Here is a 112,000-nt window from a genome sequence, read left to right on the forward strand (position 1 = left end):
CGTTCAGCACCAGCCACAGGTGGTCGCGGAACGGCAGCCAGCCCTCCGCCACCTCCGCCGTGCGGCCCAGCGGGACGGGCTCGGCGCTCAGCGTCGGCCCGCCGTCGGTCGTCAGCAGGTCCGGCTCGAACGTGGCCCGCGCCAGCCGCGAGCCCAGCATCGGCACGAAGCCGGCGACCGCCGCCGCCACGATCTCGCCGTCGCCCCGGAACAGCTCCGCGCAGGCGACCGCGCAGATCTCGGCCCTCGTCACATCGCTCATCGGGATTCCTCCTGCCAGGTCCGGACGGCGTCCTGGTAAGCGGCCTCGTCACCGGACAGGAACCGGTCGCGGAACGCCGCCCACGCCTCCGGGTCGCCCGCCGACTTCGCGTACAGCCTCTGGAACGCCTCGTCGCGGCGGTGGTCGGGCTCGCAGTCGGTGAAGTGCGCGCCGTTCGGCGTCTCCACGACGCCCGCGACCTGCGTCCGGCTGATCAGCATCGACTGCGGGGGGCCCTCCTTGGCGAAGTCGGCGGTGTCCACCAGCCGCTCGCAGGAGACGTACGTCCGGTCCGCGGCCTTGGCGAACAGGTCGTCCATGTACGGGTCGGCGCCGAGGTACTGGGCGTTGCCGCGCGCGTCGGCGCGGTTCATGTGGATCAGCGCCGCGTCCATCCTCAGGGCCGGGACGGCGACGAGCTCCTGCCCGTCCTCGTACGGCGACCGGATCGTCTTCAGCTCCGGGTTGACGCGCATCACGTCGGAGCCGAGCCCGACCGGGGTGGGCAGGAACGGCAGCCGGTGCGCCGCCGCGTACAGCCCGAACATGAACATGCCCTCGTCGTACTCGGTCAGCTCGATCGACCCGGCCTGCCGGGCCTGCCGGAAGTGCGGCTCCAGCGGGATCGAGTCCATGGTCACGAACGCGGTGACGAGCCGGCGGACCTTGCCGGCGGCGCACAGCAGGCCGACGTCCGGGCCGCCGTAGGTCACCACGGTCAGGTCGGTGACGTCGGAGCGGCACAGCGCCCGGACGAGGGCCATCGGCTTGCGGCGCGAGCCCCAGCCGCCGATCCCGAGCGTCATGCCGCTCTCCAGCGACCCGACGATCTCCTCGATGGAGAGAACCTTGCTCACTTGGCCCCCTTCGCGACGAAGGCGTCGCGGTGCTCGTCGCCCGCGCCCATGAGGTTCAGCTCGAACGTGAACCCCTGCTCGTAGCGGTAGCTGCGGCGGACGTCGACCGGGTCGATGCCGTTCAGCGACTCCTTGGCGCGCCGGATCACGTACTTGTCCTTCGCCGCGATGTTCCCGGCGACCTCCAGCGCCTTGGCGCGGAGCTCGTCCTTCGGGACGACCTCCAGCACCGAGCCGTGGTGGTGCAGCTCGGCCGCGGTCACGTTGCGGCACGTGTAGACCATCGCGCGCATCAGGTGCTGCGGGACGAGCCGGGCCAGGTGCGTCGCGGCGCCGAGCGCCCCCCGGTCGACCTCGGGCAGGCCGAAGAAGGCGTCGTCGGACGCCACGACGATGTCGGCGTTGCCCGCGAGGCCGATCCCGCCGCCGAGGCAGAAGCCGTGCACCGCGGCGACGACCGGTACCTCGCAGTCGTAGACGGCGGCGAACGCCGCGAAGCAGCCCCGGTTGGCCCCCACCAGCGCGGTGTGGCCGTCGGTCCGCTGCATCTCCTTGATGTCGACGCCCGCGTTGAAGCCCCGGCCCTCGGCCCGGAGCACGACGGCGCCGACCTGCGGGTCGCGGCCGGCCGCGAGCACCGCGTCGGCCAGCTCGAACCAGCCCGCGACGGTCAGTGCGTTGACCGGCGGCGCGTCCACGACGATCTCGGCGACCCCGTCCAGGGTCGTGGTGGAGACTCCCATGCGCTACCTTTCCACCAAACATTTGTTAGAACAGACCGTAGCAGAGGGGCTCGGAGGAGGCGGGATGTCACTGACGCTGGACCTGGCGGGGAGGACCGTCGTGGTCACGGGGGGCGCGCGCGGGGTCGGTGCGGGGATCAGCCGCGCCTTCCTGGAGGCGGGCGCCGACGTGATCGCGGTGGCCCGGCGCGAGCCGGACGCGCTGCCCGAGGGCGGCGGCCGCAAGGCGGCGTTCGTCTCGCTGGACGTCCGGGACGCCGACGCCGCCGAGGCGTTCGCCGCCGGGCTCGACCGGGTCGACGTCCTGGTCAACAACGCGGGCGGCGCGCCGTTCCTGCCGCTCGCCGACGGGCCGCTGCGCACCCACCTCAAGATCATCGAGCTGAACCTGACCGGACCGATGATCATGGCGCGGACGCTGCGCCCGCTGATGCCGGACGGCTCCTCGGTGGTCAACATCGGCAGCGTCAGCGGGGTCCGGCCGTCGCCGGGCACCGCCGCGTACGGCGCCGCCAAGGCCGGGCTGCACAGCCTCACCCAGTCGCTGGCCGTCGAGTGGGCGCCGCGGGTGCGGGTCAACACGCTGGTCCTCGGCATGATCCGCACCGAGCTGGCGCACCTGCACTACGGCGACGAGGCGGGCGTCGAGGCCGTCGGCCGCACCGTCCCGATGGGCCGCCTCGGTGACCCCTTCGAGGTCGGCGCGGCCTGCGTCTACCTGGCCTCCGACCTGGCGTCCTACGTCACCGGGTCGCAGATGCTGCTGCACGGCGGGGGAGAGCGCCCCGCGTTCCTGGACGCCGCCACCGTGAACAAGGAGGAGTCGCGATGATCTGCAAGGACCGCGTGGTCGCCGTCACCGGAGCCGGGCGCGGGCTCGGCCGCGCGCACGCGCTGGAGTTCGCCCGGCAGGGCGCCCTCGTCGTGGTCAACGACCTGGGCGTGGCCCGCGACGGCAGCGGCGACGCCTCCGGCGGCCCCGCCCAGGACGTCGTCAAGGAGATCGAGGCCCTCGGCGGGCGCGCCGTGGCCAGCACCGACGACATCGCCACCGACGCGGGCGCGGCCGCGCTCGTCGCCACCGCCGTGGACGCCTTCGGCCGGCTGGACACCCTCGTCAACAACGCCGGGTTCCTGCGCGACCGGATGCTCATCAACCTCTCCGAGGACGAGTGGGACGCGGTGATGCGCGTCCACCTCAAGGGCCACTTCCTGCCCCTCAAGCACGCCGGGCGGTACTGGCGGGCCGAGAGCAAGGCGGGCCGCCTCGTGGACGCCCGCGTGATCAACACCTCGTCCGGCGCGGGCCTGCTCGGCAGCGTCGGCCAGGGCAACTACTCGGCGGCGAAGGCCGGCATCGTCGGGCTCACCCTCGTCGCCTCCGCAGAACTCGGCCGGTACGGGGTGAACGTCAACGCGATCGCGCCCGCCGCCCGCACCCGGATGACCGAGGAGGTCTTCGCCCGGACGATGGCCGCGCCGGCCGAGGGCGAGTTCGACGCGATGGCGCCGGAGAACGTGTCGCCGCTGGTCGTCTGGCTCGGGTCCGCGCAGTCCAAGGGCGTCACGGGCCGGGTCTTCGAGGCCGAGGGCGGCAAGATCTGCGTGATGGACGCGTTCCGGCACGGTCCCGCGGCCGACAAGGGCGCCCGCTGGGACCCGGCCGAGGTCGGCGAGGTCGTCGCCGGCCTGCTCGCCGAGGCCCCGGCGCCCGAACCGGTGTACGGCGCCGGCTGACCCGCCCCTCTCGCCCGCGCCCGGCGCACGCCGGGCGCGGCCGGTTCCGGCCGCGAACTTCGGTGCAACAGCCCTGGACTGCCACCATTCCGGACAACGGCGGGGGACGGGGGATGGTCGTGTCACCGAACCGAATCGTGGCGAACACGCGTCGTAGTTGCCGGGGAATGGCCCCGGACGACGCGAGAGGCAGGGGGTGCCGCCATGGCTCCTGAGGGTCCGCCGCCAGGTGACGTGCCGCGCCGCGGCCCCGCCCACGAGATGACCGGCGCGTTCCTCGCCGGGCCCGGGGGCGGCCCCCGGCCCGTGCCTGCTCCCGCCGTCGCTCCGGCGCGGCCGGGACGGACCGGCGGACGCCGGGGCCGCATCGCCGCGGGGGCGGCCGCGGCCGCCGTGGCGGGCGCCCTCCTCGGACTCGGCGCCGAGTCCGGAGGCTCGCCGTCCGTGCTGCGCCCGGTCGGCCGGTTCCTCGACTTCTACTGCGGGGTCTTCGCGCTGGTCGCGCTCTCGCTGACGGTGATGATCGGGCTGCTGGCCACCGACCGCGCGATCCTCGCCTCCCGGCACCGGCTGCGGGCCCAGGCGGTGCACCGGGCCACCGCGTTCCTCGCGGTGGCGATGCTGGCCGTCCACATCGACTCGCAGCTCGCCGAGCACCGGGTCGGGATCGCCCAGGCGCTGCTGCCGCTGCCCGGCCGGCACGCAGCCGACTACGGCATCGGCGTCATCGCCTTCTACCTCCTGCTCCTCGCCGTGGCCGGGGGCATCGCGCGCGGCCGCTTCGCCGGCACCCGGCACCCGTGGGTCTGGCGGGCCACGCATCTCACCGCGTACGCGGCGTGGCCGCTCGGGATCTGGCACGGCCTGACCTCCGGCCGCGCTCCCGCCGTGTGGGTGACGGCGGGCTACCTGCTGTGCGTGGCCGCGGTCGTGCTCGCGCTCGCCGCCCGTCCCGTCCTGCGGCCCCGGGAGAGGAGGACGCCGTGACCGCGCTCGCCGTCCGGCACGTCGGGCCGCCGCGCCTCACCAAGGGCCTCGCCGACGGGGGACGCCTCGACTGGGACGCCCACCGCGCCCTGCATCCCCACCCGCGCCCTCTCACCACCGACCAGCTCGTCGCGCTGTGCGAGGAGGGGCGGCTGCACGGGCGGGGCGGCGCCGCCTTCCCGTTCGCGCGCAAGGTGCGGGCGACCGCCGACAGCGCCGTCCGGCGCGGCAAGCGGACGATCGTGGTCGTCAACGGCACCGAGGGCGAGCCCGGCAGCGCCAAGGACAAGGCGCTGCTGCGCGGCGCGCCGCACCTGATCCTGGACGGTGCCGCGCTCGCCGCGACCGCGCTCGGCTCGCTGGAGATCATCGTCGCCGTGACGGACGAGACGGCCGCCGCGTCGGTGCGGGACGCGATCGCCGAGCGCGACCTCGGCGGCCGGGCCCGCGTCGCGCTGCTGCCGGAGCGGTTCGTCACCGGCGAGAGCGGGGCGCTGGTGCGCGGCATCAACGGCAAGCGCCCGATCCCGCCCGGCCGCAAGGGCCGCGCCTCGTCCCGCGGGGTGGACGGCCTGCCCACGCTGCTGTCCAACGCCGAGACCTACGCCCAGCTGGCCGTGCTCGCCGGGCTCGGCCCCGCCGGATACCGGAAGGTCGGGACCCGCGACGAGCCCGGCACGGTGCTGCTGACCGTGACCGGCTCGGCCCGCTTCCCGGCCGTGGTGGAGACGCCCGCCGGGGCGCCGCTCGGCCACCTGCTCGACCTGTGCGGCGCGCGGGCGGGCGAGGGAGTCCTGGTCGGCGGGTACCACGGCGCCTGGCTGAAGGGCGAGGTGGCGACCCGCACCGTGGTGTCGCGAGCCGGGCTCGCGGCGGCGGGCGGCGCGCTCGGCGCCGGGATCGTCATGCCGATCGGGCGCGGCACCTGCCCGCTCGGCGAGTGCGCGCGCGTCGCCGGGTACCTGGCCGCCGAGTCGGCCGGGCAGTGCGGGCCGTGCCGGCTCGGGCTGCCCGACGTCGCCGGCGCGCTCGCCGACATCGCCGCCGGGCGGGGCGTCGCGGCCGCCTGCGAGGCCGTCCGCCGCGCCGTGGGGATGGTCGTCGGCCGCGGCGCGTGCGCCCACCCCGACGGCACCGCCCGGTTCGTGCTGTCCGCGCTGGAGGTCTTCGCGGACGACCTCGCCCGGCACGCCTCCGGCGGCGGCTGCGGACGGCCCGTCCTCGGAGTGCTGCCCGCCGAGGCGGAGGCGGCCGAGCTGCGGCTGGAGGTCGACTGGAGCCGCTGCGACGGCCACGGCCTGTGCGCCGACGTGCTGCGCGGCACCGTCCGGATGGACGAGTACAGCTACCCGGTGATCCCCACCGAGCCCATCCCGGCACGGCTGGAGGCCGACGCGCGGCGCGCCGTCGCCATCTGCCCCGGCCTCGCCCTGCGCCTCGTCCCGCGCACGCCCCACGAGAAGGCGGGCCGGGCCTCCTAGCGGCGCAGGAATGCCGGGCGGGCCGGCAGGCGTTGTACCCGGCGCGCCCGATGGAAAATGGATCGCCCGGCGCGGGCGGTTCCGGCTACGGTGCGGAGGTTTGAGGGTGAGCGGGGCCTGCCGGCCTGGAACCCTATCCTTGTCGATGGTTATGAGGACGCCTGTGAGATCGCCGCTCGCCGACCTGCGCGCGCGCCTGCCCGAGCTGATGCTGCGCGACCAGCACCGGCTCGGCCGCCGTATCGACGGCACCCAGAGGATGCGGGACGCGGCGCGGCGCGCGAAGGTCGCCGAGGAGATCGCCGCCGACGTCGAGGCCGCCGAACGGCGGGTCGAGCGGCGGCGCCTCGCCGTGCCCGCGATCACGTACCCGGCGGAGCTGCCGGTCGCGCAGAAGAAGGACGACATCCTCGCCGCGGTCCGCGACCACCAGGTCGTGATCGTCGCGGGCGAGACCGGGTCCGGCAAGACCACCCAGATCCCGAAGATCTGCCTGGAGCTCGGCCGCGGCGTGCTCGGCTCGATCGGCCACACCCAGCCGCGCCGGCTCGCCGCCCGCACCGTCGCCGACCGGATCGCCGAGGAGCTCGGCACCGAGCTCGGCGACACCGTCGGCTACAAGGTCCGCTTCACCGACAGGTCCAGCGACGACACGCTGGTGAAGCTGATGACCGACGGCATCCTGCTCGCCGAGATCCAGACCGACCGGCTGCTGCGCCAGTACGACACGCTGATCATCGACGAGGCGCACGAGCGCAGCCTGAACATCGACTTCCTGCTCGGCTACGTGAAGGAGATCCTGCCGCGGCGTCCCGACCTCAAGGTGATCATCACCTCGGCGACGATCGACCCCGAACGGTTCTCCCGGCACTTCGGCGACGCCCCGATCGTCGAGGTGTCCGGCCGGACCTATCCGGTGGAGGTGCGGTACCGGCCCGTCGCCGACCCCGACGATCCGTCCGCCGACCCCGACCGCGACCAGATCCAGGCGATCATCGACGCGGTCGACGAGCTGGGCCGCGAGGCGCCCGGCGACGTGCTGGTCTTCCTCAGCGGCGAGCGGGAGATCCGCGACACCGCCGACGCGCTGACCAAGCACTTCACCCGTCAGAGGACCGCGACCGAGGTGCTGCCGCTGTACGCGCGGCTGTCGGCCGCCGAGCAGCACCGCGTGTTCCAGGCGCACCGCGGGCGGCGCGTCGTCCTCGCGACGAACGTCGCCGAGACGTCGCTGACCGTCCCCGGCATCAAGTACGTCGTCGACCCGGGCACCGCCCGCATCTCCCGCTACAGCCACCGGCTGAAGGTGCAGCGGCTCCCGATCGAGCCGGTCTCGCAGGCGTCGGCGAACCAGCGCAAGGGGCGCTGCGGCCGCGTGTCCGAGGGCGTGTGCATCCGGCTGTACTCCGAGGAGGACTTCGAGTCGCGGCCCGAGTTCACCGACCCGGAGATCCTGCGGACGAACCTCGCCTCCGTCATCCTGCAGATGACGGCGCTCGGACTCGGCGACATCTCCGCGTTCCCGTTCGTGGAGCCGCCGGACCGCCGCAACGTCAAGGCGGGCGTCGACCTGCTGCACGAGCTCGGCGCCATCGACCCCGCCGAGAAGGACCCGCGCAAGCGGCTCACCCCGCTCGGCCGCCGGCTCGCGCAGCTGCCCGTCGACCCGCGGCTCGCCCGCATGGTGCTGGAGGCCGATCGCAACGGGTGCGTCCGCGAGGTCCTCGTCATCGCCGCCGCGCTGTCGATCCAGGACCCGCGCGAGCGCCCCGCCGAGCACCAGCAGGCCGCCGACGACAAGCACCGCCGGTTCGCCGACCCCACGTCCGACTTCCTGGCGTACCTGAACCTGTGGAACTACCTGCGCGAGCAGCAGAAGGAGCTGTCGGGCAGCGCGTTCCGCCGCATGTGCAAGAACGAGTTCCTGCACTTCCTGCGCGTCCGCGAGTGGCAGGACCTGCACGGCCAGCTCAAGCAGGTCGCCAAGTCGCTGGGCGTCACGCTCAACACCGCCGACGCCCCGCCCGACCGCATCCACGTCTCCCTGCTCGCCGGCCTCCTCTCGCACATCGGGCTGATCGACACGGCAGGTCGGTCGGGGTCGGTCGGTCGGGGAGATGCCGAGAAGAAGGAGAAGGACAGGCCGCGCCGCGGGCAGGAGTACCTTGGCGCGCGAGGCGCTAAGTTCGCCGTGTTCCCGGGGTCGGCGCTGTTCAGGAAGCCGCCGCGCTGGGTGATGTCGGCGGAGCTGGTCGAGACGTCCCGGCTCTGGGGGCGCGTCAACGCCAGGATCGAGCCGGACTGGATCGAGCCGCTGGCGGAGCACCTCGTCAAGCGCAACTACAGCGAACCGCACTGGTCGAAGAAGCAGGCCGCCGTCATGGCGCACGAGAAGGTCACCCTCTACGGGGTGCCGATCGTCGCCGACCGGCGCGTCAACTACGGCTCCATCGACCCTGCGCTGTCTCGCGAGCTCTTCATCCGGCACGCGCTCGTCGAGGGCGACTGGGAGACCCACCACGAGTTCTTCCACGCCAACCGGGCCCTCCTCGACGAGGTGGAGGAGCTGGAGCACCGCGCCCGCCGCCGCGACATCCTCGTGGACGACGAGACGCTCTTCGACTTCTACGACGCGCGGATCCCCGAGGACGTCGTCTCCGGGCGGCACTTCGACGCGTGGTGGAAGAGGGCGCGACGCTCGGACCCCGACCTGCTCGGGTTCGAGAAGTCGATGCTCATCAACGAGACCGCCGGCGGCGTCAGCGAGGCCGACTACCCGGACGTGTGGAAGCAGGGGCCGCTGCGGCTCCGGCTGACCTACCAGTTCGAGCCGGGCGCCGACGCCGACGGCGTCACCGTCCACGTCCCCGTCCAGGTCCTCAACCAGGTCCGCCCGGACGGGTTCGAATGGCAGGTTCCCGGCCTGCGCACCGAACTGGTCACCGAGCTGATCCGGTCGCTGCCGAAGCAGCTGCGCGTCAACTTCGTCCCGGCGCCCGACTACGCCCGCAAGGTCCTCGACCGCGTCGCGCCGCGCTCCGAGCCGCTGCTGGACGCGCTGGAGCGGGAGCTGACCGCGATGACGGGCGTCCCCGTCGCGCGGGAGGCGTGGGACGCCTCGCGGCTGCCCGCGCACCTGCGCATCACCTTCCGCGTCGTCGACGACCGGGGCCGCGCCCTCGGCGAGGGCACCGACCTCGACGAGCTGAAACGCCGGCTCGCCGGCAAGGTGCGCGGGACGCTGGCGAAGGCCGCGTCGAACGTGGAGCGGTCCGGTCTCACCGAGTGGACGATCGGCGAGCTGCCCCGCACCTACGAGCGGCGGCAGGCCGGATACGACGTGAAGGCGTACCCGGCGCTGACCGACGAGGGCGACGGCGTCGCCGTCCGCATGTACGAGACCGAGGCCGAGCAGCGCCGCGCCATGTGGCTCGGCACGCGCCGCCTCATCCTGCTGAACGCGCCGTCCCCGGTGAAGCTCATCCAGGGCCGCCTGACCAACAAGGGCAAGCTGGCGCTCAGCCACAACCCGCACGGTTCGGTCGCGGCGCTGTTCGACGACTGCGTCACCGCCGCCGCCGACCGGCTCATCGCCGAGGCGGGCGGGCCCGCGTGGGACGAGGCCGGGTTCCGCGCGCTGTACGACCGGGTCCGCGCCGACCTCCACGACGCCACCGCGCAGGTCGTCGGGCTCGTCGAGCGGATCCTCGCCGAGTCCCACGAGCTGGACCGGCGGCTGCGCGGCACGGCCAGCCTCACCCTCGTCCCGGCGCTGACCGACATACGCGGGCACCTGGCGAAGCTGATCCACCCCGGGTTCGTCACCGAGACGGGCTGGGCGCGGCTCGCCGACCTGCCCCGCTACCTGCGCGCGTTGCAGATCCGGCTCGACAAGCTCCCCGAGAACCCGGGACGCGACCGGATGCTCGCACACCAGGTCGACGTGCTGGGGCAGGAGTACGAGCAGGCGCTCCGCCGGCTGCACCCGTCCCGCCGCGACGAGGAGCCGGCCCGGCAGATCCGCTGGATGCTGGAGGAACTGCGGGTCAGCCTGTTCGCCCAGCAGCTCGGCACCCGGTTCCCTGTGTCCGACAAGCGCATCCGCAAGGCCATGGCGCAGCTCTGACGGCCGCGCCGGCCGGCGGCCGGAGTGTCCCAAGTGGGACACGGCATGATCAACCGTCGTGTACTACTGGGAATCATGGGATTGAGGGAGTTCTACCCGCCGATCGAGCCCCACGACTCCGGCCTGCTGGACGTCGGCGACGGGAACCGGATTCACTGGGAGGTCTGCGGGAACCCGGACGGCAAGCCCGCGGTGTTCCTGCACGGCGGGCCCGGAGGCGGCGTGCTCCCCGCGTTCCGGCGCTTCTTCGACCCCGCCGCGTACCGGATCGTCCTGTTCGACCAGCGCAACTGCGGCCGGAGCCGCCCGCACGCCGGAGACCCCGGCGTCTCCCTCGAGCACAACACGACTCCGCACCTGGTCGCCGACATCGAGCGGCTGCGCGAGCACCTGTCGATCGACCGGTGGCTGGTGTTCGGCGGCAGCTGGGGGAGCACCCTCGCGCTCGCCTACGCGCAGGCGCATCCGGAGCGCGTCACGGAGATGGTGCTGCGCGGCGTCTACCTCGTCCGCCCGTCCGACGAGGCGTGGGGGTTCACTCCGACCGGCGCGGCCCACCTGTTCCCGGCCGAGTGGGCCGCGTTCCGCGACGCGATCCCGGCCGGCGAGCGGGACGACCTGGTCGCCGCCTACGGCCGCCGCATCGAGGACCCGGACCCGGCCGTCCACGTGCCGGCGGCGCGGGCGTGGATGGCGTGGGAGCTGTGCGCCAACACGCTGCTGCCCGTCCCGGCGCCCGACCTCGGCGACCCCGCCGTCCTCGCGTTCGCCCGCATCACCCACCGCTACATCGCCGCCGGCGGCTTCCTGCCCGAGGGCGGCCTGCTCGCGGGCGTCGACCGGATCCGGCACCTTCCCGCCGTGATCGTCAACGGCCGCTACGACATGAAGACCCCGCCGGACCAGGCGTGGGACCTGCACCTCGCCTGGCCCGAGGCGGAGTTCCACATCGTGGAGGACGCGGGGCACGGCGGTTCCGAACCGGGCACCCTGGACCGGCTCATCGAGGCGACCGACCGGTTCGCCGCGCGGTGACGCCCCGCTGGTTCTACTCACTTCTCTACGACGTGGATGGCCCCACATCTACCTCGCAAGTCACTGCAGTACCGTGTACTAGTGCGTATGGTTCATTCCATGCCTAACAGCGAAGAGCGCGACAATAGCGGCCCCGAGGGGACGGCCGCGGCTCCCCAGGGCGCGGTCTCCGAGGACGGGCGTCCGCAGGGCGCCGCGTCCGCCGCGGAGGGCGTGGGAGCCGGCGGGCAGGGCTCGTCAGGGCAGCAGGGGGCCCCGCGGCAGGGCACGCCGCAGCAGGGCGCGCCGGGGGCGCGCGACGACATCGTGGGCACCGGCGGCACCGAGACGGCGGTCGCGCGGATGGGCGACCCCGTGACGGTCTGGCCGTGCGCGAACTGCGGGCGTCCGGTCCCGCAGCCGGTCGGGGCCGTCCGCACCGTCCGGTACTGCCAGGACAACGACGGGGCCTGCGCCCGCGAGGCCCGCGACCGCCGCGAGCGGGGCCGGGACGCGCCCGGCCTCACCGGGCAGGTCGCCTCCGCCTGGGAGATGGTCGAGCGGCTGGAGAAGGCCGCGGACCTGCTCGCCGACTCGCTGACCTCCGAGCTGAGCGTCGCGGGCGTAGAGCGCCGGGTCGCCGAGGTGCGGGCCGAGGCCGCCCGCGAGCTGGCCATCGCGCAGAGCGAGCGGGACGCCTCGCAGCGCAAGGCGGAGGAGGCGTGGCAGGAGGCGACGTCCGCCCGGGGCCGCGCCGACAAGGCCGAGAAGGACGCCGCCGAGGCCCGCGAGGAGGCCCGGCTCGCGACCGCCAAGCGCGACGCCGCGCAGCAGGCGTGGGAGGAGGCGCACCAGATCGCGCAGCAGTCGATGACGGCGAAGCTCGCCGCCGAGAGCGAGCGCGACCGCGTCGCCGCCCGCGAGACCGAGCTGCTCGCCGCGCTGGAGGCCGCCCGCGCCGAGCTGGTCGCTCTGCACGCCAAGCTCGCCGAGGCCGAGGGCGCCGCCGAGTCGCAGCGGGTCGAGGCCGCGGTCGCCAAGCAGGGCGCCGAGGACCTGCGCAACGCCATGCGCGACACCGAGGCGCAGCGGCAGCACGCGATGCAGGCCGCCAGCAAGGCCGAGGCGGAGCGCGCCGCCGCGCTGCGCGCGCAGTCGGAGGCCGAGGCGGAGGTCGTCCGCGCCAACGCCCGCGCCGAGGACGCCGCCAAGGAGCGCGACACCGCGCGGGCGCAGGCCGAGGCCGCCACCAGCGAGCGCGACGAGCTGAACGCCAAGATCAACGACCAGGCGGTGCAGCTGCGCCAGCTGTCGCAGTCGGTCGCCGAGCAGCAGGCCGCGCTGTCCGCACTCGCCGAGGAGCGCGACGCCGCCCGCGCCGAGGCCGACCGCGCGCGCCGCCAGATAGACCAGCTCACCCACAACACGCTGTCGTCGAACATCCCGCCGGGCGGGCGGCTGTCCGGCGGCAGCCCGGTCCCGCCGCCGGGCTTCGCGAACGCCCCCGGCGGCGCGCAGCCGCCGCCGGTGTCGGCCGGCGCCGCCAACGGTTCCGGCTTCCCGCTCGGCGCGCCCGTTCCGCTCGGCGCGCCCGTTCCGCCCGTCCCGCCCGGGGCGCAGGGACCGAACGGGACGCACGGCGGCCCGCCGCCCGGATCGTCCCAGTCGGGCGGGCACATGCTGCCGCCGCCCTCCGCCGCCGGCCCCCCGTCGCCCGCGGGCGGTCCCCCGGCGGGCGAGCCGCCCCTGCCGCGCCGGCCGCTGAACGGAGCCGACCGGGAGGACCCGCTGTTCACCGGCCCCTGACGGCCGGACGGCGGCTCAGCCGTACTTGACGACGATCACGAGGACGCACACCGCCCCCGCGACGATCATGGTGGCCTGGCCGCGCTCGCGCACCGCCGTCCGCCGGAGGCCGGCGACCCGCCGCCGGCTCAGCCGCATGTCGGACGCGGCGCGGCGGGCGCGCTCCCAGTGCCTGCCGGTGTACACCGCGAGCGCCGCCACCCCGAGGAGAAGTACGACCGTTCCGCTCATCTGACCCGCCTCCAGTCGCGGAAAGTCAGATTGAACAGCGTAACCGCGGTGCCGGACCATGTCGCATGACATATTTCCGGCGGTCATGTGGAGACGGTCCGGCGGGCGGCGGTTCCGGATCAGCGGTCCGCCGCCCCCGCGGGGTCACCGTCCGAACCGCTCCGGGTCGATCTCGATCCAGATCTGCTCGGCGCGGCCGAGCAGCCGCCCGTCGGCGCCGTACAGCGCGGTCGCCGCATGCATCTTGCGGCCCTCCCGGCTGCGCGCCAGGCCCATCACCACGCACTCCTCGCCGGCCTCGGGCACGTCGGTGACCTGCGCGGTCATCGTGCCGAGCACGGCCGGACGGCCCGCCACGTCGAACGACCAGCCGCCGGGGCAGTCCAGCGCCGCCCACACCAGCGTCCGCTCCGGCACCCGGTCGGGCACCCACGGCGCCGCGACGGTGCCGTCGGCGACCTGCCCGGGCTCCAGCCGGAGCCCGTCGCCGGGCTCGCGCTCCGGCCCGCACACGAAGCAGCGCGGGAACGGATGGTTCTCGATCGTCCGGAACTTCTCGGCCGCCCGCCGCGCCTCCTCGAACGGGACCGGCGGCACCGGCGGCACCACGATCGCCCCCGCGAGGGCCTCCGCGACGAGCGTCTCCCCGTCCCACATCCGCACGCTGTGCCCGCGCTCGTCCTCCACGGTGACCGTCAGCTCGGTCTCCAGCGGTGGCGGCTGCCGCAGCGTCACCGTCACCGTGTCGATCGGCACCCGCCCCGCCAGCAGCCCCGCCGTGTACCCCCCGTTGCCCGACCCGTCCGGGCCGTGGAACCGCCTATCGATGATCACTGGGTCCCCCGCAATCACATCCGCCGCACGAAAACGGCACCGATCATAATGAGCGGCACCGACATGCCGGGCCGTCGCCCCTGCTCTAGACCGCGCGCGACGGCTGGGGGCGGCCCGGGCGGGTGGTGAAGAACACCGAGAGGGAGCCGCGCAGGCGGGCCCGGACGGTGTCCTCGTCGATGTCGACGTCGTCGGGCACGGGGGTGCGCTCCAGGGCGCGGGAGATGAGCACCTCGACCTTGCGGTCGGCGACCAGGACCGAGCAGGTGTCGCAGGCGTACCAGGAGTAGAGCATGTTCAGCACGGCGACGGCGGTGTCGTCGTCGGACAGGTGCGTGGTGTCCAGCTCGACCTCGAACATGTCGGTGTCCTCGGGGTCGAGCGTGGGGTAGTACAGCCACGTCGGCCCGTCGGCGCCGCAGAAGTCGCACGCGGGCTCGCCGGGCGACGGTTCGCCGACGGCGAGTTCCAGATCGTGGTCCCACGGCTCCACCCGGCGGTTGTGCCGGTATCCCACCCCGTCCAGCGAGCCCTCGCGGTTGTGGGTGACGTCGTGCACCTCGCCGCCGCAGCGGGCGCACATGAAGCCGATCTCCTCCATGTCCCTCCCTGATCGCTGAGGCACGGCTCTCACAGTATCCGGCCGGAGGGCTCCCTCGTACCCGGCGGCGCGATCGTTCGGGTACGTTGAGGATCTTCCCGCCGCTCCGGCGATCCCGGCCCGGTGTTCCGGACGCATACCCCGCGCGCCTCCTCGCATGTCCCGGGGCTCCGTCCGCGAGCCCGTCCCACCGAGCCTTCGAAAGGGGTCCCCCTTGTCCCTTCCCGCCCCGACCGACATCGTGCTCAACGCCGACAAGATCGACCTCGTCCGGGACCGGCGGCCGCTGCTCGACCAGGTCGCCCTGACGGTGCTGCGCGGCGAGCACTGGGCGCTGATCGGGCCGAACGGCGCCGGGAAGAGCACGCTGCTCGGCATCCTCGGCGCCTACACGCACCCGACGCGCGGCGGCGCGGAGATCCTCGGCCGCCGGCTCGGCCGGGTGGACGTGCAGGAGCTGCGGAAGCTGATCGGCCAGGTGAACCCGCGGCACCCGCTGGAGTCGGCGCGGACCGTCCGGGAGATCGTGCTGACCGGCGTGACGGGCACCATCGAGCTGGTCCCGCGCTGGACGCCGACCGAGGACGACCTGCGCCGCGCGGACGAGCTCATCGCGCTGATGGGGCTGACGGCGCGCACCGACGCCCGCTGGCCGAACCTGTCGCAGGGGGAGCGGGGCCGGGCGCTGATCGCGCGGGCGCTGATGCCGGACCCGCCGCTGCTGCTGCTCGACGAGCCCGCCACGGGCCTGGACGTCGCGGCGCGCGAACGGCTGCTGGCGAGCATCGACCAGCTGCGAGGCGAGCGCCCGGACCTGACGACCGTGCTGGTCACGCACCACCTGGAGGAGCTGCCGACCAGCACCAGCCACGCGCTGCTGCTGCGCGAGGGCCGCGTCCTGGCGTCGGGGCCGGCGGACGAGGTGCTGACGACCGAGCTGGTCAGCGCCTGCTTCGACCACCCGATCACGATCACCCGGCACAACGGCCGCTGGGCCGCCACCGCCGGGCCCGCGTAGCCGCCGGCCCTCAGTCCGCGGCGACCCGGTGCCGGGCCAGGTGGGCGAGGATCGACTGGTTCGCCTCCCACCCGTCCGGGAACTTGACCGGCACGCCCAGGTGGACGGGCTCGGTGGACGGGTGGGCGTCCAGCAGCTCGGGGATGCCCGCCCGCGCCACCACGACGCACGCGTGCCGGTGCCGCGACGTCAGGACGCACAGCCGTCCCGACTCCAGGTGGAACGCGGTGGCGTCGCGGCGGCCCGACAGCGGGTGCAGCATGACCGTCACGTCGTACTCGCGGCCCTGCAGCCGGTTGGCGGTGTCGACGGTGATACCGGTGCCGTGCTCGCCGAGCGCCGCGCGGATCGCGGTGACCTGGTCGCGGTGGGCGGCGCCGATCGCGACGCGGGTCGCGTCCACGGGCTTGGAGCCGAGCTCGGAGTGCGCGACGGGGCCGCGCTGCAGCAGCCGGACGGCGAGCGTGGCCGTCGCGCGGACGGCCTCGGCGTCGGTGCGCAGCGTGTGGCGGGCGGGCAGCTCGTAGAGCGCCCAGCCGGTCGCCGCGGCCTCCTCCAGCGCGTGGTCGTAGGTGGTGCTCATGCCGCGCGCCCCGTACTCCAGCCGCCGGTCGCCGTCGTCCGTCCCGGCGCGGAAGCCCGTGAACGGGTAGAACGCGTCGGACACGACGGGCGCGGCGGACGCGGGGAGCCGCCACGACACCGGCAGCCGGTGGACGGGCAGGTCGGGGTTGTGCGCGAGCAGGACCGAGACGGCGCTGCGCATCGGGTCCCAGGACAGCCCGGCCCAGCGCTCGACCTCGACGGTGGAGAACGGGTCGAGCTGCCCGGGGTCGCCCACGAACAGGGCGCGCTCGAACCGGCCGGCGATGCGCAGCAGCATGTCGGAGCGCATCTGGTACGCCTCGTCGACGATCGCCCACGGCCACGACCCGTCGGACAGCGTCGCCCACTTCGCGGCGGTGGCGATGACGACGGTGTGCTCGGCGAGGTCGTCGGCCTTCTGCGCGACCCGCACCGACGGATGCGCCAGCACCCGCTCGGACGGCAGGTACCCGGACGCCGACAGCCGGCCGAGCGTCAGCTGCGGATGCTTCGTCGCGATCCGCTCGATGAGGTCGTCGACCTGCTCGTTGGTCTGCGCGACGATCATCAGCCGCTCGCCCGCCTCGGCGAGGTGCGCGGCCGCGCGGACGACCAGCGTCGACTTCCCCGCTCCGGGCGGCGAGTCGACCACCACGCCGCGGTGCCCCCCGCCGAGGTCGGCGAGCACCCCGTCGACGGCCCGCGTCGCGGCCTCGCCGGGGTCGAGGCCGGGAGACGGCTCCGGCCCGGCCAGCGCGACCAGATGGCGTTCGGTCATGACCAGTCCTCTTCGGCGTCCTCGTCGGTCGGCACGTACTCCTCGGGTGGCCCGCCGTGGGTCCACGGCGTGTCCTCCCGGTCGGGGAACTTCGCGGCCCCGAACGAGCCCTCCGTGAGCGAGGTGAAGCACACCCGGTCGCCGACCGCGGGGACGGCGCCGGGCTCCGGGGTGAGCTTGCGGCCCATCCCGCCGGTCAGCTCCAGCAGCACGCCGCCGTCGCCGATCTCCACGATCCTCCCCTTCAGCGCCGGGCGCGCCGCGTTGCACACGGTCGACCCGATGTCGAGCCGCACGGGGTCCTCGGTGCGGACCCGCAGCAGCGGACGCAGCTTCGGCCGTTTGCCCGTCTCGTCCAGCCGAGCCGGGTCGCACTCGGTGACCGGCCCGCCGAACGCCTGCCCGGCCAGCCGGTGCTCGGCCATGACCAGGGGGTCGTCGAACGCGCGCTGCGCCTCGTAGGCGTCCTGGGCGCGTTCGAGATCGTGCAGCCGCCGCGCCGCCCGGACGGGCGGGTCGCGGCGCGCCTGAGGATACGCCTCGCCGAACGTCTGGTGGTAATAGGTGAAGGCGTCCCGGTCGCGCTCCCAGCGGCGCGGGACGCTCGCGCCCTCCGGCATCGCGCGCAGCAGGCCGACCGCCCGCCACATCAGGTCCCACGTCGGGGCGATCTGCCCCGCGATGAGCGTGCGGAGCCGGTCGCCGGTACGCGGGTCGCCGCCCGACCGGTCGTAGGCGGCGATCGCCGGGGCGAGCACCTCGTTGTCGAACGTCGGGTCGGTCGCGGGCCCCGCGGGCGGGCAGGTCACCGGGTCCTCGGCGCGCGCGGCCGCGGCGGGGCCGTCCAGCCCGTCCGGCGGGTCGATCCACCCCATCAGCGCGGCGAGGTTGCCGTCCTCCACCGAGCTCTGCCCCGTCGCCCAGTGCAGCCGCAGCACCTCCGTCATCGCGCGCAGCAGCGACGACCCCGGATGGTCGTGCCGGTCGGCGAACCACGTCAGCCACCGGCCGAGCACCGGCACCGCCGGGTCGACCGCGTACGGGCCCTCGGTGCTGCGGAACCGCGTCGACCGGCCCAGCAGCCGCAGGAACGCGACACCGCCGCGGTTCGGCACGAGCAGCTGCGGCGCGTTCCCGTACCGGATCCGCTCGTCGCCCTCCTTGCCGGGCGGCAGCGCCTCCACCTCGCCGCGGCTCGTCTCGATGTGGTTCAGCACGAGCTTGGCCAGCTCCGCCGCGAACGCGAACCGCAGGTCGCGGTTGCGCGGCTGCGGCACCACCAGCAGCGACGGATCGTCCGCCGCCGACCCGAGCATGACCGCCAGCGGCGCCGCCGCCTCGCCCGCGAGCTTCAACGGGATCAGCACCAGCGGCATGTCCGACACGTGGACGTGCCGCACCGTCGCCAGCGGCTGCGCGATCCCGGCCTGCACCGCCTCCAGGCGCGCCAGCGAGCTCAGCGCGCTCATCGGGCCGTCACGCGATGCCCCTGCGGCCGGTGCCGAGGGCCTCGGCGCGCAGCCGGGCCGCCGCGCGCAGCTGCTCGGCCGTCTCCACGAGGTCGTCCGACGGGCTGAGCGACCCGTCGGCGAGGCCCAGCGCCGTGCCGATCGTGTCGAGGCCGCCGAGGTCGTCGCGCACGGACCGGCCGAGCGCCCCCGTCGCCCCGCAGGCGCGCGCCTCGTCGCGGCAGAAGAACGCCATCTCGCAGCCCGCCATGCACTCGGGCGCGTAGCGCGCCTCCACCGTGCGGACGGAGTCGGCGAGACGCTCGCCGGGCTCGAACGTCAGGTCGCCGGGCAGCGCGTCCAGGATCCGGTCGACGCGGGTGAGGCGCGCCAGCTGCCGCTCCAGCACGGCCAGCTGCGGGCGGACGTCCAGCGGCGTCGCCGACGGCCGGTTGGAGAAGTTCTCCGGGCACACCAGGAACACCTCGTGCGACACCCGCCCCGGGTCGTGCCCGAGTTCGGCGACCAGCCGGCGCAGCGCCAGCACGTACACCGCCGACTGCCGCGCCGCCGCCGCGACCTGCTCGGGCTCGGCCTGCCCGTCCACCACCGCGAACGACTTGACCTCGATGACGTGCAGCCGGCCCTCGATCTGGAAGGCGATGACGTCCGGCTCCAGGTAGGCGAGCTGCCCGCCGATCTCCAGCCGCAGCAGCGGATGGTCGAACAGCGTGCCCTCGCCGGTGTCGAGCGCCTGGGCGAGCAGCCGCCGGGTGCGGGTGTGCCGCAGCTCCCGCCCCTCGTTCCCCGCGACGACCTCCAGGTCGTCGTAGGCGACCTCGGACACCGCCAGGCCCATCCGGTCGCGCAGCAGCGTCAGCAGCTCCGCGCACCCGTCGGCCTTCACCTGCGCCTCGAACGTGTTGCCGCGCGTGATCGCGAACTGCGACTGGCCGAACGGGGACGGGAACCCGAGCGCGCGCGCCACCGCGTCCTTGTCGACGCCCGCCGCGTCCATCAGCCCGCGGCGGGCGCATCCGGGATTGGCGGTCAGCGCCGCGATCGTGCGGGCGTCGTGGTTGCGCGGCGGAGCGCTTCCGCGCAGCCGGTCCAGTTCCGGCGCGGTCTCGGTCATCGGTCCGTTTCTCCAGAGCTGGCACGTCGCCGTGCGGAATCCTGCAGGGCCCGCAGCCGGCTGCCGAACAGCCGTTCCGCGTCGTCGAGCTGGGCCCGGGCGCGCCCGGCGGCCGACGCGCGGCGCCGCCGGTCGGGCTCCCGGTGCACGTCCAGCTCGGCCCGGGCGGCCTCGGCGAGCACGGCCGGATCGACTGTACCGACCGTACCGGTGACCGCACCGGGAATGTTGGAGGCGAACCGCCACAGCAGCCGCTGCGCGTCCGGTGAGGGCGCCGTGCGCCCGGCGTGCTCGGCGAGGCGGATCGCGGAGGCGAGGAAGTCGGTGCGCGGGCTGAGCGGCCCGACGATGCGCTGCTCCAGCGGCCAGGTGCTCACCGTGAGCAGCCCGCGCGCGGGGGCGAGCAGGTCGGCGGTCAGCGCGGCGCACAGGTAGTAGGGCCGCGCGTACGGCGCGGTCCGGAACGAGCGCTCCTCGTCGCGGCGCAGGCTCGTCAGCCGCGTCCCGGGGATCTCGCCGGGGAAGAACGCCGCGTACACCGACCCGATCAGCTTGGGCGCGGCGGGCACCCCGAGCAGCGTCAGCGCCTGGTGGACCTGGTCGCGGACGGGCAGCAGCCCGCGGCGCCCCTCGCTCGCGGCGGGCTCGGGCTCCTCCGGCTCGCCGGCGTCGCCGAGGACGGCGGTGTCCCACTCCTGCTCGGCGCGGCGCAGGTCGGCGCGCAGCGCGCGGGCCGTCCGCCGGTCGCCGGTCGCCATCGCGCGGCGCACGCCGGCGCGCAGCTCCGCGATGCGCGCCTCCAGCGCGTCGGGGGCCGGTATGCCGGGGGACGGGGGCATGCGGCAGACAGTACAGGAGCTTCCAGACACTTCCAGCGTTTTCCAGCTTTGGCGGCGGCCGATCCGGATCAGCGCGGCCGGTGCCACACGACGGAGTACCGCCAGAGCAGATGCCGGCGGAACACCGCGCCCGGCAGCAGCCGCAGCGCCTCGTTCCGTACCTCGCCCCAGGTCATGTCGGGATCGGCGAGCGGCGCACCCGGCTCACCCGCGATCCTGCGCTTGAGGAGCCGGCGGTGCAGGAGGTGTCCGGGCACGCCCGCCACCCCGTACAGGAAGTCCTTCGGCCCCGCGTTGGCGGCGAGGCCGAGCACCACCAGCACGCCGCCCGGCCGGACCGCGTCGCGCATCGCCGCCATGCCCGCGGCGAAGTCCATGTGGTGGATCGCGGCGACGCAGCACACGAAGTCGTAGTACCGCTCCGGGAGGTCGTACTCCAGCAGCCCGGCCTCGACGAAGTCGACGTTCCCGACCCCCTCGCTCAGCCTCTTCGCCTTGACGACCATCTCCGCCGACCGGTCGAGCCCGGTGACGTGGCGGGCGCGCGGCGCGAGCCGGCGCGCGAGCAGCCCGTCGCCGCTGCCGACGTCGAGCGCCTCGCCGCAGCCGCGCGGCACGTTGCGCAGGACGAGGCCGTGGTAGTGGGTGTTGTGGTTCCAGTACTCCGCGGGCGTCTCGGTCATCGCAGCCTCGTTCAGGATCGCGGGTCGCGTCGCAGCGGATGCCCCTCCGGGACCTCCACGATGACGATCTTCACACCGTCCGGGTCCTCGATCCACATCTCCACCAGGCCCCACGGCTCCTCGCGCGGCTCGCGGACGACGCGCGCCCCGGCCGCCGCGAGCCGGCCGTGCTCGGCCCGGACGTCGCGGACCTGCAGCCAGATCATGGGGGACGGGCCGGCGCCGCCCGGCCCGTGCCCCGACACCTCCAGGAAACCGGGCCCGAGGAAGAACACGACGCCGGGGGAGTCCGGCGGCCCGAACTCGCGGTACACCGCGAGCCCCAGCACGTCGCGGTAGAACCGCCGGCTGCGCTCCAGATCGGGCGGGCGCAGCAGGATGCGGCTGCTCAGAACCTCCATGCGCCCATCCTCGCCCCGCTCCCGCCTCCGCGGCGCACCGCCACGCCCACGGGACCGGACGGATCAGCCGCCGAAGCTCGCCCGGTAGGTCGCGGCCATGTCCTCGTCGCCGTGGCCCTGGTCGATCACGCGGCGGAACCGGTCGCCCGCCGCGTCGTTGACGTCGACGCGGACGCCCGCCGACGCGGCCGCGTCGTGGATCAGCCGGGTGTTCTTCTCGGCGTTGCGGACGGCGAAGCTCGTCGCGTAGTCGTCGGCGAGCATCGCCTTCATCTTGATCTGCAGGTAGGCGTTGTCGAGCGGGCCGCCGGTGAGGACCTCGCCGAGCAGCGCCGGGTCGAGCCCGAGCCCCTTGGTCAGCGCGACGGACTCGGCGATGACGGAGGTGAGGGAGATGGCGTAGCTCACCGCGGCGAGCTTCAGCCGGGTGCCGGCGCCGCTCGCGCCGTCCTCGTCGATCCAGAGCGTCCGGCTGCCGATCGCGCCGAACACCGGGTCGAGGACCGTCCGCGCGTCCTGCGGGCCGGCCGCCAGGACCATCAGCTTGCCCTGTTCGGCGGGCTGCTTCGTGCCCTGCACGGGGGAGTCCACGAAGGCCGCGCCGTGCTCGGCGGCGAACGCGGCGAGCCGCGGGACGTCGTCGACGCCGACCGTGCCCATCTGCGCCCAGATCTGCCCGTTCCGCAGCGCGGGCGCGGCGTCGCCCATCACGGCCAGCGCGGTGTCGCCGTCGTTCAGCATCGTCATGACGACGTCGGCGCCCTCGGCGGCCTCGGCGGGCGAGCCCGCGACGGCGGCGCCATCGGCGGCGAGCGGCTCGGCGCGCTCCCGGGTGCGGTTCCAGGCGGCGACCCCGTGGCCGTTCTTCAGCAGGTTCCGGGCCATCGCGGCGCCCATGATCCCGGTGCCGAGCATTGCGATCTGCGTCATCTCCGGCTCCTTTTGGACTGATCGATACATAATGGTGCGGGACAAGCCTGGCACACGGCCGCGCGTCGCGCATCCCGGGATGTCCCCTACCCGCCCGCGGCCGCCCATCGCGGTGCGGCACGGCCCTTTCGCGCGCCCCCGACCCGGCGGGCGCGGCGGGGGAGGGGTCAGCCGTAGGCGGGGCTGCCGTCCGGCGCTTCGGCGAAGGCGTCGGTGTACGGCGCCGCGAAGACCTCGAGCGTGCGCTCCAACTGCGCCGACCACCAGGACACGAGCCCGGCCGCGCCCCGCTCGCCCGCGCCCTCCTCGCCCAGGTAGCGGTGCCGCAGCGGTGCCACGTCGCAGAGCCGTTCCCACCACTCGCGGTGCACCGCGGACTGGATCTGCCCCGCGTCCAGCGGGAACGCGGCGCGGTGTCCCCGCACGAACGCCTGCACCCGGTCCAGGTCGAGGCCGCGCTCGTCCTCGCAGGCGAACAGCCGCGCCGCCGCCCGCACGACCTCGCCCGCGACGGGACCCGTGGTCAGCGCGTCCCAGCCGAGCACCGCCGTGACGTTGCCCGCGCCCGCGTACCGCAGATGGCCCGCGTGGAACGCGCCGTGCAGGTGCCCGACCGTGCTGACCTCGATCTCCGGCGGCTGGTGCCCGGCGAACTCGGCGAGCAGCGCCCGCCGCTCCCGCAGCCTGCGCCCGGTCAGCGCGTCGAAGTCGGTGCCGCCGCCCTCCGGCACGGCCTCCAGCATGGCCTCGACGGCGGCCGCCGCGTCCGCGGCGCGCGGCGTCGGCACGAGCAGGCTCTGCTGCACGGGCGGCGTGATCCGCTCCAGCTCCGCGTGCAGCCGGCCGAGCAGTTCGCCGAGCTCCTCGCACTGCCGGAAGGTCAGCTCCAGGCCGCCGCGCCGCCGTCCGGCGACCCACGGGTACAGCGCGTAGGCGCGCCCCGAGGCGGTGACGAGCGTGCGGCCGGACTTCGCCGGCAGCGGTGCGAGCACGGGGAGCCCCGCGGCGTCGAGCGCACCCGTCACCTCGTGCTGGAAGAGCACGCGCTTCCGCTCGGGCGGGGCGTACTCCTTGAGGAGGAACGGGCCGCCGGACGTGCCGACCCGCCAGCACCGCCGGCCGGACGCGCCGTCCAGGGCCTCGGGCGCCCGCGCCGCGTCGAACCCCCAGCGTTTCAGCAGCCGGGGCGGCGGACCCTCGTCCGCGCCGTTCTCGCCGGTGGCGGGGTCGCCGGCGCCGAGCATGGCGGCGCCGCGCTTTTCGGAGCCGTGCTCATCAGCGCTGGGAGACGTCGGCACCTTCGCACCTCGGCGGCCTCGGACGGACGACGGTCGAACGGATGTTCCCACCCGACGCTACACGCCCCGGCGCTCCGGCGAAAGGGAACCGGCCGGGCCGGGCGGTTCGCGCCCGCGCCCGGCGCGCCCCCGACCTCAGACCCGCTCGAGGACGACCACGGGGATCTCGCGGTCCGTCTTCTGCTGGTACTCGTCGTAGGCGGGCCACGTCGCCGCCATCTTCTTCCAGAACGCGGGCTTCTCCTGCGCCGTCGCGGTGCGCGCCCGCGCGGTGAACCGGTCGCCCTTCACCTGTACCTTCACCTCGGGGTCCGCCTCCAGGTTCAGGTACCACTCCGGCGGCTCGTCCGCGCCGCCCTTGGACGCCACGATCAGGTAGGCGTCCCCCTCGGGCTGGTAGATGAGCGGCGTCGTGTACTCCTTGCCGCTGCGCCGTCCCTTCGTCGTGAGCAGCAGCGTGACCGTCCCCTGCCACTCGTGCCCCTCCGCGCCGTCGGTCTCCTGGTAACGCGCGACGTGCTCCTTGCCGTACAGCATCAAGTCCTCCTCCATCAGGTTCCGGCCGTACCGCGGCCGCCTAGGTGAACCCCCGAACCCTTCATGACCTTCCCCATGGCGGGGGCCCAAAGCCCCGACGCTCATTACGCTGGGGACGGTGAGCGACCCGGTGGAGCTGGCGCGGCGATGCGCCGAGACGATGTACGCGGACGACAAGGTCGCGCAGGACCTCGGGATGGAGATCACCGGGATCGCGCCGGGACGGGCGGTGCTGCGCATGACGCTCACCCCGGCGATGGTGAACGGCCACGGGATCGCCCATGGCGGCTACCTGTTCCTGCTGGCCGACTCGGCGTTCGCCTACGCGTGCAACACCCACGGCGCCGTCACGGTCGCCGCGTCCGCCGACGTCGTGTTCGTCGCGCCCGCGCGCGCCGGCGACGTGCTGGAGGCGACGGCCGTCGAACGCACCCGGTACGGGCGCAGCGGCGTCTACGACGTGACGGTCAGGCGCGTCCCGGACGGGGACGTCATCGCGGAGTTCCGCGGCGGCAGCCGCAGCCGGAAGGAGAGCGTGCTGGACGAGGCGGAGCCGCCCCGCTAGAGCAGCGACCGAGCCGCCCGGCCGGAGAGCGACGGAGCCCTCCGCCGGCGTGCGGTCAGAGTTCCTTCAGGATGCCGGTGAGCAGCCGGCCGGTGTCATCGGGACGCGCGGCGGTGATGCACAGGTTGTTCATCGCGCGCATGTAGGTGTCGACGTCGGTCGGCTTGTCCAGGTACAGCGCGCTGGTGAGCTGCTCCAGGTAGACCACGTCGGACAGGCCCGGCTCGGCGAACCGCAGGATGGTGAACGGGCCGCCGGCGGCCGCGTGCCCCCCGGCTCCGAACGGCACGATCTGCAGCGTGACGTTCGGCAGCTCCGACATGGCGATGAGGTGCTGGAGCTGCCGGCGCATCACGTCGCGTCCGCCGAGCGGGCGGCGGACGACCGCCTCGTCCAGGACGGCCCACAGCGTCGGGGCGCCGGGCGAGGTGAACCGCCGCTGGCGGGTCGTGCGGAGCTGGACGCGCCGCTCGACCTCCTCGTCGGAGGCGTCGGAGTAGCCGAGGCGCACCACGGCGTGCGCGTAGTCCTCGGTCTGCAGCAGGCCCGGCACGAACTGCAGCTCGTAGGTCCGCAGCAGCGACGCGGCCTCCTCCAGCCCCAGGTAGACCTCGAACCAGCTCGGCAGGACATCGCCATAACGGTGCCACCAGCCCGGGGTGTTGGCCTCCTTGGCCAGCTCCAGCAGCGGCGCCCGCTCGGCGGGGTCGTTCACCCCGTACAGCGTGAGCAGGTCGGAGACGTCGCGCTCCTTGAACCCGACGCGCCCCAGCTCCATCCGGCTGATCTTGGAGTGCGAGCCGCGGATCTCGTAGCCCGCCTGCTCGGTGGAGATGCCGCGCTCCTCCCGCAGCCGGCGCAGCTGGGCGCCGAGCAGGATGCGCAGGACCGTGGGCCCGCCACGCCGCGGGTAGTCGATCAGTCTGCCGGGCTGATCGCCCTCGGCCGGAGGCGTGGGGGCGGCTGAATCCTGGGGCAAGGGGTCACCAGCCAGTCGACGGGTCTGTTCTGGGGCGGAACGGCACCGCCCTATGTTAGAGGATCGAAGCACGTTTTTGGGAAGTATGAAAAAGCGCGTCTTCGGCAAAACGGCTCATCCGTGTGAGAACGGTCGAGCTGGACGCTCCGCGCGCCGATCGGCGCCGGTGAGGATACTCCCGCCCGGCCCGCGGATCGAACCGGGGGCGGCGGCCGGCGGGCCCGATCGGTGGTTTGGAGCGTGACCACGGCCCGTGACCAGTGCCGTCGGTGGCGGTCCGGGTGCGGAACGTGGCGAACGCGTGACGATCTCGTTGACCGGGAGGTCATTTTCATAGCGGCGAAGTCACTGCCGGCACACGAATTGCCTGGCGTTTCGCGGTCTTGTGCACGCCAATCGGCGCCGGTATTCCGGAGTGGTCGTATGACGCGTAAATGACGGCGGTCACCCCGTTCGGTGAATATCGGCGGGACGGGAACAGACGGCGCACCGCGGGGGTTGGCGACCGACGAGCGTGGAAGGCACCCGTCGACCCGTCCCATGAGGAGGACCCATGAGCAAGCTGTCCGACGAGGCCAAGGAGCTGCTGAACCGCCCGCTGCCGGGGTGGGCCACGACCGTCCGCCCGGACGGCTCCCTGCACAACACCGTCGTGTGGGTCGGCCTCGACGGCGACGACGTCCTCATCAACACCGCCGTCGGGCGCGCCAAGGAGCGGCACCTCAGCAAGGACGCGCGCGTGTCGGTCAGCGTCCTCGACCCCGACGACGCGTTCCACTGGGTCAGCGTCTCGGGCGAGGGGAGGCTGGAGACGGAGGGCGCCGTGGACGTCATCAACGGGCTCTCCGAAAAGTACACCGGGAACGCCGCCTATCCCGTCCAGGAGGGTGAGGTGCGCCTCACCGTCCGCATCACGCCTGATCAGGTCCTCTACAGCCCGGGCGGGTGACCAAGCTCTCGTCCCCTTCGGGCGATCTCCGGGTCCGGGACGGCGTTCACTTGACGGGAGGGCGCCGCGCACCGCGGTGACGCCCGCGGCGCCCCGGCACTTCCCGGAACATCACCGAGATCCATCCTGGGGGAACCATGAACGCGACCCTCGAGCGACCGGAGGTCCGGTTTCTCACCTCGGGCGAGGTCACGGACGCCCAGCGCACGGAGGCCGAGCGTGCCGTCCGCGCCGCGCTGGACGGCACCGGGGCCGCGTCCGTGCAGGTCACGCTGAGCATCGTGGCCGACCCGGCGCTGCCCAGGCCGGCCCTCGCCAGGGCCGTCGCCGAGCTGGACGGGCAGCAGCTCCGCGCGCAGGCCGCCGCGCCGACCCTGGAGGAGGCCATCGGCCTGCTCCGGCACCGGCTCGCGGTCCGCGCGTCCTACCGCCGGGCGGGCTGACCGACCGTCCTCCGGTCGGGCGACTGACCCGCGCTGACCGCGAACGGGCGGCGGCACCCACCGGGCGCCGCCGCCCACCCGTCTCCCGAGACGCCTACCCGTTCCCGACGCCGACGCGTTGACGAGACGCCGACGCGTTCCCGAGACGCCCGCGTTCACGAGACGCCCGCGTTCACGAGACGCCCGCGTTCACGAGAACGCCACCGCGTCGCGTGCGGGGCGGTCGTCTCAGGCGTCCCGCCGGGTGAGGACCAAGCCGGCGAACGCGATCGGGACGAGCGCGTAGGACAGCAGGGCCGCTGCCGCCGCCGGTGGCGACAGCAGGTCGCCGTAGATGGAATGCCGTGCGCTCCAGCCCGCGATCTCGGCGGGCAGTCCCGGGAGCATCACCGATCCGAGCCGCCCGTTCCACGGCTCCGGCAGGTGGTAGACCAGCAGCGGGACCACATGCCAGAGCATGACGACGGCGACGATCGCACCGGCCGCCGACCGCAGCAGCACGCCGAGGGCCAGGCCGAGCAGGGCGAACACCGCCACCGCGACGCCCGAGACCGCGAATCCCGGCAGGTCGTGCCAGACGGACGCGCGCTGGTCGGGGAACGCCCGGCCGCCCGCCGCGAGCCGGGTGCCGAGGAAGCACCCGATGGTGACCATCTCGCCCACGGCGAGTCCGGTCAGTGCCACCACCGACGCCTTGGCCGCCAGGAACCGGGGGCGGGACGGCACCGCTACGAGACTGGTCCGCACCATCCCGGTGCGGTACTCCGACGTCACCGCGAGCACGCCCAGGACGCCGAGGCACAGCTGGGCGACCCAGCCGCCCAACTCTTGGAGCGGCCGCAGGAAGAACCGTGCGCGTTGGGCGGGGTCCAGGCCGTCCCAGACGTGGGCCTGCTGGACGGCCAGCAGCACGACGAACAGGACGAACCCCGCGGCGACCGCGACGATCACTCGGGTCGACCGGACGGAACGCAGCTTCCACCATTCGGCGGCGACGGCGTCGAGCATCACGCGTCCCGCCGTCCGAACACTCGGGCGCCGACGCCCAGCGCGACCACCACGTACGCGACCAGGAGCAGGGCGGAGGCCGCGGGCGGCAGGCCGTCCCGCGCGGGGGAGGCGCCCGGCGGCGAGGCCATCTGCCCGGCGAGGCTCCCGGGCAGTACCGCCCAGACGCGCTCGCCCCACGGATCCGGCAGCAGGTTCGCGACGGGCGGCACCACGAACAGCACCGCCATGCCGGCAGTGATCGTCCCCGCGGTGGAGCGGAGCACCGCCGCCAGCCCGGTCGCCATGAGCGTGATCGCCCCGGTCGTCACCGCCATGGCCAGCAGGTACGGGACGTGGTCGGGGAACGAGGCGTCGAACCCGCGCATCGGACGACCGTGCGCCGCCGCCTTGCCCGCCACGACCCCGACGGCCAGGCTCGCCAGCGCGGCCGCGAACATCGCCGCGCCCGGCACCGCGGCCTTCGCGCAGAACAGCACCGGGCGGCGCGGGATCGCGGCCAGGCTCGTCCGGATCATCCCGGACGCGTACTCCGACGTGACCGGCAGCGCCCCGAGCAGCACCGCGCAGACCGGCAGAGCGATCGCGAGCGGCTGTTCCGGCGGCGCGGACCTGAACATCGCGCGCCGCGCCTGCGACAGACCGTCCCAGTAGTGGGCCGCGTACAGCGACCACACCACGCACAGCAGCGCGAACGCCGCGACCGTGCCCAGCACGGCGAACGTCGAACGCACCGAGCGCAGTTTCCACCACTCCGCCGCCAGCGCGTCGATCACGACCCCACCGCCCCGAACTCGGTGCTGCCCGCCGTCAGCTCCATGTACGCCTCCTCCAACGACGCGCTCCGGGGCGTCACCTCGTACAGCGGGATTCCGTGCGCGGCGGCCCGGTCACCGATCTGCGTCGCGTCGAGTCCCGCCACCGACAGGGCGCCGCCCGCCGCGGCCTCGACCGTGCCGCCCGCCGCCGACAGCACCCCGACCAGCTCCTCCGGACGCGGCGACCGGACCAGCACCCCTCGCGCGAACCGGTCCGCCAGCTCCCGCACCGAGGTGTCCGCGATCAGCCGGCCGCGCCCGATGACGACCAGCCGGTCCGCGGTCAGCTCCATCTCGCTCATCAGATGGCTGGACACCAGCACCGTCCGGCCCTCGGCGGCCAGAGCCCGCATCAGCTCGCGGATCCACCGCACCCCGTCCGGGTCCAGCCCGTTCACCGGCTCGTCGAACATCAGCACGCCCGGGTCGCCGAGCAGCGCCGCCGCGATCCCGAGCCGCTGCCGCATCCCGAGCGAGAACCCGCCCACCCGCTTGCGCGCGACGCCCGCCAGGCCGACCCGCTCCAGCACCTCCGCCACCCGCCGCGTCCCGATCCCGTTGCTGCGCGCCAGCCACCCGAGATGGTCGAACGCGCGGCGGCCGCCGTGCACCGCCCCCGCGTCCAGCAGCGCCCCCACCTCGTGCATCGGCCGCCGCAACGCCGCGTACGGGCCGCCGTTCACCAGCGCCGCGCCCGACGACGGCGCGTCCAGCCCCAGCAGCACGCGCATCGTCGTCGACTTCCCGGCGCCGTTCGGGCCGAGGAACCCCGTCACCGCCCCCGGGCGCACCCGGAACGACAGGCGGTCGACGGCGACGGTCCCGCCGTAGCGCTTGGTCAGCTCCCTCACTTCGATCATGCCGTCAACGCTCCCGCCGGACGCCGCACCGGCGCATCGGAACCCGGTCGGGACCCGTCAGTCCGACCGTGCTCCGAGACCGCGCCGCCGCATCGGACCCAGGTCTGACGTCCGCCGGCACGACGCGCCCAGCCGCGCTGTCCGGCTACCGTCGTGACGTGCACGAACCCGAGCCGGCCTCCCCGCAAGCCCGGCGGACCGGCCCGCGGCGGCAGATCCGCCTGGACATCGCGGTCGCGGTCCTCTACACGCTCTTCCTGCTGCTGTTCTCCGGCGGCCGCGAGACGCCGGCGCTGCTCGCCGTGCCCGTCGCCGCCGCGATGGGACTGCCGCTCGCCGTCCGGCGGATCTGGCCCGTGCCGGTCTTCGGCGCCGTTCTCGCCGCGTCCACCCTGGCCCTGGTCCTCGACCTGCCATGGGACTTCTACGTCGGGGCCGCGTACGCGCTCTACCCGCTCGCCCTGGAACTGCCCCGCGTGCGCCTCGTCCCCACGCGGGCGATCGGGGTGCTGAGCGCGATCGTCATCTTCGGCGGTGCGCTGGTCGGGCCGAAGAACTGGCAGGCGGAGCGGCTCGGCCGCGTGCTGCTCGGCATCGCCGTCCTCGGCGCGGCCTGGGCCCTCGGCCGCGCCGTCCGCGACCGCCGCGCCTACACCGCCCAGGCCGCCCGCCGCCTCGCGGAGACCGCCGTCGGCGAGGAACGGCTCCGCATCGCCCGCGAACTGCACGACATCGTCGCGCACAGCATGAGCCTCATCGCCGTCAAGGCCGGTGTCGCCGTCCACGTCGCCGAGGCCCGCCCGGAGGAGGCCCTCGACGCGCTGCGCGTCATCGAGTCCACCAGCCGCGGCACGCTCGGCGAGATGCGCCACCTCCTCGGGGTCCTGCGCGCCGACGAGCCCGGCCTCGCCCCCTCACCCGGCCTCGCATCCCTGCCCGGCCTGGTCGAGCGCGCCGCCATGGCCGGCGTCCACGTCGACCTCGACGTCCGCGCGGGCGACCTGCCGGAGAGCGTCGCGCTCGCGGCCTACCGGATCGTCCAGGAAGCCGTCACCAACGTCGTCAAGCACGCGGCGCCCGCCCGCTGCCGGGTCCTGGTCGAGGCCCGCGGCGGACGCGTCCGCATCGAGGTGGACGACGACGGTCCCGGCGTCCGGGTCCTTCCCGGAGCCCGGGGCCACGGTCTCATCGGGATGCGCGAGCGCGTCATGATGTACGGCGGCGACTTCACCGCCGGCCCCCGGCCCGAGGGCGGCTTCGCCGTCGCCGCCGCCTTCCCCTACGAAGCCTAGGAGTGCGTTGGAACTGCGCGTCCTCGTCGCCGACGACCAGACCCTGGTGCGCGGCAGCTTCCGCGTCCTCATCGACACCGCGCCGGGGCTGCGCGCCGTCGGCGAGGCCGGCACCGGCGCGGAGGCCGTGGATCTCGCCGAGCGCGAGCGGCCCGACGTCGTCCTCATGGACGTCCGGATGCCCGAGATGGACGGTATCGAGGCGACCCGGCGCATCAGCCGCGACCTGCCGGACGTCCGCGTCCTCATCCTCACGACGTTCGACCTGGACTCCTACGTCTACGCGGCGCTGCGGGCCGGCGCCAGCGGCTTCCTGCTCAAGGACACCCCGCCCGCCGACCTGCTGTCGGCGATCCGCGTGGTCGCCTCCGGCGAGTCGCTGCTCGCCCCGACCGTCACCCGCCGGCTGATCGCCGAGTTCGTCCGCCGGCCCGCCCCCGCGGGACCGCCGCCCGCCGGCCTCGACGCCCTGACCGACCGCGAGCGCGAGGTCCTCGCCCTCATCGCCCGCGGCCTGTCCAACACCGAACTCGCCGACCACCTGCACCTCAGCCCCGCGACGGTGAAGACCCACATCGGCCGTCTCCTGGCCAAGCTCCAGGCACGCGACCGGGCCCAGCTCGTGATCGCCGCCTACGAGACCGGCCTGGTCCGCCCCCGCTGAGCACCTCCCGACCAGGACCGACGGACGGATGCGGTCGAGGCCCCGAGGTCGGTCGGCCGCCGGGGCAGACCCCGGCGGGAGGTGCTCGCCCGCATCATCACCGTCAGTCGTTCAGCAGGTGCGGGGCCAGGCGCTCGAACTGGTCGGCGGATGAGGCGAGGTCCGGCTGGAACACCGTCACGCACACGTGGTCGGCCCCCGCGTCCAGATAGGCCCTGACGTCCTTGGCCACCGCGGCTTCGTCGCCCCGGATGAAACAGGCGTCGATGACCTCGTCGGAGCCGCCGTCGGCGAGGTCCGCCTCCGAGAAGCCGAGCTTCTCGAGCGCCCCGATGTAAGGAGACCCCGGCAGCGAGAACGCTCCCACCTGCCGGGCGATGGCGCGCGCCTTCTCCGGATCCGCCTCGAGGATCACCGGCTGCATGGCGATCAGCAGCTTGTCCGGGCCGAGCAGTTCCCGCGCCCGGCGCGTGTGCTCGACGGGCATCATGGCGGGCAGCATCCCGTCCGCGCGTTCGGCGGCCAGGCCCTGCATCTTCGGCCCCAGCGCCGCGAGCAGCCGAGGAAACGGGACCTCCGGTGTCGGCGCCCCCGGCACGGCGGCGTCCATCCCCTCGAGGTACTCGCGCATACGGGCGATCGGGCTGCTCCACGTCTGGCCGCTCCGCTCGACGACCGCGCCCATGCTGACGCCGATGCCGAGCGCGAGCCTTCCGGGGTAGGCGTCGGCCAGCACCGACGCGGCCCCCTGCATCGTCGCCGGATGCCGCGCCCACAGGTTCGCGATCGCCGACCCGAGCACGACCCGCTCGGTGGCCGCGAGCATGACGCCGAGCTGCGTGAACACCTCCCGGCCGCCGATCGCCTCGTTCACCCAGATCGATCCGTAGCCGGCGTCCTCCACCCGGCGGGCCGCCCGCCGCCACTCGTCCGCCGGCGCGAGGGGCGTCACCAGCGCCACTCCGACCCGTCCCAGCCTCCGCCTCGCCTCGCGCACCGCGTCCTCGCCCATGCCGTCTCCTTCGGCCGTACAATCGGAACTGTCAACCCGCTTAGGACATTACCGGAACGATCGCCCCGCTTGTCAACGGAGGAGCCGCCCGTGCCCGACGATCCGCCCCGCCGCACCGAGGGCGAGCCGAGGCGCGGCATCGAGGCCGGGTCGCGCCGTCGCGCCGAGGCCGGGCCGCGCCGCGCGGACGCGCGCCGGAACCGGAGCCGCATCCTCGAGGCCGCGCTCGAGGCGTTCGCCGCCGAAGGGCGGCTCGTCCCGCTCGACGAGATCGCCCGCCGCGCCGGTGTCGGCGCCGGGACGGTCTACCGCAACTTCCCGACCAAGGAGGCCCTGTTCACGGCCGTCATCACCGAGCGCTTCGAGAGCATCATCGAGGAGGCGAGGTCGCTGGCCGACGCGGACGACCCGGGCGAGCGGTTCTACGGGTTCCTCATGTGGGTCGTCGAGCGCGCGATGTTCAACCACGCCATCTGCGAGGCGCTGGCGCTGGAGGAGGGGATCAAGGCGTTCGCCGCCGGCGTCGAGGAGGAGTTCAACGCGGCCCTCGGTGCGCTGCTCCGGCGGGCCCAGGCGGCCGGTGACGTGCGCCCTGACATCGACCTCCGAGATGTGCGCGCCCTGATGGCCGGGTGCGTGGTCACGGAGCGGCTGCGGCGCGCCGACGGGCCGCCCGGCCGCATGACCGCGCTCGCCTGCGACGCGCTCCGCCCCGCTGCCGTAACGAAACATCGTGACGAAAGTCCGCGGATAGTGCGTAACGAAAGTCGGTGCGAGGTCTGCGGAACCCCGCTGACGACCGCACGTACCGGCCGCCCGCCGCGGTTCTGCGGCCCCGCATGCCGGCAGAAGGCCCACCGCCGCAGATCCGCGGCCGCGAAATCCGGTTGAACCCGCCGCGCGCCCTGCGGCACCGTGGCGGCACCATGCGCACACGTGAGATCCGCGCCGTCCATGACCGCGACTCGATCACCGTCTACCAGGCGTACGGCCCGGAGATCGGCGGCCCGGCGGCGCGGCACGGCACCTTCGTCCCCCCGTTCTCGCGCACCCGGATGACCTGGATCAAGCCGTCGTTCCTGTGGCTGATGGCCCGCAGCAACTGGGCCCGCAAGCCCGGCCAGGAGACCGTCCTGGCCGTCCGGATCACCCGCGCCGGCTGGGAGGAGGCCCTCGCCCAGGCCGTCCCGACCGACCCGGACCGCCGCGTCTTCCGCAGCTCCGACGAATGGCGTCGCCGTTTCGCGCACGCGCACGTCCACGTCCAGTGGGACCCCGAGCGTTCGATCAACGGCCGCAAACTGGAAACGCGGAGCATCCAGGTCGGCCTGAGCCGCCATGTCGTGGACCGCTACGTCGACGACTGGATCCTCGCCATCGACGACCGGACGCCGCTGGTCCGCAAGATTCACGGGCTCCTCCAGGCGGGCCGGACCGCCCAGGCCAAGGCCCTGCTGCCCGAGGAACGCCTGTACCCCCTCCCTCCCGCCCTCGCCCGCACCATAGGCGCCGATTGACCACCATCCCTCCGCCCATCGCCAACCCGGTATCGCCGCACCCCTCGGCCCCGCCTCAAGCCGCTCCAGCCCGCTCGGGCCGCTCGGGCCGCTCGGGCCGCTCGGACCGCTCGGACCGCTCGGACAGGCCGAGTCCGCTCAAACCGCCCCGGCCCGCTCGGACCGCCCGAGTCCGCTCAGACCGCCTCGGCCTGCTCAGACCGCCGCGGGACGGCTGAGTGGGTTGGCGCGGCCGTCCGGGACGCTTTCCGCGGGTTCTGCGGGTCCGGCGTCAGCGTTACGAAACGTTCGAGCCGATGTTCCGGATCCGGTACTCCTCCAGCCGGTCGGCGAGCTCTTTTGGCCGGCTGAGCGCGACGAGGTGACCGCCCGGCATCTCGTTGACCGGGATGTCCAGACGCTCCTGCACGACCCTGCGCTGGAAGGGCAGGGGAAAGAGCCGGTCGTCCCGGCCTTGCAGGAACACGGTCGGCGTGTTCGGCCACGCCTTCAGGGGCCAGGGGTCATCGAAGGGCTTCTGCGACTGCGACTGCTCGCCCCGCGCCAACACTTCGGCGGTCACCTCCGGTGCGACGTCGTGGAAGAAGATGTCCTCCGGATCGAACTCGGCCGGCACCGGCCGCCCCTCACGCGCCGCCTGTTCGGCCATTGCCTGGGCCTGGCCAGTGTTGGTCCACCACGCGCCTCCGGTCTCACCCGGCGAAGGGACCATCGCGTTGAGCAGTACGAGCAGCGCCACCGGTACGCGTGTGCACACGAGCGGTGCGGTGAGGCCGCCCATCGACTGCGCCACCAGAATGACCCCGGTGCGGTTGCCGATCGCCTCGACCACGGTGTCCGCGTACTCCGTGAGCCCGGCGGATTCATCGGCCGCGGGCAAATCGACGGCGATCGCCTCATGCCCGCGGGCCTGGAGTTCGGGGACGAGGAGACGCCAGTACCACGCGCCTCCACCCGCCCCCGGAACGAGGACGTACGTTGCCATGCTCGTGCTCCTCTTCTCGCAGCCGCCTCTGGCCGACGCTACTGGCGGCCACTGACGAACCAAGAGTGCGAACTCCCGAATTGGGAGCGACGCTGAGCCGGGGCCCTTCCGGGCATGATCCTCGACCTCGACCCGCCGCCTTCGCTGGCATCCCTCATTGATGCAGACGGCCTGCCCGGCTTTGCTCGAACACATGTTCGGGCTAGGGTCTGGTCTCGTGCTGATCGACGAACCCGTCTCCGCGGAGACCACCCCGGCGGGCCACCCTTCCCAGATCACCGGGGCGCGCGGCTGCTTCCACGTGCGCCGGGTCCTGGAGGAGTGGCAGGAACCCGGCGAGGCCCGTTTCTACCGGCTCCAGGTGACCACTCCGGACGGTCCGGCGATCGCGGAGGTGGTCGGGCCGGCCGCCGGCGGCGCCGGACCCTGGACGCTCCGCCGGATCTGGCCCTGACGCCTTCCCGCGCCGACCCAAGCCAGACCAGATCGCCAGCCCAACCCGGGCCGTCGCGTCAGCCCAAGCCGGGCCGGAGCGCCGGCTAAGCCGGGCCATCGCGCCAGCCTGCCGCCGGGCGTTGCATCAGCGAAAGCCGGGCCATCGCGCCTGTCCACCGCTGGGCATTGCACCAGCCCACTCCGGGCCGGCGCCGGCGGCGGTCGCGGCTACGGCTGTAGCCGCAGGACGATGCGCTCGGAGAAACCGCCTCTCTCGCTGTGCTTCGCGGAGCGGCTCGCCTCCAGGTCGGCCGGGCTCATGCCGTGGAGCGCGGCGAGCGCGTGGACGACCTCCAGGAGATCGGCGAGTTCTGCGGGATCGCCGCTCGCGACATACTCGCCGGCCTCCTCATAGAGCTTCGCGCGCAGGAGCGACGCGTACTCTCCGGGCTCGGCGACCCGGGTCTCCGGTCGCCGGCCGGTGCTCCGAACGAGGTCGGGGACGCGGTCGCGGACCAGCTTCTCGGTGCGCCCGCCGCCCTCCTTGGTGCGATGCCCGGTCGCACCGTTCCGGCGGTCCAGCGACTGGATCCATTTCACGGCCACGGCGGCCGTCTGCACCAGTTCGTTCCGCAGCGGCGCGGGTTCGGTTTCGGCGAGCGCCTCGTAGAACTCTTCGGCGAGCACGTGCCGCCATGTGAGTTCGCCGCGCGAATGGGCGTCGGCGCAGTCCTCCTTGGCCTTGTCGGCTTCTCCGGCGAAGGCCGGGCCGCTGCCGTCCGGAAACTCCTGGACGCCCCACATCCGGTCCTGCGCGGCGCGTTCGGCGGCGATGTCCGCCAGGACCTTCTCCAAGGAGCCCGGCTCCTGTTGGTTCCGCATGCCCAACGACGGTAACCGGCGCGCCGCCGCCGTGCGGGCGGCCCGGCGGTGAGGGCGCCGGGCCGATCAGTCCGGGTCGGCGTTGTCCGGCTCACAGCTCAGGTAATGGTGCAGGACGGGCGGCAGCTCGTCCCAGAGCCACTCGTTGAGGGAGCCCGGGAAGTCCTCGGGTGCCTGGATCGAGAGGCGGCGAGGACCCGTCTGCACGAGTCGCACGGGAACGGGGCCGTCGTCCCAGACCTGCTCCCGGCTGCCCCAGAACGCCGAGAAATCGGCGCTCGTCAGCACGAGCTCCGAATGGAGGACGTGCTCGCCTCGGTGCCTGCCGAGGGGCAGCAGCCTCTGGGCGGTGGTCCGCAGGACGTTCAGCGCGGCGAGGTCATGGGGGCAGGCCACACCGGTGATCTCCAGTTCGGGGAGACCGAAGCGGCGCAGCCCCCGGGTGGTGATTCCCACGCAGGAGCAGCCGTCGATCTCGTCCTCGTCGGCCGTGCACCGGCCGGCGTTCCGGTAGGGCGGGAGCACGGCGCCCGTCCAGTCGTCCGCCAGCACGAACCGCTCCTGGCGAGGTTCGGGCAGCGGGTGCACGGCCTGGCTCAAGTCGATGTCGACGGGGACGCCGCCAAGCGATTCGGCCAGCACCTCGGCCGCAGTGCGGGTGATGTGGGGGCCGAGCGGGAGATCGGCGGCCTGCAGTACCGAGGTCACTCCGACGTGCCAGTCGCTGCGGCGGGCCCGTTCGGCATCCTCAGGATCGGTGCTCGCCACCGACCGCAGATCCCACGGCGACACCTCGGCCCTGTGCGCGGCGACGATCAGGGCGGGCGTGCCGAGCCGTTGGAGCGTCGCGGCGCCGAGCGGGCCCGGCAGGCCCTGCCGAAGTGCGGTGGCGACGTCGGCGGGAGCCCGGTCGGCGGCGACGACGAACCGGGTGGTGGTCTCCTCGGGAACGGTGATGGTGATGGACAAGGAAAGCCCCCTTCGGGCCCTGACGGGTTCTCCTGACGTCCTCAAGCCTCGGGGAGATGCCGCTCGAACGGGAGCCGAACGTGGTTCTGTGGATAAGGGCCGCCATTTGCCGGTGAAAGCTGGAGAAATGTCCGATGATCGGCCCTCTCGAAGCGCTCGATCACGGCCGCCGCCGCGCGCCTTGCCCCGGCATGGGAGGCTGAAAGCATGAATGCGGCAGAACGTCTGGGGATCGGCTTGGCGGCGGTTGGTCGTCCGGCCTATATCAACGTGGGCAGGGCGGAAGAGCTGCCCCAGGACCGTGGCGTCGAGCAGATGCGCCACGCTACCTGGAGCCTTCTCGACGGCGCGTACGCGGCCGGGATCCGGTGGGTGGACACCGCGCGGTCGTACGGACGCGCTGAAGAGTTCCTAGGGGAATGGCTCGCCGCCCGTGTGCCGGACGATCTGACCATCTCCAGCAAGTGGGGCTACACGTACGTGGGGGACTGGAGGATCGATGCTCCCGTGCACGAGGTCAAGGAGCACACAGCCGACCGTTATCGCGCCCAGTACGCGGAGACGCGCGCGCTTCTAGGGGATCGCCTTTCGGTCTATCAGGTCCATTCGCTCACGCCGGACAGCCTGCTCTTCGACGACGCAGGGCTGCAGGAAACCTTGGCCGAGGCGGCCGCCGAGGGCGTTCGGGTCGGGTTCTCCACCTCCGGTCCCAGGCAGGCCGACACCATCCGCCGCGCCTTGCAGCTCGAGGTTTCAGGCAGCCGGCTGTTCAGCACCGTGCAATCGACCTGGAACCTCCTGGAGACGTCCGCCGGGGCGGCACTGGAAGAGGCTCATGCGGCCGGTCTGCACGTCCTGCTCAAGGAGGTGCTCGCGAACGGCCGCCTCGCCGTACGACCCCCGAGCACGTTGGCGGGCATGGCATCCGAGAAGGACACCACCGCCGACGCGCTGGCCCTGGCCGCCGCGCTGAGCCGCCCTTGGGCGGACACCGTCCTGATCGGAGCGGTCAGCCCTGGCCAGTTGGAGACCAACCTGGCGGCGACTCGGGTGTCCTTGGACGAGCAGGAGGCGGACGTGCTGGCCCGCCTGAGCATCGCGCCGGAGCGGTACTGGCAGGAACGCAGCGAACTCCCCTGGGACTGACCGGCGGAAGGGTGAGCCGCCCGTGGCACGATGAAGCCGCGCCCACCATGATCGGATTCATCGCCCATGCAGCCTGAAGCACCCCGGATGATCGGCCCCTACCGCGTGGTCGCACGGCTCGGCTCGGGCGGGATGGGCGAGGTCTTCCTCGCCACCTCACCGAGCCGGCGGCTCGTCGCCGTGAAGGTCATCAGGGAGGAGCTGCTGGGCGATCCGCGCTGGCGGGCGAGGTTCCGCCGCGAGGTCGTCTCCGCTCAGGCGGTCAGCGGCTTCTACACCGCGGCCGTCGTCGACGCGGACCCCGACGCGGAAAGGCCATGGCTCGCGACGCAGTACATCCGCGGAGTGAGCCTGGCCGATGTCGTCCGGGAGAAGGGCCCGCTTCCCGAGCAGGCCGCCTGCAGGCTGGGGGCCGGCCTGGGGGAGGCGCTGATCGCGATCCACCGTGCGGGGATCGTCCACCGGGACCTGAAGCCCTCGAACGTCCTGCTGGCGTCGGACGGTCCGCGCGTCATCGACTTCGGCATCGCGCGGCCGCTGGACGCGTTGCCGCTGGCGCGTTCGGAGATCCTGGGCACGCCCGCCTACATGTCACCCGAGCAGGCACTCGGCGAGCCCGTCACCTCCAAGAGCGACGTGTTCTCCCTCGGCGCCACGCTCGTCTACGCGGCGACCGGCTGCGCGCCGTTCGGCACCGGTCACAAGGTGCGGGGACGCATCGTGTACGGCCGCCCCGACCTCGACCGCCTGCCCGACCCCATGCGCGGGCTCGTGACACGCTGCCTGGTCAAGGACCCGGAGGAACGGCCCTCACCCGAGCAGGTCCTCACCGCACTGTCCACGCTCCTCGACGCCGTCTACGGAGAGGACGAACTGACGGACGGCATAGGGGACCTCATCGACGTCCAGGAGCGGACGTTGATCGAGGTCGCGGCGGAGCAGCCCACCTTGGTCGAACCACCTGAGCAGGCATGACGCCTCGGCCGCGCCATGAGCGCCGACAAGCCCGCCATATGGACGGCCGGTCAGGGCAGGTCGTCCACCAGCGCATCCCAGAAGGCGGTCTCGTACGCGTGCAGGAGGCGGGCCGCGCGGGAAGCCTCAACGGGGTCGTCACCGGAGGCCAGACCTGCGGCCATCACATCGAGGGCCTGCTCCTCGAAGCCCGGTGGCGACTCGGCGAAGAAGGAGAAGAACCCCACGGCCTCCTCATCGAATCCATAGCGCTCACGAAGCGCCGCGGCGGTACGGGCGCAGTAGCCGCCCCACTCCTCCAGATTGGCCAGCATTGCCAACGCCACCTCCGTGGAGGTGCCGAAGGCGGCGCGCTGCGCCAGGTAGGCGGGATACGCCTGCGCGAGCGGAAGGGGCTCATGAGCTTTGAGATTCTTCTCACTTTCGCCGAGGGCGGTGGCGAAACGACCGAGCAGCCGGAGCGCCTCCGCCTCGCCCTGCGCCAGTCCCAGGAACAAGCCGCCCGCCGGCGGTGCCGGGAAACGCGCCGCCAGCAGCGCGAAGCTGCGCTGATCGCTGCTGACGATCCGATGCTCCTCGGCGGCCAGCCGGACCAGGCGTTCCCGGGGCAGGTCGCCCGTTTCGAGCAGGTCCAGGAAGCGGTTGCCGCCCGCCTTCGCCGCGATGTCCCCGCGCGCTCGGGCGACCAGCTCCGCAGCACTGTTGTCGGTCATGTACTCAGCGCAACATCCGCACGGCCGCGGCGTCAACGAGATGGCCGCCGATCAGGACATATGATCACCTCGATACGATGAAGAACTGGAACGTCTACGCAGGTGTGGACGGAGTTGGGAGCGAGCGCATATGTCGGATTTCGAACTCAACCACGCGGGCGGCCGGATGCCCCTCGAGGTGACGGAGTCGACGGAGGGCCCTTCGGGACTGCGGGTCGGAAGCCTCATGAAGGAGACGGGGCACGTCACACTCGACCCCGGTTTCACCAACACCGCATCCACCACATCGGCGATCACCTATATCGACGGTGAGGCGGGCATCCTCCGCTACCGGGGTTACCCTATTGAGGAACTGGCGGAGAAATCGTCCTTCCTCGAGGTGGCCTACCTGCTGATCTACGGTGAGCTGCCGACCACCGACCAGCTGGACGAGTTCACCGACAGCGTCCGCAAGCACACGCTGCTCGACGAGAAGTTCCGGGCCTTCTTCTCCGCCTTCCCGCGCCGCGCCCACCCGATGGCGGTCCTGTCGTCGGCGGTCAGCGCGCTGTCGACCTTCTACCAGGACAGCCTGGACCCGTTCGACCCCGAGCAGGTCGACCAGTCCAGCATCCGGCTCATCGCCAAGCTGCCCACCATCGCGGCCTACGCGTACAAGACCTCCAACGGGCAGCCGCTGCTGTACCCCGACAACTCGCTCGGGTACGTGGAGAACTTCCTCCGCATGACGTTCGGGCTGCCCACGGAGCCGTACGAGATCGACCCCGAGATCGTGCGGGTGCTGGACATGCTCTTCGTCCTGCACGCCGACCACGAGCAGAACTGCTCCACCTCCACGGTGCGGCTGGTGGGCTCCAGCCAGGCCAACCTGTTCTCGTCCGTCTCCGCGGGCGTCGACGCCCTGTTCGGACCGCTTCACGGCGGCGCCAACCAGGCCGTCCTGGAGATGCTGGAGCGCATCCACGAGAACGGCGACAACATCGAGTCGTTCGTGGAGCGGGTCAAGAAGAAGGAGCCCGGCGTCAAGCTCATGGGCTTCGGGCACCGCGTGTACCGCAACTACGACCCGCGCGCCGCGGTCGTGAAGAAGGCCACCGGCAAGGTGCTGGGGGCGCTCGGCAAGTCCGACCCGCTCCTCGACCTCGCCATGCGCCTCGAGGAGGTCGCGCTCAGCGACGACTACTTCGTCGAGCGGAAGCTCTACCCGAACGTGGACTTCTACACCGGTGTCATCTACAAGGCGATGGGCTTCCCCACGAACGCCTTCACCGTGCTGTTCGCGCTCGGCCGGCTCCCCGGCTGGATCGCCCAGTGGCGCGAGATGATGAACGACACCACGACGAAGATCGGCCGTCCGCGGCAGGTCTACGTGGGCCCGGGCGAGCGCCACTACGTGGACCCGTCCGCGCGCTGACCGGCCTCGGTCACGCCACCGGCCCACGATGGGGGGCCTTCGCTCCCTGTCGATCGGCCGCATCGTCCCAGGTGACGACACAGTGCGCAGCGGGCGGGCTCGCGGCCCGCCCGCGCGCGCTTCCGATACACGTCCCTTCCTTCCCTGTAGCGCAGGGCGCCCGACTGATCGCATTCCGGAGACCTCCGCGTTAGCCTGTGGACGGCGATTCCCCCGGCGGAAGGCGGCCCGGTCGATGCCCTCCCTTGTCGAGACGCGACTGTCCAGCCTGGACTTCTGGGCGACGTCCCAGGCCGAGCGCGACGAGGTGTTCGCCGGCCTGAGATCCGCGAGGGAACCCGTCTACTGCCCCTTGCCGGACGAGCCCGGCTTCTACGCCCTGACCCGGTACGAGCAGGTCGCCGAGGCCAGCCGCCGTCCCGAGGTGTTCAGCTCGCAACCCACGGCGGTCAGCCTCGTGGACCCGCCGGAGGCGATCGCCGAGTACTCCGGCTCGATGATCAGCATGGACGACCCCCGGCACGCGCGGCTCCGCCGGATCGTCTCGCGCTCGTTCACCCCGCGTATGGTCGAGCGGTTCGCCGGGGACGTCACGGTCCTCGCCCGCCGGATCGTCGACGAACTCGCCGAGCGCGGCCCCTGCGACTTCGTCGAGCACGTCGCGATGCCGATGCCCCTGCGGATCATCTGCTCGATGATGGGCATCCCCGACTCGGAGTACGACGGGGTCATCGACGCCACGAACATGATCCTGGCGATCGGCGATCCCGACTACGTCGGCCCGGCCGGCGAGGACCGAATCACGACGCTGCGCGACAAGTTCGCCCACCTGCACGAGCTCATGGGCGATCTGGGGCGGCTGCGCGGCAAAGAGCCGGCGGACGACCTCGTCACGGCGCTGACGCACGCGAACGTGGACGGGGAGTCGCTCACCACCGTCGAGCTTGCCCGTTTCTTCACGCTCCTGGTCGTCGCAGGGAACGAGACGACCCGGAACGCGCTGTCGCATGCCCTCTCCCTTCTCACAGCGCACCCGGACCAGCGCGCGCTGCTCGTCGCCGATGTGGAGGGCCGTCTCCCCGGGGCGGTGGAGGAGGTCGTCCGCTACGCGACACCGGTGACGTGGATGCGGCGCACGCTGTCGCAGGACTACGAGTTGTGCGGCTACCTGTACAGGGCCGGCGAGAGAGTGGTGCTGTACTACAACTCGGCCAACCGCGACGACGCCGTGTTCCACGAGCCGCACGCGTTCGACATCACGCGCTCGCCGAATCCCCACGTCGGATTCGGGGCACCTGGACCGCATTTCTGTCTCGGCGCCCATCTCGCCCGCCGCGAGGTCACGGTCCTGCTCCGGGAGCTCTATACGCACCTTCCCGACCTGCATGCCACCTCCGCTCCCGTACGGCAGCGGACGAGCTTCATCAACGGGATCAAGTCCCTTCCCTGCGCCTTCTGAAAGTCGCAAACTAGGGCATTAGTCACAAGTTTCTCTGGCTTGTCCACAGAATGGCGTTCTGCTTTTGCGGTGAGCCCTCGTGGGTGAGGCTGGTTCGCGTCACATCCCGTACACGGAAAGGCGCGGCCATGCCCGCACAGATCACAGGCGGAGACCTTGGACCGAACCAGTTCGCCGCCCGGCTCGGACTGACCCGATGGCAACTGCGCCTCGGCCGGGAGCACGGGCTGCTCCCCGAACCCGACCTCGACGGCGAACGGTGGTCGGCCCGGCTCGTCGACGAATGCGCCGACCGGTCCGTTCAGGTGGTCGCGCGGTTCGGCGAGGACCCCCCGGTCGGAGCGATCCGCGCCGCCGCGAGGCTCGCCGTGCGCACGGGCCTCGACGTCGAACGCCGCGACATCGAGGTGCTGGTGGCCCGGGAGGACCTCGAGGTCGTCAGCAGCTTCCGCGGACACCCGATCTACCTTCTGCGCGACCTCGACGCCCTCGATCCCGCGGCGGTCCGCGAGGTCGTCTCCGCCCGGAAGGGGCCGCTGTTCGACAGCGTCGACCCCGGCGGGGCGGTGACGATCCTCGGCTGGCCGCGGAAGACCTTCGACCGCATCGCCGGCGAGCGGAATCTGGCCACCGACCGGTTCGGCCGCTACGCGCTCGCCGACATCCACGCTCTCGCCGCCGACGAGACGCTCGTGCAGGAGGTCCGCGAGGAGAAGCTCCGACGGGCCCTGGCCAAGGCGAGACGAGCCGAGACCGACATCGAAGACGTCGTGCGCGGGTGGATGCTGCGCTGCACCGCCTACCTCGACCGCGACGCGGACCAGCCCCCCGACCCGGCCCTCCTCGGCCGCGCGATCCGCAACCTGGTGGGGACCCGGGCCGAGAGCGCCAGATACGAACGAGAGGGCGTGTGAAGGGCGCCCACGGTGCGACACGGGAGCGGCGACCACGGACTCCCAACGGCGTCGCGAGATCGGCGCCTCTCCTGTCCGTCGACCGGCGCGGGGTCACGTCCGCCGCGTGTTGTAGCGCCGCCCCGGCGGACGCCTCCCTTCACTGGTCTGGCTGGCTATCGCGGCGTGGAGCCGGTCGCGGGCTTCGGTCCGGGACATCGCCGGAAGGCGTTGGGGGAGATGGGTCGCCAGCGTGGAGGGAGCGTCGACCAGGCCCTCGTCGTCCACGGCGGCCTGGGCGCCCGGCCATGGACCGAGAAGCACGGCGGACAGCTCGCCCGGGTGGCGGTCGAGGAGCGCGGCGATCCGACCGGCCTCCTCCACGCAGTCGGCCACCAGGAGAAGGCGCCGGACGGCGGACGCGCCGGTGCTCCGCCGGATCGCGAGTTCGGTCTCCAGATAGGCCAGCGCGGCATCGAGGTTGCCCGGGATGAACAGGCCCGGGGCGTTCTCGTCGAGCAGTTCGTCCTCGGCGAGTCCGAACAGCCTGCCGGCATCGGGCCGCGGGATCACCACCAGGGAACTGTCCCCGTGCTCGTCGAGCGCGGACAGGGCGAGCACTCGAGCGCTGTCGACCGCGCCGCTCCCCGCGAGCGCCAGCGCGGGCACCGCGAACGGGTCGAGGGAAGGACGGTAAGTGAACGGAGCGGGCCGCGAGTCGGGTCCGCCGGCGGTTGCGGAGAGCACCGGCATCCCCGCGGTCGCCGCCGCGAGGATCCGGTGCCGGAACGGGTAGCAGATCGCGACGGCCGCCGGGAGGAGGAGGCCGAGCAGAAGAACCGGTTGCATCGGACGTACCTGCGGCTCGTCGTCGGCCTGCTCCCGCAGGCGCAAGGGGGCCTGGCCGCTTCCTCCGCCCCACGGAGTCGCCGTCGGAACCGGTGTCGGAACCGGCGCCTGGGGAACGCCGTCCGGAGCCTGCGATGCGGGACGGGGATCCGGCTTGTCGAGCGGTTTCGGCGGAGTGGGCCGCCGACGCCCTGCCTTCGGTTCCTTCTCGAACCGTCCCCGCCTGCGGGCCGCGTCGCCTCCGAGGCCCGCCGCCCTCCTCCGCGAGCCGTCGAAGATCGCCAGCCAGGCCTCCCTGCACAGCTGCGAGGCGTACCAGTCGCGGTCGAGGCTCGGCCGGCAGGGGGCCGGCGCCGATCTTCGCGGCTCCGGCCGGGGCCCGGACGCCGCATCGGCGGGCGCCGCGGCGAAGGAGATCAGGCCCGCCGCCGCGGTGCAGCCGAGCAGTCCGCAGGTACAGCGGACGATTTCGCCGAATATGTCTGTCATCCTGGGATCTGCCAGGAAACGGGTCATCTTCGCCCCGGGGGATCGCGTTGGTCACCGTCAGAATGCCGATCGTAGTCAATCCGGCTACGGAGCGTTGACCATTGCTCGCACTCGACTTACCGATCGCCCGGTCATCACTCCGGCGAAATGTGCTGCACATCCCTAATCGTCCGGATATAACCATCGTCATCGGGCGACCTGAGAGCAGCCACACTTGCCCCGCGAGAAGGTTCACCCATGCGAACCGGAAAGTAAGGTCCCCCGCCTTCGACTCACCACTTCACCGCAAAGCCCCAATACATGCGTATTTCGCCGCTGAGGTCATCAAATGACCGTCCATGCTGACAAACCGCCGCAAACGCTGCCCTGCCCGGTGAGCCATGAGATCGCAGCACTCCTCGTACTCGGGCCCTGAGCGTGATCTTGTGGGCAGGTCAGGAACGGGCGACCGGATCGACGTCGGATCGCGTGAGGTGGTCGTCCCGCTGGCACGCCGCCCTCGTGGATCACACGGAAGTACTGCTCATCGGAAGGCGAGCTGGTGTCGGCAAGACGACGGTGGGGTGGGAGGTCTCGGCGCTACTGCGCTCCGAGGCGGTCGTTCACGCGATCAACGCTGGTGACTTCATGGGGCAGGCGCATCCGGCCCCAGAGGGAGACCCCCAGCGCGCGGAAATCAGCGAGATGTATCTGACTGCCGTGTGGGCGAACTTCGCCCAGCGCGGCTACCGGCGTCTGATCTATGAACACCATGAGCGTTGTGCCGGAGGCGGCGGGCATGTTCGAGCGTGCCATGGGGGCTGGAGTGCGGATCGCACGCGCCCTGCTCACCGCCTCCGGTGAAACCGCCCGCAAGCGGCGGGTGGGACGAGAACTCGGCTCAGAGTTGGAGCAGGAGTTGGAAGGAAATGTCCGAAAGGCGCGAGTTCTCGACCAACGAGCCCCCGCGGAGGCCGTGCGAGTGGCGACGGACGGGCGGCTCGTCGTGGACACCGCGCGGGAGGCGGCTGCCGCCACCGGTTGGGCCGGGCCTCACTTCGCTCGCAGATCATGATCGTTGATGGGCTGGTCCGGAAAACGGCACGGCCAGCGATGATCATCAGTGTGTGAAGAAAGAAGGTCAGTCAGGAGCCGCAGGTCACAACATAGATCCTTCCCGTTGGCAGGACATGCTCAAATCCCTGATGGGCCGCTTAGCGCTGCGGGCTCGCGCGGGTGGAGCCCGGCCCGCGGGCTGGGCGGTTGGTGCTGGGCCTGCTGTCTGACCTGCCGCGGAAGAACTGCTGGACGGTCGCGGAGTGGGCCGGGGAATCGGGCAGCATGCAGCACCTGGTGACGAAGCCTCGTCGCGCGCCGAGGCGTATGCGGAATGTGCTTGGTGATGCGTGTGGTGACACGTCGCGAGGCACCGTACGTGCTTGACGGGGCCAGGTGGTGCGTCTGGGCGGCTTGGAGCCGCATGCAGCGCCGGGGCCCGCCGGGACCTCCGGGGCCCGCTGCTCGCTGGCGCAACCGACCGGGCCCGCTGGCGCAACCCACCAGGCCGCTGGGGCCTGCTGGCGCCGCTTGCTGGCGCAGAGAGCTGCTGCCGCGTGTGTTTGGTGGGGTGTGTGTTGGGTGTCGCATGCGCTTTGGACTGTGCGGGTTGGGAGTGGGCGTTTTGGGGTGCGTGCGCTGGCATCAAGGGGCTCATCTGGGGCTGTCGGGGGCGGCGTCGCAGGTCTCCGTCGCCGCGCGGAGGGTGAGGGGAGCACCCGAGAGGCGCCCTGCGTGGTGCGTGTCCTAGTGCAGGTTCCGCACGGCGTCGAACCGCAGGCAGCGCATACGCCCGGATAGCGCTGGCGCAGCGAACGACCAGTGTGTGGTTGGCGCCGGGTGGGTGTTGTCGTGCGTGCTAGGTGTCGTGCTTCTCGGATCGTGTGTGCTTGGGGTGGGTGTGCTGGGCGCGTGTGGCGGCGCCGAGTGGGTGCGTCTGGGGGGCTGGTGGGGTGTTTGGTCAGGCGGCTTGGGGGGCGGTGGCCGGGGAGTGGATGACGTCGTACATGCCCAGGGGGAGCGTGTCGCCGTAGAGCCAGTCGTTGACGGTGCCGGTGAAGTCGTCGGGCGGGGCTACGGCGAGAAGGAGCGGGGTGAGGAGGGTGAGGCGGACCTGGAAGGGGTTCGGCGGAGTGAGATGGACGCGCCGGCCAGTGCCCCAGAAGTCGCTGAAGTCGGCCTCGGCTAGCGGGAGGTCGGCGTCGATCTCGCGGGTGCGGTCGGCGGGGCCGGTGGACAGCCAGGACCAGTGGTCCGTCAGGAGGCGGCGGGCGGTGGTGCGCAGGACGTTCAGGGCGGCCAGGTCGTGCGGGCAGGCGACGTCGGTGATCTGCAGTTCGGGCAGGCCGAAGCGGCGCAGGCCGCGAGTGCGCAGGCGGACGCAGGAGCAGCCGTTCACGCCCTCGGGATCGCGGTCGGGGGCGGCCGCGGTGCAGCGGCCGTTGGCACGGAAGGGCGGCAGCACGTCGCCGAGCCACTCGTCGGCAAGGACGAAACGGGTCCGCTCCTCGGTGGGCGCGGCCAGGACGTGGCCGGTGACGAGGTCGGCCGGGACGCCGCCGAGGGCGGCGGACAGGTGGAGAGCGGCGGCGCGGGCCACCTGGACGGCACGGGGCTGGTCGGTGATCGGGGCGCAGGCCGTGACGACGGCGAACTTGGGGGCGTCGTGGAACGCGCGTTCGCGGCGCCGGTCCTCAGGGCGAGGCGCCCTGATCCCGCGGGGGTCCCAGCGGAGGCAGGCGACGTCCTCGCGGACCACCTCGAGCTGGGGTGATCCGAGGCGGCCGGCGATGTGCGCCGCGTAGGGGCCGCTCGCGTCGTGGAGCAGGCCGGTGAGGTCGTGCGGGACGTGTTCGGCGGCCACGGCGAACCGGGTGGTCGTGGTGGCGGGGGCAGGGAAGACGATCATGGTTTCTCCTCACTGGAGGGGCCGACGCCGACCAGCCTGCGGCCCCGGCGGAACAGACGGAAGCCGAACAACGTTCTGTGGATAACCAGGTCAACGCATGGGCAGTGCGGCGTAAAATCGGTTCGGGGCGGCCGTCGTCGGCCGCCCGATCGTGATCCGGTGGGTTGCCACGGCCTGGGTGCGCCTGACAAGGCCCCTGCCGGCTGGACCGCCGCGATGGAGCGGGATCCCCGATCGTCTGGCCGGAATCTCCGGACGCCCGATGCAACGTTGGGTAAAATCACCATCACTCGCAGTTATGATCTTCATTTCGTGCCGCCGACCGGGGACCCGGGGCGCGGGATCACCTCGATATCGAAAGGCGAACGGCATGTGCCGACTGTTCGGGATGAGCACGGGCGGACCCCGCGTGAGGGCGGCTCATTGGCTGCTGGACGCGCCGTCCAGCCTGCGGGCGCAGAGCCACCGGATGCCGCACGGCGCGGGGCTCGGCTGGTTCTCCCTCGGCGGTGAGCCCGTCCGCGACCGGGCGCCGCTGGCCGCCTTCGAGAACGCGGACTTCGACCTGCACGCCCGCAACGTCCCGTCGCACACGTTCGTCTCCCACGTGCGCGACGCCTCGGTCGGCGGCCTCACCGTGCACAACTGCCATCCGTTCGTCATGAACGACCGCCTGTTCGCCCACAACGGGGTGGTGAAGGGGCTCGACACGCTCCGGACGTGGTTGACCGACGTCGAGCGCGCGCACGTCGCGGGCGAGACCGACTCGGAACTGGTGTTCGCCTTCGTGACCGCGGAGATCCGGCGGCACGGCGACACGACCACCGGGATCATCGAGGCGGTGCGCCGGATCGGGGCCGAGCTGCCGGTGTTCGCGGTCAACCTGCTGATCGCCGAGGCCGGGCGGCTGTGGGCGCTGCGCTACCCGGAGAGCAACGAGCTGTGGGTGCTGTCGCCGGACAAGGGCGGGTCGAGCGGCCGCGACGGTGCGGCGATGCCCGCCGTCGTGATCGCCAGCGAGCCGATGGACGACCAGCCCGGGTGGCGGCTGCTGGAGCCGGGCGAGCTGCTCGTCGTGGACGGGCTGAACGAGACCTCGCTGTTCCCGTTCGAGCCGCCCCGGCATCCGCTGCGCCGTGCCGACCTGTCGGCACGGGAGGCCGCGTCGCAGCAGACGGCCGTCGCCGGGGAGCCCGTCCAGGGCGTGCGGATCGGCTCGCTCCGGTCCGCGACGGCGGGCACCGGCGCGCAGCCGGTTCCGGTCCGCGGCCCGTTCACGCCGCTGATCCTGCGGAACGCCAAGCCGGAGGCGGTCCGAGGGCCGTCTGTCTAGTTCCGACACGCCGTTGACCACGGAAAAGACCAGCTTCGGCCGATTTCGTGCGGATTGGCGCCGCATCAGGGGCGGATTCAGGGGGAATGTGTACGTTGGGTAGATCAACACTGCTGTGAGCTGCGGGGACGGCCCCGCCGCCCAGCTCTGGGAACAGGAGGTCCCCGTGACCCGAACGCTGTCGAGGGGCACCCGCGTCACCGGTGCCGAACGCACGCAGCTCGCGGCCGAGCTCGCGCCCCGCTACGCGGGCGGCGAGAGCATCCGCGACCTGGCCGCCGAGACGGGCCGGTCGTACGGGTTCATCTACAACGTCCTGAAGGAGGCCGGCGTCCCGCTGCGCGGCCGCGGCGGCAACACCCGGCGCAAGAAGGACTGACCCAGCTCCCAACGCGGACACAGTCGAGCACGAGCAGAAAGAGCGGAACATGGCCGGACGTCCCCCTCGCCCCCCGGGGGGACCCCGCGCGCTAGGACCGGCGGGACGCCCCGGAGACCTCGGAGCGCCCGTTCAGGCTGGCGAGATCGGCCGCCGCGCGGCCGGCGACCCAGCCCTCGTAGTTGGACACCGAACCCGCCCGGCCCCTGGCCAGGTTGGGGAACATCGCGTCGACGGCCTTCTCGACGGCCAGGTCGCGCGCGGCCAGGACGGGAAGCAGATCCTTCCCGCCGGCGTCCGCGGCCGCCCGGCTCGCCGCCTCACCGGCCGCGTCCCGGAGGCGCTCCCCGATGCGCGCCGCGTAGGCGTTGAGGAACGCGTGGCGGAACGACCGCGTCCGTGACCGCCCGCGCGCGTCGCGGCGAGGTCCGGCGTGCACCATCGCCGCCGTCGCCTGCACGAGCAGCGACGTGAAGAGCATCTCCACGGCCGCGAGATCGGCGGGGAACCCCAGGACGGTGGAGAATCCCAGTTCCCTGTGCCATACGGCACGGCACCGGTTGGCGTCCGCCACCACGGTGAGGAGCACCGCCTTGGGCGCGTCGTAGGGATTGTCCACCGCGACGCGGCGTCCCGCGGGGCCGCCCAGGTTGCCGGTCTCGGCGGCCAGCAGGGCGTGGTCGATGCTGTGCCGCGCTATCAGCTCCTGGGCGCGCGCGCTGAGCGCCTCGGCCTCCTCGGGGAACTCGGTCGACTCCGCCTTCGCGAGCAGAGCGCGGACCTTGCCGAGCATGCGCTGGTCGACGCCTTCGAACCCGTCCCGGACGGGCACCTCCCGCAACGGCGTCCCTGGAGGCGGGCCGATGCTTGCCAGCTTCGGCAGGCATTCCAGCAGGTGGACGAGTTCGGTGCCGCAGGCGATGAACTCGGACCTGTCGGTCCCTTCGCGTTCGCACCAGGCGTCCGGGTGCTCGTCGTCGTCCTCCCACCAGATCTCGGCGCCGATGAGGGCGAGTTGCTCGCGCCACTGCGCGGTCACGGTCGCGGCGGAGTACGCGCGCATCTCGGCGGCGATCGCGTCGGTGGCGAGGCGGACGTGCCGGGCGGTGCGGCGGCGTGCCGCGTACCGGACGACATCGGCGGGCTGCCAGCCGCGCTCCCAGGCGAGGGCGACGCCGCGTTCCAGCCGGGCGGTGAGGCACCGCGCGGTGACGAGGGGCCAGCCCGGCACGTCCGGACGGTCGGCCAGCGCGGCCACGAGGAGGTCGAACGCGTCGCCGTCGCCCCGTGCCAGAGCGCGGACGGCCTCGGACGTCAGGGCCTCGGCCTCGTCCAGCAGGGACGGCCCGGGGCCGCAGGGGCCCGCATCGGAAGAGGACTCAGCCTGCCGTGGCCGCCACCACGCCTTCCGCACCGGTACTCCCGTCGTCGTCCGAGGCTCCGTCATCTGACCACGAGGCATACTGCCACGCACGGACGGGTGCCCGGGCGTGGACGTCCGCGCGAAACGGAGATTTCACCGTCGGTGCACCTCGACGGTGCGGGCGCTACCGGCTCAGGTCCTGGCCGCGCATCTCCTCGACCACCACGCTCTGGTAGGCGCGGGTGGTGTCCGGGACGTAGCTGAGCCGTGCGAGGGCCTTGCCGTCGTGGTCCCTGATCTCGAAGTGGTAGCCCTCGGCGACGTCGCCGACGTGCGCCACGGCCTGGTCGTGACGGAGCCGGCACATGGTGTCGACCTTCTCCAGCGCGACTTTCAGGCTGCCCGCGTCGCTGATGAGCCGTGCCGGCTCACTCGTCTCCCAGATCTCGAACATGGTCGCGTCCTGTCGGCGGTCGGGTGGAAGGAACGGGCGGGGCATTCCAGGCATCGGGCATAGCTTGCGCTGATTTGATGGATCTTTCAATCAGTACAGGTCTCGGATTGATCACTATTCGAAACCGCGTACGGGCATAGCGTCATGTTCCCATGTGAGGCAAGTGAGCGCTTTCCTCTTCGCGAATCCGGTCGGTAGGGTCGGACGCACAGAACCGAATGTGATTCGGAAGGGGCCGGAGTGGACTACCGCGTCGTGTCCATCGTCCGCGACCACGCCCGGGACCGGGGCGACGCCCCCGCCATCACGGGCGACGGCCGGACGATCAGCTACGCCGAGCTGGACGAGCGCTCCAGCCGGGCCGCCCGCGCGCTCCTGGCCGCCGGGCTCGGGGCCGGGTCGCGGGTCGCCTACGTGGGCAAGAACGCGCCCGAGTTCTTCGACCTGCTGTTCGGCGCCGCGAAGATCGGCGCGGTGACCGCGCCGGTGAACTGGCGGCTGACCCCCGCCGAGATCGCCGCGATCGTCGCGGACGCGCAGGCGCCGGTGACCGTGGTGGACGCCGAGTTCGCCGCGCTCGCCGGGACGCTCCCCGGGCGTGCGGTGACGACCGGCGAGGACTTCGAGGCATGGCTGGCGGCGCATCCGGCCGACGACCCCGGATTCGTCGGCGAGCCCGGCGACGTCGTCGTGCAGCTCTACACCTCCGGCACGACCGGCGTGCCGAAGGGCGTGCAGCTCGGCAACGCCAACTTCGAGGTCGGCGAGCGGATGGCGCGGCGCTGGCGGCTGGACGGGTCGTCGGTCAGCCTGGTGCCGATGCCGCTGTTCCACATCGGCGGGACCGGCTGGGCGCTGGCCGGCCTGTACGCCGGCTGCCGCCAGGTCCTGGTCCGCGACATCGACCCGGCGGCGCTGGTCGACACGTTCGAGCGCGAGCAGATCACCAACGCGTTCATCGTCCCGGCGGTCCTGCAGTTCATGTGCCAGGTGCCGGGCGCCGCGGAGCGCGACTACTCGGCCCTGCGGGCGATCACCTACGGGGCGTCGCCGATCACGAGCGAGGTGCTGCGGCGCTCGCTGGAGACCTTCAAGGCCCCGCTGTTCCAGCTGTACGGGATGACCGAGACGACCGGCGCCATCGTCCAGCTGGAACCCGAGGACCACGACCCGGACGGCCCGCGCGCACACCTGATGCGCTCGGCCGGCCGGCCCTATGCCTGGGTCGAGGTGAAGATCGTCGAGCCGGGAGGGGGCGCGGAGCGCGCGCCGGGCGAGGTCGGTGAGGTGCTGGTGCGTTCCTCGCAGAACACCTCCGGCTACTGGAACCGGCCGGAGGAGACGGCCCGGCTGCTGGCCGGGGACGGCTGGCTGCGCACCGGCGACGCCGGCTACGTCGACGCCGAGGGCTACCTGTTCCTCACCGACCGGATCAAGGACATGATCGTCACGGGGGCCGAGAACGTGTACCCGATCGAGGTCGAGGAGGTCCTCGCGGCGCATCCCGGCATCGCCGACGTCGCGGTCATCGGCGTGCCCGACGAGCGGTGGGGCGAGACCGTCAAGGCCGTCGTCGTCCCCGCGCCCGGCGCGGTGCTCACCGAAGACGAGGTCCTCGCCTACGCCCGCGAGCGGCTGGCCGGGTTCAAGCGCCCCCGCTCGGTCGACTTCGTGGACGCGCTGCCGCGCAACCCCAGCGGCAAGATCCTCAAGAAGGACCTGCGGGCGCCGTACTGGGAGGGCCTCGGCCGGACGATCGCCTGACCCTCGCCGGGGCGTCAGTCCTCGGCGACGGTGACGACGGTGTCCTTGGCGTCGGGCTCGGTGAAGCGCAGGAGGGCCTCGCCCTCGGCGGTGAGCTCGTCGAGGGCGGCCCGGGGGAGGGGTTCGAAGGGGCGCAGCCGCAGGGTGGCGACCTTGCGCTTGTACTCGGTCTCCCAGACGCCGCGCGCGAACCCGTCCCAGAGGAACACGGCGCGGACCCGGAGGTTCTTCGTGGTGAGCGACGGCCGGTGCGCGTCGGCGATGATCCGGCGGCGGTCGGCGTGCGCGAGGACGAGGCTGTCGAACTCCGGCAGGAACCGCGCGGGGGCCGGGACGTCCTCGTCCGGGCGGGGCGCGCCGGGAAGGTCGAACAGCTCCCGGCCCTTGTCGTCCGCGAAGACGGACAGGCGCGGGCGCAGCCGTTCCAGGGCCTCGCCCGCCGAGCGCAGTCCCGACCAGGTCTGCGCGTCGGCGGCGGACGCCGGCCCGAACGCCTCCAGGTAGCGGAGGACGAGGTCGTCCTCGGCGGCGCCGGCGGACGGGGCGGCGCCCAGCCAGCCGTCGGCCGACGCGAACTCGGCGGAGCGCGGGAAGCCCCACCTGTCGTCGGTCGGGACCATGACCAGCGGCACGCACATCCGGACGGCATAGCCGAGCGCGCGGTCGTTGACGTCCGGGAAGCGTTCCTGCAGGAGGGCCCGCACCTCGTTGAACGTGCGCGGCCGCTCATCGAGGAGGGAGCGGGCGGCGGGGACGACCTCTCCGAGGTCGAGGCCCTTGGCACGGTCCCCGAGGACGCGCATCGCCGCGTCCAGCATCGGCTGCATCGACGTGCGGAACGCGAGGTAGTCGGACGCGGTCATCAGGTGCAGGGTCGCGCGCATCATGGTCGCGCGGACGAGCGTCCGGTCGCGCAGGGCCGTGTTCAGGTCGGACGCCTGGAAGCCGTCGAGCCGCGACCACAGCCCCACGAACGGCGGTTTGGGCTCCTGCGCCTGCATCCCGAACAAGCGGCCCACGGCGTCGGCGACCGGCACGCGTTCGCGCGCGAGCAGCAGTTGCCGGGCCAGCGTCGCCCTGTTGAGGGCCTGGACGCTGAGAGTGTCCGCCATCGTGTCCGCCTTCTCGCCGGCCCCGCGGCACTCGGACGGTCCGGCGGGGATGGTTCGGGGATGCCGACCTTACCGACGCCCTAGGACACTCCCCGCACACCGGCCGGGACGGCTCCCTGCACGCCGGCCGGGAGGGGCTCCATGAACACAGCCCCCGCCCGTTACGGGTCGGCCCGCCTCCGCTCCACGCCGGCCACGTCCGCGATCGTCTCGCGGACGCAGCGGCGCAGCCACGCGTGCGCGGGGTCGGCGTCGTAGCGCGCGTGCCAGGCCAATGACAGGCGCAGGGGCGGCATGGGCAGGGGGATCGGGACCCACACCAGGCCCAGCCGCTCCACCAGGGGCCTGTGCAGCCGTTCCGCCGCGAACCCCATCAGGTCGGTTCCCCGGACGACGAGCAGCGCGGTGCTGACCGTCGGGACGGTCCCGGCGACGCGCCTGGAGCGTCCCGTCTCCGCGAGGAGTTCGTCGATGGGCCCGGTCAGGCGGCCGCGCCGCGTGTTGGTCAACTGCGTGGTCGCGCACCAGTCGTCGAGCGTCACCTCCCGGCCCGCGAGGGGGTGCCCGGGGCGGACGACGGAGGAGAACCGGTCCTCCAGGACCGGCTCGACCCGTGTGTCGGTCGCCTCGTCCGTGATGACGCCGATCTCCAGGTCGATGGAGGCGCGCCGCAGAAGGTGGGTGTCGCGCGGCCCCTCGCCGAGGAAGCGCAGGGTGACGCCTGGGGCGTCGCGTGCCATCCGTTCCAGTAGGGGCCCGGACAGGACGGCGATCGTGCCCTCCTCTGCCTGGAGGGTGAAGGTTCCCTCCAGCGTGCGCGGGGAGAAGGCGTCGTCCGCGGAGAACAGCGCGTAGGCGCGCTGGACGAGTTCATGCACCTCCGCGCGCACCGCGAGCGCGCGCGGGGTGGGCACCATGCCGCGGCCCGAGCGCACGAGCACGGGATCGCCGAGGGCCTTGCGGATCCGGCCGAGGGTCCGGCTCATCGCGGGGCTCGACAGATGCAGGCGCTCGGCCGCGCCGGCGACGCTGCCCTCGTCCAGCAGGACGTCGAGCGCGACGAGCAGATTGAGATCCAGTGCGGATTGCACCAGACGCACTCCTCACGTGCAGAAGATGCATTTGAAAGCAAGTCACCGCAAGCCTACGTTGGTGATCGCGGAGGCGGCGCGCGCGGCCGGATCCCCGCCCCCCACCTGTCGGCTCAGCCCTTTCCGGCGTGCCCGAGGCACGCCCGCGAGTGACTTCGAGGAACCCCTCATGACGATCGATGCCGTCCGCGCCGCCGCGCCTCCGGACCGGGGACGCGCCGCCCGGCGCGCCGTGCCGCCGCTGATGTCGGCGTGCGTGGTCCTGGTCGTGGCGATGGTCGCGGCGATCAACCTCTCGATCCCCAAGCTGTCGGCGAGCGGCCTGCGCCCGTCCGCGACCGGCCTGCTGTGGATCGTCGACTCCTACGTCCTGGTGTTCGGCTGCCTGCTCATCCCGGCCGGCGCCGCGGGCGACCGGTTCGGGCGCAAGGGCGCGCTGCTGGCCGGCCTCGGCGTCTTCGCCGCCGGCTGCCTGCTGTCGGCGGCTGCGCCCGCGGTCGCCGTGCTGCTGGCGGGCCGGCTGGTCACCGGGGCCGGGGCGGCGCTCATCATGCCCGCGACGCTGTCGCTGCTGATGCAGGTCACCGAGCCGGCGCGGCGCCCGCAGGCGGTCGCGGCCTGGACGGCCGCGACCGGCGTCGCGGGCGCCGTCGGCAACCTCGCCGGGGGAGCGGTGCTGGAGTGGCTGCCCTGGCGGTGCCTGTTCCTGGCCGGCGCGCTCGCCGCCGGTGCGCTGGCCGCGCTGACGGCCCGGCTGGCACCCGCGGGCGAACGGCACCGCGCGGACCTGGACGTGCCGGGCGCCGCGCTGCTCACCGCGGCCCTGTTCGCGCTGCTCTTCGGGATCATCGAGGGATCCGAGCGCGGCTGGACCTCCGCGCCGGTGCTGGGCGGGTTCGCGGGCGCCGCCGTGCTGCTGGCGGTGTTCGCCGTCCACGCGACGCGCGCCGCGCACCCGCTGCTCGACCCGCGGCTGTTCGCCCGCGCCTCGCTGCGCAGCGGCGTGCTGGGCATCGGGGCGGCCTTCTTCTGCCTGTTCGCGCTGTTCTTCGTCAACGCCCAGTACCTGCAGTACGCCAAGGGGTACTCGCCGCTCGTCACCGGCGCGGCGGTCACGCCGGTCGTGGCCGGGATGATCGTGGTCTCCCGGCGGAGCGTCGGCCTCGCCCGGCGGTTCGGGAACCGCGCGGTCATCACCTCGGGGCTGCTCGTCCTCGCCTGCGGGCTCGGGCTGCTCTCGCTCGCCGACGCGGCCACGCCCTACCCGCTCTACGCGCTGGAGCTGCTGGTCATGTCGGCCGGCATGGGGCTGTGCGTGCCGCCGCTGTCGGTCGGCGTCATGTCCGCGCTCCCGCCCGGGCGCGCGGGGCTGGGGTCTGGGCTCAACAGCGCGGCCCGCGAGATCGGCAGCGCGCTCGGCGTCGCGGTCCTCGGGACGGTGCTCGCCGGCCGCTTCTCCGCCGCCCTGCCGCCGGGGCCCGCCGGCCACGCCCATTCGGCGGGCGAGGCGATCGCCGCGGCGGACGCCTCCGGCGCCGGTGCGGGAGTGCACGCCCAGGTCGTCTCGGCGTTCACCGACGCGATGTCGGCGGGCTTCCGAGTGGTCGCGCTGATCGCCTGCGCGGCGGCGCTGCTGGTCGCTCCAGGCCTTTCCCGGGCGGACCGGGCGGAGGGGGCTGGTCGCGCCGGCCAATGAGATATAACGTGTTCTCCCGAAGACGAGATATAACTCGATGACCCGGAAGGTGGCGATGAGCGTGGCGCAGAGCCCGCGCGGTGTCCGCGGCAGGCTGCTGGACCGGATGTTCGTCCGGGGGCGCGTCGAGGACGTCCGGCCCGGGCCGGGTCGCATGCGGTGGATCGGCATCGGCGGCGTACCCGGCCTGGACTGGACGCCCGGTCAGCACGTCCGCGTGCACATGGCCGACGTCACGTCCGCGCGGACGTGGGTCAGCGGCAAGGTGCGCGACGCGCTGCGCACGTACTCCGTTTGGGACTACGACGCGGCCTCCGGCGTGCTGGAGTTGTGCGTCATGGATCACGACGGCGCCGGTCCGGGGGCGCGCTGGGCCCGTTCCGTCCGGCCAGGGGAGGAGGTCGTCTTCAACAAGCCGGAGGGTTCGTTCGTGCTGCGCCCCGCTCCGTACCACCTGTTCGCGGGCGAGGAGACGGCCTCCGTCACGTTCGGCGCGATGCTGCGCGCCGCAGGGCCGGACGAACCCGTGTACGGCGCGGTGGAGGTCGCCGAGCCGGAGGACCGGTTGCCTCTGCCGCGGGGGGAGGAACTCGCGTGGTGCCGGCGCGGCGCGGCCTCGGCGGCGTCGTCGGAGATCCTCGTCGACGCGGTCCGCCGGCTCGATCTTCCCGGCGAGCCGGGGTTCGCCTACGTGGCCGGGGAGGCACGCACCGTACAGGCCATGCGCGCGCATCTGGTCGGGGAGCGGGGCTGGCCGCGCAGATCCGTGCAGGTCAAGCCCTACTGGACGCCCGGCAGACGCGGGATGGACTGATCGCCAACGAGCGTCGGGGGCCGGGGTTACGGGGCGATATTTCGTAAAATGCACGTGCATCAGCCCTTGCACCTGCACGCCATTCCTAGCAGGATTGCCCCGGACCCCCGCACGTGAACTCGCCGGAGATCGCGATGACCGCACACTTGAGCGACAGTGACCGACAGGCGCTGCGGCTGGCCCAGGATCTCCGCGAGGAGATGCGGGCGGCACTGCCCCAGCTCTCCTCCGCGCCCTCGGTCTCCCCGTTCGTCGACCAGGGAGGGACGCCCAGCGTCCTGCTCCGGATGGACGCCGACACCGCCCGCGCGCTGATGGCCGTCCTGGCCGAGCGTCGCACGGATCGGACGGCCCCTCCGGTGCCGGAACCGCGCCGGGCCGACGGCTCCCACGTCCCGCCGCCCGTGCCCCCGCCGGGCGCCCCCCAGGCGGGGCCCGCGCCATACCAGCCGATCGTGGCGGCCGCGCCGTTCCCGGAGCCCGCCTACGCGCAGGCCCCCTTCGCCGAGGCTCCGGCGGTCAACCCGGTGTTCGCCGGCGGGACGGGCCCGACCCCGCTGGTGCCGTCGGTCTATCCGACGCACTGACCCGGGTCCCCACGTCCTCCTCCGGACCGCCGCGCGCGGTCCGCGGCCCGGCGCCGCCGTCATGGCCGCCGCCGGGCCGTCTCGCGGTTCACGGCCCTCCAGAGCCGCCTCCGGTATTCGCCCGGCCGGTACGTCCGGCCGGGTTTTCTTGTGCGCGTGCTCCTTCGGCGTATCGCCCTCGCGGGCTCGCCGGCCCGATGCCGATCTCCGCTTCCGGGCCGTGCCCACCGGCGTCCCGGCCGGCATAGGAGATCGTTTCCCGGCGAATAAAGATCGTTCTTTAAGATCTTTCCGATCGGGGCGCCGACCTGCGCATCCGCCCGGATCCCCTGCGGGAAAGGCGATCCCGCCGACCGGCCGGAAAAACGATCTATCTGGGCCAAAGGTAAAGAAATCGCCCATTTGACTCAAGTGCGGCAATGCCGGATATAGTCAACGCCAGGTCAAGGTCAAAGCACCGTTGACCTGGCCAATCGCATAGCCGTCGCCTCCCGCCCGCCAGGCGGGAACCCTCAGCCGAACCACGGCCGTACCATGCACCGGCCGTGACCGCGCAGGGCCCAGCGGGCCCCCGGTCGGCACTCTCTCCCGCTTCACTGAAGCCCGCGTCGCGCGCATGCCCGCAAAGGAGCAGCGCGGACGGACGCGAGCTCGGCCCGTCATGTCCGCGGGCCGTCCACGCGGGTTCCTTACCGCGGCGGCATTCCCGAGTCCCGAGTCTCGGAACCCGTTCCGCATGCCCGGATCCTCCCTGTGCTCCGGCGCCGGAACGGCTGTCCTGTACGCCGAACTAAGGAATTTCATGCAGCAGCGGACGATCAATCGCGTGTTGACCGGTGTCACCGGCGCGGCTCTTGCCGGGATGCTGGTGGGCGGCGTGGCGGCCGCCAGCCACGACGACTCCGCTCCCAAGCCCGACAGGCTTCTGGCGCAGCAGCAGGACATGGCCGCGCTGAAGCAGAAGGCCCCCGAGAAGAACACCTCCTCCGAGACCCTGGCCGAGTCCAGCTCGAAGTCCGCCTCCAAGAAGCCGGAGGCGAAGAAGACGGACGCCAAGGTCTCCGCCTCCAGGGACGCCAAGAAGAAGGCCGCCAAGGGCCCGAAGGCGATCCTCAGCGGCACCACCACCGCGTCCTACTTCTGGGACGACGGTTCCGGCATCAACGGCGACACCGGCGCCCCCGCGAGCGGCGAGCCGATGCAGAAGGGCCTGTTCGCCAGCCCGAGCTGGCCCATGAACACCAAGGTCAAGGTCACTTACAACGGCCGCAGCGTCACCGGCTTCATCGGCGACCGCGGGCCCGGCGCGCCCTCGCACGACGGCGTCATGCTCGACCTCGACACCTACACCTTCCGGTACCTGCTGGACGGCGGCAAGCCCGACAGCAAGTACGACGCCGGCACCGGCGAGGGACACCTCCAGGGCGTCAAGTGGGAGGTCCTGTCGTGGGGCTCCGGCGCGGGCACCAAGGGCGACCCGCAGCCTCTGGGCTGACGGTTCGTGAGCGGATTCACGGGCCGCCGCTCAGCGACGGTCCCGTGAGCCGCGCCGCACGACCCTCTCCGGCGGGACCGCCGGAACGCATGGAACGGCAACGCCCCGGCGATCCGATCGCCGGGGCGTTCTCCGGCTTCAGGGGCGGTGGTCTTCGCCGGCGCCGCCCGGCCTGCGTGCGGCCAGCAGGCGGTGCAGCGCCTCCGCGGCGGCGTCGACGCGCGCGACCGAGCACGTCTCGTCGGTCACATGCGCCTGCTCGGGGTCGCCCGGCCCGTAGATCACCACGTCCGGCCCGCCGAGCAGGCCCGCGAGGACGGACGCGTCGGTGAAGTACGTCGCGTACTCCGGTGCGGCCCCGGAGGAGCCGGGGGCCAGGAGTTCCAGGACCTCCGGCATGCCCGGCGCCGCCGGGTCGGTGGCGACGCCGGGAAGGTCCACGAGCCGTTCGAGCTCGACCTCCCCGCCGCACAGCTCCGAGATCACCGCGACCGCCTCGTCCGCGCCGAAGCCGGGGACGGTGCGGACGTCCAGCCGCATCTCGGCCCGGTCGGGCACCAGGTTCGGCTGCACGCCGGAATGGAAGGTGCCCACGTTGACCGTCGCGGGCCCGTGCGTCGGGCTCACCGGCCAGCCCGCGTGCCCGTGCACGCGGACCGCCGCGGCGGCCAGCGCGGCGAGGGCGTTGCGGCCGAGCTCGGGCCGGGACCCGTGCGCGGACACGCCCCGTGCCGTGGCCTTCAGCCAGAGCGTGCCCTTGTGGCCGAGCACCGTCCGGTTCCCCGTCGGCTCGGCGACGATCAGCAGGTCCGTGGCGGCGAGGGCGGCCGGGTCCAGGGCCGCCGCGCCGTCGCACCCGGTCTCCTCGCCGAAGGTGAACACCAGCTGGGGCGCGGGCAGCCCGTCGCGGACCGCCCGGACGGCCGCCTCGACCTGGCAGGCGACGCCCGCCTTCATGTCGCTGCTTCCCCGCCCGAGCAGGCGCCCGTCCCGGACGTCGCCGGACAGCGGGTCGAACGACCAGCCGGACGCGTCGGCGGGCACGGTGTCGAGGTGCCCGGTGAACGTGACCGGGACGCGCGCCGCCTCGGGCCCGTGCCGGGCCACGACGTTCGCCCGCCCCTCGGCGGGCTCGTCCACCCGCACGGCGAATCCCGCGCCGTCCAGCACGTCCGCGACGAGGTCGGCGGCCCGCCGCTCGCCGCCGCCCCGGGTGTCGATCCGCACCAGCCGGCGCGCGAGCTCGAGCGCCTCGCCCATCTCCTGACCTCCCTCTCAAGGCCCGGCCGGGCGGCCGGGACGTCTCAGGCCCCCGCCCGCGTGCTCTCCCTGACCACCAGGGTCGGGACGAGCGCGATGTGCGCCGACGGCCCGCGGTCCCCGTCGGCCTCGCCGGCGGCCGCGGCCAGCAGCCGCACGGCCTCGGTCGCGATCCGGTCGCGGGGCTGGTCGATGGTGGTGAGCGCGGGCTCGCTGAGCCGTGAGAACTCGATGTTGTCGTACCCGGTGACCTGGACCCGGCCAGGGACGTCCACGCCGTGCGCCCGGCACGCCCGGGTCACGCCGAGCGCGATCAGGTCGTCGGCGCACACGATGGCGTCGGGCAGGTCGCCGGCGGCGATCAGCCGCGCGGCGGCCGTCTCGCCCCATTCCACGCTGTAGTCGCCGAGCAGGATCTGGTCCGGGTCCACCGCGATGCCGAGGTCCTCGGACCGGCGGCGGAACCCGGCGAAGCGCTGCTCGGTGGAGGAGTTGGTCAGCAGCGAGCCGGCGAACGCCGCCGACCGCGCCCCGCCCGCGTGCAGGTGGTCCATGACCTGCCGCATCGCGGCGACGTCGTCGACGCCGACCCAGTCGGTGCTGGTGCCGCCGACGAACCGGTCGAGCTGGACCAGGGGGAGCCGGCCGGCGGTCTCCTGGACGGCGGCGCCGCTGAGCGTGCCGTGGCTCGGGCTGACGATGATGCCGTCGACGTTGCGGGCGACGAGGGTGGCCAGTCGCCGCGCCTCGACCTCGGGGTCGGACCGCGCGTCGCAGAGCAGCAGCTCCTTGCCCTCGCGGCCGAGGGCGTGCTCGACGCTCTCCACCAGCGAGGTGAAGAACGGGTTGGAGATGCTCGGCACGACCATGCCGACGGTGTCGGTGCGGCTGTTGCGCAGCGCCCGCGCGATGGAGTTGACCTGGTATCCGAGGTCGTCGGCGGCCTTCCTGACCTTGCGCTGGACGGCCGCCGACACGGGCCCGCGGCCCGACAGCACGCGCGACACCGTGGCGGTGGAGACCCCGGCGCGCTCGGCGACCTGGGCGATCGTGACCCGCTGCAATCGTTTACCTCTCCAGCTTGGCGAAAGCCCGGGTGCTGGGCAGATCGACAACAGTCGACCCGATCATACCCCCTTGACGGCCTGCGGGATCCGTATCTACGGTGCAGGGCAACACGACTGCAATCGATTACACAGGAGGCGACATGGTGAGGGCGACGGGGAGCGAGCGGGCACTGGGCGTGTTCCCGCCGAGGCCGAACGCCGTCGAGGAGCTGTTCGGCACCCCCAAGGTCGTCATCGGCGCCGTGCACCTGCCGCCGCTGCCGGGCAGCCCGCACTACGAGGGCGTGCCGCTCGACGAGATCTGCGCGTTCGCGATCGAGGAGGCGCGGGCCTACCTGGACGGCGGCGCCCACGGCGTGATCGTCGAGAACCACTGGGACATCCCGTTCCTCAAGCCGGGCGAGCACGGCTACGAGACCGCCGCCGCCATGGCCGTCGTGACCGACCGGGTCCGGCACGCGACCGCCGGGCGGGTCGGCGTGAGCGTCCTGTCGAACGCCGCGGAGTGCTCGATCGCCTCCGCCTGGTCGGGCGGCGCCGGGTTCGTCCGCGTGAACCAGTGGGCCAACGCCTACGTCGCGAACGAGGGGATCATCGAGGGCCAGGCCGCGCACGCCACCCGCTACCGCAGCCGGATCGGCGCGAACCCCGTCAAGATCTTCGCGGACGTGCACGTCAAGCACGGCGCGCACGCGATCGTCGCGGACCGGACCCTCGCCGAGCAGACCGAGGACGCCGAGTTCTTCGGCGCCGACGTGCTGATCGCCACCGGCTCGCGGACCGGCGACGCGGCCGCCCTGGACGAGGTCGAGGGCATCGCCGCGAACACCACGCTGCCGGTCGTGATCGGCTCGGGGATCAGCGCCGGCAACGTCGGGGAGCTGCTGCCGGCCTGCGACGGTGTGATCGTCGCGTCCTCGGTCAAGGACAACGGCCGCTGGTGGGGCCGGGTCGACGCCGCCAAGGTGCGGGAGCTGACCGCCGCCGCCGCGAAGGCGGGCGTGGTCCTCCCATGATCGTGTTCTGCGGCTACGCCAACGTCGACCTCACGGTCGCCGTCCCCGAACTGCCGGGGCCCGCCGCCCGCGTCCAGGCCACCGCGGTGCGCCGCGGCGAGGGCGGCATGGGGGCGAACGCGGCGGTGGCGGCCGCGCGGATGGGCGCCGACGCGCGCTTCGCGGGCGCCGTCGGGCCGGACGCGGCGAGCACCGCGTTCCTCGACGCGCTCGCCGCCGACGGCGTCGGCACCGAATGGACGTCCCGGACCGGCGTCCTCACGACCGCGGTCGTCCTGCTCACCCCCGACGGGGAACGTTCCATCATCAGCCAGGACGACGAGGTCACCACCGAGCACGTCGCCGCCGTCGCCGCGAAGGCCCGCGCGGCGGGCGCGGACTGGCTCTACCTCGACGGCTACCGCTTCCCCGCGGCGGCCGGCGTGCTCGGCGACGGGCCGCCCGGGGTCGTCGTCGACCTCGACGGCTGCGACGGCGCCGCGGCGGCCCGCGCCGCGCTCGCCGCGGCCGACCACGCGGTCGTCGGCCGCGCGCAGGCCGCCGCGTTCCTCGGCGACGACGACGCGCTGGCCTCGACCGCCACCGAACATCGGGTAAACCTGGTGGTCACGGACGGTTCCCGGGGCTGGACGCTGTTCACGCCGGACGGCGGCCGGCACGCTGGCGCGGCGATCGAGGTGACCGCCGTGGACGCCACGGGCGCCGGGGACTGCTTCGCAGGCTCCTACTGCGCGGAACTGGACCGGGGCACCGGCCCGCTGGAGGCGGCACGGGTCGCGGCGGTCGCCGCGGGCCTGTCGTGCACCCGGCCCGGTGCGCGCGCGGGACTGCCGCATCGCGAGGACGTCCTCGCCTATATCGACTCCGCCGGAGCGCACTCCGCCGAGGCGAGCACAGCTCAAGCACATACGGCCCCCACGGACACGGTCCGTCCCGGAACCGGTCCGGACGCGTCCCCCGCGCTCGCGCGGCGCCATGGAGAGGAGACATGATGCGACGCACGGTGACGGCCGCGGTCGCGCTCGGCCTGCTGCTGACGGCGACGACCGCCTGCGACGTCCAGGCCCGCAAGGAGATCGCGGCCGAGAAGAAGGCCACCGAGCAGGGCCCGCCGCCGCCCCAGCGGATCGCGCAGGCCTGCAAGGTCCAGGGGCGCGCCCCGAAGATCGGGCTCGTCCCGATCAACCTCCAGGCGCTGTTCTTCAACCAGATCAACACGGGCGCGAAGGCCGTCGCGGCCAAGGCCGGCGCGCAGGTGCAGGTCGTCAACGGCAACGACGACTCCACCACGCAGGCCAACGCCATCGACGACATGGTCGCCGGCCACTACGACGCGATCATCGTGGACGCGGTGGACACCGAGGGCATCAAGCCGGCGATCCGGCGCGCCAAGGACGCCGGCATCCCGGTCGTCGCGGTGGACGCCACCGTCGACGACCCGGCGGTGTCCACGCAGGTCGGCACCGCCAACGCCGAGGGCGGCAGGCAGCTCGCCGACGCGCTGCTGAAGATCTCCGGCGGCAAGGGCGACATCGGCGTGGTCGGCGCCCTCAACAGCACGATCCAGAACGAGCGGCAGAAGGGCTTCTCCGACCAGGTCACCGCGCACGGCATGAAGATCAAGAACGTCGTGGACGGCCGCAACATCCAGGAGAACGCGCAGACCGCCGCGGAGAACCTGCTGACCGGCAACCCGGACCTGCCCTACGCCTACGCCACCGGCGAGCCCGCGCTCATCGGCCTGGCCGCCGCCGTGGTCAGCCAGCAGCGCACCAAGGACCTCCAGGTCGTCGGCTGGGACCTGTCCAGCCAGGCGGTCGACGGGCTGAAGGCCGGCTGGATCAAGGGCGTCGTCCAGCAGAACACCTTCCAGTTCGGCTACGACGCGATGAACGCCGCGATCGACCTGGCGTGCAAGCGGCCCGCGCCGAAGGACGTCCCCGTCCCGACCCAGATCGTCACCCCCGCCAACGTCGGGGACTACCTGTACTACCTGGAGAAGTGATCATGGGCGATCAACCGCTGGTCACATTGGAGGGCATCACCAAGTCGTTCGGCGCGGTGCAGTCGCTGCGCGGCGTCGACCTGACGCTGGCGCCCGGCGAGGTCCTCGGCCTCGTCGGCGACAACGGCGCCGGCAAGTCCACCCTGATGAAGGTGCTGGCCGGAGCGGTCCAGCACGACGCCGGCCGGATCACGATCGACGGCCGGGAGGTGCGGTTCGCCAGCCCGGCGGACGCGCGCCGCGAGCGGATCGGCATCGTCTACCAGGACCTCGCGCTGTGCGACACCCTCGACGTCGCGAGCAACCTGTTCCTCGGCCGCGAACCGCGCAGGGGCCCGTTCATCGACCGGCGCGCCATGCACGAGAAGGCCGCCGAGACGCTGTCGGACCTGCACGTCCGGGTCAAGTCGACCTACCAGGAGATCGGGCACCTGTCCGGCGGGCAGCGGCAGGCCGTGGCGATCGCCCGCGCCGTGTCGTTCAAGCCGCGAGTGCTGATCCTGGACGAGCCGACCGCCGCGCTGGCGGTCGCCGAGGTCCGCCAGGTGCTCGCCATGATCAAGGACGTGGCGGCGCAGGGCGTCGGGGTCATCCTGATCACCCACCGGCTGCAGGACCTGTTCGAGGTCTGCGACCGCATCACCGTCATGTACGAGGGCCGCAGCGTCGAGGACGAGCCGGTGTCCGCGCTGGACATCGAGCGGCTCGTCGCCATGATCACCCGTTCCGGCAGCGAGCACACCGAGGAGGTGGCCTGATGAGCGTGCAGGCCCCGCCCGCCCCCACCGTCCTGGCGAAGACCCCGAGCCGCTGGGAGCGCGCCAACAAGGCGACGCTGGCGATGCTCGGCGTCACCGTCGCGCTGTTCGTCGGCTTCGGCATCGGCGCGGACAACTTCCTGAGCTTCGACAACATGTCGAACCTCGCCACCCAGGTGGCGATCACGCTGATCGTCGCGGTCGCGATGACCTTCGTGATCACCACCGGGCAGATCGACCTGTCGGTGGGCTCCACGGTCGCGTTCGTCGCGGTCGGCACGGCCGAGATGCTGAAGGCCGGCTGGGACTCCTCCATCGTGATCGTCGCGGCCCTCGCCGCCGGGCTGTTCTGGGGCGCGGTCAACGGCTGGCTCGCCGCCTACCAGAGGATCCCGCCGTTCATCGTCACGCTGGCGACGATGTCGGTGATCCGCGGGCTCGCGCAGCTGTGGACCAAGGGGTTCTCGGTGCCGATCGACCGGCGGCTGTACGTCGCGAAGATCGGCGAGGCGAAGTTCCTCGGCTTCTCCGCGCTGGCGTGGATCGCGCTGGCCACCGTGGTGATCGGCGGGATCCTGCTGGCCAGGACCCGGTTCGGCAACTACGTCAACGGCATCGGCTCGCAGGAGGAGTCGGTGCGCCGCGCGGGCGTGAACACCGCCCGGATCAAGATGGTCACGCTGATGCTGGCCGGGCTCGCGGCCGGCGTCGCCGGGCTGCTCACCGCGGCGCGGCTCGGCTCCGGCTCGGCCAACTCCGGGCAGGGCTTCGAGCTGACCGTGATCGCCGCGGTGGTGCTCGGCGGCACCGACCTGTTCGGCGGCCGCGGCACCATGATCGGCAGCATCATCGGCGCGGTGATCACCGGGGTGATCGCCAACGGGCTGACGCTGCTCGGCGTGAGCCCGTTCCTTACCCCGATCGTCACCGGGCTGGTGCTGCTCGCCGCGATCTGGCTGAACCTGCGCGGCCGCACGCTCTCCGAGCTGGGCGCCAAGCTGCTGGGACGGACATGACCGTTCCGGAGACCCGGCCGGGCGCCGTGCCCGTGATGACGGTGGCCGGGCCCGTCCCCAGCGACGGGCTCGGGCTCACCCTGACCCACGAGCACCTGCGCAACGACGTCCGCAAGGCGGTGAAGCCGGCCACCGATCCGGCGCTCGCGTTCCTGCGCGATGCCCGGACGACGCCGGGCCTGGCGTGGCTGCTGCGCGAACGTCCCTACGACTGCCTGGACCACTGCACGCTCGACGACGACGCGGCGATGCTGTCGGACCTGCGCGCGTTCGCCGCGACGGGCGGCGCCACGGTCGTGGACGTGACGCCCGGCGGCCTCGGCCGCGACCCGGTGGTCCTGCGCTCGCTCGCCGAGCGCAGCGGCCTGCGGATCGTGATGGGCTCCGGCTGGTACCTGGAGCAGTACCACCCGGAGCACCTCGCCTCGGCGGGGGAGGAGCGGATGGCGGCCGAGCTGGTCGCCGAGTTCGCCGGCGGCGTGGACGGCACCGGCGTCCGGCCCGGCGTGATCGGCGAGATCGGGGTGTCGCCCGACTTCACCCCGGCCGAGCACGTCGCGCTGCGCGCCGCCGCCCGCGCGCAGCGCGAGACCGGCGTCCCCCTGTACGTCCATCTGCCGGGCTGGCAGCGCCGCGCCCACGAGGTGCTCGACATCGTCCTGGACGGGTACGGCGTGCCGCCGGGCGCGGTGGTGCTGTGCCACATGGACCCGTCCGGCGGCGACGCCGGCTACCAGCTGTCGGTCGCCGACCGGGGCGTGTGGCTCGAGTTCGACATGATCGGCATGCCGTTCCTGTATCCGGGCGAGGGGCAGTCGCCCGCCCCGGACGAGACGGCCCGCGCCGTCGCCGGGCTGATCGCGCGCGGGCACGGCGGGCGGCTGCTGCTCAGCCACGACGTGTTCCTCAAGAGCATGCTCACCACCTACGGGGGCAACGGCTTCCAGTACGTGCCGCTGCTGTTCGCGCGGCGGCTGGCGGCGCTCGGCGTCGCCCCGGAGACCGTCGACGGCCTGCTGCGCGGCAACCCCGCCCGGCTGTTCGAGTCCGCGGCCTGACCGGCCGCCGGCGCCCCGTCCCCCCGCGTTTTCCCATCCGAGAGAGAGGATCGATAGTGAGCCGCGTCCTGATCGCCGGCGAGAGCTGGGTCTCCCAGTCCACCCACATCAAGGGGGTGGACTCCTTCACCACCAGCTCCTACGAGACCGGTGTCGAGCCGCTGCGCCGGGCCCTGGAGAGCCGGGGCCACGAGGTCGAGCACATGCCCGCCCACCTGGTGCCGGCCGACTTCCCGGGGGACGCGGACGCGCTCGGGCGCTACGACGTGGTCGTGCTGTCCGACATCGGCGCGAACTCCATCCAGCTCGCCCCGCAGGTGTTCCAGCAGGCCGTGCCCGGCGCGGACCGGCTCGGCGCGCTGCGCGCGTGGGTCGCGGACGGCGGCGGCCTGCTGATGGTCGGCGGGTACCTGTCGTTCACGGGCTTCGAGGGCAAGGCCGCCTTCCGTAACACGGCGCTGCACGAGGCGCTGCCGGTCGAGCTGCTCCCCGAGGACGACCGCGTCGAACTGCCCGCGGGCGCGAACGCCGAGGTCACCGCCGCCGGCCACGCCGCGCTCGGCGGGGTGGGGGGCGAGTGGCCCGCGCTGCTCGGCTACAACCGGGTCCGCGCCCGGCCGGGCACCGACGTCCTCGCCACGCTCAACGGCGATCCGCTGGTCGCCGTCGCCGGGTACGGGAAGGGGCGGTCCGGGGTGTTCACCTCCGACTGCTCCCCGCACTGGGCGCCCAGGCCGTTCTGCGAGCAGTGGGACGGATACGCCCGCGTGTTCGGCGGCCTCGTCGAGTGGCTCGCGCAGTGACCCGCTCCCGGCGGCTGCTCGACGCCTGCTCGGCGACCATGGAGCGGGCGCTGGCCATGCGCTTCGTCCAGGAGGTCGGGACGGGCGCCATCGGCGACCAGGAGTATGCCGACTACCTCGAGATCGAGGCGTCGTTCGTGGCGACGGCGGCCCGGCTGCACGGCCTCGCGGTGTGGGACGCGCCGGACTGGACGGCGATGGAGCGCAACGCGCGCGCCGTCCACGCGCTGACCACCGAGCAGGCGGACTACTTCCGCGCCGCCCGCGCGGCCTGGCCGGTGGAGGCGCGGCCGGGCGCCGCCGAGCGCGCCCGGATCCTGTCCGACTTCGCCCTGGCGGCGGCCCGCGAGGGCGGCTACGGGGCGGTGACGACGGTGCTCTTCGCCGCCGAGAGCCTCTACCTCGCCTGGTGCACCCGCGCCCACGCGGGGGGCGGCGCGCCGTCCGGCCCGATCGCCGACTGGGTCGCGCTGCACGCGACCGCGGCGTTCCGCGAGGGCGTCGACGCGCTCGGCCGCCAGGTCGACGCCCTGCCCGAGAGCGTCCCGGACGACCTGCTGATCCGCTGGTTCGGCGGGATGCTGGAGGCGGAGATCGCCTTCCACGACGCCGTCTACGCCTGACACCGGCACGAAGGCCCCCGGCGCGCCGCGCCGGGGGCCTTCGCCGTCCCGGAATGGCGCTTAGCGTTCTCTTATATTTCTCTTCGCCGCATTTCAGTTCCGTTTGCCAATTGTCATCGGATCGGGCCGGTAAGTTCATTTCTGCAAGGCCGCCGAGGCGGCGAGAGAAATCGAAGGGAAGTCCGCATGAGCTTCAAGAAGATCGCTCCCAAGCCCCGCAAGCGCCCGGTCAAGCCGGTCCCGCCGAAGAAGCACCACCGCAGGCCCGCCCGGCGGCCGCACGCCAAGTAGCGGGCGGAGGCCGAGCCGGGCGGGAGCCGGCGGGGGGAGAGAGCGGACTCGCCCCGCCGGCTCCCATCCCTTTTTTCATGCGCGGGAACGCGCGGGAGTGATTGGAGGGGACGTGGCCCGTCCATCGTTGTCGGAGGCCGCGCCCGTCGTGTCGGTGCGCACGACCTTCCGGCATTTCTGGCCGCTGATGCGCGGCGACCGGCGGCGGCTGCTGCTCGGCGGCGCGCTCGCCGTCGCCGCGGCGGCCTGCGAGGTCGCGGCGATCCGGCTGTTCGGCGTCATCACCGACCGGGCGCTGGCCGCCCGCGACCTGGCCGCCTTCTGGACGCCGGCCGCCGGGTGGCTCGGCATCGCGGTGGCGGCCGCGCTGATGACGTTCATCGGCGACTACGCGACGACGCTCGCGGGCGAGAGGTTCCTGCTGCGGCTGCGCGACCGGGTGTTCGCGCACGTCCAGACGCTGTCGCCGGAGTTCTTCGACCGGGGGCGGCTCGGGGACCTGATGGCCCGGCTGACCGACGACATCGAGGCGATCGAGGAACTGGTCGCCTCCGGGCTGGTCCGGCTGGTGACGGCGGTGGTCAGCGCGGTGTTCTTCGTGGCCGCCGCGTTCGCCGTCCGGTGGGACCTGGCGCTGGTCGCGTGCGCGCTCGTCCCGGTCTTCCTGCTGGTGACGCGGGGGTCCAGTCCAGCACGACCGCGTCCGGGACGGCCCGGTCGATCGCCTCGAGCGTCTCCAGCCCGTCCGCCGCGAGCTCCACCTCGTAGCCGTTGAAGCGCAGCACGCGCTCCAGCGCCGACCGCACCGCCGGGTCGTCGTCGGCCACCAGGATCCGCGGCGCGCCCGCGCCCGCCTCCGTCATCTGCGCTCCCTCGGTCGGTCCGGGCGCCACTGTGGGCCACCGATGATGAGCGGAGGGTGAGAGGACGCTTAGGCGCCGCTCAGGAGGTTCTTAGCCGCGGCGGCGGGCTCGCGCCGTCGCGGGCCAGCTCGCGCGACAGCGACAGCGCGGCGGTCCGGACGGCCGGGGCGAGGCGGTCGAGGTCCAGCCGGCAGACGTTGCCGGTGATGGAGAGGGCGGCGATCACCCGGCGGCGGCGGTCGAGGATGGGCGCGGCGACGGCGGACACCCCCGCCTCCGACTCCTCCCGGTTCACCGCGTAGCCGCGGTCGGCGGTGCGGGCGAGCTCGCGCCGCAGCAGCCCCGGCATGACGATCGTGTGCGGGGTGTGCCGGACGAGGCCCGCGTCCAGCACCCGGTCCAGCCGCTCCTGCGGCCCGAGCGCGAGGAAGAGCTTGCCGGTCGCGGTGCAGTAGGCGGGCAGCCGGCCGCCGACCCGGGAGACGATCGGCATCGACCGGCGGCCGCTCACCTTCTCCAGGAACAGCGTGTCCACCCCGTCCAGGACGGCGAGGTGGATGTTCTCGTGCGTCGCCTCGTACAGGTCCTCCATGTGGGGGAGCGCCGCCTCGCGGAACCCGCGCGGGCGGGGCGCCCGGTGGCCGAGCACGAACAGCCGCATGCTCAGCCGGTAGCCGGCCGCGGTCCGCTCGACGCCGCCCCACCGCACCAGCTCGGCCAGCAGCCGGTGCGCGGTCGGCTTGGGCAGTCCGGTGCGGGCGGCGAGCTCGGTCAGCGTCAGCTCGGTGTCGGCGGAGCCGAAGGCGTCCAGCAGGCTGAGGCCGCGCGCCAGCACCGACCTCGGCGGTTCCGCCCCCGGCGGCCCCGGCTCCGGCGGCCCGGTCCCGGCGCGGATGTCCATGCCCCGATCGTCACCGTGATCGCGCGCCCCGGCAAGGGGCCGCGGCCCGCCGCTCACCGGGAGCCCGCGGTCCGGCCGCGGGGCGAGGGGACGTGCCCGGCGACGGGGGCCTCGATCAGCAGCGGCGCGTCCAGGTCCCGCACCGACGCGACCGCCTCCGCCAGCTCCGCCGCCGACCCGGCGCGCGCCGCGGCGATGCCGAACAGCCGCGCCGCGGCCTGCCAGTCCAGCGCCGGAGGGGCCAGGTCCATGCCGACGTAGCGGCCGTGCTCGGCGGACGCGCCGCCGCCCTCGTCCAGGGTCTCCTTGAGGGTGCGGTACTCGCCGTTGTTCATCACGACGAACGCGACCGGAACCCGGTAGCGGGCGGCGCTCCACAGCCCCTGCACGCCGAACATCGCGCAGCCGTCGCCGAGGACCGCGACCACCGGGCGGTCGCCGCGGGCCATCCGGGTGCCGACCGCGGCGCCGATGCCCCAGCCGAGCCCGCCTCCCACCGTGTGCACGTAGGAGCCGGGACGGTCCTGGCGCAGCACCGCCCGCAGCCTCAACCCGGTCGTGATCGCCTCCTCGACCACGATCGCGTCGCCGGGCAGCCCGGCGGCGACCGCGTGCGCGGCGGCGCCCGGGTCCATCGGCGCGGGACCGTAGGCGGCGCACGCCCGCTTCTCCGTCTCCGCGCGGGCGCGGGCGTGCGCGGCGCCGAGCCGCTCGGCCCGTTCCTTCGCGGCCGGCACCCGCCCGTCCAGCGCCGCGGCGAGCGCGCCAAGCGTCCCCGGAAGGTCGCCGGTCAGGCCGTGCGCGACCGCGAAGTTGCGGCCGATCTCCGCCGGGTCCTCGTCGATCTGCACGATCGCCAGCCCCTCCGGGACCGCCGGGCCCGGCGTGTAGTGGTGGGGCGTGAACGCGTGGCACCCGGCGATCAGCGCCGCGTCGTGCGCGGCGAGCGCCTCCCGGATCACCGCGTTGCGCGGCGGCAGCATCCCCGCGTACAGCGGGTGGCCGGTGGGGAAGTCGACGCCGTCGTTCATCGGCTGGTGGTGCACCGCCGCGCCGAGCCGTTCGGCGACCGCGACCAGTTCCGCGACGGCCCCCGCGCCCGCACGACCCACTCCGTCGCCCGCGACCACGACCGGACGCTCGGCCCCCGCGAGCAGCGCCGCCGCGTCCGCGACGTCCGCCGGTCCCGGGCCGGTCACCGGGGAGCGGGCCGGGACCGCGACGTCGCCGTCCTCCTCCAGCAGGTCCATCGGGACCGACACCAGCACCGGGCCCGCCGGCGGACGCGCCGCCAGCGCGAACGCGCGCCGCAGCAGCACCGGCAGATCCCGGGCGTGCTGCACCTCGACCGCGCTCTTCGTCGCCGCCGACGCCAGCCCCACCAGGTCTCCCGACAGCATCGGGTCCTGGACGAGGTGCCGCCGGTCCTGCTGGCCCGCGACCACCACCATCGGGGTCCGCGACCGCAGCGCGTTCAGCATCCCGATCAGCCCGTTCGCGACGCCCGCCGCGACGTGCAGGCTGACCATCGACGTGCGGCGCGCGGCGCGGGCGTACCCGTCCGCCATCGCCACCACCGACGCCTCCTGCAGCCCCAGCACGTACCGCAGGTCCGGCGCCTCCGCGAGCGCGTCCATCAGCGGCAGCTCGGTCGTCCCGGGATTGCCGAAGATCCGCGTGACGCCCTCGTCGCGGGCGATCTCCAGCAGCGCCTCGATCGGCCTCATGTCCTGCCTTCCCGGTCAGTGCTTGGCGGAGCCGCCGTCGACGTTGATGGTCTGCCCGGTGAGGAATCCGCTGCCCTCGTCGACCACGTAGAGCAGCGTCGACAGCAGGTCGCGCGGCTCCTCGGTCGCCGGGACGGCCTGCGAGGCCCGGACCCGGTCGAAGCCGCCGTCCGCGCCGGTCGTCCGTGCGGCGGTCGCGGTGCGGGTGAGGCCGGGCGCGATCGCGTTCACGGTGATCCCGTCGGCGCCGACCGCGCTCGCCAGCGCGCGGGTGAAACCGACCAGCCCCGCCTTGGAGGTCGTGTAGGCGACGAGGTCGGGCGGGCCGAGGAACACCACGGCCGAGACGATGTTGACGATCCGGCCCCACCCGGCCGCGCGCAGGTGGGGGAGTGCGGCGCGCGACACCAGGAACGGGCCGTCCAGGTTCACCCGCATGATCCGGCGCCAATCCTCCAGCGTCGTCTCCTCGAACGGGATCGGCGGGTAGATCCCGGCGTTGTTGACCACGATGTGCAGGGCGCCGAACCGGGCGGCGGCCTCCTCCACCGCCGCCCCGACCTCGTCCGGATCGGTCACGTCCGCGCGGACCGGAAGGAAGCGGTCGCCCGGGATGCGCTCTGCGGTGCCCGACATGTCGGCCAGATCCAGCCCGGCGACCCGGTGGCCGCGGGCGGCGAGCGCGATCGCGAACTCCCGGCCGAGGCCGCCCGCGGCTCCGGTGACGAGGGCGACCCGCTGCGTTCCGGTCAAGGGCGGAGTCTCGGTCATGGACGGCAGCGTGCGCCACCGCGCCGGCGCCGACAAGACGCCGTTTCCATTCATTGAAACGGCGTCCTTGTCGCCCGAGGCGGCCGGTCACATGCTCGCCGCATGTCAGTTCCCCAGCCCTCGGCCGGCGCGCCGCCGGCGAACGAGGACGCCGGCGCCGCGCCCCCGCGCCGGACGCGCCGCCCGATCCCCGACGAGGCCGGCGTCGTCGGCGTGCTGATCCTGCTGGTGCTCGGCGTCGGGCTCTTCCAGCCCGACTTCCTGCGCACCGGCAACCTGCTCACGACCGCGCACAACTCCGTCTACGTCGGGCTGATGGCGCTCGGCATGGTGTTCGCCCTCGCGATGCGGGAGGTCGACCTGTCGGTCGGCGGCATGTACGCGATGGGCGTCGTCGTCGGCGCGCTGCTGATCCGCGACGGCTGGAACACCTGGCTCGCGGCGCTGGCCGTGCTGGCGCTGTCGGCGCTCGTCGGCGCGCTCAACGGCGCCGTGACGACCTACCTGCGGCTGCCGTCGTTCATCGTCACGCTCGCCACCGCGATGCTGCTGCGCGGCGTCGGGCTCGCGCTCGCCGAGGGCAGGCAGATCACCGACCTCCCGCAGGGCGACGCGCTGTTCCGCGTCCTCGGCGGCGGGGAACTGCTCGGCGTGCCGGACGCGGTGTGGGTGTTCGTGCTCGCCGTCGTGGCGCTGAGCGTGCTGTTCACCCGGACGAGGTTCGGCGCGCGGGTCCGCGCGATCGGCTCCAACCCGGAGGCCGCCGAGTTCGGCGGCCTGCCCGTCACCCGCACCCGGATCGCGGCGCTCGCGCTGTCCGGGCTGATGGCGGGCCTCGCGGCGGTACTGGCGCTGGCGTTCTTCATCGCGGGCGACCCCACGATCGGGCAGGGCTACGAGCTCACCGCCATCGCCGCGGCCATCATCGGCGGCACCCCGCTGAAGGGCGGCACCGGCTCCGTCCTCGGCGCCGCGGCGGGCACCCTCATCCTCGGCGCCGTCACCGCGGCGCTGGTGTTCTTCGAGGTCCCCATCAACTGGACCACGTTCGCGACCGGCGGCGTCATCCTCGTCGCCGTCGGCGCCGCGCCGCTGCTGCGCCGCGTCCGTGACGTCCGTGACCTGCGCGCGGTCCGCGACCTGCGCTCACCTGGGAGGAACCCATGATCCCGCGTCCCCGGGGGCCGCTCGCCGCGGCCACCGCGCTGCTGCTCGGCGCCGCCCTCACCACCGCGTCCTGCGGGAGCGGCGGCTCGGGCGGCAAGAGCGGCCGGCTGAGGATGGGCATCGCCGTCGCCAACTACAGCCTGAACTTCGCCCGCGAGATGTACGAGGGCGCGACCGAGGCGTCCAAGCAGGCCGGGAACGTCGACTTCAAGGTCGTCGGGCCGCCCAACACCGACGGACCCGCCGAGCAGCAGCTGTTCCAGAACCTCACCGTCACCCATCCCGACGGGATCGTGCTGGAGAACCTCGATCCGCCGATCTTCACCCGCCCGGCGGCGCAGGCGGTCGACAAGGGGATCCCGATCGTCGCGCTGGACACCGCGCCCACCGACGGCAGCAAGGTCGGCTTCTACGTCGGCAACGACAACTACGAGCTCGGTGCGCTGCTCGCGCAGGCGACGGTGAAGAAGCTCGGCAAGGACGCCAGGGGCACCGTCGTCGTCGGCGTCCCGAACCCGGGCACGCCGGTGCTCGACAGCCGCGCGAAGGGCATCAAGGACGCCCTCGCGCAGCAGGCCCCGGGCATCCGCGTGCTCGGCCCGTTCCAGACCTACAGCGACCCGGCGCAGAACTACGGCGCCTGGCAGGCGCAGGTGAACGCGCACCCCGACGCGCTGGCGTTCCTCGGCGTCGGCGACGCCGACAGCTACAACCTCGCGCGGCTCAAGGAGCAGCGGCACGGCGGGTACCTGACCGCGGGCTTCGACGTCGACCCGAAGACGCTCGACGCCATCAAGCGCGGCACGAACTTCGCCGGCATCGACCCCGAGCACTACCTGAAGGGCTACATCGCCACCGCGCTGCTCATCAAGGCCGTGCGCGACGGCAAGGGGAAGCCGCCGTCCGGCTGGTTCAAGACACCCGGCCTGGTGATGGACTCCGGCAACATCGACGAGATCGTCAAGCGGCAGCAGTCGGTGCGGAACGCCTACGCCTGGTACAAGCCGCAGCTCGACAGGCTGCTGGCGGACCCCAACGCGAGCATCAGGCCGCTCAAGGAGGCCCGCTGACATGCTGGTCGCCTCCGGCCTGGTCAAGCACTACGGCGGCGTCACCGCGCTGGACGGGGTCGGCATCACGCTGGCCGCGGGGGAGGTGCACGCGCTCGTCGGCGAGAACGGCGCGGGCAAGTCCACCCTCGTGAAGATCATCTCCGGGGCGGTGCGGCCGGAGGACGGCACCCTCGAGCTGGACGGCGCGCCGGTGCGGTTCGCCGGCGCGCGGCAGGCCGCCGCCCGAGGCGTCGCGATCGTCTCGCAGGAGCTGACGACCTACGACGACCTGACCGTGCTGGAGAACCTCTTCCCCTACGGCGCGCCCCGGCGCCGGGGGCTGGTCAGCACCCGGGAGATGCGGCGGCTCGCCCGGCCCGTCCTGGACGAGCTGGGCATCGACCCGCCGCCGCACGCCAGGGCCGGCGAACTGCCGCTCGCCGACCGCCAGTTGCTGGAGATCTGCCGCGCGCTGCTGCTGGAACCCCGCGTGCTCGTCCTGGACGAGCCGACCTCCGCGCTGCCCCGCGCCGCCGCCGCGCGGCTCGCCGACGTCACCTGGCGCCTCGCCGAGCGCGGCCTCGCCGTGCTGTACATCTCGCACTTCCTGGAGGAGGTCATGCGGATCGCGACCCGGGTGACCGTGCTGCGCGACGGACGGGTCGTGCTGCCGGGCGCCGAGGCCGCGGACGTCAGCCTGGACTCCCTCGTCACCGCGATGCTCGGCCGGCCCCCCGCCCGCGCCGCCGGACCGGCCCTGTCGCCCGGAGCCGAGCCCGGCGCACGGACCGGGGCGGAACCCTCCGCCGCCCCGCGACGCCCCGGCGGGGCGGCGGTCTCCCTCACCGGCGTCACGATCCCCGGCCGGCTGCGGGACGTCTCGCTGGCCGCGGCCGCCGGGGAGATCGTCGGGCTGGCCGGGCTGCAGGGCGCCGGCCACCTCGCCGTCCTCGACGCCGTGTGCGGGCGCGCCCGGCCGTCGTCGGGGGCCGTGCGGCTGCCGGGCGGACGGGCGCCGCGCTCGGCCCGGCACGCCGTCACCTCGGGCGTCGCGTCCATCTCCGGCGACCGCAAGGGGCGCGGGCTGATGCTCGACAAGGCGCTGTGGGAGAACGTCACGGCGGTGAGCTGGCTCGGGCAGGGCCGCGGCGGGTTCCTGCCGCGCCGCTCCCGCCTCGTCGACCGGTCGCGCGGCCACCTGGAGCGGCTGCGCGTCCGCGGCGACGTGCGGGCGAGCGCGGGCGACCTGTCGGGCGGCAACCAGCAGAAGGTCGTCCTCGCCAAGTGGTTGGACGCCGCCCCGTCCGTGCTGGCGCTGGACGACCCGACGCGCGGGGTGGACGTCGGCGCCCGCGCCGAGCTGCACGGCATCGTCCGCGCGCTGGCCGCCGAGGGGAAGGTGGTGCTGCTCGCGTCGTCGGACCTCGCCGAGCTGGTCGAGCTCTGCCACCGGGTGGTGGTCTTCCAGCACGGGCGCGTCGTCGGATCGCTGGCGGGCGGGCGGCTCACCGAGCCCGCGCTCAGCCTCGCCATGAACGCGGGCTTCGCCGGCCCGGTCCGCTGACGGCTCGGCGGGCCCGCCGAACCGCGGGGCCCGCCGAGCCGCCGGGGCGGTCGAGCCCGCCCGCGTGGTCAGGACAGGTGCGCGATGACGGGTGCGAAGGCGTCCATCGCCTCGTCGGGCACCTGGTAGTAGGTGAAGCCGTAGCGGTCGCGGCGGGCGAGCATCTGCTCGGCGATGTGCTCGGGCGGCCCGACGAACTGCGACGGCATCTCCAGGACCAGGTCGGTGGACGCGGTGCCCCAGCCGCGGGTGACCGCGACCTTCGCGGCGGCGCGGCGCGGATCGGGGCCGAAGGCCGGCGCGACCATCATGCTCAGCTCGACGTCGCGGCCGGCGGCGGCCTCCCGGACCCAGCCGACCTTGCGCTCGATGGTCTCCGGGAGCCGTTCTTCGATCTCCTCGGAGATCGTCCCGTCCGGGAGGGCGCGGGGCAGGATCCCGACGGTGTCGGCGAGCCGTCCCGCGATGCCGAGCATCCGCCGGCTGCCCGCGCCGACCACGAGCGGCGGGCGGCGCTCCGGGCGCGGGAACACCGTCAGGCCGTCGATCCGGTAGTGCTCGCCGGCGAAGCTCGTCTTCTCGCCGGACAGCAGGCCCCGCAGGATCCGCAGCGACTCCTCCATGCGGCCGACCCGCGCGCCGGCCGCGTCGAACGGCATTCCGGCGGCCTCGTACTCCTCGCGGAGCCAGCCCGCGCCGAGGCCCAGCTCGAAGCGGCCGCCCGACAGGTGGTCGAGCGTGGCCGCCTCCTTCGCGAGCATCACCGGATGCCTGTAGTCGTTGCAGAGCACCATCGTGCCGACCCGCAGCGTGCTCGTCGCGGCGGCGGCCGACGCCAGCGCGACCATCGGGGCGAGCTGGTCGCCGAACGGCTCGGCCACGAAGTGGTCGCGCAGGACCAGCGCGGAGTACCCGAGGTCCTCCGCGCGCCGCGCCGTCGCGAGCAGGTCCGCGCCGGAGCGCACCGACTCGCCGACCACGCCGAAACGGAACGGGCGGCGGTCCCGGCCGGTGCTCGCCGGATCCATGGGGTCTTCGTCCATGAGCCGAGGATGCCGCGCCGGTGGACCGTTCCGCTGGCGGGAAAGCGACACCGGGCTCGACTTGGTCAACAAATGGCCCCGGGGGCTGGTGTCCGCGGTTCGAAGATCGCAATATTGCCGGGGGCGAGAATCGCCCTGGCCGCACGTTCCCCCGGCCCCTGGAGGTCATCCGTGAGTGATACGTCCCCCGCCTCTCCACCCCCTCCGAGCCCGTCCCTCGCGCGGAAGGCGGCGGCGGGCGTCCTGCTGGTCGTCCCGTTCGCCGTCTACCTGGCCGTGCCGACCTACGCCAAGGACGGCCCGCACCTGGCCGGTTTCCCGTTCTTCTACTGGTGGCAGCTGCTGTGGGTGGTGCTCACGGCCGTCTGCATCGCAAGCGCGCACCTGCTCACCCGCAAGCGGGGTGAGGCCAAGTGAAGGACGTCAACGGCGTCGAGCTGACGATCTTCATCGCCTTCTTCGCGGTGGTGACGGTGGTCGGCTTCGCGGCCGCGCGCTGGCGGCGCGGCCAGACCATCATGCACCTGGACGAGTGGGGCCTCGGCGGCCGCAGCTTCGGCACGTTCGTCACCTGGTTCCTGCTCGGCGGCGACCTCTACAGCGCCTACACGTTCGTCGCCGTGCCCTCGGCGGTGTTCGCCGGCGGCGCGATGGGCTTCTGGGCGGTGCCCTACGGCGCGATCGCGTACCCGATCGTGTTCCTGATCGGCCCGCGGCTGTGGTCGGTCGCGCAGCGGCACGGCTACGTGACCGCGGCGGACTTCGTCCGCGGCCGGTACGGCTCGCGGTCGCTGGGGCTCGCCGTCGCCCTCACGGGGATCCTGGCGATGATGCCGTACATCGCGCTCCAGCTCGTCGGCATCCAGGCCGTCCTGACGGTGATGGGCGTGTCCGGGTCCGGCTGGGCGAAGGACCTGCCGCTGTTCATCGCGTTCGCGCTGCTGGCCGCCTACACCTACACCTCGGGGCTGCGGGCGCCGGCGCTGATCTCGTTCGTCAAGGACGCGCTGATCTACGTGGTCATCATCGTCGCGATCGTCTACATCCCGACCAAGCTCGGCGGGTGGGACGGCGTCTTCGACAAGTCCGCCGCCGCGCTCGCCAAGCCGAACCCGGTGACGGGCAAGCCCGCGGGTTCGCTGTTCACCAGCGACATGACGCACTGGGCGTACGGGACGCTGGCGCTCGGCTCGTCGCTCGCGCTGTTCATCTACCCGCACAGCGTGACCGGCGCGCTCGCCGCCGGGCGCCGCGACGTGATCCGCCGGAACGCGGCGCTGCTGCCCGCGTACTCGCTGCTGCTCGGGCTGCTCGCGCTGCTCGGCTACATGGCGCTCGCCCACCCCGGCGTGGTCGCCGCCGTGAAGCACGCGGGCAACCCGCAGCTGGCGGTCCCGGAGCTGTTCGACCAGGTGTTCCCCGACTGGTTCACCGGCGTCGCGTTCGCCGCGATCGGGGTCGGCGCGCTGGTGCCCGCCGCGATCATGTCGATCGCCGCGTCCAACCTGTTCACCCGCAACGTCTACACCTCCTTCATCCGGCCGGACGCCTCGCCGGAGGAGGAGACCCGGGTGTCGCAGCTGGTGTCGCTGCTGGTGAAGCTCGGCGCGCTGGTGTTCGTGCTCGGCTTCGACAAGTCGCTGGCGATCAACCTGCAGCTGCTCGGCGGCATCTGGGTCGTGCAGACGTTCCCCGCCATCGGCATCGGCCTGTACACGCGGTGGCTGGACCGCTGGGGCCTGCTGGCCGGCTGGGCCGCGGGCATGGCGTACGGCACCTACACCGCCTACGACCAGTCCTCGCCGGCGCAGAGCCACTTCGGTTCGCCGCTCGCCGACATCCCGTTCGTCGGCCACACCGGCTACATCGCGCTGACCGCGTTCGTGCTGAACATGGTCGTCGCGGTCGCGGTCACGGCCCTGGTCCGGGCGTTCAAGGTGCCGGCGGGGCCGGACGAGACGAGCCCCGACGACTACACCGCCGACGCGGACGACAGGCTGGCCGCGCCGGAGGACCCGGCGGGCGAGCTCACCGGCCAGTCCGCCTGAGGACGGCCCGCCCGAGCGGCGGCGTCGCCCGAGCGGCGGCCCGCCCGAGGGACGTGCAGACCGGCGGGACGGGGCGAGCGGCTCGGTCGCCGTCCGTGCGGCGTAAGGGCGTCACCGACTGCCCCGGTCCCGCCGGTCCCTTCCAGACTGCGCCCCGCCCGCCGCGATCCGCAAGGCGGGCGGGGCTCAGCCCTCGGCGTCGACGCGCTGCGCCAGCACGTGCCCCGGCCAGTCGCCCACCTTGAACTCGGCGACCGTCGCGAACCCCTGGCGCCGGTAGTACTCGACGAGCCGCCCGTCCCCGCCGCCGTAGCAGTCGACGCGCAGCAGCCCGGCGCCCCGGGCCCGCGCCAGCCGCCTCGCCTCGCCGATCAGGGCGGCGCCGACGCCGTGGCCGGCGAACTCCCGGTCGGTGACCAGCAGCGTGATGTACAGCTCCGGTTCGTCGGCCGCGCCGACGTAGGACGGTGGGCCCGGCGCGACGGCCATGACCCCGGCGGGGCGGCCGTCCACCACCGCCACCAGGATCTCGTCGTCGCGGGCGATGCCGGTGATCCGCTCGACCCGGCGCGGGTCGCGGGACCAGGGCTCGGAGCCCCACTGGCCGATCCGTCCGTTGCTCGCCAGCCAGGCGACGGCACCGTCCAGCATCGCCATGATCACGGGTACGTCGTCCGGTCCGCCGCTGCGGATCTCCATCGCGGCACCTCCCACCCGTGATCATCGCATCAGCGCGGCACCGGGCGGTGCTCCCTCTCCTCGGAGCGCTCCAGCTCCCCGCCGGCGAACAGCCGTGCCAGCGGCCCGCCCGTCGGCCTCGGGACCGCGCTCCTCGCCCGGAGCCGTTCCGCGGCCTCCGCCGGGAGGGGACGGGTCCGCTCGCTGAACCCGCCGGAGGGGGCGCGGACGATGATCCCGGTCTCGACGCCGTGCTCCAGGAGAAGCCGGTCCCGCCGCTGGAGGCCGAGGCACAGCCGCCGCGTCACCGTGAACGCCAGCACCGGCCCGGTGAGGAGCGCGATGCGGAAGAACCAGGTGGTCGCGAACAGCGACACGTCGAACCGGTCGGCGATGACGTCGTTGCCGGCCGCCGCCCACAGCACGCCGTAGAAGACGATCCCTGCGGCGCCCAGGCCCGTCCGCGTGGCGGCGTCGCGCGGACGGTCGAGCACATGGTGGATCGCCGTGTCGCCCGTCGCGCGCCGCTCGATGAACGGGTAGAGCGCGAGCAGCGTGAAGAACACGGTGATGACCAGCAGCGGGACGAGGATGCCGAAGGAGAGGGTGTGCCCGGCGGCGGTGACGTCCCAGCCCGGCATCAGCCGCAGCGCCCCGTCGCCGAACGCCAGGTACCAGTCGGGCTGCGACCCGGCGCTGATCGCGCTGGGGGAGTAGGGGCCGTACTGCCAGACCGGGTTGATCTGCAGGAAGGCCGCCAGCAGCACGGTCACGCCGGCGGTGAACAGGACGAACGCCGTGGTCTTGGCCATGAAGACCGGGTAGAACGGCTTGCCCTCGACGGTCCGCTCGGTGCTGCGGCCGCGCCGGAAGTCGGTGTGCTTCTGCACCCACGGCAGGACGATCGCGTGCAGCGGCACCAGCGCCGCCATCAGGCCGGGCACCAGCAGCACGTGCACCACGTAGAGCCGCGGGACGAGATCGGTTCCGGGGAACTGGCCGCCGAGCAGGAAGAACGCGAGGTAGCTGCCGACGAGCGGGATCGCCTGCGCGGCGCCGAGCACCAGCCGCAGCCCGGTGCCGGACAGCAGGTCGTCCGGCAGCGAGTAGCCGGTGAACCCGTTGGCCATCGCCAGCGTGAACAGCACGATGCCGAGCAGCCAGTTCAGCTCGCGCGGCTTGCGGAACGCGCCGGTGAAGAACACCCGGAGCATGTGCGCCACGATCGCCGAAAGGAAGATCAGCGCTGACCAGTGGTGCACCTGCCGGACGAGCAGGCCGCCGCGCACGTCCATGCTCAGATGCAGCGTCGACGCGTACGCCTCGCTCATCTCGACGCCGCGGAGCGGCGTGTAGGAGCCGTGGTAGACGACCTCGGACATGCTCGGCTTGAAGAAGAACGTCAGGAAGACGCCGGAGGCGAGCAGGACGAGGAAGGAGTAGAGGGCGATCTCGCCGATGAGGAAGGACCAGTGGTCGGGGAACGCCTTGCGGGCGGCGCGGCGGGCGAAGCCGGTGGTGCCGAGCCGGTCGTCCAGGGCGTTCAGGGCTTGTTCGGCCGTCGAGGCGCGCCGTTCGGTCAGGGACATGCGCCACTCCCAGGGGGTCGGTCGCCGGTGACCTGTACGACCGAACGTAGTACGACGCCCTGTAGTTCTACAAGAGGTAGTTCTACAGTCGGTAGTACTGCGGGAGGCGGGCGGCGGACGGGCGTGCCCGGGGCGCGGAACGGCGGTCAGGAGGCGATGAACGCCTGCGCGCGACGGAACAGCCCGAGCGTGATGGCATGCAGCAGGTCGCCGGTCTCCTTCGGTGCCTTCCCGGCGAACGCCCGCGCGTGCGTGCCCTCCAGGACGATCCCGAGCTTGAAGCAGGCGAGCACCGCGTACCACGTGATGGACGACAGGTCGCGGCCGGCGACGGCGTCCGCGCGCTCGGCGTAGGCGGCGACCAGCTCGTCCGTCGAGGGCAGGCCCCCGGCCGCGCCCAGCGGCCCGGCCAGCTGCGCGCTCGCGTCGCCGTGCTGCGGCCAGGTGGCCAGCAGCCAGCCGAGGTCGAGCAGCGGGTCGCCGATCGTGCACATCTCCCAGTCGACGATCGCCGCCACCTCGGGGCCGTCGAAGGAGTACATCAGGTTGGCCAGGTGGTAGTCGCCGTGCAGGATGCCGGGCCGCCAGGTCACGGGACGGCGCTCCTCCAGCCAGCGCGCCACGTCGTCCAGGCCGGGGATCTCCGGCCCGGGGTAGCCGTCCAGCGTGCCGTAGGAGTCGAGCTCGGAGAGCCAGCGGCTCACCTGCCGCTCCAGGAAACCCTCCGGCTTGCCGAAGTCCGACAGGCCCACGGCCTCGTGGTCGACCGCGCCCAGCGCGGACAGCGCGCGCGCCGCGTTCAGGCCCATGGCGTGCCGGATGGACGCGTCCCCGGCGTGCGGCTCCGGGAGGACCACCGAGGCGTTGAAGCCCTCGACCGGCGTCATCAGGTAGAAGACGGCGCCGTTCATGACCGACTCGTCCGGGCAGGCGGCGATCACGCGGGGTGCGGGAACGTCGGTGCCGTCCAGCGCGGCGAGCACGCGCGCCTCGCGGCGCAGGACGTCGTTGGTGCGGGCGCGCAGGTGCGCGGGGCCGCGCCGCAGCACGTAGTCCCGGCCGCCGCGGCGGAAGCGGACCAGCGTGTTCTGCGTCCCGCCCGTCAGCGGCTCGACACTCTCGAACGCGCCGCCCGGCAGGCCCTGCCCGTCCATCCACGCCGCCAGGACGGCGAAGTCCACGAGCGCGGGGTCGATCTGCTCAGGCTGCACGGCGGTTCCTTCCGGGTACGGCGGTCTGCCGGAGAGTAACAGTCATGCACTTGCATTACTCATTGAGATGGCTCGATTATTCACGGGACGGAGCGCACCGACCGCAGGAGGCTCGCCATGGCCTGGGACTTCGAGACCGACCCCGCCTACCAGGAACTTCTCGACTGGGCGGACGCGTTCGTCCGCGATGAGGTGGAACCCCTCGACCTGGTGCTGGGCGACCCGTACGACAAGTCCGACCCCCGCTACAAGACCATGGTCCGCCCCCTGCAGGACCAGGTCCGCGAGAAGGGCCTGTGGGCCTGCCACCTCGGCCCCGAACTCGGCGGCCAGGGCTACGGACAGGTGAAGCTCGCGCTGCTGAACGAGATCCTCGGACGGTCCCGGTGGGCGCCGTCGGTGTTCGGCTGCCAGGCGCCCGACTCCGGCAACGCCGAGATCATCGCCCACTTCGGCACGCCCGAGCAGAAGGAGCGCTACCTGCGCCCGCTGCTGGACGGCGAGATCTCCTCGTCCTACTCGATGACCGAACCGCACGGCGGCGCCGACCCGACCCTGTTCACCACCCGCGCCGTCCGCGACGGCGACGGCTGGGTCATCAACGGCGAGAAGTGGTTCTCCTCCAACGCGCGGCACGCCGAGTTCCTGATCGTCATGGCGGTGTCGAACCCCGACGTGTCCGCCTACGAGGGCATGTCGATGTTCATCGTCCCCGCCGACACGCCGGGGCTGACCACCGTCCGCAACGTCGGCGTCGGCGGCGAGCGCGAGGGCTCGCACGGCTACCTGCGCTACGAGAACGTCCGCGTCCCGGCCGAGAACCTGCTCGGCGACGAGGGCGGCGCGTTCGTCATCGCCCAGACGCGCCTCGGGGGAGGCCGCATCCACCATGCCATGCGCACGATCGCGCAGGTCCGCAAGGCGTTCGACATGATGTGCGAGCGCGCCGTCTCCCGGCGGACCCGGTTCGGGCCGCTGGCGAAGATGCAGATGACCCAGGAGAAGATCGCCGACAGCTGGATCGAGATCGAGCAGTTCCGGCTGCTCGTGCTGCGCACCGCCTGGCTCATCGACAAGCACAAGGACTACAAGAAGGTCCGCAAGGACATCGCCGCGGTCAAGGCCGCGATGCCGAAGGTGTACCACGACGTCGTGCAGCGCGCGATGCACCTGCACGGCGCCCTCGGCGTGTCGAACGAGATGCCGTTCGCCGCCATGATGATGGGCGCGCAGGCGATGGCCATCGCCGACGGCCCCACCGAGGTGCACAAGATCACCGTGGCGCGGCAGCTGCTGCGCGACGTCGAGCCCGTCGAGGGCCTGTGGCCGTCCGGCCACCTGCCGACCCGCCGCGAGGCGGCCCGCGCCCGCTTCGCCGACGCCCTGGAACACGCTATAGGTAACGAATGAACGAGACGCGGGAGCGGTTGCTGGACGCGGCCGAGCGGCTCTACGCCGAGCGCGGGATCGACGCCGTCAGCCTGCGCGAGATCGTGCAGGCCGCCGGCGCCCGCAACGCCACGGCCGTGCAGTACCACTTCGGCGACCGGGCGGGGATCGTGCGCGCGATCCTCGCCCGGCACGCCCCGGAGATCGAGGCGCGCCGGCACGCCCTGCTCGACGCCTACGAGGCCGACGGCGTGCCGGGCGGGCGCACGCTCGCCGCCGCGCTCGTCCGCCCCATGGCGGCCTGCCTGGGCGACGCGTCGGGCCGCGCGTTCCTGCAGGTCTGGGCGGACGTGGTGAACCGGCCGCGCCCGCTGCTCCCGTCCGTGGTCCTCGACGACCCGCCGGAGGCGGCCGGAAGCGGGAGCGGGACCGGGGGAGCGGCGCGGCGGCCGAAGCCCGACAGCCTGTGCCGGTGGCGCGACCTCGTGGAACCCGTCCTGGAGGAGGACGCGGCGCGGCTGCACCGCCGGTTCACCGCGATCCTCTACGCCGCGACGGAGCTGGCCCGCCGCGCCCGCTCGAGGCCGCGCACCGACGACCGGCTGTTCACCAGCTACCTGATCGACGTCGTCGCCGCGATCCTCGGCGCCCCGGTCTCCGAGGAGACGCGCCGCCTCGCCGACGAGCGCGACGCCGCCCGCCGCTGACCCGCGCCGCCGCCCGCACCGCCTCCGACCTCCCATTCGTCCAAGACCCGCCGGGGAGGCGCGGCGGAGACTGGGCATGTCACCCGACCACCGAGGAGGACGACATGACCAGTGAGGTCCGGCGGACGTTCTACCCGCTGATCGCCACCGCCGACCCCGAGAGGTCGATGGAGTGGCTGGAGAAGGCGTTCGGCTTCGTCCCGCACGAGGTGCACAGGGACGGCTCCGGCACGATCGTCCACGCCGAGATGGGGTACGACACCGGGCTCTTCATGTTCGGCGCCGGCGTGCACGTCAAGGCGGCCGTGTACGTGGCGATCGACGACCCGGACGAACACCACGCCCGCGCGAAGGCCGCCGGCGCCGAGATCCTCCGCGAGCTCGCCGACACCGACTACGGCTCGCGCGACTACGCCGCCCGCGACCTGGACGGCAACGAGTGGTACTTCGGCGCCTACCGCCCCTGACGCCGGAAATGGGCGCGCCCGTCCCCGCACCCCGGTGCTACCGTGCGGGGGCCGGCCGCGGGACTTCGGCGCGACTTCCGGAACCCGCCCTGTAAAGCGATGATTCGCTGCTCGTGCTCCCCTTCCCCGGCCGGCGCCCGAAGCCCCCGGCCACCGTTGGATCACGATGAGCGAGACGTTCGCGGACCTGATCGCCTGCGAGGACGCGCTGATGTTCGTCAACGCCGCGATCACCTCCACCGGCCAGCGGGAGTTCCACCACGACCCCGGCGAGCAGCGCCTCTCCCTGGAGTTCCTGCACGCCTACACGCTGGAGAACTACCGGGAGGTCTACGCCGCGGCGCTCGCGCTCGACGTCAACGACCACAACGCCGCGCTCATCATCCGCAACCTGCTGGTGCGGTCGGCCGACGTCGGCGTGGAGCGGCGCCGCCTGGAGGGACGGCTGATCGCGCGGCGGCTGGAGCTGATGCCGCCGCAGCGGGTGTACCGGCTGTTCCGCGAGCTGCGCCGCCTGAAGGTCAACAACCGGCGCACGCGCGCGATCATCCGCGGCTGGCTGGACGCCCGCGCCGACCCCGCGTTCGACGCCGTCAAGTACCGCGACGGCGTCAAGACCGCCGTCCGCCACGCCCACCTCCAGCCCGGCGGCGAGCTCCGCGGCTTCCTGTTCGACCCGCTCCGGGCGAAGTCCTACGAGACGCCGATCCTCGAGCGGTGGCGGCGCGCGCACTACGAGAAGGCCGCGCTGTACGAGCTGCCCTACACCGTCGCGGAAGGGTTCGCGGCCAAGCACCGCGTCCCGCGCGAGGCGTTCCTGGAGCGCATCGCGCCGCGCATGACCAGGCTGGAGCGGCTGCGCCTGCAGGAGAACGCGCGGGAGGCCGGTGCTTCGGCCGTGGCCGCGGACCTGACCGCGATGCCGCTGACCCGGCTGGCGTCCTACGTGCTCGCGCTCCCGCTCGACGACCGCGCGGCGCGCCGCGCGGAACTGACCGGGGCGCTGCGGACCGCCGCCCGCCGCGTCGCCGGGCCGGCGCTCGGCTCGTGGGGCCGCGTCGCGGCGGTGCTGGACGACAGCCACTCCTCGACCGGCTCCGGGCAGAAGCGCCGCCGACCGCTCGCGGTCGCGCTCGCCTCCCACTACCTGCTGGAGGCGCTCGCCAAGGAGTACACGCCGCTGTGGACGTCGGGCCGCACCGACGAACTGCTCGCCTATCCGTTCGGCCCGACACCGCTGGGGGAGCGGATCATCGACGCGCTGGAGGCCCGGCCCGACCGGCTCATCATCGTCTCCGACGGCTTCGACAACGCGCCGCCCGGCCTCGCCGCCGACGTCCTGCGCGTCTGGCGGACGCGCCTCGACCCCGGGCACCGGCTGGCGCCCGGGCAGCGGGTCCTGATCGCCCACCTCAACCCGGTGTACGACGCGGACGGCTTCGACGTGCGACGGCTGTCCCCGGCCGTGCCGACCGCGGGCATCCGCGACGCCGAGGACCTGCCGACCCTGGTCGAGCTGGCCCGCTTCGCGGAGCGGCAGGTCGGTCTCGCGGGGCTGCGCGCCCACCTGGACGACCGGACCGCCCGGCTCCTGGGGGAGCGCGCATGACGTTCGCGCTGGAAGGACTGGAGACGCGGCCCGCGCAGGTCTGGGGGTCCGTGCGGCTCGTCCCGCTCGTCCGGGACGAGCCCGTCCCGCACCTGCGGCTGCACCGGAAGGCCTACGAGGAGCCGGTGTCCGTCGTGGACGTCGGCGACGGGTCCGCCTACGTCTCGTTCGTCCCGCACGCGTTCGTGGCGACGTGGACCGACGGCGACCAGGCCCCGGCGGCCTCCTACGGGACCCGCCTGCTGGAGCGGGACACCGCGGCCGCTCCGCCGCGCATGCCCGTCCGCCTCACCCGGCGCATGGCGCGCAAGGCCGGGAAGGACCGCCTCCGGTTCCTGCCGCTGCACCTGGCCGTCGAGGGCTACCTCGCGCTGCACTTCGGCGGCCCGGAGATCCTCTGGGAGGAGTGGTCGAGGCGGGCGGTGGCGCGCGGCCTGTCGCCGCGCTGCGAGGAGAGCTACCTCGGGCTGCAGGTCCGCGGGCTGGAGGACGCGCTCCGCATCTTCGAGATCCATCCCGGGCAGTGCGGCGTGCTCGTCTACGTGGCGGACGCGCTGGCCGGCGCGTTCGTCACGCCGCATCCCGACGACTACCGCGCCCTGCACGCGACGCTGGTCGAGGACCTGTTCGGCGAGCTGATCTACAACTACGGGCTGCTCGGCGTCCCGGCCGGCGACCTGTCGGCGGGGATCGACGGCGCCGGGATCACCTCGCTCGGCGACCTGCGCGCCGCCGCGGCCCGGCGCCGGGAGGAATGGGCCGCCTTCCACGACGAGGTCATGGCGGGCGACCTGTTCGACGAGGACGGCTCCCGGCAGCGCGTGCAGCGCCTGCACGGGTTCGAGCTGTCGCGGTTCCTGCCGTCGTTCGGGCTCCGCAAGGAGAACCACATCGGCGAGACGATCACCGGCGCGGACGGCCGCGTCGCCTACCTGAAGACGTACCGGCTCTCGGACTCGCAGGTGCGCCGCGGCCACCTGCTGACGCGCCTGGCCGCGCACGAGTGGCGGCTGGACGCGACGGCCGCCGCCCTCGGCATCGGCGAGGCGGCGCTGGCGCTGCGGCTGGAGCGCGCGGGCTTCGGCCACCTGCTGCGGCAGGACGTCCTCGACCACTACCGGGCCCAGGCGAAGCGCGCCGCGCCCGCCTGAGCCCGCTCTCCTCGGTTCCGCCCGCCCGGACCCGCGCCCTCGCGGGCCGGGTGCGGCCTTGCCGTCAGCGCAGGCCCGCGAACAGGTCGTCCTCGCGGTCGGGGGCGGCGTCCACGCGGTTGAAGTGCCGGATGAACGTCTCGTTCGCGAAGGCCATGTGCTGGACCTCCTCGGGCAGGCGCAGGAAGAAGATGTTCTCGCCCTGGCTCGCGTGCGCCTCCAGCGCCTTCACCTTGCGGGCGGCGTAGGGCCCGACGTCCACCACGCTGGTGATCATCTCGTCCGGGACGCCGAAGTCGTCCGGCGGCTCGAAGCCGATGTCGACGCCCGCGGACTTCGCGAACTCGAACATCTGCGCGATGCCCGACCGGGGGATCGCCGTGTAGTACAGCTTGTCGGGGATGCCGGTCTTCTCGGTGGCGGCGACGGCGATGCGGTGCGCCTGGATGTGGTCGGGGTGCCCGTACCCGCCGTTCTCGTCGTAGGTGACGACGACCTGCGGGCGGTACCGCTCCATCAGCTCGGCCAGCCGTCCCGCGGACTCCTCCAGCGGGACGTTCGCGAACGCCAGCGGGTCCTCGTTGGTGGACCAGCCCTCCATGCCGGAGTCGCGGTAGCCGAGCAGCTCCAGGTGCTCGACCGCCAGGATCCCGGCGGACTCGCGCACCTCGGCCAGGCGCCGCCGCGCGACCCCCTCCGCGTCGTGGCCCGGCTCGCCCGGCTTCACGCCGCCGGCGTCGTCGCCCTGCTCGCCGTTGGTGCAGGTGACCAGGACCGTGCGGACGCCCTCGGCGGCGCAGCGCGCGAGCAGCCCGCCGGTGCTGAGGACCTCGTCGTCCGGGTGGGCGTGGACCGCCATCAGGGTGAGTTCGTGCTCCATTGCTCCGGGACTCCTCGGGGGCGCTCGTCCGACCCGATCAACCCTACGCGGCGGCGGGTGAAGCAGATCACGTCTGGGACGTGGCCTCGGTCACCGAGAGATCGTCGGGGGACACCCGGTGGGCCGGCGGGTCGAACGGGAACAGCGAGGTCGTGTCCGTACCGTCGACGACGAACAGCTCGCCGGGTTCGAGGAGCCGCCAGCCCTCGGCGTCGTCCATCCGCTCGCTGGCCACCACGTGGGCGGCGGCCGGCTCGCGGTGCGCGGACACGTGCACGCGTCCGGGCTCGCGCTCGGACGACATGTGCCGGGTCTCGCCCTTCTCGGCGAGGTCGTGCTTCAGCACCCACAGCTCGTGGGTGTCGGGATAGCGCAGCGCCCACAGCCGCCTCGACTCGGCGAGCAGCACGTTCAGCGCGAAGACCGGCACCTCGGCGGCGATCCGCCGGACCGCGGCGACCAGCCCGGCGGCGGTGTCGCCGTGCCGCCGGATCTCCGCCGTGACGTAGGCGAAGACCAGCTCCGAGTCGGTCTGCCCGCCGACCCGCGCGAGGTCCACGTCGGTGAGCCACGAGCGGATCACGTCGAGGCCCCGGACCATCCCGTTGTGCGCGAACAGCCGGTCGTCCATGACGAAGGGGTGGGAGTTGCGCACGTTCGGCTCGCCCGTGGAGGCGTACCGGACGTGCGACATGAACGTGTGCGAGACGACGTCGCGGGCCTCGGCGCAGAAGTCGGCGTCCCGGTAGGCCGCGATGGGCGCCCGGTCGCGGACCGGCTCCTCACCGAGCGAGAACCAGCCGAGCCCCGTCCCGTCGGGCATCCCGCGGCTCTGCGAGGACAGGCTGTCCGGGGCGTCGACGAGCCAGAACGTGGCATGCACGCGCGGCCCGCCGGTCGTCATCCCGAACAGTCGGCACATGCCCCCACGATGCCCGCCACACCGGGACCGAACCGGTCCCGGCGGGTCAGGGATCGGTCATTCTTCGACCGGCTCCGCCGTTCGGGCCGAAGCGGTGGACGCGACGCGGCCCCGCGCGCAGAACCAGCCCGCCACCAGGGCGGCGATGATCACTGGGACGGCCAGCACGGTCTGGTGGCCCTCGCCGTCGTAGTCGAACCACATCAGCACGACGACCGCGGCGAGGAAGACCAGCGTGACGATCTCGGTGACCGGCGAGCCCGGCAGCCGGTACGACGGCCGGGACAGCGCGCCCGTGCGGGTCCGCCGGACGAACAGCAGGTGCGAGATCATGATCATCGCCCACGTGCCGAGGATGCCGATCGCCGCGAAGTTCAGCACGATCTCGAAGGCGTCCTTGGGGACTCACGCGTTCAGCACGACGCCCAGCACGCAGATCGCCGTGGTCATCAGGATGCCGCCGTAGGGCACCTGCGTCCGGCTCATCGCCATGGTGAACCGGGGCGCCGACCCGGAGGCGCCGAGGGAGCGCAGGATCCGGCCGGTGGAGTACAGCCCGGAGTTGAGGCTGGACAGCGCCGCGGTGAGCACGATGAGGTTCATCACGCCGCCCGCGGCGGGCACGCCGAGCTTGGACAGCACGGTGACGAAGGGGCTCTCGCCGTCCTTGTAGGCGTTCCAGGGCAGCAGCATCGTGAGCAGCAGCACCGATCCCACGTAGAACACCAGGATCCGCCAGACGATCGAGTTGATCGCCTTCGGCATGACCTTCTCAGGGTTCTCGGTCTCCCCGGCCGCGACGCCGACCAGCTCGGTGGAGGCGTAGGCGAACACGACGCCCTGCACGACCACGAGCATCGGCAGTACGCCCTTGGGGAAGACGCCGCCGTGGTCGAGGATCGTCAGCGGCCCGGCGTCCTGCGCGCCGACCCTGTGGCCGGTGACGACCAGCACGATGCCGATGCACATGAACGCGACGAGCGCGCCGACCTTGACGATGGAGAACCAGAATTCCAGCTCGCCGAAGATCCGCACGGAGATCAGGTTGATGGTGACGACGACCGCGAGCGCGATCAGCGCGAGCACCCATTGCGGGATGCTCGTGAACGCCTTCCAGTAGTGGATGTAGAGCGCGATCGCCGTGATGTCGACGATGCCGGTCGTGGACCAGTTCAGGAAGTGCATCCAGCCCGCGACGAACGCGCCCTTCTCGCCCATGAACTCGCGCGAGTAGGAGACGAACGACCCCGACGACGGGCGGTGCAGGACCAGTTCGCCGAGCGCCCGCACGACCATGAACGAGAAGAACCCGCAGACCGCGTAGGCGATGGCCAGGGACGGGCCGGCGCTGGCCAGCCGCCCGCCGGCGCCGAGGAAGAGCCCGGTGCCGATGGCGCCGCCGATCGCGATCATGTTGACGTGGCGCGTCTTGAGGGACTTGCGGTAGCCGGCGTCGCCCGCGTCGACGTGCGACGTCTCGGCCGGTGCCGTCCTCAAATCCTGGTCGCTCACGCCTCGTTACCGCCTTTCCACGGGGTGTCGCCTCGATGGCCCGGTGCAGTTTCGGTCATGGGGCCGAAACTGTCAAAACGCTGCCCAAAATGACCTTGATGTAACATCCGTGTCGCCATGCCGTAGGTTCTCGGGTATGGGGTCGCCGCTGGTGCTGCTGGACGTTGACGGAGTGCTCAATCCGTTCGAAAGGCCGCACCGGGGCTATCGCCGCCATCGCTGCTCGCCCAACGGCGTCACGTTCCGCCTGTGGCTGAACGCCGCGCACGGGCGGGCGCTGCTCGAAATGGCCGAGTCCACCGGCGCCGAACTGGCCTGGGCGAGCTACTGGTGCGACAACGCCAACGAATGGATCTCGCCCCGGGTCGGGCTGCCCCGGCTGCCGTTCGTGCCGATCCCGCGGTTCCCGGGCATCGGGGAGGGCCGCACCCTCGGCGCGTGGAAGGCCCGGCACGTCGCGGCGTGGGTCGAGCGGCGGCCGTTCGTGTGGTTCGAGGACGAGCCCGACGCGACGGAGTGCATCGCCGCCGAGGAGGGCGTCGCGGACCATCTCCTCGTCGCCGTCGACCCGATGGCGGGCCTCACCGATGACGATCTGGAGCGGGGCGCGGCGTGGCTGCGCGCCCTCGCCCGCTGATCGCGCCCGCCGGGCGGCGCGGGCCGCACGGCGAGTACGGCCCGCACCGCCCGGCGGCGTCTCAGCAGGGGCCGAGCAAACGGGTCAGGGCCGTCTTCTCCGCGGAGTCGACGGTCAGGCCGTGGCGGTACTTCACGTCGATCCAGGAGCGGGCGTACATGCAGTCGAAGCTCGCGAGCGGCGGCGTCCACTCGGCGGGGTCCTTGTCGCCCTTGGCCTGGTTGACGTTGTCGGTGACGGCCCACAGCTGCGAGGAGTCCAGGTCGTTGGGGGTGTTGCACGTCCCGGACTGGGGGATCCAGTGCGGGAACTAGCGGCCGCCGCGCCGCCCGGACGGAGCGGGCGGGTTCCTGTCAGGGGCCGCTTACGGGCGCGGACGTGCGGCGGGCAGGATGGTGCTCCGCGTTCCGCGACCTGACGAAGGAGTGTCCATGAGTTCTCTCGCCGGCCGTACGGCCCTGGTCACCGGAGGCAGCCGGGGGATCGGCCGCGCCATCGCGCTGGCCCTCGCGGCCGACGGCGCCCGGGTCGCGGTCGCCTACCGGCGCGACGAGGAGGCGGCCCGCAAGACCGTCGCCGACATCGAGGCCGCCGGGTCGCGCGGCCACGCCTTCCAGGCGTCCGTCGACTCCCTCGACGCCTGCCGGGCCCTCGCCGCCGCGGTCGAGGAGGAGCTCGGCGGGCTGGACATCCTCGTGCACAGCGCCGGGATCGCCAGCCGCGGCGACAGCGTGGCCGACACCGACCCGGCCGAGCTGGAGCGGGTGCTGCGCGTGCACGCCTTCGGCCCCCACCACCTCAGCCAGGCGCTGATCCCGCTGCTGAGGCGCGCCGACCGCAGCGACATCGTGTTCGTGTCGAGCGTGGTCACCGACCTGATGCACGCCAACTCGGGCCCCTACGCCATGGGCAAGGCGGCCCAGGAGGCGCTGGCGCAGGTGCTGTCGAAGGAGGAGCGCGCCAACGGCATGCACGTCAACGTGGTCGCGCCGGGCGTCGTGGACACCGACATGGGGCGGCGGCTGGTGCGCGCCACGATGGGGGTCGACGACATCCGGCAGGTGGACGCGGCGTCCCCCTACGGGCACGTCTGCACGCCGGAAGAGGTCGCCGACGTCGTTCGGTTCCTGGTGTCGGACGGCGCGTCCTACCTGACCGGCCAGCGCATCGTCATCGACGGCGGCACCTTCTAGCGCGCCGCCCGCGACCCGCTGGGCCAGAGGCCCGCCCGGCTGGGCCCGCTAGTTGCGGGTCCAGTCGGGCTGGGCGAAGTCGGCGACCCTGGCCTGGCGTCCGAGCAGCACCACCTCGCGGAACTGCCACAGCATCGCGCCGGTCGGTGCGTGCACCCGCCAGTCCGGCGCGAGCCACATCTGCAGCAGGCTGCCGCCGTCCGGGAGCGGCACCCACCTCGGGGTGTCGTCGTCGGCCAGCCTGCGCAAGCTCGTGTAGTGGACGGAGTGGACCTCGTCCGGGTTCGGGGCGAGCGGCCCGGGATCGTCGAGCACGACCACGATCGGAGTGATCGCGAAACCGGACGCGGCGGGGAAGTCGTCCAGCCGGCCGACCACGTCCCCCGGGCCCGCGGCCAGGCCGATCTCCTCGCGCAGCTCCCGCAGCGCGGCCTCTTCGGCGGTCTCGCCGTCCTCCAGCCGGCCGCCCGGCAGGCCCCACTGCCCGGCGTTCCGCCCCTGGTACGCGCGCCTGATCAGGATCACCGACGGGACGCCGCCGTGCTCCACGGCGCACAGCACGACCCCGGCACGGCGCAGGCCCGGCTCGTCCGGGACGGTGGTGTGCTCGAACCCGCCCAGCCGCGCCGCGGCGAGCCGGTGGAAGGCCGTCAGGTCATCGAGGGGGCCGGGGGTCGGGAGGCGGTCCATCATGTCCCGATCCTCCCAGTTCCTCCTCCCGTGCGTACCGGGCGGGAGAGGTGCCGACGGCGGCGGTGAAGTCGCGGGTGAAGTGCGCCTGGTCGGCGTAGCCCAGCTCGGCGGCCAGCCGGGCCCAGTCGACCCGCGTGCCCGCCTCGGCCCGCTCGGCCGCCTCGATCATCCGGAACCTGCGGATGACCCACTTCGGGCCGATCCCGACGTACTCGTGGAACAGCCGCTGCAGGCTGCGCGGGCTCACGCCCTCGGCCCGGGCCAGCTCGCCGACGCGGACGACGCCGGGCCGTCCCGCGATCCGCCCGACGATCGCGGCGGCCCGCTCGGCGGACGGGTCGGGCTCGGGGCGCCGCCCGGCGAGGAACGCCTCCAGCCGGGCGACGGCCTCCGCGTCGCCGGGCGTCGCGAAGACCTCCGCGGCCAGGTCGAGGCCCGGCTCGCCGAACACCTCGTCCACGCCCGCGAACCGGCCGGTCAGCGCGGCCACCGGGCCGTCCAGGAACGGCCGGAACCCGCCCGGGCGGAACGCCGCGCCGATGACCCGGCCCTCGTCCGCGATCTCCTCGACGAAGTCGTCGCGCACCACCCCGACGATCCGGGCCCGCGTCGCGCCGCTGGTCAGGTAGCTGGTGAAGGTCATGTGCACCGAGGGCCGGGTCAGCACCTGCTGCCGGTGGGGCGGGCGTCCCCGCAGGTCCCAGCGCAGCACCCAGAAGTAGTCCACGAAGGAGACGAGGGCGGGCGCCGGCGCGACCCGCTCGACCCGGAAGTTCTCCAGGCCCGTGCGCGGGCGCAGGATCCCGCGCGTCCCGCCGGGGAGGGATCGGCCCATCAGGCCAGGCTAGCGGTGTCGCGTTTCTTCAAGACCGCGCGCGGTGGCGCGTCCTAGCGTGGAGACATGTTCGAACGCATGAGCGAAGGAGTCGTCATGGACGTCCGGAGGCAGATGCGGCCCGCCGCGGACGCCGCGGCGCGGATCGTCCTGGAGATACCGCGGGACCGCCTGGACGCACCGACCCCGTGCCCCGGCTGGGACGTGCGGGCGCTGGTCAACCACCTGATCCTGTGGAACGGGCGCGGCGAGACCGCCGCCCGCAGGCAGCCCGTGACCGGGCCCGGCGAGGACCACGACTTCACCGCCGAACCCGGCTGGGCCGAGCGGTTCGGCGAGCAGGCCCGCAGGACCGCCGACGCCTGGAGCGACCCCGCGGCCTGGGAGGGGAACACCAGCCTGACCGGCGCCGAGGAGGGCATGCCCGCCTCGTTCATCGCCGGGATCGTGCTCGGCGAGTGCGTGGTGCACGGCTGGGACCTCGCCGTGGCCACCGGCCGCGAGCCCGGCCTCCCGCCGGAGGTCGTCGAGGCCGCCTGGGAGCAGCTCGTCCCCACCGCGGAGATCAGCCGCAAGTACGGCGCGTTCGGCCCGGAGGTCGCCGTCCCGGAGGACGCGCCGCTGCTCGAACGCCTCCTCGGACTGGCCGGCCGCGACCCGTACTGGAAGCCCTGAACGGGGTCCGCCACCCGGCAGGGGCCGTGCCCCGATGAGGGCGCGCCGCGCGGCGCGCCCTCATCCGGGCGCGAGCGGGGCCTCGCTCGCTCTACCCTTGGGGGCATGTCAACGAGCTCTTCGATCCGGGTACGTTTCGCGCCGTCGCCGACCGGCATGTTCCACGTCGGAGGCGCCCGCTCCGCGCTGTTCAACTGGGTCATGGCGGCCCAGTCGGGCGGCACGCTGGTGCTGCGGATCGAGGACACCGACGCCTCCCGCAACAGCCCCGAGTGGACCGAGGGCATCATCCGCGCCCTGGCCTGGCTCGGCATGGACGGGGAGCAGTACGAGGGCCCGTACTTCCAGTCCGCCAACGCCGACAAGCACGTCGAGGCCGCCCGGACGCTGAGGGAGCAGGGCCGCGCCTACTACTGCGACTGCACCCGCGAGGCCGTCGTCGCCCGCACCGGCGACCAGCACAAGGGCTACGACGGGTTCTGCCGCGACCGCGGCCTGGAGCCCGGCCCCGGGCGCGCCCTGCGCTTCCGCACCCCCGACGAGGGCCAGACCACCGTCGTGGACCTGCTGCGCGGAAAGCCCGTCTTCGACAACGCCGTGCTGGAGGACTTCGTCATCGCCCGCGCCGACGGGTCGGTCACGTTCCTGCTGGCCAACGCCGTCGACGACATGAGCCAGGGCATCACCCACGTCGTGCGCGGCGAGGAGCACCTGTCGAACGCGCCCAAGCAGCAGCTGCTGTGGGAGGCGCTCGGCGGCGAGCCGCCCGTCTGGGCGCACGTCCCGGTGATCGTCAACGAGAAGCGGCAGAAGCTGTCCAAGCGCCGCGACAAGGTCGCCCTGGAGGACTACCGCGCCGAGGGCTACCTCGCCGAGGCGATGCGCAACTACCTGATGCTGCTCGGCTGGGCCCCGTCCGGCGACCGCGAGATCGTCCCGTGGGACGTGATCGTCGACGAGTTCCGCATCGAGGACGTCAACTCCTCGCCGGCCTTCTTCGACGTCAAGAAGCTGCGCGCGATCAACGGCGAGTACATCCGGGCGCTGCCGGAGCAGAAGTTCATCGCCGAGTGCCTGCCGTTCCTGCAGGAGGCGCCGTTCGACGTGGACGTCGCGGTGTTCGCGGAGCTGGCGCCGCTCGCGCAGACCCGGGTCGCGCTGCTGTCGGAGATCGTCCAGATGATCGACTTCGTGTTCCTGGACGAGCCGCCCGCCGACGAGCAGTCCTGGAACAAGGCGATGAAGGAGCCCGCCGCCGACATTCTCGCCGCCGCCGAGGCCGCCTACCAGGACGCGCCGTGGAACGCCGCCGAGCTGAAGGACCGGCTGGAGCGCGTCGGCGCCGAGCACGGCCTCAAGCTCGGCAAGACGCAGGCGCCCGTCCGCGTCGCCGTCACCGGACGCACCGTGGGCCTGCCGCTGTTCGAGTCCCTGGAGATCCTCGGCCGCGACCGGACCCTCGCCCGCATCGCCGCCGCCCGCGCGAAGCTCGCCGCCTCCTCCTGACCCCCGGGGTCAGCGGAAGGTGATCGCGCCGGGGAAGTGCCCGGACGCGCACATGAACGGCATCCGGCCAGGGGCCGGGGCGCCGAGGTCGACGCGGGTCTCGCCGGTCGCGGGCAGGTACACGTCCCTGCCGCGGCTCGGGAGGGTGAAGACCCGCATGTGCCCCGAGGTGTGCCGGGTCCGCAGCACGAGCACGGTGTGCACGCCGGCCCGCGCCGTCAGCAGCGCGGGCCGGTAGCCCTGGTTCAGGGCCCACACCGTCACGACCTGGGTGCCTGACGCGTCCGTCCGGACGAACCGGGCCGAGTCGGCCGCCGCCGTCGCCCCGCCGCCGGACGGGAGCCAGCCGCCGAGCCGCAGGCCCGACAGCAGCGTCCAGCCGGACACCGCGAGCAGCGCCACGGCGAGCAGCGCGGTCAGCCGTCCCCGCAGCAGCGCCATCGCCCGCCCGACGGTGACGCCGATCAGCCCGAACAGCGGCGCCGTCCCGAGGACGAACGCGCCCATCACCACCGCGCCGCCGAGCACGGAACGCGACGTCACGGCCAGCAGCTCCGCCGACAGCGTCAGCCCGCACGGGACCAGCACCGTCGCGGCCCCCAGCATGGCGGGCCGCCGGGAGCGCCCCCGTGGGAGCGCGTGACAGGCGTCCTCGCCCTCGCCTTCGCCCTCCCCGGCCTCGGGCGAGGGCCCCCGGCCTCGCCTCAGCAGGCGGCGCACCGGCCGGAAACCCAGCAGATCGAGCGCGAACAGCGCCAGCGCCGCCGCGGCCGCCGCCAGCAGCGCCCCGCGCACCCTCGGACCCGGCTGCACCGCACCGCCCGCCAGCCCCAGCAGCGCGCCCAGCGCCACATGCGAGACCAGCTTCGCCGCCAGGAACACCGACACCTGCCGGACCGGACGGGCCCCCGCCGAACCGGAACCGGCGCCGGCCGCACCGCCCACCGCCCCGGTCAGCAGGCCGATCTGCGTCGCCGCGCACGTGGTGCCGCCCGCCAGCAGCCCCGCCCCGGCGCCCGCGAGGAACAGCCCCGCGACGTCCACGGCCCACCTCCCGGCGGAACCATCCCCGGCACCGAAGGGCGCAAAGCGTCACTGACCGGACACGGCCAGTCGATCACCTCGAGCCGCGGCCCCCGGTTCAGTCGCCGGGCAGCAGGGCCTCCCGCAGCGCCTCCAGGCGCCGCTCCAGCTCGTCGTAGTCGCCGCGCCGCGCCGGTGGCAGGTGCTTGCCGACGGTCTCGGCCTGCTCGGCCACCGCCGCCAGCGCGTCGGCGATCCGCGGATCCGCCGCGCGAGGGCCGTCCCCGTTCTCGCCGGGGGTCTCGGCGCCCCGCGCCTTCAGCAGCGTCGACTGCTCGCGCAGCAGCGCGGCCTGCTCCCGCAGCAGTGCCGTCTGGTCGCGCAGCTGCTTGTTCTTGGTGTGCAGCTCCACGAACACCGAGACCTTCGCGCGCAGCACCCACGGGTCGAACGGCTTGGAGATGAAGTCCACCGCGCCGGCCGCGTACCCGCGGAACGCGTAGTCCGGATCGCTGTTCACCGCCGTCAGGAAGATGATCGGCAGGTCGCGGGTCTTCTTGCGGCGCTTGATGTCGCGCGCCGTCTCGAACCCGTCCATTCCCGGCATGACGACGTCCAGCAGGATGACCGCGTACTCGTCGGTGAGCAGCGCCTTCAGCGCCTCCTCACCCGATCGCGCCCGGACCAGGTCCTGATCGAGCGAACTGAGAATGGCCTCCAGCGCGATCAGGTTCTCCTCGCGGTCGTCCACGAGCAGGATCTTCGCCTTGTCGTCCACGCGTCGTCTCTCTCCGATCCCGGTCCGGCCTCCCGCCGTGCGGCCACGCCCATCCCAACGGCGACCCTACCTGCCAGGCGACTCCTCTCCTCAGCGGACGATGGAGGGTTGCAGCCAGTTCCTCATGACGTCAAGGAGATGATCCACGTCGACGGGCTTCGGCACGTAGTCCGACGCGCCCGATTCGAGGCTCTTCTCGCGGTCTCCCTTCATCACCTTCGCGGTGATCACGATGATCGGCAGCTCGGCGAACTGCGGCATCCGCCTGATCGCCGCGGTCGTCGCGTAACCGTCCAGGCCGGGCATCATCACGTCCATCAGCACGATCGCCACGTCCGGGTTGCGGTGCAGCAGGTCGATCCCCGCCTGCCCGTCCTCGGCGTACAGGACCTCCATCCCGTACCCCTCCAGGACGGACGTCAGCGCGAACACGTTGCGGACGTCGTCGTCGACGATCAGCACCTTGCGGCCCGACAGCACCCCGTCGACGAAGTCCGCCGGGGGCTCCGCCAGCATCCCGTTCAGCGCGGGCTCGGGCCGCCGCCCCTCACGGGGAGGCCGCTGGTCGGCCGGAAGGCCGTTCTCCCGGCCGGACGCCGCGCGCGGGGCGCCGCCCTCGGCGGGACCGCCCGCCGACAGCGCGGGCGGGGCCTCCGCCGCCCCCTCGGCCTCCTCCTGCGCCGCGGACCGCCGGCGGCCCTCCGCCTCGCTGTACTGGGCCGGCAGGTACAGCGTGAACACGCTGCCGCGGCCCGGCCGGCTCTCCGCCTGGATCTCCCCGCCCAGCAGCCGGGCGATGTTCCGGCTGATCGACAGGCCCAGCCCGGTGCCGCCGTAGCGGCGGCTGGTGGTCCCGTCGGCCTGCTGGAACGGCTCGAAGATCTCCTGCAGCTTGTCGGCGCTCACCCCGATGCCGGTGTCGATCACCCGGAACGCGATGACGTCCGGGGTGTTCCACAGCGCCGGCAGCGTGAAGTCGATGTCCCCGGCCCGCTCGATCACCAGCCGGACCTCGCCCTCGGCGGTGAACTTCACCGCGTTCGACAGCAGGTTGCGCAGCACCTGCTGCAACCGCTGCTCGTCGGTGTTCAGCGTCGGCGGGACGTCCGGCGCGACCTCCACCCCGAAGTGCAGCCCCTTGTCGACCGACAGCGGGCGGAACGTCGCGTCGACGTAGTCCACCAGCGCCGGCACCGACAGCCGCTGCGGATGCGCCTCCATCTTCCCGGCCTCCACCTTGGCCAGGTCCAGGATGTCGTTGATGAGCTCCAGCAGGTCGGTGCCGGACTCGTGGATCGTCCGCGCGAACTCCACCTGCTTGTCGGTGAGGTTGCCGCCCTGGTTCTCCGACAGCAGCTTGGCCAGCACCAGCAGGCTGTTCAGCGGCGTCCGCAGCTCGTGCGACATGTTCGCCAGGAACTCCGACTTGTACCGGGAGGAGATCGCGAGCTGCTCGGCGCGCTCCTCCAGCGTCCGCCGCGCCTGCTCGATCTGGAAGTTCTGGATCTCGATCGCCCGGTTCTGCTGGGCGAGCAGCGCCGCCTTCTCCTCGAGCTCGGTGTTGGAGTGCCGCAGCTCGCCCTGCTGGCGCTGCAGCTCGTCGGAGCGTTCCTGGAGCTCCTGCGCGAGCCGCTGGGACTCGCCGAGCAGCGCCTCGGTCCGGGTGTTGGCGCGGATCGCGTTCAGCGTCACCCCGATCGTCTCGATCAGCTGGCTGAAGAACGCCAGGTGCACGTCGGTGAACCGGCCGAACGACGCCAGCTCGATCGCGCCGAGCACCTCGTCCTCGAACACGATCGGCAGCACGATGATGTTGACCGGCGACGCCTCGCCCAGCCCCGACCCGATCCGGACGTAGTCGGCGGGCGCGTCGTTGATCAGCAGCGGGCGGCGCTCCTGCGCCGCCTGCCCGACGAGCCCCTCGCCGAGCGCGAACCGGACCGTGCCGATCCGGCTGCGCCGCGTCCCGTACCCGGCGATCAGCACCAGCTCGGTCTCCTCGCCGCCCTCGGCCAGGTAGAACGCGCCGTACTGGGCGCTCGCCGTCGGCGTCAGCTCCCGCATGATCAGCTCGGCGACCTGCATCAGGTCCCGGTGCCCCTGCATGAGCCCGCCGATCCGGGCCAGGTTGGTCTTCAGCCAGTCCTGCTCCTCGTTCGCGCGGGTCGTCTCGCGCAGGGTGGCGACCATCAGGTTGACGTTGTCGGACAGCTCGGCGACCTCGCCGCGCGCCTCCACGGTGATCGTCCGGGTCAGGTCGCCGGTGGCGACCGCGCTGGCCACCGCGCCGATCGCGCGGACCTGGGTGGTCAGGTTGCGGGCCAGCTCGTTCACGCTCTCGGTCAGCCGCTTCCAGGTGCCGGAGACGCCCTCGACCTCGGCCTGCCCGCCGAGCCGCCCTTCGCTGCCGACCTCGCGGGCGACGCGGGTCACCTCGGAGGCGAACGACGACAGCGTGTCCACCATCGTGTTCAGCGTCGTCTTCAGCTCGAGGATCTCGCCCTGCGCGTCGACGTCGATGCGGCGGGTCAGGTCGCCGTGCGCGACCGCCGTCGCGACCTGCGCGATGTTGCGGACCTGGTAGGTCAGGTTGGACGCCATGCCGTTGACGTTGTCGGTCAGGTCCTTCCACATGCCGCCCGCGCCGGGCACGTGCGCCTGGCCGCCGAGACGTCCCTCAGTACCGACCTCGCGGGCGACCCGGCTGACCTCGTCCGCGAACGCCGACAGCGTGTCGACCATCGTGTTCAGGGTGTCCTTGAGCTGCAGGATCTCGCCCTGCGCGTCGACCTCGATCTTGCGGGTCAGGTCGCCCTGCGCGACCGCCGTGGTGACCTGGGCGATCCCCCGGACCTGCACCGTCAGGTTGTTCGCCATCGAGTTGACGTTGTCGGTCAGGTTCTTCCAGACGCCGCTGACGCCCTGGACGTTCGCCTGGCCGCCGAGGCGCCCCTCGGTGCCGACCTCGCGGGCGACGCGGGTGACCTCGTCGGCGAAGGCGGAGAGGGTGTCGACCATCGTGTTGACGGTGTCCTTGAGTTCGAGGATCTCGCCCTGGGCGTCGACGGTGATCTTCTTGCCGAGGTCGCCCTCGGCGACGGCGGTGGTGACCTGCGCGATGTTGCGCACCTGGTACGTCAGGTTGGACGCCATGCCGTTGACGTTGTTGGTCAGATCGCGCCAGACGCCGCCCGCGCCGGGCACGTTCGCCTGGCCGCCGAGGCGCCCCTCGGTGCCGACTTCGCGGGCGACGCGGGTGACCTCGTCGGCGAAGGCGGAGAGGGTGTCGACCATCGTGTTGACGGTGTCCTTGAGTTCGAGGATCTCGCCCTGGGCGTCGACGGTGATCTTCTTGCCGAGGTCGCCCTCGGCGACGGCGGTGGTGACCTGCGCGATGTTGCGCACCTGGTACGTCAGGTTGTTTGCCATCGCGTTGACGTTGTCGGTCAGGTTCTTCCAGACGCCGCTCACGCCCCGCACGTTCGCCTGTCCGCCGAGGCGCCCCTCCGTGCCGACCTCGCGGGCCACGCGGGTGACCTCGTCGGCGAACGCCGACAGCTGGTCCACCATCTGGTTCACGGTGAGCTTCAGCTCCTGGAGCTCACCGGTCGCCTCGACCGTGACCTTGCGGGTCAGGTCGCCCTGCGCGACCGCCGTGGTGACCTCGGCGATGTCGCGGACCTGCGACGTCAGCCGCGCCGCCATCACGTTCACCGACGCCGTCACGTCCCGCCAGCGGCCGGTCATGCCGCGCGACGGGGCCTGGCCGCCGAGCCGCCCCTCTGTGCCGACCTCCCGGGCGAACTGGGTGACCTCCCAGGTGAACTGATCCAGCAGCTCGACCATGCCGTTCACCGACTTGGCCATCCGCAGCAGCTCGCCGCGCATGGGCCGGCCGCGCACCCGCAGCTCCACCCGCTGGCTCAGGTCGCCGGCCGCCACCGCCTCCACCACCCGGTGCATCCCGGTGGCCAGGTCGGTCAGCTTGTCGATGATCGCGTTCGCGTCCTCCACCGCCGACGCCCACGACCCGCGCAGGCTCCCCGGCGTCAGCCGCCCGCGCAGCTGCCCCTCGCGGCCGATCTCGCGCCGCACCCGGGCCAGCCCGGACGCCACCTCGTGCCCGTTCTGCCGGATCTCGTCCAGTATCGCCGCGGCCTCCGCCACGGCGCCGTCGCCGGGCACGTCCAGCTCGGTCGCCGTCCGGCCGTCCCGGACGGCGGCCAGCGCCTTCAGCAGCGGCGCGAGATCGGCGTCGCTGTAACGCGGAGTGGTGTCGCGAGACCCGCCCGCGGGGCGGGCACGGGACGCTGTACGCGGCATTGTTCCTCATCCTCCTGGCCCGCGGTCGCCGGGTGCCCGACGCGGCGGGCCGGTCTTTCCGGACCGCCTCCCGGCCGCACCAGTACTCTACGTTGCCGCCCGTTCCAGGACCCCGATCGCGCCCTCACGGGTGACAAGCCGCATAGGTCGTGGATCGGGGCCCGTAGCCTTCGTGTTACGGTCTGTCGTGTTGTGGCGGAGGGTCGCACACCGAGGTCAGAGGCATTGCGCGGCCCCGGTTCGGCACTCTCGTGGCCCGGCGGCCGCACGGTCTGCCACGATGGCCAGACCCGGTAAGCAGGCTTCGAACGAGGGACGGCAGTTGGATCGGCAGACGGCGTCGGCGACCTTCCCGTCCGCCGCCGCGGCGGTGGCGGACGCGCGCCGCTTCGTCCGGAAGGTGCTCGCCGACTGGGGCATGGACGAGGCCGCCGACGACGCGGTCCTGGCCACCAGCGAGCTGGCCACCAACGCGGTCGCCTACGCCGGCACGTCCTTCGAGGTGTCCTGCCGCCTGGAGGGCGGCGACATCGAGATCGAGGTCCGCGACCGCCACCCCACCCGCGGGATCGAGATGCCGGGCGTCACCGCCTCCAGCGGCCGCGGCCTGCCGTCGATCGCCCGGCTGGCCGCCTCCTGGGGCGTCTCCTACGACCGCCGCACCAAGGGCGTCTGGTTCCGGCTGCCCCGTCCGGGCGCCGACGAGGGCGGCGCCGAGCCGGGCGCGTCCGACGACGCCGCGGCGGAGGCGGAGCCGGCCCCGGGCATCGCCCGCGCGGAGCGGGCCGCCCGCGGCTTCGGCCTCGACACGGTCGCCGAGGCCGGGCTCGAGACCGGCGTCCCCGGTGCCCAGCCCCGCGACGACCGGCTCGGCGGCGAGCGCCTCGACGGCGACGGGATGGGCGAGACGCCCGCCGCCGGCGACCGGCTGCTGCGCTCCCCGGCCGCGGTGGAGGCCATGGAGGACGCCGTCGCGGCCGTCCGCGAGGTCCTCGGCGCCGACGGCGCGGCCGTCCTGCTGACCGAGCGCGACGGACGACTGATCATGGGCGCGTCCGGCGGCACCGCCGCGGAGATGCCGCTCGGCGGCCTGACGGTGGGCGGCCTCGCCCCCGCCGTCCGCGCCGGCTCGCCGTGGGTGGCCCCCGACGCCGCCGACCCGGCCGCCGCCGCGCTGCGGGCGGGCTCGCTGGCAGCGGCCCCGCTGGAGTCGCAGGGCCGCCTCACCGGCCTGCTGGTGGCCGTCTCGTCGGCCCCCGGCCGGTTCGAGGAGGCCGACGGCGCCCGCCTCGGCCGCCTCGCCGACGAGATCTCGCTGTCCCTGGAGAAGGCCAGGGTGGGGGAGCTGGAACGGTCCTGGCGCGGCTGGCTCAGCTTCGTCGCCGAGGCCAGCGACCTGCTCGCCGGCACGCTCGACCAGGAACGGACGATGGCGCTGGTCGCCCAGCTCGTCGTGCCGCGGCTCGCCACCTGGTGCGCCGTCTACACCGTCACCGAGACCGAGCCGGCGCGGCTCGCCTACGTCTGGCACGCCGACGAGACCCGCGCCGACGGCCTGCGCGACCTGCTCGACCAGGCCAGCACCGCCCCGCCGATGGACGCCCCCGGCCCCTGGAACGGCCTCGCCGGCGCCCCGGAGGACGTCCGCACCGCCGCCGGCGACACCGCCGACGACCAGGTCTACGCGTTCCCGCTGATCGCCCGGGGCCGCCGCATCGGCAGCATCGTCATCGGCCGCCCCGCCGGCGACCGGTTCCAGCGCAGCGCCATCGAGCTGGCCGAGGAGCTCAGCCGCCGCGCCGCCCTCGCCGTCGACAACGCCCGCCTGTTCTCGGCCCAGACCGCCATGAGCAGCGCCCTGCAGCGCAGCCTGCTCCCGCCCGGCATCCCGGAGATCCCCGGCCTGGAGGTCGCGGTCGTCTACGAGCCGGCGGGGGAGGGCAGCGAGGTCGGCGGCGACTTCTACGACGTGTTCGAGTCCGGCGTCCGGCCCGGCGCCCCGCAGTCCCCGTCCCGCTGGCGGTTCGCGATCGGCGACGTGTGCGGCACCGGACCGGAGGCCGCCGCCGTCACCGGCCTGGCCCGGCACGCGCTGCGCATCCTCGCCGCCGAGGACATGTCGGTGCCGGGCGTCCTCGCACGCCTCAACCGGCTGATCCTGGGCGAGGGCGAGCGCGGGCGGCTGCTCACCCTGCTGCACGGCGAGATCGCGGCGCGCCGCCGCCGCGACGGCGTCACGATCAGGCTGACGAGCGCGGGGCACCCGCCCCCGCTGGTGCTCGACCCGGAGGGCGGCGTCCGCGAGGCCGCCACCCCCCAGCCGCTGCTCGGCGTGTTCGACGGCGTGGAGTTCCACACCGACACCCTCGAGCTGCGCCGCGGCGAGGTGCTGCTGTGCGTGACCGACGGGGTCACCGAGCGGCGCTCGGGCAACCGCCTGCTCGGCGACGGCCACGGGCTGGAGCGGCTGCTGGCCGGCTGCACCGGGCTGAGCGCAGGGGCCGTCGCCGCCCGCATCCAGCGAGCGGTGCGCGACTTCGGCCCCGAACCCTCGAACGACGACGTTGCCCTCATCGTTCTGCGGGCGTCATGATGGAGACCAACAATCGGTAAGGTGGGGTGGCGTGGGGCTTGCCTTGCACACGACACGACAGGACGGCCGTGCGACGATCGCCGCGCGCGGCTCCATAGACCTGCACTCCTCCGACGAACTGCGGGCCCGGCTGGCCGAGCTCGTGGACGCCGGTGAGCGCGTGGTCGTGGTCGATCTCACCGCCGTCGACTTCTGCGACTCGTCCGGACTCAACGTCCTCGTCCGCGCGTACAAGCACGCCCGGGCGCAGAACGCCACGCTGACGGTCACCGGCGCCTACGGCCGGGTGGAGAACGTGCTGCGCACGACCGGCCTCGACCGCTTCCTGATCGAAGGTCCGGCGGAGGAGGCGCCCGCCGATGGACGCTGAGACGACGCCGCCCGGAACCGGGCGGCCGCACCGGACGGGACGGCACACGATGCGGAACGGCGAGCGGGCGGAGTGACCGACCCGATGACCGAGACCACGCTGCGCGCGGCCCCCCAGACGGAGGCCGTCGAGTACGCGCGCCGCCTCGCCGCCCGCACCATGCGGACCTGGGCGCTGATGGAGCGCGAGGAGCTCGTCACCGCGATCGTCGCCGAACTGGTCGCCAACGCGGTCCGGCATGCCGGGACGGCGCTGGAGCTGCGCCTGCTGCGGGGCAGCGGGCGCGTCCGGGTCGAGGTCCGCGACCGCGCCGCCCAGCTGCCCCGGCTGACCGTCCCCGGGCCCCTCGACGAATCCCACCGCGGCCTGTTCATCGTCGACCGGTTCGCCACCTCGTGGGGCGCCGACCCGGTCACCGGCGGCAAGGTCGTCTGGGCCGAGGTCAGCATCTGACACGGCGGCCCCGCGCGGGCCGCGCGTCGGTTCGAAGATCACCTCGTCGCACCGCCGGCGTCGCACGTCGGCCGGGCGCACCCGGACATGAGAACGGCGCGCCCGCCCCTGGAGGCGGAACGCGCCGTTCCGGGACCGCTCGTCAGGACGACTTGCGGTACAGCTCCGCGACCATGAAGGCCAGATCCAGCGACTGGCCGCGGTTGAGCCGCGGGTCGCAGGCCGTATCGTACCGCTGGTGCAGGTCGTCCTCCTCCAGCCCGTGGCCGCCGCCGGTGCACTCGGTCACGTCGTCGCCGGTGAACTCGATGTGGATGCCGCCCGGGTGCGTGCCGAGCGCCCGGTGCACCTCGAAGAACCCGGCGACCTCGTCCAGCACGTCGTCCAGCCGCCGCGTCTTGTGCCCGCTCGGCGCCTCGTAGGTGTTGCCGTGCATCGGGTCGCAGATCCACGCGACCGGCGCGCCGCTCTGGTGCACCTTCTCGATCAGCGGCGGCAGCGTGTCCCGGATCCGGCCCGCGCCCATCCGGGTGATGAAGGTCAGCCGGCCCGGCTCCCGCTCCGGGTTCAGCGTGTCGATCAGCGCCAGCGCGTCGTCGGCGGTGGTCGTGGGCCCGAGCTTCACCCCGATCGGGTTGCGGATGTGCCGCAGGAACTCCACGTGCGCGCCGTCCAGCTGCCGGGTCCGCTCCCCGAGCCACAGGAAGTGGCCCGACACGTCGTAGGGCAGGCCGCTGAGGTGGTCGATCCGGGTCAGCGCCCGCTCGTACTCGAGCAGCAGCGCCTCGTGGCTGGAGTAGAACTCCACGCTGTGGAACTCGTCCGGGCTCACCCCGCACGCCTTCATGAACGTCAGCGCCCGGTCGATCTCCCCGGCGAGCTGCTCGTACCGGCGGCCCGACGGGCTCGTCGCCACGAAGTCCTGGTTCCAGGCGTGCACCTGCCGCAGGTCGGCGTAGCCGCCCTTGGTGAACGCCCGGCACAGGTTCAGCGTCACCGCCGAGCAGTGGTAGGCGCGCAGCAGCCGGTGCGGGTCGTTGCGGCGGGACTCGGCGTCGAACGCGAAGCCGTTCACCGCGTCGCCCCGGTAGGCGGGCAGCTCCACGCCGCCGCGCACCTCCGACGGCTTCGAGCGCGGCTTGGCGAACTGCCCGGCCATCCGGCCGATCTTCACCACCGGCACGCTGGCGGCATAGGTGAGCACGACGGCCATCTGCAGCAGCGTCTTGAGCTTGTTCTTGACCGCGTCGGCGTTCGACCCCTCGAAGGTCTCCGCGCAGTCGCCGCCCTGCAGGACGAACGCCTCGCCGCGCGCGACGTCCGCGAGCCGGGCCTTGAGCTGGTCGCACTCGCCCGCGAACACGAGCGGCGGCTGCGCGGCGAGTTCGGCGGCGACGGCGCGGACCTCGGCCGGGTCGTCCCAATCGGGCTGCTGCAATGCGGGGAGGTCGCGCCAGGCGTCGAGCGCCCCCGAGACGCTGGAAGTACTCACGCGCAAAGGTTATCGGGCGGCGCGCGCGCTCGATGCCCTGTCCGGGTCCCGCAGCCGCTCCAGGGAGCCCCGGAGCCGCCGCCGGAGCCCAGCAGAACGCCGGCCGGACGGCCCCGAGGCCGCCCGGCCAGCGGATCACGCACGATGTTCGGTTGTCCGGCCGCGGACGCGGTTCAGGCCGCGCGGCTCCCGGCACCGGCCCGCACGGGCTCCCGGGCCGCGTGCGGCGCCTCGGCCAGGGCACGCCGCCCGCTCAGGTCGGTCTCGGTCGCCAGCTGGCGCAGCCGCCGCAGCGAGCGGTCGGTGATCTGCCGCACCCGGTTGTGGCTCAGGCCGTACCGGGCGCCGATCTGCGCGTAGGACAGCGGCTGGCCGTTGTCCATCCCGAAACGGGCCCGCAGGATCGCCGACTCCCGCTCGGGCAGCCGGTCCAGCAGCCGGCCGAGGCCCTCCAGGTCGTCCAGCGCGAGGATCTCCGCCTCGGGCGTCACGGCCTCCGGGTCCTCCAGCAGGTCGCCCATGGGCGTCTCGCCGGCGTCGTCGACGGTCGCGTCCAGGCTCGCCGGGTCGCGCCGCCAGCGCAGCAGCTCGTCGACGTGCTCCGGTTCCGCGCCCAGCGCCCCGGCGAGCTCGTCACGGTTCGGTTCGCGGCCGAGTTCGCGGCTGAGCTGCCGCTCGGCGCGCCGCAGCCGGGAAAGCTCCTCCTCCACGTGGACGGGCAGCCGGATCGTGCGGGCCGTGTGGCTGAGCCCGCGCCCGATCGCCTGCCTGATCCACCAGGTCGCGTATGTGGAGAACTTGAAGCCGCGCCGGTAGTCGAACTTCTCCACCGCGCGCATCAGCCCCAGGTTCCCCTCCTGAATGAGGTCTATGAGGGGCAACGAGTCGGTCGGGTACTTCCGGGCGATCGAGACGACCAGCCGCAGGTTGGCCTCGACGAAGCGCTGCTTGGCGCGCAGCCCCGCCGCGACCAGGTCCTCCAGCTCCTCGCGGGACGCGCCCGCGGGCGTGCGTCCCTCCTCGAGCAGCTGTTCGGCGTACAGGCCCCCTTCGATCGCCTTGGCCAGATCGACCTCCTCCTGCGCGTCGAGCAGGGGAGTACGGCCGATCCGGTCGAGGTACGCTCCGACAAGATCCTTGTCGGTGACGTCGACCCTGTCGCCCTTGGTACGGGTTGCAGCCATCCTGACCCTTCTCCGGTGCGATCTCCCTATGAGGTCAACGCTAATTACCGTCCTGTGATTCCCGAGTGCGGAATACTGCGAGGCTGGCAGCCGCTCTACCGTCCTGATACCCCGGCAGAGGAGAAACCGACATGGCGACCGTCACACTCACCGCCGAGAACTTCGACGAGGTGGCCCAAGGGGACGGCATCGTGCTGGTCGACTTCTGGGCGGAGTGGTGCGGCCCGTGCAAGCGGTTCGCGCCCGTCTTCGAGAAGTCCGCGGGCAAGCACGAGGACATCGTTTTCGGCAAGGTCGACACCGAGGCGCAGCAGGAGCTGTCCGAGCGCTTCGGGATCGCCTCGATCCCCACGCTGATGGCCATCCGCGACGGAGTGATCGTCTTCGCGGAGCCGGGCGCGCTGCCCGAGTCCGTGCT

103 protein-coding genes and 2 pseudogenes (2 of these 105 running past the window's edge) are annotated in these 112,000 nt (G+C 73.2%); 55 read left to right on the top strand and 50 right to left on the bottom strand.

Annotated features, from left to right (window positions below):
- The 3 genes in view from J4557_RS30705 to J4557_RS30715 are tightly spaced (each overlapping or abutting the next) and all read right to left on the bottom strand, a layout consistent with a single transcriptional unit that may run on beyond the window.
- Positions 1 to 262, bottom strand: partial view of a CoA-transferase subunit beta gene (locus J4557_RS30705; protein ID WP_208270248.1) — the 5' portion only. Its footprint begins 470 nt before the window's first position; 262 of the gene's 732 nt are visible here — the first part of the coding sequence; its start codon is at positions 260 to 262; its stop codon lies beyond the left edge, outside the window.
- The gene (locus J4557_RS30710) at positions 259 to 1,119 is read right to left on the bottom strand and encodes a CoA transferase subunit A (RefSeq protein WP_307800303.1); all 861 of its coding nucleotides are present in this window, start codon (positions 1,117 to 1,119) and stop codon (positions 259 to 261) included. Before J4557_RS30710 ends, J4557_RS30705 begins: the two co-directional genes overlap by 4 nt.
- Entirely contained in the window at positions 1,116 to 1,862 is a 747-nt protein-coding gene (locus J4557_RS30715; RefSeq protein WP_151542904.1) for an enoyl-CoA hydratase family protein, read from the bottom strand. Before J4557_RS30715 ends, J4557_RS30710 begins: the two co-directional genes overlap by 4 nt.
- A gap of 64 nt (positions 1,863 to 1,926) precedes the next feature.
- On the opposite strand from J4557_RS30715, the gene J4557_RS30720 reads away from it, so the two are divergent.
- The 7 genes from J4557_RS30720 (at position 1,927) to J4557_RS30750 (ending at position 13,013) form a co-directional block, all read left to right on the top strand.
- Positions 1,927 to 2,694 carry an SDR family oxidoreductase gene (locus J4557_RS30720; protein ID WP_208270249.1) on the top strand — a complete coding sequence of 256 codons (768 nt, stop codon included), beginning with the start codon at positions 1,927 to 1,929 and terminating at the stop codon, positions 2,692 to 2,694.
- Positions 2,691 to 3,599, top strand: coding sequence for an SDR family oxidoreductase (locus tag J4557_RS30725; RefSeq protein ID WP_208270250.1), 909 nt, complete (start codon positions 2,691 to 2,693; stop codon positions 3,597 to 3,599). Before J4557_RS30720 ends, J4557_RS30725 begins: the two co-directional genes overlap by 4 nt.
- A 204-nt stretch (positions 3,600 to 3,803) precedes the next feature.
- Positions 3,804 to 4,586: a ferric reductase-like transmembrane domain-containing protein gene (locus tag J4557_RS30730; RefSeq protein ID WP_208270251.1), complete on the top strand. Its 783-nt coding sequence runs from the start codon at positions 3,804 to 3,806 to the stop codon at positions 4,584 to 4,586.
- Positions 4,583 to 6,067 (top strand): NADH-quinone oxidoreductase subunit NuoF family protein, encoded by a 1,485-nt coding sequence (locus J4557_RS30735; RefSeq protein WP_208270252.1) that lies wholly within the window; start codon positions 4,583 to 4,585, stop codon positions 6,065 to 6,067. The genes J4557_RS30730 and J4557_RS30735 overlap by 4 nt, the downstream gene beginning before the upstream one ends.
- 163 nt (positions 6,068 to 6,230) lie before the next feature.
- Positions 6,231 to 10,193: an ATP-dependent RNA helicase HrpA gene (gene hrpA / locus J4557_RS30740; protein ID WP_372442551.1), complete on the top strand. Its 3,963-nt coding sequence runs from the start codon at positions 6,231 to 6,233 to the stop codon at positions 10,191 to 10,193.
- A gap of 75 nt (positions 10,194 to 10,268) precedes the next feature.
- Positions 10,269 to 11,228: a prolyl aminopeptidase gene (pip, locus tag J4557_RS30745; protein WP_208270254.1), complete on the top strand. Its 960-nt coding sequence runs from the start codon at positions 10,269 to 10,271 to the stop codon at positions 11,226 to 11,228.
- Between the two features lie 99 nt (positions 11,229 to 11,327).
- Complete coding sequence (locus J4557_RS30750) at positions 11,328 to 13,013, top strand: coiled-coil domain-containing protein (RefSeq protein ID WP_243776598.1); 1,686 nt, start codon at positions 11,328 to 11,330, stop codon at positions 13,011 to 13,013.
- A gap of 15 nt (positions 13,014 to 13,028) precedes the next feature.
- On the opposite strand, the gene J4557_RS30755 is transcribed toward J4557_RS30750, so the two are convergent.
- The 3 genes from J4557_RS30755 to J4557_RS30765 form a co-directional block, all read right to left on the bottom strand.
- Positions 13,029 to 13,244: a hypothetical protein gene (locus J4557_RS30755; RefSeq protein WP_208270255.1), complete on the bottom strand. Its 216-nt coding sequence runs from the start codon at positions 13,242 to 13,244 to the stop codon at positions 13,029 to 13,031.
- 144 nt (positions 13,245 to 13,388) lie between these two features.
- Positions 13,389 to 14,078 (bottom strand): hypothetical protein, encoded by a 690-nt coding sequence (locus tag J4557_RS30760; protein WP_208270256.1) that lies wholly within the window; start codon positions 14,076 to 14,078, stop codon positions 13,389 to 13,391.
- Positions 14,079 to 14,163: 85 nt separating this feature from the next.
- Positions 14,164 to 14,679 carry a hypothetical protein gene (locus J4557_RS30765; RefSeq protein ID WP_208270257.1) on the bottom strand — a complete coding sequence of 172 codons (516 nt, stop codon included), beginning with the start codon at positions 14,677 to 14,679 and terminating at the stop codon, positions 14,164 to 14,166.
- 214 nt (positions 14,680 to 14,893) lie between these two features.
- Between J4557_RS30765 and J4557_RS30770 the strand changes: the two genes are divergently transcribed.
- Positions 14,894 to 15,697, top strand: a complete 804-nt coding sequence (locus J4557_RS30770) for an ABC transporter ATP-binding protein (RefSeq protein WP_243776599.1) — start codon at positions 14,894 to 14,896, stop codon at positions 15,695 to 15,697.
- A gap of 10 nt (positions 15,698 to 15,707) precedes the next feature.
- On the opposite strand, the gene J4557_RS30775 is transcribed toward J4557_RS30770, so the two are convergent.
- The 9 genes from J4557_RS30775 to J4557_RS30815 all read right to left on the bottom strand — a co-directional run bounded on the left by J4557_RS30775 (position 15,708) and on the right by J4557_RS30815 (position 24,331).
- Positions 15,708 to 17,060, bottom strand: a complete 1,353-nt coding sequence (locus J4557_RS30775) for an AAA family ATPase (RefSeq protein ID WP_208270259.1) — start codon at positions 17,058 to 17,060, stop codon at positions 15,708 to 15,710.
- The gene (locus J4557_RS30780; RefSeq protein ID WP_208270260.1) at positions 17,057 to 18,529 is read right to left on the bottom strand and encodes a hypothetical protein; all 1,473 of its coding nucleotides are present in this window, start codon (positions 18,527 to 18,529) and stop codon (positions 17,057 to 17,059) included. The genes J4557_RS30775 and J4557_RS30780 overlap by 4 nt, the downstream gene beginning before the upstream one ends.
- Positions 18,530 to 18,536: 7 nt before the next feature.
- Positions 18,537 to 19,643, bottom strand: coding sequence for a hypothetical protein (locus J4557_RS30785; protein ID WP_208270261.1), 1,107 nt, complete (start codon positions 19,641 to 19,643; stop codon positions 18,537 to 18,539).
- Complete coding sequence (locus J4557_RS30790) at positions 19,640 to 20,482, bottom strand: serine/threonine-protein kinase (RefSeq protein WP_208270262.1); 843 nt, start codon at positions 20,480 to 20,482, stop codon at positions 19,640 to 19,642. The genes J4557_RS30785 and J4557_RS30790 overlap by 4 nt, the downstream gene beginning before the upstream one ends.
- A 68-nt stretch (positions 20,483 to 20,550) precedes the next feature.
- Positions 20,551 to 21,165, bottom strand: a complete 615-nt coding sequence (locus J4557_RS30795) for a class I SAM-dependent methyltransferase (protein WP_208270263.1) — start codon at positions 21,163 to 21,165, stop codon at positions 20,551 to 20,553.
- 11 nt (positions 21,166 to 21,176) lie between these two features.
- Positions 21,177 to 21,566, bottom strand: a complete 390-nt coding sequence (locus tag J4557_RS30800) for a VOC family protein (protein WP_208270264.1) — start codon at positions 21,564 to 21,566, stop codon at positions 21,177 to 21,179.
- A 63-nt stretch (positions 21,567 to 21,629) separates the two neighbouring features.
- Positions 21,630 to 22,496 (bottom strand): NAD(P)-dependent oxidoreductase, encoded by an 867-nt coding sequence (locus J4557_RS30805; protein WP_208270265.1) that lies wholly within the window; start codon positions 22,494 to 22,496, stop codon positions 21,630 to 21,632.
- A gap of 167 nt (positions 22,497 to 22,663) precedes the next feature.
- Positions 22,664 to 23,794 carry a phosphotransferase enzyme family protein gene (locus J4557_RS30810; RefSeq protein WP_307800306.1) on the bottom strand — a complete coding sequence of 377 codons (1,131 nt, stop codon included), beginning with the start codon at positions 23,792 to 23,794 and terminating at the stop codon, positions 22,664 to 22,666.
- 135 nt (positions 23,795 to 23,929) lie between these two features.
- Complete coding sequence (locus J4557_RS30815; protein WP_208270266.1) at positions 23,930 to 24,331, bottom strand: nitroreductase family deazaflavin-dependent oxidoreductase; 402 nt, start codon at positions 24,329 to 24,331, stop codon at positions 23,930 to 23,932.
- Between the two features lie 160 nt (positions 24,332 to 24,491).
- Between J4557_RS30815 and paaI the strand changes: the two genes are divergently transcribed.
- Entirely contained in the window at positions 24,492 to 24,896 is a 405-nt protein-coding gene (paaI, locus tag J4557_RS30820; RefSeq protein WP_208270341.1) for a hydroxyphenylacetyl-CoA thioesterase PaaI, read from the top strand.
- Between the two features lie 55 nt (positions 24,897 to 24,951).
- Here the strand turns inward: paaI and J4557_RS30825 are convergent, their stop codons facing one another.
- A complete protein-coding gene (locus J4557_RS30825; RefSeq protein WP_208270342.1) occupies positions 24,952 to 25,818 on the bottom strand; it encodes a Sco1979 family transcriptional regulator in 867 nt (288 codons plus the stop codon).
- A gap of 610 nt (positions 25,819 to 26,428) precedes the next feature.
- On the opposite strand from J4557_RS30825, the gene J4557_RS30830 reads away from it, so the two are divergent.
- Positions 26,429 to 26,824 (top strand): PPOX class F420-dependent oxidoreductase, encoded by a 396-nt coding sequence (locus tag J4557_RS30830; RefSeq protein WP_208270267.1) that lies wholly within the window; start codon positions 26,429 to 26,431, stop codon positions 26,822 to 26,824.
- A gap of 137 nt (positions 26,825 to 26,961) precedes the next feature.
- On the top strand, positions 26,962 to 27,267 hold the full coding sequence (locus tag J4557_RS30835; protein ID WP_190858431.1) for a hypothetical protein: 306 nt from the start codon (positions 26,962 to 26,964) through the stop codon (positions 27,265 to 27,267).
- Positions 27,268 to 27,495: 228 nt separating this feature from the next.
- Here the strand turns inward: J4557_RS30835 and J4557_RS30840 are convergent, their stop codons facing one another.
- Genes J4557_RS30840 through J4557_RS30850 form a run of 3 tightly spaced genes read right to left on the bottom strand, consistent with a single transcriptional unit; the run spans position 27,496 to position 29,953 of the window.
- Positions 27,496 to 28,275: an ABC transporter permease gene (locus J4557_RS30840; RefSeq protein ID WP_208270268.1), complete on the bottom strand. Its 780-nt coding sequence runs from the start codon at positions 28,273 to 28,275 to the stop codon at positions 27,496 to 27,498.
- Positions 28,275 to 29,051: an ABC transporter permease subunit gene (locus J4557_RS30845; RefSeq protein WP_208270269.1), complete on the bottom strand. Its 777-nt coding sequence runs from the start codon at positions 29,049 to 29,051 to the stop codon at positions 28,275 to 28,277. The genes J4557_RS30840 and J4557_RS30845 overlap by 1 nt, the downstream gene beginning before the upstream one ends.
- Positions 29,048 to 29,953, bottom strand: a complete 906-nt coding sequence (locus J4557_RS30850) for an ABC transporter ATP-binding protein (RefSeq protein ID WP_208270270.1) — start codon at positions 29,951 to 29,953, stop codon at positions 29,048 to 29,050. Before J4557_RS30850 ends, J4557_RS30845 begins: the two co-directional genes overlap by 4 nt.
- Before the next feature lie 158 nt (positions 29,954 to 30,111).
- Between J4557_RS30850 and J4557_RS51140 the strand changes: the two genes are divergently transcribed.
- Both J4557_RS51140 and J4557_RS30860 read left to right on the top strand, forming a co-directional pair.
- A complete protein-coding gene (locus J4557_RS51140; protein ID WP_208270271.1) occupies positions 30,112 to 31,245 on the top strand; it encodes a sensor histidine kinase in 1,134 nt (377 codons plus the stop codon).
- Between the two features lie 7 nt (positions 31,246 to 31,252).
- Positions 31,253 to 31,909: a response regulator transcription factor gene (locus J4557_RS30860; RefSeq protein ID WP_243776600.1), complete on the top strand. Its 657-nt coding sequence runs from the start codon at positions 31,253 to 31,255 to the stop codon at positions 31,907 to 31,909.
- A gap of 103 nt (positions 31,910 to 32,012) precedes the next feature.
- Here the strand turns inward: J4557_RS30860 and J4557_RS30865 are convergent, their stop codons facing one another.
- Positions 32,013 to 32,921: a TIGR03620 family F420-dependent LLM class oxidoreductase gene (locus J4557_RS30865; protein WP_208270272.1), complete on the bottom strand. Its 909-nt coding sequence runs from the start codon at positions 32,919 to 32,921 to the stop codon at positions 32,013 to 32,015.
- Between the two features lie 90 nt (positions 32,922 to 33,011).
- On the opposite strand from J4557_RS30865, the gene J4557_RS30870 reads away from it, so the two are divergent.
- Both J4557_RS30870 and J4557_RS30875 read left to right on the top strand, forming a co-directional pair.
- Positions 33,012 to 33,812 carry a TetR/AcrR family transcriptional regulator gene (locus tag J4557_RS30870; RefSeq protein ID WP_307800307.1) on the top strand — a complete coding sequence of 267 codons (801 nt, stop codon included), beginning with the start codon at positions 33,012 to 33,014 and terminating at the stop codon, positions 33,810 to 33,812.
- Positions 33,813 to 33,847: 35 nt separating this feature from the next.
- A complete protein-coding gene (locus tag J4557_RS30875) occupies positions 33,848 to 34,438 on the top strand; it encodes a DUF4291 domain-containing protein (RefSeq protein ID WP_208270273.1) in 591 nt (196 codons plus the stop codon).
- 277 nt (positions 34,439 to 34,715) lie between these two features.
- On the opposite strand, the gene J4557_RS30880 is transcribed toward J4557_RS30875, so the two are convergent.
- Positions 34,716 to 35,423 carry an alpha/beta fold hydrolase gene (locus J4557_RS30880; protein ID WP_208270274.1) on the bottom strand — a complete coding sequence of 236 codons (708 nt, stop codon included), beginning with the start codon at positions 35,421 to 35,423 and terminating at the stop codon, positions 34,716 to 34,718.
- A gap of 217 nt (positions 35,424 to 35,640) precedes the next feature.
- Between J4557_RS30880 and J4557_RS30885 the strand changes: the two genes are divergently transcribed.
- Complete coding sequence (locus tag J4557_RS30885; RefSeq protein ID WP_208270275.1) at positions 35,641 to 35,877, top strand: hypothetical protein; 237 nt, start codon at positions 35,641 to 35,643, stop codon at positions 35,875 to 35,877.
- A 209-nt stretch (positions 35,878 to 36,086) separates the two neighbouring features.
- On the opposite strand, the gene J4557_RS30890 is transcribed toward J4557_RS30885, so the two are convergent.
- The gene (locus tag J4557_RS30890) at positions 36,087 to 36,740 is read right to left on the bottom strand and encodes a nucleoside triphosphate pyrophosphohydrolase (protein WP_208270276.1); all 654 of its coding nucleotides are present in this window, start codon (positions 36,738 to 36,740) and stop codon (positions 36,087 to 36,089) included.
- A gap of 66 nt (positions 36,741 to 36,806) precedes the next feature.
- Positions 36,807 to 37,709: a hypothetical protein gene (locus J4557_RS30895; RefSeq protein ID WP_243776602.1), complete on the bottom strand. Its 903-nt coding sequence runs from the start codon at positions 37,707 to 37,709 to the stop codon at positions 36,807 to 36,809.
- Between the two features lie 207 nt (positions 37,710 to 37,916).
- On the opposite strand from J4557_RS30895, the gene J4557_RS30900 reads away from it, so the two are divergent.
- Both J4557_RS30900 and J4557_RS30905 read left to right on the top strand, forming a co-directional pair.
- Positions 37,917 to 38,855, top strand: a complete 939-nt coding sequence (locus J4557_RS30900; RefSeq protein WP_208270278.1) for an aldo/keto reductase — start codon at positions 37,917 to 37,919, stop codon at positions 38,853 to 38,855.
- Between the two features lie 66 nt (positions 38,856 to 38,921).
- Positions 38,922 to 39,830, top strand: coding sequence for a serine/threonine-protein kinase (locus J4557_RS30905; RefSeq protein WP_208270279.1), 909 nt, complete (start codon positions 38,922 to 38,924; stop codon positions 39,828 to 39,830).
- A 50-nt stretch (positions 39,831 to 39,880) separates the two neighbouring features.
- Here the strand turns inward: J4557_RS30905 and J4557_RS30910 are convergent, their stop codons facing one another.
- On the bottom strand, positions 39,881 to 40,543 hold the full coding sequence (locus J4557_RS30910) for a thiaminase II/PqqC family protein (protein ID WP_208270280.1): 663 nt from the start codon (positions 40,541 to 40,543) through the stop codon (positions 39,881 to 39,883).
- A gap of 130 nt (positions 40,544 to 40,673) precedes the next feature.
- Here J4557_RS30910 and J4557_RS30915 point away from each other — a divergent pair, with 130 nt between their 5' ends.
- The 3 genes from J4557_RS30915 (at position 40,674) to J4557_RS30925 (ending at position 44,330) form a co-directional block, all read left to right on the top strand.
- Positions 40,674 to 41,957, top strand: a complete 1,284-nt coding sequence (locus J4557_RS30915; RefSeq protein ID WP_208270281.1) for a citrate synthase — start codon at positions 40,674 to 40,676, stop codon at positions 41,955 to 41,957.
- A 235-nt stretch (positions 41,958 to 42,192) separates the two neighbouring features.
- The gene (locus J4557_RS30920) at positions 42,193 to 43,416 is read left to right on the top strand and encodes a cytochrome P450 (RefSeq protein WP_208270282.1); all 1,224 of its coding nucleotides are present in this window, start codon (positions 42,193 to 42,195) and stop codon (positions 43,414 to 43,416) included.
- A gap of 128 nt (positions 43,417 to 43,544) precedes the next feature.
- The gene (locus J4557_RS30925) at positions 43,545 to 44,330 is read left to right on the top strand and encodes a hypothetical protein (protein WP_208270283.1); all 786 of its coding nucleotides are present in this window, start codon (positions 43,545 to 43,547) and stop codon (positions 44,328 to 44,330) included.
- Positions 44,331 to 44,423: 93 nt separating this feature from the next.
- On the opposite strand, the gene J4557_RS30930 is transcribed toward J4557_RS30925, so the two are convergent.
- Together J4557_RS30930 and J4557_RS30935 are read right to left on the bottom strand one after the other, a co-directional pair.
- Entirely contained in the window at positions 44,424 to 45,158 is a 735-nt protein-coding gene (locus J4557_RS30930) for a hypothetical protein (protein ID WP_208270284.1), read from the bottom strand.
- A gap of 2,485 nt (positions 45,159 to 47,643) precedes the next feature.
- Positions 47,644 to 48,591, bottom strand: coding sequence for a hypothetical protein (locus J4557_RS30935; RefSeq protein WP_208270285.1), 948 nt, complete (start codon positions 48,589 to 48,591; stop codon positions 47,644 to 47,646).
- A 370-nt stretch (positions 48,592 to 48,961) separates the two neighbouring features.
- On the opposite strand from J4557_RS30935, the gene J4557_RS30940 reads away from it, so the two are divergent.
- Positions 48,962 to 49,924 (top strand): class II glutamine amidotransferase, encoded by a 963-nt coding sequence (locus tag J4557_RS30940; protein ID WP_208270286.1) that lies wholly within the window; start codon positions 48,962 to 48,964, stop codon positions 49,922 to 49,924.
- A 166-nt stretch (positions 49,925 to 50,090) separates the two neighbouring features.
- The gene (locus J4557_RS30945) at positions 50,091 to 50,303 is read left to right on the top strand and encodes a helix-turn-helix domain-containing protein (protein ID WP_151538805.1); all 213 of its coding nucleotides are present in this window, start codon (positions 50,091 to 50,093) and stop codon (positions 50,301 to 50,303) included.
- Between the two features lie 91 nt (positions 50,304 to 50,394).
- Here the strand turns inward: J4557_RS30945 and J4557_RS30950 are convergent, their stop codons facing one another.
- Together J4557_RS30950 and J4557_RS30955 are read right to left on the bottom strand one after the other, a co-directional pair.
- Positions 50,395 to 51,750 carry a DUF2786 domain-containing protein gene (locus J4557_RS30950; protein WP_208270287.1) on the bottom strand — a complete coding sequence of 452 codons (1,356 nt, stop codon included), beginning with the start codon at positions 51,748 to 51,750 and terminating at the stop codon, positions 50,395 to 50,397.
- Positions 51,751 to 51,850: 100 nt separating this feature from the next.
- Positions 51,851 to 52,120: a hypothetical protein gene (locus J4557_RS30955; protein WP_190858371.1), complete on the bottom strand. Its 270-nt coding sequence runs from the start codon at positions 52,118 to 52,120 to the stop codon at positions 51,851 to 51,853.
- Between the two features lie 240 nt (positions 52,121 to 52,360).
- On the opposite strand from J4557_RS30955, the gene J4557_RS30960 reads away from it, so the two are divergent.
- Positions 52,361 to 53,884: a long-chain-fatty-acid--CoA ligase gene (locus J4557_RS30960; protein ID WP_208270288.1), complete on the top strand. Its 1,524-nt coding sequence runs from the start codon at positions 52,361 to 52,363 to the stop codon at positions 53,882 to 53,884.
- A 14-nt stretch (positions 53,885 to 53,898) separates the two neighbouring features.
- Here the strand turns inward: J4557_RS30960 and J4557_RS30965 are convergent, their stop codons facing one another.
- Both J4557_RS30965 and J4557_RS30970 read right to left on the bottom strand, forming a co-directional pair.
- On the bottom strand, positions 53,899 to 54,996 hold the full coding sequence (locus J4557_RS30965) for a winged helix DNA-binding domain-containing protein (RefSeq protein ID WP_208270289.1): 1,098 nt from the start codon (positions 54,994 to 54,996) through the stop codon (positions 53,899 to 53,901).
- A 161-nt stretch (positions 54,997 to 55,157) separates the two neighbouring features.
- Positions 55,158 to 56,087, bottom strand: a complete 930-nt coding sequence (locus J4557_RS30970; protein ID WP_208270290.1) for a LysR family transcriptional regulator — start codon at positions 56,085 to 56,087, stop codon at positions 55,158 to 55,160.
- 169 nt (positions 56,088 to 56,256) lie between these two features.
- Between J4557_RS30970 and J4557_RS30975 the strand changes: the two genes are divergently transcribed.
- From J4557_RS30975 to J4557_RS30990, 4 genes are all read left to right on the top strand, one after another.
- A complete protein-coding gene (locus J4557_RS30975) occupies positions 56,257 to 57,783 on the top strand; it encodes an MFS transporter (RefSeq protein ID WP_208270291.1) in 1,527 nt (508 codons plus the stop codon).
- Between the two features lie 37 nt (positions 57,784 to 57,820).
- Positions 57,821 to 58,597, top strand: coding sequence for a siderophore-interacting protein (locus tag J4557_RS30980; protein ID WP_208270292.1), 777 nt, complete (start codon positions 57,821 to 57,823; stop codon positions 58,595 to 58,597).
- A 146-nt stretch (positions 58,598 to 58,743) separates the two neighbouring features.
- Positions 58,744 to 59,184: a hypothetical protein gene (locus J4557_RS30985; protein WP_208270293.1), complete on the top strand. Its 441-nt coding sequence runs from the start codon at positions 58,744 to 58,746 to the stop codon at positions 59,182 to 59,184.
- A gap of 826 nt (positions 59,185 to 60,010) precedes the next feature.
- Entirely contained in the window at positions 60,011 to 60,679 is a 669-nt protein-coding gene (locus J4557_RS30990) for an RlpA-like double-psi beta-barrel domain-containing protein (RefSeq protein ID WP_307800308.1), read from the top strand.
- A gap of 138 nt (positions 60,680 to 60,817) precedes the next feature.
- On the opposite strand, the gene J4557_RS30995 is transcribed toward J4557_RS30990, so the two are convergent.
- Both J4557_RS30995 and J4557_RS31000 read right to left on the bottom strand, forming a co-directional pair.
- Positions 60,818 to 61,939 carry a M20 family metallopeptidase gene (locus tag J4557_RS30995; RefSeq protein WP_208270295.1) on the bottom strand — a complete coding sequence of 374 codons (1,122 nt, stop codon included), beginning with the start codon at positions 61,937 to 61,939 and terminating at the stop codon, positions 60,818 to 60,820.
- Between the two features lie 44 nt (positions 61,940 to 61,983).
- The gene (locus J4557_RS31000; RefSeq protein ID WP_208270296.1) at positions 61,984 to 63,003 is read right to left on the bottom strand and encodes a LacI family DNA-binding transcriptional regulator; all 1,020 of its coding nucleotides are present in this window, start codon (positions 63,001 to 63,003) and stop codon (positions 61,984 to 61,986) included.
- A gap of 143 nt (positions 63,004 to 63,146) precedes the next feature.
- Here J4557_RS31000 and J4557_RS31005 point away from each other — a divergent pair, with 143 nt between their 5' ends.
- The 9 genes from J4557_RS31005 to J4557_RS31045 all read left to right on the top strand — a co-directional run bounded on the left by J4557_RS31005 (position 63,147) and on the right by J4557_RS31045 (position 71,351).
- Positions 63,147 to 64,022 carry a BtpA/SgcQ family protein gene (locus J4557_RS31005; protein ID WP_208270297.1) on the top strand — a complete coding sequence of 292 codons (876 nt, stop codon included), beginning with the start codon at positions 63,147 to 63,149 and terminating at the stop codon, positions 64,020 to 64,022.
- Positions 64,019 to 65,014 (top strand): carbohydrate kinase family protein, encoded by a 996-nt coding sequence (locus J4557_RS31010; protein WP_208270298.1) that lies wholly within the window; start codon positions 64,019 to 64,021, stop codon positions 65,012 to 65,014. Before J4557_RS31005 ends, J4557_RS31010 begins: the two co-directional genes overlap by 4 nt.
- On the top strand, positions 65,011 to 66,027 hold the full coding sequence (locus tag J4557_RS31015) for a substrate-binding domain-containing protein (protein WP_208270299.1): 1,017 nt from the start codon (positions 65,011 to 65,013) through the stop codon (positions 66,025 to 66,027). Before J4557_RS31010 ends, J4557_RS31015 begins: the two co-directional genes overlap by 4 nt.
- Before the next feature lie 2 nt (positions 66,028 to 66,029).
- Positions 66,030 to 66,785 carry an ATP-binding cassette domain-containing protein gene (locus tag J4557_RS31020; protein WP_208270300.1) on the top strand — a complete coding sequence of 252 codons (756 nt, stop codon included), beginning with the start codon at positions 66,030 to 66,032 and terminating at the stop codon, positions 66,783 to 66,785.
- Positions 66,785 to 67,801, top strand: a complete 1,017-nt coding sequence (locus J4557_RS31025) for an ABC transporter permease (RefSeq protein ID WP_208270301.1) — start codon at positions 66,785 to 66,787, stop codon at positions 67,799 to 67,801. The genes J4557_RS31020 and J4557_RS31025 overlap by 1 nt, the downstream gene beginning before the upstream one ends.
- Positions 67,798 to 68,859 carry a phosphotriesterase family protein gene (locus tag J4557_RS31030; protein ID WP_208270302.1) on the top strand — a complete coding sequence of 354 codons (1,062 nt, stop codon included), beginning with the start codon at positions 67,798 to 67,800 and terminating at the stop codon, positions 68,857 to 68,859. Before J4557_RS31025 ends, J4557_RS31030 begins: the two co-directional genes overlap by 4 nt.
- A gap of 56 nt (positions 68,860 to 68,915) precedes the next feature.
- Complete coding sequence (locus J4557_RS31035) at positions 68,916 to 69,662, top strand: glutamine amidotransferase (RefSeq protein ID WP_208270303.1); 747 nt, start codon at positions 68,916 to 68,918, stop codon at positions 69,660 to 69,662.
- A complete protein-coding gene (locus J4557_RS31040; RefSeq protein WP_208270304.1) occupies positions 69,659 to 70,285 on the top strand; it encodes a TenA family protein in 627 nt (208 codons plus the stop codon). The genes J4557_RS31035 and J4557_RS31040 overlap by 4 nt, the downstream gene beginning before the upstream one ends.
- Before the next feature lie 478 nt (positions 70,286 to 70,763).
- The gene (locus tag J4557_RS31045; RefSeq protein WP_208270345.1) at positions 70,764 to 71,351 is read left to right on the top strand and encodes an ABC transporter transmembrane domain-containing protein; all 588 of its coding nucleotides are present in this window, start codon (positions 70,764 to 70,766) and stop codon (positions 71,349 to 71,351) included.
- Here J4557_RS31045 and J4557_RS51795 read toward each other — a convergent pair.
- From J4557_RS51795 to J4557_RS31060, 4 genes and pseudogenes are all read right to left on the bottom strand, one after another.
- Positions 71,320 to 71,439 (bottom strand): annotated as a pseudogene (locus J4557_RS51795) (DNA-binding response regulator); the annotation flags it as partial. The gene J4557_RS31045 and the pseudogene J4557_RS51795 overlap by 32 nt on opposite strands.
- 79 nt (positions 71,440 to 71,518) lie before the next feature.
- Complete coding sequence (locus J4557_RS31050) at positions 71,519 to 72,340, bottom strand: IclR family transcriptional regulator (RefSeq protein WP_208270305.1); 822 nt, start codon at positions 72,338 to 72,340, stop codon at positions 71,519 to 71,521.
- 53 nt (positions 72,341 to 72,393) lie between these two features.
- The gene (locus J4557_RS31055) at positions 72,394 to 74,067 is read right to left on the bottom strand and encodes a thiamine pyrophosphate-binding protein (RefSeq protein WP_208270306.1); all 1,674 of its coding nucleotides are present in this window, start codon (positions 74,065 to 74,067) and stop codon (positions 72,394 to 72,396) included.
- A 15-nt stretch (positions 74,068 to 74,082) separates the two neighbouring features.
- Positions 74,083 to 74,838 carry an SDR family NAD(P)-dependent oxidoreductase gene (locus J4557_RS31060; RefSeq protein ID WP_208270307.1) on the bottom strand — a complete coding sequence of 252 codons (756 nt, stop codon included), beginning with the start codon at positions 74,836 to 74,838 and terminating at the stop codon, positions 74,083 to 74,085.
- A 102-nt stretch (positions 74,839 to 74,940) separates the two neighbouring features.
- Between J4557_RS31060 and J4557_RS31065 the strand changes: the two genes are divergently transcribed.
- Genes J4557_RS31065 through J4557_RS31075 form a run of 3 tightly spaced genes read left to right on the top strand, consistent with a single transcriptional unit; the run spans position 74,941 to position 78,621 of the window.
- Positions 74,941 to 76,005, top strand: coding sequence for an ABC transporter permease (locus J4557_RS31065; protein ID WP_208270308.1), 1,065 nt, complete (start codon positions 74,941 to 74,943; stop codon positions 76,003 to 76,005).
- Entirely contained in the window at positions 76,002 to 77,075 is a 1,074-nt protein-coding gene (locus J4557_RS31070; RefSeq protein WP_208270309.1) for a sugar ABC transporter substrate-binding protein, read from the top strand. Before J4557_RS31065 ends, J4557_RS31070 begins: the two co-directional genes overlap by 4 nt.
- A 1-nt stretch (position 77,076) precedes the next feature.
- Entirely contained in the window at positions 77,077 to 78,621 is a 1,545-nt protein-coding gene (locus J4557_RS31075) for a sugar ABC transporter ATP-binding protein (protein ID WP_208270310.1), read from the top strand.
- Between the two features lie 68 nt (positions 78,622 to 78,689).
- On the opposite strand, the gene J4557_RS31080 is transcribed toward J4557_RS31075, so the two are convergent.
- Positions 78,690 to 79,664, bottom strand: coding sequence for a TIGR03621 family F420-dependent LLM class oxidoreductase (locus J4557_RS31080; RefSeq protein WP_208270311.1), 975 nt, complete (start codon positions 79,662 to 79,664; stop codon positions 78,690 to 78,692).
- Positions 79,665 to 79,835: 171 nt separating this feature from the next.
- Here J4557_RS31080 and J4557_RS31085 point away from each other — a divergent pair, with 171 nt between their 5' ends.
- Together J4557_RS31085 and mctP are read left to right on the top strand one after the other, a co-directional pair.
- Positions 79,836 to 80,081: a DUF3311 domain-containing protein gene (locus tag J4557_RS31085; RefSeq protein ID WP_208270312.1), complete on the top strand. Its 246-nt coding sequence runs from the start codon at positions 79,836 to 79,838 to the stop codon at positions 80,079 to 80,081.
- Positions 80,078 to 81,712: a monocarboxylate uptake permease MctP gene (gene mctP, locus J4557_RS31090; protein WP_208270313.1), complete on the top strand. Its 1,635-nt coding sequence runs from the start codon at positions 80,078 to 80,080 to the stop codon at positions 81,710 to 81,712. The genes J4557_RS31085 and mctP overlap by 4 nt, the downstream gene beginning before the upstream one ends.
- A gap of 186 nt (positions 81,713 to 81,898) precedes the next feature.
- Here mctP and J4557_RS31095 read toward each other — a convergent pair whose 3' ends face one another.
- The 3 genes from J4557_RS31095 to J4557_RS31105 all read right to left on the bottom strand — a co-directional run bounded on the left by J4557_RS31095 (position 81,899) and on the right by J4557_RS31105 (position 85,190).
- Positions 81,899 to 82,411: a GNAT family N-acetyltransferase gene (locus J4557_RS31095; protein WP_208270314.1), complete on the bottom strand. Its 513-nt coding sequence runs from the start codon at positions 82,409 to 82,411 to the stop codon at positions 81,899 to 81,901.
- 29 nt (positions 82,412 to 82,440) lie between these two features.
- Positions 82,441 to 83,979 (bottom strand): cytochrome bc1 complex cytochrome b subunit, encoded by a 1,539-nt coding sequence (gene qcrB, locus J4557_RS31100; RefSeq protein ID WP_208270315.1) that lies wholly within the window; start codon positions 83,977 to 83,979, stop codon positions 82,441 to 82,443.
- A gap of 146 nt (positions 83,980 to 84,125) precedes the next feature.
- Positions 84,126 to 85,190, bottom strand: coding sequence for a phosphotransferase family protein (locus J4557_RS31105; RefSeq protein WP_307800309.1), 1,065 nt, complete (start codon positions 85,188 to 85,190; stop codon positions 84,126 to 84,128).
- A 117-nt stretch (positions 85,191 to 85,307) separates the two neighbouring features.
- On the opposite strand from J4557_RS31105, the gene J4557_RS31110 reads away from it, so the two are divergent.
- The 5 genes from J4557_RS31110 to J4557_RS31130 all read left to right on the top strand — a co-directional run bounded on the left by J4557_RS31110 (position 85,308) and on the right by J4557_RS31130 (position 90,513).
- On the top strand, positions 85,308 to 86,600 hold the full coding sequence (locus tag J4557_RS31110; protein ID WP_208270316.1) for an acyl-CoA dehydrogenase family protein: 1,293 nt from the start codon (positions 85,308 to 85,310) through the stop codon (positions 86,598 to 86,600).
- Positions 86,597 to 87,286: a TetR family transcriptional regulator gene (locus J4557_RS31115; protein ID WP_208270317.1), complete on the top strand. Its 690-nt coding sequence runs from the start codon at positions 86,597 to 86,599 to the stop codon at positions 87,284 to 87,286. Before J4557_RS31110 ends, J4557_RS31115 begins: the two co-directional genes overlap by 4 nt.
- 104 nt (positions 87,287 to 87,390) lie before the next feature.
- Entirely contained in the window at positions 87,391 to 87,753 is a 363-nt protein-coding gene (locus J4557_RS31120; RefSeq protein ID WP_208270318.1) for a VOC family protein, read from the top strand.
- A gap of 166 nt (positions 87,754 to 87,919) precedes the next feature.
- Positions 87,920 to 89,362, top strand: coding sequence for a hypothetical protein (locus J4557_RS31125; RefSeq protein WP_208270319.1), 1,443 nt, complete (start codon positions 87,920 to 87,922; stop codon positions 89,360 to 89,362).
- A complete protein-coding gene (locus tag J4557_RS31130; protein WP_208270320.1) occupies positions 89,359 to 90,513 on the top strand; it encodes an ARPP-2 domain-containing protein in 1,155 nt (384 codons plus the stop codon). The genes J4557_RS31125 and J4557_RS31130 overlap by 4 nt, the downstream gene beginning before the upstream one ends.
- A gap of 64 nt (positions 90,514 to 90,577) precedes the next feature.
- Here J4557_RS31130 and J4557_RS31135 read toward each other — a convergent pair whose 3' ends face one another.
- The 3 genes and pseudogenes from J4557_RS31135 to J4557_RS31145 form a co-directional block, all read right to left on the bottom strand.
- Positions 90,578 to 91,393: a PIG-L family deacetylase gene (locus J4557_RS31135; protein WP_208270321.1), complete on the bottom strand. Its 816-nt coding sequence runs from the start codon at positions 91,391 to 91,393 to the stop codon at positions 90,578 to 90,580.
- A 67-nt stretch (positions 91,394 to 91,460) separates the two neighbouring features.
- Complete coding sequence (locus tag J4557_RS31140) at positions 91,461 to 92,315, bottom strand: class II glutamine amidotransferase (RefSeq protein WP_208270322.1); 855 nt, start codon at positions 92,313 to 92,315, stop codon at positions 91,461 to 91,463.
- A gap of 57 nt (positions 92,316 to 92,372) precedes the next feature.
- Positions 92,373 to 93,728, bottom strand: a pseudogene (locus tag J4557_RS31145) (amino acid permease).
- 235 nt (positions 93,729 to 93,963) lie between these two features.
- On the opposite strand from J4557_RS31145, the gene J4557_RS31150 reads away from it, so the two are divergent.
- Both J4557_RS31150 and J4557_RS31155 read left to right on the top strand, forming a co-directional pair.
- Positions 93,964 to 94,464, top strand: a complete 501-nt coding sequence (locus J4557_RS31150; RefSeq protein WP_208270323.1) for an HAD domain-containing protein — start codon at positions 93,964 to 93,966, stop codon at positions 94,462 to 94,464.
- Positions 94,465 to 94,895: 431 nt separating this feature from the next.
- Positions 94,896 to 95,657 carry an SDR family NAD(P)-dependent oxidoreductase gene (locus J4557_RS31155; RefSeq protein ID WP_208270324.1) on the top strand — a complete coding sequence of 254 codons (762 nt, stop codon included), beginning with the start codon at positions 94,896 to 94,898 and terminating at the stop codon, positions 95,655 to 95,657.
- Positions 95,658 to 95,705: 48 nt separating this feature from the next.
- On the opposite strand, the gene J4557_RS31160 is transcribed toward J4557_RS31155, so the two are convergent.
- Both J4557_RS31160 and J4557_RS31165 read right to left on the bottom strand, forming a co-directional pair.
- Complete coding sequence (locus tag J4557_RS31160; RefSeq protein ID WP_243776604.1) at positions 95,706 to 96,350, bottom strand: NUDIX hydrolase; 645 nt, start codon at positions 96,348 to 96,350, stop codon at positions 95,706 to 95,708.
- Positions 96,313 to 97,185, bottom strand: a complete 873-nt coding sequence (locus J4557_RS31165; protein ID WP_208270325.1) for a helix-turn-helix domain-containing protein — start codon at positions 97,183 to 97,185, stop codon at positions 96,313 to 96,315. The genes J4557_RS31160 and J4557_RS31165 overlap by 38 nt, the downstream gene beginning before the upstream one ends.
- A gap of 78 nt (positions 97,186 to 97,263) precedes the next feature.
- On the opposite strand from J4557_RS31165, the gene J4557_RS31170 reads away from it, so the two are divergent.
- Together J4557_RS31170 and gltX are read left to right on the top strand one after the other, a co-directional pair.
- Positions 97,264 to 97,860 carry a TIGR03086 family metal-binding protein gene (locus J4557_RS31170; protein WP_243776605.1) on the top strand — a complete coding sequence of 199 codons (597 nt, stop codon included), beginning with the start codon at positions 97,264 to 97,266 and terminating at the stop codon, positions 97,858 to 97,860.
- A 105-nt stretch (positions 97,861 to 97,965) separates the two neighbouring features.
- A complete protein-coding gene (gltX, locus tag J4557_RS31175; RefSeq protein WP_208270326.1) occupies positions 97,966 to 99,366 on the top strand; it encodes a glutamate--tRNA ligase in 1,401 nt (466 codons plus the stop codon).
- A gap of 9 nt (positions 99,367 to 99,375) precedes the next feature.
- Here gltX and J4557_RS31180 read toward each other — a convergent pair whose 3' ends face one another.
- The 3 genes from J4557_RS31180 to J4557_RS31190 all read right to left on the bottom strand — a co-directional run bounded on the left by J4557_RS31180 (position 99,376) and on the right by J4557_RS31190 (position 105,490).
- Entirely contained in the window at positions 99,376 to 100,410 is a 1,035-nt protein-coding gene (locus tag J4557_RS31180; RefSeq protein WP_208270327.1) for an urease accessory protein UreH domain-containing protein, read from the bottom strand.
- A 97-nt stretch (positions 100,411 to 100,507) separates the two neighbouring features.
- Complete coding sequence (locus J4557_RS31185) at positions 100,508 to 101,167, bottom strand: response regulator (RefSeq protein ID WP_208270328.1); 660 nt, start codon at positions 101,165 to 101,167, stop codon at positions 100,508 to 100,510.
- A 90-nt stretch (positions 101,168 to 101,257) separates the two neighbouring features.
- Positions 101,258 to 105,490 (bottom strand): HAMP domain-containing protein, encoded by a 4,233-nt coding sequence (locus J4557_RS31190; protein WP_208270329.1) that lies wholly within the window; start codon positions 105,488 to 105,490, stop codon positions 101,258 to 101,260.
- 322 nt (positions 105,491 to 105,812) lie between these two features.
- Between J4557_RS31190 and J4557_RS31195 the strand changes: the two genes are divergently transcribed.
- The 3 genes from J4557_RS31195 (at position 105,813) to J4557_RS31205 (ending at position 108,906) form a co-directional block, all read left to right on the top strand.
- Complete coding sequence (locus tag J4557_RS31195; protein WP_243776606.1) at positions 105,813 to 108,083, top strand: SpoIIE family protein phosphatase; 2,271 nt, start codon at positions 105,813 to 105,815, stop codon at positions 108,081 to 108,083.
- A gap of 31 nt (positions 108,084 to 108,114) precedes the next feature.
- Complete coding sequence (locus J4557_RS31200; RefSeq protein WP_190868237.1) at positions 108,115 to 108,453, top strand: STAS domain-containing protein; 339 nt, start codon at positions 108,115 to 108,117, stop codon at positions 108,451 to 108,453.
- Between the two features lie 84 nt (positions 108,454 to 108,537).
- A complete protein-coding gene (locus J4557_RS31205; protein WP_243776607.1) occupies positions 108,538 to 108,906 on the top strand; it encodes an ATP-binding protein in 369 nt (122 codons plus the stop codon).
- A gap of 142 nt (positions 108,907 to 109,048) precedes the next feature.
- Here J4557_RS31205 and J4557_RS31210 read toward each other — a convergent pair whose 3' ends face one another.
- Both J4557_RS31210 and J4557_RS31215 read right to left on the bottom strand, forming a co-directional pair.
- A complete protein-coding gene (locus J4557_RS31210; protein ID WP_208270332.1) occupies positions 109,049 to 110,398 on the bottom strand; it encodes a class II 3-deoxy-7-phosphoheptulonate synthase in 1,350 nt (449 codons plus the stop codon).
- A 173-nt stretch (positions 110,399 to 110,571) separates the two neighbouring features.
- On the bottom strand, positions 110,572 to 111,582 hold the full coding sequence (locus J4557_RS31215) for a sigma-70 family RNA polymerase sigma factor (RefSeq protein ID WP_208270333.1): 1,011 nt from the start codon (positions 111,580 to 111,582) through the stop codon (positions 110,572 to 110,574).
- A gap of 131 nt (positions 111,583 to 111,713) precedes the next feature.
- On the opposite strand from J4557_RS31215, the gene trxA reads away from it, so the two are divergent.
- Positions 111,714 to 112,000: the 5' portion of a thioredoxin gene (gene trxA / locus J4557_RS31220; RefSeq protein WP_208270334.1), read on the top strand. The gene runs 67 nt beyond the window's last position; 287 of the gene's 354 nt are visible here — the first part of the coding sequence; it begins with the start codon at positions 111,714 to 111,716; its stop codon lies beyond the right edge, outside the window.

The sequence above is a fragment of the Actinomadura nitritigenes genome, from assembly GCF_017573545.1.
Classification (GTDB): Bacteria; Actinomycetota; Actinomycetes; order Streptosporangiales; family Streptosporangiaceae; genus Spirillospora; species Spirillospora nitritigenes.

Excerpts from the sequence above, each read along its gene's own strand:
- J4557_RS31095 (WP_208270314.1), bottom strand. The coding sequence starts at position 82,411 with ATGGAGATCCGCAGCGGCGGACCGGACGACGTACCCGTGATCATGGCG.
- J4557_RS30725 (WP_208270250.1), top strand. The coding sequence starts at position 2,691 with ATGATCTGCAAGGACCGCGTGGTCGCCGTCACCGGAGCCGGGCGCGGG.
- pip (WP_208270254.1), top strand. The coding sequence starts at position 10,269 with ATGGGATTGAGGGAGTTCTACCCGCCGATCGAGCCCCACGACTCCGGC.
- J4557_RS31080 (WP_208270311.1), bottom strand. The coding sequence starts at position 79,664 with ATGGACGAAGACCCCATGGATCCGGCGAGCACCGGCCGGGACCGCCGC.
- J4557_RS31110 (WP_208270316.1), top strand. The coding sequence starts at position 85,308 with ATGGCCTGGGACTTCGAGACCGACCCCGCCTACCAGGAACTTCTCGAC.
- J4557_RS30950 (WP_208270287.1), bottom strand. The coding sequence starts at position 51,750 with ATGACGGAGCCTCGGACGACGACGGGAGTACCGGTGCGGAAGGCGTGG.
- J4557_RS30765 (WP_208270257.1), bottom strand. The coding sequence starts at position 14,679 with ATGGAGGAGATCGGCTTCATGTGCGCCCGCTGCGGCGGCGAGGTGCAC.
- J4557_RS31215 (WP_208270333.1), bottom strand. The coding sequence starts at position 111,582 with ATGGCTGCAACCCGTACCAAGGGCGACAGGGTCGACGTCACCGACAAG.
- J4557_RS30995 (WP_208270295.1), bottom strand. The coding sequence starts at position 61,939 with ATGGGCGAGGCGCTCGAGCTCGCGCGCCGGCTGGTGCGGATCGACACC.
- J4557_RS31025 (WP_208270301.1), top strand. The coding sequence starts at position 66,785 with ATGAGCGTGCAGGCCCCGCCCGCCCCCACCGTCCTGGCGAAGACCCCG.
- J4557_RS30940 (WP_208270286.1), top strand. The coding sequence starts at position 48,962 with ATGTGCCGACTGTTCGGGATGAGCACGGGCGGACCCCGCGTGAGGGCG.
- J4557_RS31170 (WP_243776605.1), top strand. The coding sequence starts at position 97,264 with ATGAGCGAAGGAGTCGTCATGGACGTCCGGAGGCAGATGCGGCCCGCC.
- qcrB (WP_208270315.1), bottom strand. The coding sequence starts at position 83,979 with ATGTCCCTGACCGAACGGCGCGCCTCGACGGCCGAACAAGCCCTGAAC.
- J4557_RS30785 (WP_208270261.1), bottom strand. The coding sequence starts at position 19,643 with ATGACCGAGACCGCGCCGGAACTGGACCGGCTGCGCGGAAGCGCTCCG.
- J4557_RS30805 (WP_208270265.1), bottom strand. The coding sequence starts at position 22,496 with ATGACGCAGATCGCAATGCTCGGCACCGGGATCATGGGCGCCGCGATG.
- J4557_RS30830 (WP_208270267.1), top strand. The coding sequence starts at position 26,429 with ATGAGCAAGCTGTCCGACGAGGCCAAGGAGCTGCTGAACCGCCCGCTG.
- J4557_RS31060 (WP_208270307.1), bottom strand. The coding sequence starts at position 74,838 with ATGACCGAGACTCCGCCCTTGACCGGAACGCAGCGGGTCGCCCTCGTC.
- J4557_RS30900 (WP_208270278.1), top strand. The coding sequence starts at position 37,917 with ATGAATGCGGCAGAACGTCTGGGGATCGGCTTGGCGGCGGTTGGTCGT.
- J4557_RS30925 (WP_208270283.1), top strand. The coding sequence starts at position 43,545 with ATGCCCGCACAGATCACAGGCGGAGACCTTGGACCGAACCAGTTCGCC.
- J4557_RS30835 (WP_190858431.1), top strand. The coding sequence starts at position 26,962 with ATGAACGCGACCCTCGAGCGACCGGAGGTCCGGTTTCTCACCTCGGGC.
- J4557_RS30775 (WP_208270259.1), bottom strand. The coding sequence starts at position 17,060 with ATGACCGAACGCCATCTGGTCGCGCTGGCCGGGCCGGAGCCGTCTCCC.
- J4557_RS31010 (WP_208270298.1), top strand. The coding sequence starts at position 64,019 with ATGATCGTGTTCTGCGGCTACGCCAACGTCGACCTCACGGTCGCCGTC.
- J4557_RS30910 (WP_208270280.1), bottom strand. The coding sequence starts at position 40,543 with ATGACCGACAACAGTGCTGCGGAGCTGGTCGCCCGAGCGCGCGGGGAC.
- J4557_RS31125 (WP_208270319.1), top strand. The coding sequence starts at position 87,920 with ATGAGCGAGACGTTCGCGGACCTGATCGCCTGCGAGGACGCGCTGATG.
- J4557_RS31070 (WP_208270309.1), top strand. The coding sequence starts at position 76,002 with ATGATCCCGCGTCCCCGGGGGCCGCTCGCCGCGGCCACCGCGCTGCTG.
- J4557_RS30905 (WP_208270279.1), top strand. The coding sequence starts at position 38,922 with ATGCAGCCTGAAGCACCCCGGATGATCGGCCCCTACCGCGTGGTCGCA.
- J4557_RS31015 (WP_208270299.1), top strand. The coding sequence starts at position 65,011 with ATGATGCGACGCACGGTGACGGCCGCGGTCGCGCTCGGCCTGCTGCTG.
- J4557_RS30850 (WP_208270270.1), bottom strand. The coding sequence starts at position 29,953 with ATGATCGAAGTGAGGGAGCTGACCAAGCGCTACGGCGGGACCGTCGCC.
- J4557_RS31055 (WP_208270306.1), bottom strand. The coding sequence starts at position 74,067 with ATGAGGCCGATCGAGGCGCTGCTGGAGATCGCCCGCGACGAGGGCGTC.
- J4557_RS31190 (WP_208270329.1), bottom strand. The coding sequence starts at position 105,490 with ATGCCGCGTACAGCGTCCCGTGCCCGCCCCGCGGGCGGGTCTCGCGAC.
- J4557_RS30720 (WP_208270249.1), top strand. The coding sequence starts at position 1,927 with ATGTCACTGACGCTGGACCTGGCGGGGAGGACCGTCGTGGTCACGGGG.
- J4557_RS30755 (WP_208270255.1), bottom strand. The coding sequence starts at position 13,244 with ATGAGCGGAACGGTCGTACTTCTCCTCGGGGTGGCGGCGCTCGCGGTG.
- J4557_RS31130 (WP_208270320.1), top strand. The coding sequence starts at position 89,359 with ATGACGTTCGCGCTGGAAGGACTGGAGACGCGGCCCGCGCAGGTCTGG.
- J4557_RS31135 (WP_208270321.1), bottom strand. The coding sequence starts at position 91,393 with ATGGAGCACGAACTCACCCTGATGGCGGTCCACGCCCACCCGGACGAC.
- J4557_RS31140 (WP_208270322.1), bottom strand. The coding sequence starts at position 92,315 with ATGTGCCGACTGTTCGGGATGACGACCGGCGGGCCGCGCGTGCATGCC.
- J4557_RS30890 (WP_208270276.1), bottom strand. The coding sequence starts at position 36,740 with ATGCGGAACCAACAGGAGCCGGGCTCCTTGGAGAAGGTCCTGGCGGAC.
- J4557_RS30750 (WP_243776598.1), top strand. The coding sequence starts at position 11,328 with ATGCCTAACAGCGAAGAGCGCGACAATAGCGGCCCCGAGGGGACGGCC.
- J4557_RS31160 (WP_243776604.1), bottom strand. The coding sequence starts at position 96,350 with ATGATGGACCGCCTCCCGACCCCCGGCCCCCTCGATGACCTGACGGCC.
- J4557_RS30790 (WP_208270262.1), bottom strand. The coding sequence starts at position 20,482 with ATGCCCCCGTCCCCCGGCATACCGGCCCCCGACGCGCTGGAGGCGCGC.
- J4557_RS31165 (WP_208270325.1), bottom strand. The coding sequence starts at position 97,185 with ATGGGCCGATCCCTCCCCGGCGGGACGCGCGGGATCCTGCGCCCGCGC.
- J4557_RS30975 (WP_208270291.1), top strand. The coding sequence starts at position 56,257 with ATGACGATCGATGCCGTCCGCGCCGCCGCGCCTCCGGACCGGGGACGC.
- J4557_RS31005 (WP_208270297.1), top strand. The coding sequence starts at position 63,147 with ATGGTGAGGGCGACGGGGAGCGAGCGGGCACTGGGCGTGTTCCCGCCG.
- J4557_RS30840 (WP_208270268.1), bottom strand. The coding sequence starts at position 28,275 with ATGCTCGACGCCGTCGCCGCCGAATGGTGGAAGCTGCGTTCCGTCCGG.
- J4557_RS30730 (WP_208270251.1), top strand. The coding sequence starts at position 3,804 with ATGGCTCCTGAGGGTCCGCCGCCAGGTGACGTGCCGCGCCGCGGCCCC.
- J4557_RS31065 (WP_208270308.1), top strand. The coding sequence starts at position 74,941 with ATGTCAGTTCCCCAGCCCTCGGCCGGCGCGCCGCCGGCGAACGAGGAC.
- J4557_RS31205 (WP_243776607.1), top strand. The coding sequence starts at position 108,538 with ATGACCGAGACCACGCTGCGCGCGGCCCCCCAGACGGAGGCCGTCGAG.
- J4557_RS30780 (WP_208270260.1), bottom strand. The coding sequence starts at position 18,529 with ATGAGCGCGCTGAGCTCGCTGGCGCGCCTGGAGGCGGTGCAGGCCGGG.
- J4557_RS30865 (WP_208270272.1), bottom strand. The coding sequence starts at position 32,921 with ATGGGCGAGGACGCGGTGCGCGAGGCGAGGCGGAGGCTGGGACGGGTC.
- J4557_RS31150 (WP_208270323.1), top strand. The coding sequence starts at position 93,964 with ATGGGGTCGCCGCTGGTGCTGCTGGACGTTGACGGAGTGCTCAATCCG.
- J4557_RS31155 (WP_208270324.1), top strand. The coding sequence starts at position 94,896 with ATGAGTTCTCTCGCCGGCCGTACGGCCCTGGTCACCGGAGGCAGCCGG.
- J4557_RS30880 (WP_208270274.1), bottom strand. The coding sequence starts at position 35,423 with ATGGCAACGTACGTCCTCGTTCCGGGGGCGGGTGGAGGCGCGTGGTAC.
- J4557_RS30935 (WP_208270285.1), bottom strand. The coding sequence starts at position 48,591 with ATGATCGTCTTCCCTGCCCCCGCCACCACGACCACCCGGTTCGCCGTG.
- J4557_RS31045 (WP_208270345.1), top strand. The coding sequence starts at position 70,764 with ATGCGCGGCGACCGGCGGCGGCTGCTGCTCGGCGGCGCGCTCGCCGTC.
- J4557_RS30930 (WP_208270284.1), bottom strand. The coding sequence starts at position 45,158 with ATGCAACCGGTTCTTCTGCTCGGCCTCCTCCTCCCGGCGGCCGTCGCG.
- paaI (WP_208270341.1), top strand. The coding sequence starts at position 24,492 with ATGTACGCGGACGACAAGGTCGCGCAGGACCTCGGGATGGAGATCACC.
- J4557_RS31050 (WP_208270305.1), bottom strand. The coding sequence starts at position 72,340 with ATGGACATCCGCGCCGGGACCGGGCCGCCGGAGCCGGGGCCGCCGGGG.
- J4557_RS30920 (WP_208270282.1), top strand. The coding sequence starts at position 42,193 with ATGCCCTCCCTTGTCGAGACGCGACTGTCCAGCCTGGACTTCTGGGCG.
- J4557_RS30800 (WP_208270264.1), bottom strand. The coding sequence starts at position 21,566 with ATGGAGGTTCTGAGCAGCCGCATCCTGCTGCGCCCGCCCGATCTGGAG.
- J4557_RS30915 (WP_208270281.1), top strand. The coding sequence starts at position 40,674 with ATGTCGGATTTCGAACTCAACCACGCGGGCGGCCGGATGCCCCTCGAG.
- J4557_RS30875 (WP_208270273.1), top strand. The coding sequence starts at position 33,848 with ATGCGCACACGTGAGATCCGCGCCGTCCATGACCGCGACTCGATCACC.
- J4557_RS31075 (WP_208270310.1), top strand. The coding sequence starts at position 77,077 with ATGCTGGTCGCCTCCGGCCTGGTCAAGCACTACGGCGGCGTCACCGCG.
- J4557_RS30815 (WP_208270266.1), bottom strand. The coding sequence starts at position 24,331 with ATGCTGTACGGCAAGGAGCACGTCGCGCGTTACCAGGAGACCGACGGC.
- J4557_RS31020 (WP_208270300.1), top strand. The coding sequence starts at position 66,030 with ATGGGCGATCAACCGCTGGTCACATTGGAGGGCATCACCAAGTCGTTC.
- J4557_RS31030 (WP_208270302.1), top strand. The coding sequence starts at position 67,798 with ATGACCGTTCCGGAGACCCGGCCGGGCGCCGTGCCCGTGATGACGGTG.
- gltX (WP_208270326.1), top strand. The coding sequence starts at position 97,966 with ATGTCAACGAGCTCTTCGATCCGGGTACGTTTCGCGCCGTCGCCGACC.
- J4557_RS30980 (WP_208270292.1), top strand. The coding sequence starts at position 57,821 with ATGACCCGGAAGGTGGCGATGAGCGTGGCGCAGAGCCCGCGCGGTGTC.
- J4557_RS30715 (WP_151542904.1), bottom strand. The coding sequence starts at position 1,862 with ATGGGAGTCTCCACCACGACCCTGGACGGGGTCGCCGAGATCGTCGTG.
- J4557_RS31120 (WP_208270318.1), top strand. The coding sequence starts at position 87,391 with ATGACCAGTGAGGTCCGGCGGACGTTCTACCCGCTGATCGCCACCGCC.
- J4557_RS31115 (WP_208270317.1), top strand. The coding sequence starts at position 86,597 with ATGAACGAGACGCGGGAGCGGTTGCTGGACGCGGCCGAGCGGCTCTAC.
- J4557_RS30795 (WP_208270263.1), bottom strand. The coding sequence starts at position 21,165 with ATGACCGAGACGCCCGCGGAGTACTGGAACCACAACACCCACTACCAC.
- J4557_RS30955 (WP_190858371.1), bottom strand. The coding sequence starts at position 52,120 with ATGTTCGAGATCTGGGAGACGAGTGAGCCGGCACGGCTCATCAGCGAC.
- J4557_RS30965 (WP_208270289.1), bottom strand. The coding sequence starts at position 54,996 with ATGGCGGACACTCTCAGCGTCCAGGCCCTCAACAGGGCGACGCTGGCC.